The organism is Vibrio sp. YMD68, from assembly GCF_029958905.1.
GTDB lineage: Bacteria > Pseudomonadota > Gammaproteobacteria > Enterobacterales > Vibrionaceae > Vibrio.
This window is the reverse complement of sequence record NZ_CP124614.1, coordinates 2,822,759-2,938,101: the sequence shown is the minus strand read 5'-3', so window position 1 is coordinate 2,938,101 and position 115,343 is coordinate 2,822,759. Positions and strand designations below refer to the sequence as shown.

At 42.8% G+C, this 115,343-nt stretch carries 85 protein-coding genes, 8 tRNA genes, 6 rRNA genes, 1 pseudogene and 1 riboswitch (1 of these 101 cut by a window edge); of the genes and pseudogenes, 73 read left to right on the top strand and 27 right to left on the bottom strand.

Annotated features, from left to right (window positions below):
• The 3 genes in view from QF117_RS19305 to QF117_RS19295 are tightly spaced (at most 5 nt apart) and all read left to right on the top strand, a layout consistent with a single transcriptional unit that may run on beyond the window.
• Positions 1–515, top strand: the 3' end of a protein-coding gene (locus tag QF117_RS19305) for a replicative DNA helicase (RefSeq protein ID WP_282387686.1). 892 nt of this gene lie to the left of the window's left edge; only the last 515 of its 1,407 coding nucleotides appear in the window; the start codon falls outside the window, past its left edge; it ends in the stop codon at positions 513–515.
• 4 nt (positions 516–519) lie between these two features.
• Positions 520–1,605: an alanine racemase gene (alr, locus tag QF117_RS19300; RefSeq protein WP_282387684.1), complete on the top strand. Its 1,086-nt coding sequence runs from the start codon at positions 520–522 to the stop codon at positions 1,603–1,605.
• A gap of 5 nt (positions 1,606–1,610) precedes the next feature.
• Positions 1,611–2,807 carry a BamA/TamA family outer membrane protein gene (locus QF117_RS19295; RefSeq protein WP_282387682.1) on the top strand — a complete coding sequence of 399 codons (1,197 nt, stop codon included), beginning with the start codon at positions 1,611–1,613 and terminating at the stop codon, positions 2,805–2,807.
• Positions 2,808–2,869: 62 nt separating this feature from the next.
• On the opposite strand, the gene QF117_RS19290 is transcribed toward QF117_RS19295, so the two are convergent.
• Complete coding sequence (locus QF117_RS19290) at positions 2,870–3,292, bottom strand: secondary thiamine-phosphate synthase enzyme YjbQ (protein ID WP_282387681.1); 423 nt, start codon at positions 3,290–3,292, stop codon at positions 2,870–2,872.
• Positions 3,293–3,587: 295 nt separating this feature from the next.
• On the opposite strand from QF117_RS19290, the gene pgi reads away from it, so the two are divergent.
• Positions 3,588–5,240 carry a glucose-6-phosphate isomerase gene (gene pgi, locus QF117_RS19285; protein WP_282387679.1) on the top strand — a complete coding sequence of 551 codons (1,653 nt, stop codon included), beginning with the start codon at positions 3,588–3,590 and terminating at the stop codon, positions 5,238–5,240.
• 115 nt (positions 5,241–5,355) lie between these two features.
• Here the strand turns inward: pgi and QF117_RS19280 are convergent, their stop codons facing one another.
• From QF117_RS19280 to QF117_RS19270, 3 genes are all read right to left on the bottom strand, one after another.
• Entirely contained in the window at positions 5,356–5,817 is a 462-nt protein-coding gene (locus QF117_RS19280) for a chemotaxis protein CheX (RefSeq protein WP_017035816.1), read from the bottom strand.
• A 9-nt stretch (positions 5,818–5,826) separates the two neighbouring features.
• Positions 5,827–6,291: a zinc uptake transcriptional repressor Zur gene (gene zur, locus QF117_RS19275; RefSeq protein WP_282387676.1), complete on the bottom strand. Its 465-nt coding sequence runs from the start codon at positions 6,289–6,291 to the stop codon at positions 5,827–5,829.
• Between the two features lie 440 nt (positions 6,292–6,731).
• A complete protein-coding gene (locus QF117_RS19270; RefSeq protein WP_282387675.1) occupies positions 6,732–8,528 on the bottom strand; it encodes a choice-of-anchor I family protein in 1,797 nt (598 codons plus the stop codon).
• Positions 8,529–9,221: 693 nt separating this feature from the next.
• Between QF117_RS19270 and QF117_RS19265 the strand changes: the two genes are divergently transcribed.
• Both QF117_RS19265 and QF117_RS19260 read left to right on the top strand, forming a co-directional pair.
• Positions 9,222–9,767, top strand: a complete 546-nt coding sequence (locus QF117_RS19265) for a hypothetical protein (protein WP_282387673.1) — start codon at positions 9,222–9,224, stop codon at positions 9,765–9,767.
• Between the two features lie 152 nt (positions 9,768–9,919).
• Positions 9,920–10,159: a pyocin activator PrtN family protein gene (locus tag QF117_RS19260; protein ID WP_282387671.1), complete on the top strand. Its 240-nt coding sequence runs from the start codon at positions 9,920–9,922 to the stop codon at positions 10,157–10,159.
• A 130-nt stretch (positions 10,160–10,289) separates the two neighbouring features.
• Here the strand turns inward: QF117_RS19260 and QF117_RS19255 are convergent, their stop codons facing one another.
• Positions 10,290–10,433 carry a hypothetical protein gene (locus QF117_RS19255; protein ID WP_282387669.1) on the bottom strand — a complete coding sequence of 48 codons (144 nt, stop codon included), beginning with the start codon at positions 10,431–10,433 and terminating at the stop codon, positions 10,290–10,292.
• 363 nt (positions 10,434–10,796) lie between these two features.
• Here QF117_RS19255 and QF117_RS19250 point away from each other — a divergent pair, with 363 nt between their 5' ends.
• From QF117_RS19250 to QF117_RS19240, 3 genes are all read left to right on the top strand, one after another.
• A complete protein-coding gene (locus QF117_RS19250) occupies positions 10,797–11,435 on the top strand; it encodes a hypothetical protein (RefSeq protein WP_282387668.1) in 639 nt (212 codons plus the stop codon).
• Complete coding sequence (locus tag QF117_RS19245) at positions 11,425–12,132, top strand: class I SAM-dependent methyltransferase (protein ID WP_282387666.1); 708 nt, start codon at positions 11,425–11,427, stop codon at positions 12,130–12,132. Before QF117_RS19250 ends, QF117_RS19245 begins: the two co-directional genes overlap by 11 nt.
• A 98-nt stretch (positions 12,133–12,230) precedes the next feature.
• On the top strand, positions 12,231–13,184 hold the full coding sequence (locus QF117_RS19240) for a 5'-nucleotidase (RefSeq protein WP_282387665.1): 954 nt from the start codon (positions 12,231–12,233) through the stop codon (positions 13,182–13,184).
• A 306-nt stretch (positions 13,185–13,490) separates the two neighbouring features.
• Here QF117_RS19240 and QF117_RS19235 read toward each other — a convergent pair whose 3' ends face one another.
• From QF117_RS19235 to QF117_RS19210, 6 genes are all read right to left on the bottom strand, one after another.
• Entirely contained in the window at positions 13,491–14,171 is a 681-nt protein-coding gene (locus tag QF117_RS19235; RefSeq protein ID WP_282387664.1) for a hypothetical protein, read from the bottom strand.
• Between the two features lies 1 nt (position 14,172).
• Positions 14,173–15,489, bottom strand: coding sequence for an SIR2 family protein (locus QF117_RS19230; RefSeq protein WP_282387661.1), 1,317 nt, complete (start codon positions 15,487–15,489; stop codon positions 14,173–14,175).
• Between the two features lie 257 nt (positions 15,490–15,746).
• Entirely contained in the window at positions 15,747–16,046 is a 300-nt protein-coding gene (locus tag QF117_RS19225; protein ID WP_282387659.1) for a hypothetical protein, read from the bottom strand.
• A gap of 13 nt (positions 16,047–16,059) precedes the next feature.
• Positions 16,060–17,079: an integrase domain-containing protein gene (locus QF117_RS19220; protein ID WP_282387658.1), complete on the bottom strand. Its 1,020-nt coding sequence runs from the start codon at positions 17,077–17,079 to the stop codon at positions 16,060–16,062.
• A gap of 1,518 nt (positions 17,080–18,597) precedes the next feature.
• The gene (locus tag QF117_RS19215) at positions 18,598–19,674 is read right to left on the bottom strand and encodes a site-specific integrase (protein ID WP_282387656.1); all 1,077 of its coding nucleotides are present in this window, start codon (positions 19,672–19,674) and stop codon (positions 18,598–18,600) included.
• A 630-nt stretch (positions 19,675–20,304) separates the two neighbouring features.
• On the bottom strand, positions 20,305–20,586 hold the full coding sequence (locus QF117_RS19210; protein ID WP_282387655.1) for a pyocin activator PrtN family protein: 282 nt from the start codon (positions 20,584–20,586) through the stop codon (positions 20,305–20,307).
• A gap of 244 nt (positions 20,587–20,830) precedes the next feature.
• Here QF117_RS19210 and QF117_RS19205 point away from each other — a divergent pair, with 244 nt between their 5' ends.
• From QF117_RS19205 to QF117_RS19195, 3 genes are all read left to right on the top strand, one after another.
• The gene (locus QF117_RS19205) at positions 20,831–22,096 is read left to right on the top strand and encodes a DNA cytosine methyltransferase (RefSeq protein WP_282387654.1); all 1,266 of its coding nucleotides are present in this window, start codon (positions 20,831–20,833) and stop codon (positions 22,094–22,096) included.
• Positions 22,093–23,181, top strand: coding sequence for an HpaII family restriction endonuclease (locus tag QF117_RS19200; RefSeq protein ID WP_282387652.1), 1,089 nt, complete (start codon positions 22,093–22,095; stop codon positions 23,179–23,181). Before QF117_RS19205 ends, QF117_RS19200 begins: the two co-directional genes overlap by 4 nt.
• A gap of 570 nt (positions 23,182–23,751) precedes the next feature.
• A complete protein-coding gene (locus tag QF117_RS19195; RefSeq protein ID WP_282387650.1) occupies positions 23,752–24,735 on the top strand; it encodes a hypothetical protein in 984 nt (327 codons plus the stop codon).
• Here QF117_RS19195 and QF117_RS19190 read toward each other — a convergent pair whose 3' ends face one another.
• Positions 24,736–26,820 (bottom strand): hypothetical protein, encoded by a 2,085-nt coding sequence (locus QF117_RS19190; protein WP_282387648.1) that lies wholly within the window; start codon positions 26,818–26,820, stop codon positions 24,736–24,738.
• 1 nt (position 26,821) lies between these two features.
• Positions 26,822–27,205 carry a plasmid mobilization relaxosome protein MobC gene (mobC, locus tag QF117_RS19185; protein WP_282387647.1) on the bottom strand — a complete coding sequence of 128 codons (384 nt, stop codon included), beginning with the start codon at positions 27,203–27,205 and terminating at the stop codon, positions 26,822–26,824.
• A gap of 277 nt (positions 27,206–27,482) precedes the next feature.
• Here mobC and QF117_RS19180 point away from each other — a divergent pair, with 277 nt between their 5' ends.
• From QF117_RS19180 to QF117_RS19170, 3 genes are read left to right on the top strand one after another with little or no spacing between them, the layout of a single operon-like run.
• Positions 27,483–27,776: a hypothetical protein gene (locus QF117_RS19180; protein WP_282387646.1), complete on the top strand. Its 294-nt coding sequence runs from the start codon at positions 27,483–27,485 to the stop codon at positions 27,774–27,776.
• 17 nt (positions 27,777–27,793) lie between these two features.
• A complete protein-coding gene (locus tag QF117_RS19175) occupies positions 27,794–27,970 on the top strand; it encodes a hypothetical protein (RefSeq protein ID WP_282387644.1) in 177 nt (58 codons plus the stop codon).
• A gap of 6 nt (positions 27,971–27,976) precedes the next feature.
• A complete protein-coding gene (locus QF117_RS19170) occupies positions 27,977–28,186 on the top strand; it encodes a hypothetical protein (protein WP_282387643.1) in 210 nt (69 codons plus the stop codon).
• A 112-nt stretch (positions 28,187–28,298) separates the two neighbouring features.
• Here the strand turns inward: QF117_RS19170 and QF117_RS19165 are convergent, their stop codons facing one another.
• On the bottom strand, positions 28,299–29,474 hold the full coding sequence (locus QF117_RS19165; RefSeq protein WP_282387642.1) for a site-specific integrase: 1,176 nt from the start codon (positions 29,472–29,474) through the stop codon (positions 28,299–28,301).
• Between the two features lie 160 nt (positions 29,475–29,634).
• Here QF117_RS19165 and dusA point away from each other — a divergent pair, with 160 nt between their 5' ends.
• The 22 genes from dusA (at position 29,635) to metH (ending at position 52,995) form a co-directional block, all read left to right on the top strand.
• Entirely contained in the window at positions 29,635–30,654 is a 1,020-nt protein-coding gene (gene dusA, locus QF117_RS19160; RefSeq protein ID WP_282387641.1) for a tRNA dihydrouridine(20/20a) synthase DusA, read from the top strand.
• A 178-nt stretch (positions 30,655–30,832) separates the two neighbouring features.
• Positions 30,833–31,042 (top strand): envelope stress response protein PspG, encoded by a 210-nt coding sequence (gene pspG / locus QF117_RS19155; protein WP_017035820.1) that lies wholly within the window; start codon positions 30,833–30,835, stop codon positions 31,040–31,042.
• Positions 31,043–31,142: 100 nt separating this feature from the next.
• On the top strand, positions 31,143–31,823 hold the full coding sequence (locus tag QF117_RS19150) for a TIGR04219 family outer membrane beta-barrel protein (protein WP_282387638.1): 681 nt from the start codon (positions 31,143–31,145) through the stop codon (positions 31,821–31,823).
• Between the two features lie 156 nt (positions 31,824–31,979).
• Positions 31,980–32,210 carry a hypothetical protein gene (locus tag QF117_RS19145; protein ID WP_017039730.1) on the top strand — a complete coding sequence of 77 codons (231 nt, stop codon included), beginning with the start codon at positions 31,980–31,982 and terminating at the stop codon, positions 32,208–32,210.
• Between the two features lie 94 nt (positions 32,211–32,304).
• Positions 32,305–34,194 (top strand): assimilatory sulfite reductase (NADPH) flavoprotein subunit, encoded by a 1,890-nt coding sequence (locus QF117_RS19140; protein WP_282387636.1) that lies wholly within the window; start codon positions 32,305–32,307, stop codon positions 34,192–34,194.
• A complete protein-coding gene (gene cysI / locus QF117_RS19135) occupies positions 34,194–35,912 on the top strand; it encodes an assimilatory sulfite reductase (NADPH) hemoprotein subunit (RefSeq protein WP_065577195.1) in 1,719 nt (572 codons plus the stop codon). The genes QF117_RS19140 and cysI overlap by 1 nt, the downstream gene beginning before the upstream one ends.
• On the top strand, positions 35,905–36,681 hold the full coding sequence (locus QF117_RS19130) for a phosphoadenylyl-sulfate reductase (RefSeq protein WP_017035825.1): 777 nt from the start codon (positions 35,905–35,907) through the stop codon (positions 36,679–36,681). Before cysI ends, QF117_RS19130 begins: the two co-directional genes overlap by 8 nt.
• Before the next feature lie 688 nt (positions 36,682–37,369).
• A 16S ribosomal RNA gene (locus tag QF117_RS19125) occupies positions 37,370–38,916 on the top strand.
• A 123-nt stretch (positions 38,917–39,039) separates the two neighbouring features.
• Positions 39,040–39,115, top strand: a tRNA-Glu gene (locus tag QF117_RS19120).
• Positions 39,116–39,117: 2 nt separating this feature from the next.
• A tRNA-Lys gene (locus QF117_RS19115) sits at positions 39,118–39,193 on the top strand.
• Positions 39,194–39,235: 42 nt separating this feature from the next.
• A tRNA-Ala gene (locus QF117_RS19110) sits at positions 39,236–39,311 on the top strand.
• A 71-nt stretch (positions 39,312–39,382) separates the two neighbouring features.
• Positions 39,383–39,458 (top strand) — tRNA-Val (locus tag QF117_RS19105).
• Between the two features lie 401 nt (positions 39,459–39,859).
• A 23S ribosomal RNA gene (locus QF117_RS19100) occupies positions 39,860–42,748 on the top strand.
• 88 nt (positions 42,749–42,836) lie between these two features.
• Positions 42,837–42,952, top strand: a 5S ribosomal RNA gene (gene rrf, locus QF117_RS19095).
• Positions 42,953–43,404: 452 nt separating this feature from the next.
• Positions 43,405–44,951: ribosomal RNA gene (locus tag QF117_RS19090) — 16S ribosomal RNA — on the top strand.
• A gap of 123 nt (positions 44,952–45,074) precedes the next feature.
• A tRNA-Glu gene (locus QF117_RS19085) sits at positions 45,075–45,150 on the top strand.
• A 2-nt stretch (positions 45,151–45,152) separates the two neighbouring features.
• Positions 45,153–45,228 (top strand) — tRNA-Lys (locus QF117_RS19080).
• 71 nt (positions 45,229–45,299) lie between these two features.
• Positions 45,300–45,375, top strand: a tRNA-Val gene (locus tag QF117_RS19075).
• A gap of 401 nt (positions 45,376–45,776) precedes the next feature.
• Positions 45,777–48,665 (top strand): 23S ribosomal RNA (locus QF117_RS19070).
• 123 nt (positions 48,666–48,788) lie between these two features.
• A 5S ribosomal RNA gene (gene rrf / locus QF117_RS19065) occupies positions 48,789–48,904 on the top strand.
• Together the 16S, 23S and 5S rRNA genes with 8 tRNA genes alongside form the textbook arrangement of a ribosomal RNA operon.
• Positions 48,905–48,968: 64 nt before the next feature.
• Positions 48,969–49,045, top strand: a tRNA-Asp gene (locus QF117_RS19060).
• Between the two features lie 272 nt (positions 49,046–49,317).
• Positions 49,318–52,995: a methionine synthase gene (gene metH / locus QF117_RS19055; protein ID WP_282387630.1), complete on the top strand. Its 3,678-nt coding sequence runs from the start codon at positions 49,318–49,320 to the stop codon at positions 52,993–52,995.
• 101 nt (positions 52,996–53,096) lie between these two features.
• Here the strand turns inward: metH and QF117_RS19050 are convergent, their stop codons facing one another.
• Positions 53,097–54,404 (bottom strand): sodium:proton antiporter, encoded by a 1,308-nt coding sequence (locus tag QF117_RS19050; RefSeq protein ID WP_282387629.1) that lies wholly within the window; start codon positions 54,402–54,404, stop codon positions 53,097–53,099.
• Between the two features lie 264 nt (positions 54,405–54,668).
• On the bottom strand, positions 54,669–56,018 hold the full coding sequence (gene lysC, locus QF117_RS19045) for a lysine-sensitive aspartokinase 3 (RefSeq protein ID WP_282387628.1): 1,350 nt from the start codon (positions 56,016–56,018) through the stop codon (positions 54,669–54,671).
• A 104-nt stretch (positions 56,019–56,122) separates the two neighbouring features.
• Positions 56,123–56,299, bottom strand: a riboswitch (Lysine riboswitch).
• A 169-nt stretch (positions 56,300–56,468) separates the two neighbouring features.
• Between lysC and QF117_RS19040 the strand changes: the two genes are divergently transcribed.
• Entirely contained in the window at positions 56,469–57,590 is a 1,122-nt protein-coding gene (locus QF117_RS19040) for an alanine--glyoxylate aminotransferase family protein (RefSeq protein ID WP_282387627.1), read from the top strand.
• 58 nt (positions 57,591–57,648) lie between these two features.
• Here the strand turns inward: QF117_RS19040 and QF117_RS19035 are convergent, their stop codons facing one another.
• The 4 genes from QF117_RS19035 to QF117_RS19020 all read right to left on the bottom strand — a co-directional run bounded on the left by QF117_RS19035 (position 57,649) and on the right by QF117_RS19020 (position 64,142).
• Complete coding sequence (locus QF117_RS19035; protein WP_282387626.1) at positions 57,649–59,421, bottom strand: PglL family O-oligosaccharyltransferase; 1,773 nt, start codon at positions 59,419–59,421, stop codon at positions 57,649–57,651.
• 65 nt (positions 59,422–59,486) lie between these two features.
• Positions 59,487–62,309 carry an excinuclease ABC subunit UvrA gene (uvrA, locus tag QF117_RS19030; protein WP_282387625.1) on the bottom strand — a complete coding sequence of 941 codons (2,823 nt, stop codon included), beginning with the start codon at positions 62,307–62,309 and terminating at the stop codon, positions 59,487–59,489.
• Between the two features lie 195 nt (positions 62,310–62,504).
• Entirely contained in the window at positions 62,505–63,377 is an 873-nt protein-coding gene (gene galU, locus QF117_RS19025; RefSeq protein ID WP_282387623.1) for a UTP--glucose-1-phosphate uridylyltransferase GalU, read from the bottom strand.
• A 117-nt stretch (positions 63,378–63,494) separates the two neighbouring features.
• On the bottom strand, positions 63,495–64,142 hold the full coding sequence (locus QF117_RS19020; RefSeq protein ID WP_282387621.1) for a LuxR C-terminal-related transcriptional regulator: 648 nt from the start codon (positions 64,140–64,142) through the stop codon (positions 63,495–63,497).
• A 287-nt stretch (positions 64,143–64,429) separates the two neighbouring features.
• Between QF117_RS19020 and QF117_RS19015 the strand changes: the two genes are divergently transcribed.
• From QF117_RS19015 to tldD, 26 genes are all read left to right on the top strand, one after another.
• A complete protein-coding gene (locus QF117_RS19015) occupies positions 64,430–64,987 on the top strand; it encodes a single-stranded DNA-binding protein (RefSeq protein ID WP_017035367.1) in 558 nt (185 codons plus the stop codon).
• A gap of 343 nt (positions 64,988–65,330) precedes the next feature.
• Positions 65,331–67,331, top strand: coding sequence for an RNase E specificity factor CsrD (csrD, locus tag QF117_RS19010; RefSeq protein WP_282387618.1), 2,001 nt, complete (start codon positions 65,331–65,333; stop codon positions 67,329–67,331).
• Between the two features lie 21 nt (positions 67,332–67,352).
• Positions 67,353–68,789, top strand: coding sequence for an MSHA biogenesis protein MshI (locus tag QF117_RS19005; protein ID WP_282387616.1), 1,437 nt, complete (start codon positions 67,353–67,355; stop codon positions 68,787–68,789).
• Positions 68,789–69,433, top strand: a complete 645-nt coding sequence (pilO, locus tag QF117_RS19000) for a type 4a pilus biogenesis protein PilO (RefSeq protein ID WP_282387615.1) — start codon at positions 68,789–68,791, stop codon at positions 69,431–69,433. Before QF117_RS19005 ends, pilO begins: the two co-directional genes overlap by 1 nt.
• 54 nt (positions 69,434–69,487) lie before the next feature.
• Positions 69,488–69,847, top strand: a complete 360-nt coding sequence (locus tag QF117_RS18995) for an MSHA biogenesis protein MshK (RefSeq protein ID WP_282387613.1) — start codon at positions 69,488–69,490, stop codon at positions 69,845–69,847.
• A gap of 15 nt (positions 69,848–69,862) precedes the next feature.
• Complete coding sequence (gene mshL / locus QF117_RS18990; protein ID WP_282387611.1) at positions 69,863–71,488, top strand: pilus (MSHA type) biogenesis protein MshL; 1,626 nt, start codon at positions 69,863–69,865, stop codon at positions 71,486–71,488.
• Between the two features lie 19 nt (positions 71,489–71,507).
• Complete coding sequence (locus tag QF117_RS18985) at positions 71,508–72,350, top strand: AAA family ATPase (protein WP_282387610.1); 843 nt, start codon at positions 71,508–71,510, stop codon at positions 72,348–72,350.
• Positions 72,350–73,582, top strand: coding sequence for a CDC27 family protein (locus QF117_RS18980; RefSeq protein ID WP_282387608.1), 1,233 nt, complete (start codon positions 72,350–72,352; stop codon positions 73,580–73,582). The genes QF117_RS18985 and QF117_RS18980 overlap by 1 nt, the downstream gene beginning before the upstream one ends.
• Positions 73,572–75,302, top strand: coding sequence for a GspE/PulE family protein (locus QF117_RS18975; RefSeq protein ID WP_282387607.1), 1,731 nt, complete (start codon positions 73,572–73,574; stop codon positions 75,300–75,302). The genes QF117_RS18980 and QF117_RS18975 overlap by 11 nt, the downstream gene beginning before the upstream one ends.
• A gap of 23 nt (positions 75,303–75,325) precedes the next feature.
• Positions 75,326–76,546 (top strand): type II secretion system F family protein, encoded by a 1,221-nt coding sequence (locus QF117_RS18970; protein ID WP_282387606.1) that lies wholly within the window; start codon positions 75,326–75,328, stop codon positions 76,544–76,546.
• Between the two features lies 1 nt (position 76,547).
• Positions 76,548–77,012 (top strand): MSHA biogenesis protein MshF, encoded by a 465-nt coding sequence (locus QF117_RS18965; RefSeq protein ID WP_282387604.1) that lies wholly within the window; start codon positions 76,548–76,550, stop codon positions 77,010–77,012.
• A gap of 74 nt (positions 77,013–77,086) precedes the next feature.
• Positions 77,087–77,662 carry a prepilin-type N-terminal cleavage/methylation domain-containing protein gene (locus tag QF117_RS18960; RefSeq protein WP_017035378.1) on the top strand — a complete coding sequence of 192 codons (576 nt, stop codon included), beginning with the start codon at positions 77,087–77,089 and terminating at the stop codon, positions 77,660–77,662.
• 34 nt (positions 77,663–77,696) lie between these two features.
• The gene (locus tag QF117_RS18955) at positions 77,697–78,164 is read left to right on the top strand and encodes a type II secretion system protein (protein ID WP_282387602.1); all 468 of its coding nucleotides are present in this window, start codon (positions 77,697–77,699) and stop codon (positions 78,162–78,164) included.
• Between the two features lie 143 nt (positions 78,165–78,307).
• Entirely contained in the window at positions 78,308–78,829 is a 522-nt protein-coding gene (locus QF117_RS18950) for a type II secretion system protein (protein ID WP_282387600.1), read from the top strand.
• On the top strand, positions 78,820–79,434 hold the full coding sequence (locus QF117_RS18945; RefSeq protein ID WP_282387599.1) for a prepilin-type N-terminal cleavage/methylation domain-containing protein: 615 nt from the start codon (positions 78,820–78,822) through the stop codon (positions 79,432–79,434). Before QF117_RS18950 ends, QF117_RS18945 begins: the two co-directional genes overlap by 10 nt.
• Positions 79,434–80,126, top strand: a complete 693-nt coding sequence (locus QF117_RS18940; RefSeq protein WP_282387598.1) for a prepilin-type N-terminal cleavage/methylation domain-containing protein — start codon at positions 79,434–79,436, stop codon at positions 80,124–80,126. Before QF117_RS18945 ends, QF117_RS18940 begins: the two co-directional genes overlap by 1 nt.
• Before the next feature lie 61 nt (positions 80,127–80,187).
• Positions 80,188–80,622: an MSHA biogenesis protein MshP gene (locus QF117_RS18935; RefSeq protein WP_282389527.1), complete on the top strand. Its 435-nt coding sequence runs from the start codon at positions 80,188–80,190 to the stop codon at positions 80,620–80,622.
• 2 nt (positions 80,623–80,624) lie between these two features.
• Complete coding sequence (locus QF117_RS18930; RefSeq protein ID WP_282387597.1) at positions 80,625–84,854, top strand: DUF6701 domain-containing protein; 4,230 nt, start codon at positions 80,625–80,627, stop codon at positions 84,852–84,854.
• Between the two features lie 150 nt (positions 84,855–85,004).
• Positions 85,005–86,048: a rod shape-determining protein gene (locus tag QF117_RS18925; protein WP_017035384.1), complete on the top strand. Its 1,044-nt coding sequence runs from the start codon at positions 85,005–85,007 to the stop codon at positions 86,046–86,048.
• Positions 86,049–86,115: 67 nt separating this feature from the next.
• A complete protein-coding gene (mreC, locus tag QF117_RS18920) occupies positions 86,116–87,015 on the top strand; it encodes a rod shape-determining protein MreC (protein ID WP_282387596.1) in 900 nt (299 codons plus the stop codon).
• Entirely contained in the window at positions 87,005–87,493 is a 489-nt protein-coding gene (gene mreD / locus QF117_RS18915; RefSeq protein WP_017035135.1) for a rod shape-determining protein MreD, read from the top strand. The genes mreC and mreD overlap by 11 nt, the downstream gene beginning before the upstream one ends.
• Positions 87,493–88,077 carry a Maf family protein gene (locus tag QF117_RS18910; protein WP_282389526.1) on the top strand — a complete coding sequence of 195 codons (585 nt, stop codon included), beginning with the start codon at positions 87,493–87,495 and terminating at the stop codon, positions 88,075–88,077. Before mreD ends, QF117_RS18910 begins: the two co-directional genes overlap by 1 nt.
• A gap of 21 nt (positions 88,078–88,098) precedes the next feature.
• Positions 88,099–89,568, top strand: a complete 1,470-nt coding sequence (gene rng, locus QF117_RS18905; RefSeq protein ID WP_282387593.1) for a ribonuclease G — start codon at positions 88,099–88,101, stop codon at positions 89,566–89,568.
• Positions 89,569–89,578: 10 nt separating this feature from the next.
• Positions 89,579–93,457, top strand: a complete 3,879-nt coding sequence (locus QF117_RS18900) for a YhdP family protein (protein WP_282387592.1) — start codon at positions 89,579–89,581, stop codon at positions 93,455–93,457.
• Positions 93,458–93,463: 6 nt separating this feature from the next.
• Entirely contained in the window at positions 93,464–94,285 is an 822-nt protein-coding gene (locus tag QF117_RS18895) for a carbon-nitrogen hydrolase family protein (RefSeq protein WP_282387591.1), read from the top strand.
• A 13-nt stretch (positions 94,286–94,298) separates the two neighbouring features.
• Positions 94,299–95,744 carry a metalloprotease TldD gene (gene tldD / locus QF117_RS18890; RefSeq protein ID WP_282387590.1) on the top strand — a complete coding sequence of 482 codons (1,446 nt, stop codon included), beginning with the start codon at positions 94,299–94,301 and terminating at the stop codon, positions 95,742–95,744.
• Positions 95,745–95,810: 66 nt separating this feature from the next.
• Here the strand turns inward: tldD and arcA are convergent, their stop codons facing one another.
• On the bottom strand, positions 95,811–97,046 hold the full coding sequence (gene arcA / locus QF117_RS18885) for an arginine deiminase (protein WP_282387589.1): 1,236 nt from the start codon (positions 97,044–97,046) through the stop codon (positions 95,811–95,813).
• Positions 97,047–97,605: 559 nt separating this feature from the next.
• Between arcA and rraB the strand changes: the two genes are divergently transcribed.
• Positions 97,606–98,034, top strand: coding sequence for a ribonuclease E inhibitor RraB (gene rraB, locus QF117_RS18880; RefSeq protein WP_282387587.1), 429 nt, complete (start codon positions 97,606–97,608; stop codon positions 98,032–98,034).
• A gap of 60 nt (positions 98,035–98,094) precedes the next feature.
• Here rraB and QF117_RS18875 read toward each other — a convergent pair whose 3' ends face one another.
• Positions 98,095–98,328 carry a hypothetical protein gene (locus QF117_RS18875; protein WP_017035143.1) on the bottom strand — a complete coding sequence of 78 codons (234 nt, stop codon included), beginning with the start codon at positions 98,326–98,328 and terminating at the stop codon, positions 98,095–98,097.
• Positions 98,329–98,558: 230 nt separating this feature from the next.
• Between QF117_RS18875 and epd the strand changes: the two genes are divergently transcribed.
• From epd to QF117_RS18850, 5 genes are all read left to right on the top strand, one after another.
• Positions 98,559–99,590, top strand: coding sequence for an erythrose-4-phosphate dehydrogenase (gene epd, locus QF117_RS18870; protein ID WP_282387585.1), 1,032 nt, complete (start codon positions 98,559–98,561; stop codon positions 99,588–99,590).
• 152 nt (positions 99,591–99,742) lie between these two features.
• Complete coding sequence (locus QF117_RS18865; protein WP_282387583.1) at positions 99,743–100,906, top strand: phosphoglycerate kinase; 1,164 nt, start codon at positions 99,743–99,745, stop codon at positions 100,904–100,906.
• A gap of 137 nt (positions 100,907–101,043) precedes the next feature.
• The gene (gene fbaA / locus QF117_RS18860; protein WP_282387581.1) at positions 101,044–102,120 is read left to right on the top strand and encodes a class II fructose-bisphosphate aldolase; all 1,077 of its coding nucleotides are present in this window, start codon (positions 101,044–101,046) and stop codon (positions 102,118–102,120) included.
• 288 nt (positions 102,121–102,408) lie between these two features.
• Entirely contained in the window at positions 102,409–103,272 is an 864-nt protein-coding gene (gene mscS, locus QF117_RS18855; RefSeq protein ID WP_282387580.1) for a small-conductance mechanosensitive channel MscS, read from the top strand.
• A gap of 282 nt (positions 103,273–103,554) precedes the next feature.
• Positions 103,555–104,253, top strand: coding sequence for an oxidative stress defense protein (locus QF117_RS18850; RefSeq protein WP_282387579.1), 699 nt, complete (start codon positions 103,555–103,557; stop codon positions 104,251–104,253).
• 115 nt (positions 104,254–104,368) lie between these two features.
• Here QF117_RS18850 and pykF read toward each other — a convergent pair whose 3' ends face one another.
• Positions 104,369–105,781 (bottom strand): pyruvate kinase PykF, encoded by a 1,413-nt coding sequence (pykF, locus tag QF117_RS18845; protein ID WP_017035149.1) that lies wholly within the window; start codon positions 105,779–105,781, stop codon positions 104,369–104,371.
• A gap of 423 nt (positions 105,782–106,204) precedes the next feature.
• Here pykF and QF117_RS18840 point away from each other — a divergent pair, with 423 nt between their 5' ends.
• Together QF117_RS18840 and glmS are read left to right on the top strand one after the other, a co-directional pair.
• Positions 106,205–106,966, top strand: coding sequence for a DeoR family transcriptional regulator (locus QF117_RS18840; RefSeq protein ID WP_282387578.1), 762 nt, complete (start codon positions 106,205–106,207; stop codon positions 106,964–106,966).
• Positions 106,967–107,070: 104 nt separating this feature from the next.
• Positions 107,071–108,903: a glutamine--fructose-6-phosphate transaminase (isomerizing) gene (gene glmS, locus QF117_RS18835; RefSeq protein ID WP_282387577.1), complete on the top strand. Its 1,833-nt coding sequence runs from the start codon at positions 107,071–107,073 to the stop codon at positions 108,901–108,903.
• Positions 108,904–109,074: 171 nt separating this feature from the next.
• On the opposite strand, the gene QF117_RS18830 is transcribed toward glmS, so the two are convergent.
• The 4 genes and pseudogenes from QF117_RS18830 to QF117_RS18815 form a co-directional block, all read right to left on the bottom strand.
• Positions 109,075–109,605, bottom strand: coding sequence for an MltR family transcriptional regulator (locus tag QF117_RS18830; RefSeq protein ID WP_017038227.1), 531 nt, complete (start codon positions 109,603–109,605; stop codon positions 109,075–109,077).
• 48 nt (positions 109,606–109,653) lie between these two features.
• Positions 109,654–110,802, bottom strand: coding sequence for a mannitol-1-phosphate 5-dehydrogenase (locus QF117_RS18825; RefSeq protein ID WP_282387575.1), 1,149 nt, complete (start codon positions 110,800–110,802; stop codon positions 109,654–109,656).
• Positions 110,803–110,905: 103 nt separating this feature from the next.
• A complete protein-coding gene (locus QF117_RS18820) occupies positions 110,906–112,855 on the bottom strand; it encodes a PTS mannitol transporter subunit IICBA (protein WP_282387574.1) in 1,950 nt (649 codons plus the stop codon).
• An 882-nt stretch (positions 112,856–113,737) separates the two neighbouring features.
• A pseudogene (locus tag QF117_RS18815) lies at positions 113,738–113,974 on the bottom strand (transposase); the annotation flags it as partial.
• Between the two features lie 178 nt (positions 113,975–114,152).
• On the opposite strand from QF117_RS18815, the gene QF117_RS18810 reads away from it, so the two are divergent.
• Positions 114,153–115,178 (top strand): Fic family protein, encoded by a 1,026-nt coding sequence (locus tag QF117_RS18810; protein WP_282387573.1) that lies wholly within the window; start codon positions 114,153–114,155, stop codon positions 115,176–115,178.
• Positions 115,179–115,343: the final 165 nt, after the last annotated feature.

Genomic DNA, 115,343 nt, shown 5'->3' with positions numbered 1-115,343 from the left:
TGGGGATTCTGATGCAGAAAAAAAACATGTACATTGATGACAGTTCAGGTCTTACCCCAACAGAACTGCGTTCACGTGCTCGTCGTATCGCACGAGATTCCGGTGGGCTGAGTATGATCATGGTCGATTACCTGCAATTAATGCGAGTACCGGGCATGCAAGATAACCGTACTCTCGAAATCTCGGAGATTTCTCGCTCATTAAAAGCGTTGGCCAAAGAGTTAAATGTCCCTGTTGTTGCTTTGTCGCAATTGAACCGCTCTCTAGAGCAACGTGCCGACAAGCGCCCAATCAACTCAGATTTACGTGAGTCAGGCGCGATTGAGCAAGACGCCGATTTAATAATGTTTATCTATCGTGATGAAGTGTATAACCCAGATAGCTCACTGAAAGGCATTGCTGAAATCATCCTTGGTAAACAGCGTAACGGTCCAATCGGTTCGGTACGTCTGACATTCCAAGGCCAGTATTCGCGCTTTGACAATTATGCAGGCCCCGCTTTTGACGACGAGTAATAGCATGAGTTACATGAAAGCCGCGACCGCGAGTGTGGATTTAGCGGCGCTAGAGCATAACCTTGCACGGATTAAAACCAAAGCGCCATCGAGTAAAGTGATGGCTGTGGTTAAGGCAAATGGTTATGGTCATGGCTTATGTCATATCGCCAAGTCAGCTCATGCGGCTGACGCATTTGGTGTCGCTCGAATTGAAGAGGCGTTGCAGTTAAGAGCGGCCGGTATTGTTACTCCTATCTTGCTTCTAGAAGGTTTTTACTCTTCTGGCGATCTACCTATTTTGGTGGCGAATAACATCCAGACAGCGGTGCACTGCGAAGAGCAATTACAGGCGCTCGAACAGGCAAATTTAGACTCTCCCGTTGTTGTTTGGTTAAAAGTCGATAGTGGAATGCACCGTCTTGGTGTTCGGCCTGAGCAGTACCACTCTTTCGTTTCTCGTTTAAAAGCATGCGCTAACGTGGCGAAACCTCTACGCTACATGAGCCATTTTGGTTGTGCCGATGAACTGGACAACCCGGTTAGCCAACAACAAATCGAGCTGTTTTTATCGTTAACCAGTGGCTGTGAAGGCGAGCGTTCTCTTGCTGCTTCAGCCGGTTTACTTGCCTGGAAAGACAGCTTACTAGAATGGGTGAGACCGGGCATCATCATGTATGGAGTGTCTCCATTCGAAGATAAGTCAGCCGCTGAACTGGGCTTTAAACCCGTAATGAGCTTAACCTCACCATTAATTGCTGTACGTGATGTGAAAGCCGGTGAAAGTGTGGGATATGGCGCGGCGTGGACCAGTTATAGAGATACCAAAGTTGGGGTGATTGCTATCGGTTATGGCGATGGCTACCCAAGAATGGCGCCCAATGGAACGCCTGTGCTAGTAGGTGGCCGTAAAGTTCCTACCGTTGGCCGTGTTTCTATGGATATGCTGACCGTTGATCTTGGGCCTGATGCTTTGGATTCAGTCGGTGATGAAGCGATTCTGTGGGGCGATGGTTTGTCTGCGGAAGAAGTGGCGAGCCACATTGGAACGATAGCGTATGAGCTTGTGACAAAGTTGACCTCTCGTGTTGCGATGGAATACAAAAAGTAGGTTCTATGTCTCGATTGCTGCCCCATGTTTTGGCGATGATTTTACTCTCGGTTGTCGCTAGCGTTTCCGCCAAAGAAAAAGATTCTGCCTTCGTCCCTTTTATATTTAGTACTGAAACGTTAGGTTTTAGTGTCGGTGCCGCAGGTGTAGCCAAAGGTGTTTGGCAGCCTCAGGCGGCCTTATTTGGTATGGGTTTATATTCCGACAAAGGCAGCTATGTGGGTTTCCTCTCTGCTCATAACTACGCTTTAAGCGATAACTTGCTGTTTAGCACCCAGCTTTACCAAGCTAAACTTAACCAGGCTCCTTACTATTTAGGAGAGCAGGGCAACAACGAATCGTCCATCTTAAATAAAACGATTGTTGACGGCTTTGAAGAAAATTATGAACTTGAATTTAAATTCCTTCTTCCCTGGGGGGCGATAAAAGATCAAGGTTACATGGGTATGTTCAAGCCTCAGCGTGAGGTGTCATTTGCCAGCCCTTTAGAATCTGGTGTTACTTCTCTTTCTGTTGTTCCTTTTTATACCTCTCGAAAGCTAACGAATACGATTGAAGAAAATGAAGCTGCAAAAGGCGTCCGTTTTACTTTCGATTGGGATAATCGAGATAACGCGAGAAACCCCACAAAAGGCTCCCATACCGAAGTCTCTTTTACCATGGGCTCAGACAATTGGGTAGATGAAGACAGTTGGAACCAGGTGGAGTTGCAGAACAGCCAATATTTTTCACTAGGACCGCTTGGTGACATTTTTGATCAACAAGTATTGGCGTTTGATTTTTACACTGCCGATACACCAAGTTGGAATGATTGTGATGGTCCACAGAATTGTGCTCGACCTCCAGAGCATGAGAACATCAGTTTAGGTGGGTTGTATCGCTTACGAAGCTATACAGGTGGTCGTTATCATGGTCGCTCTGCCATCCACTATTCAGCAGAGTATCGCATATTGCCTGAGTGGCAACCATTAGGGTCACTACCTGTTATTAACTATTATGATTTACCTTGGTGGCAATGGGTTGTCTTTGTTGATGCCGGTCGAGTCGCTGATGAGTATGATTTAAAAACACTCCATACTGATATGAAATGGAGTGCTGGTGGTGCAATACGATTCCAAGTAGAAGGTATTGTGGTTCGCGCTGAAGTCGCTAAAGGGTCTGAAGAGAGCCTGTTTAGAGTGATGATTAATCAACCGTTTTAGCTGTTCGCTTAAGCTAATGGTTTAAGCGACTCAGTTTAGCTACTGCTTACCGCGGGTATTGCTTACTGCTCACCTTGAATCGTAATAACCACTTGGCGTTTTCCCGCATGGTGACGATGCTCACCTAAATAAATACCTTGCCACATTCCCATTGCGAGTTTCCCATTATGAATCGGGATAGAAAGGCTTTGACCTAAAATCGATGATTTTATATGTGCGGGCATATCATCATCGCCTTCATAGGTATGGCGGTAATAGGGGGCCTTTTCTGGGACATAGCGATTAAAGTGCGCTTCCATGTCACTACGAACGGTTGGATCTGCGTTTTCATTGATGGTTAAGCTGGCGGATGTATGTTGAATAAACACATGCATCAAACCAACGGAAAAAGCGCTCAACTCAGGGATTTGTTGTTCAATTTCATCAGTAATAAGATGAAACCCTTTTTTCTTTGCAGAAAGTTGAATGTTTTTCTGAAACCACATAGGGTGTCCTATAGTAAAAGTTGAATCGTTTATGGATTGTTATCGGCTTGAGGCCTTATGTAAACATGGTTTCTTTGAGAACGGCTTGTTTACGTGACCTACTTCAATGTCGGTGTCATTAAGCTGAGTCATAATCGGCAACTGAAAATTTATTACAATCTTGATAAATGTTATCGACTGAATAACACATTATTTTTGCTTAATCGGGGATTCTACCATTTGGTTGCGCTCTAGACGAAAACGGTGCAACGCGATGGAATAGAATAAAACCAACTGTAACATCGGAATTGACAGCATGTTGAAAAATATCAACCCAATAGAAACTCAAGCTTGGAAAGCGCTTACTGAGCATTTTGAAACCGCACAAGATATGGATATGAAAGAGCTGTTTGCTCAAGATGCAAAGCGTTTCGAGAGCTTTTCTACTCGCTTCGGTTCAGACATCTTAGTGGATTACTCTAAGAACCTAATCGACGCTGAGACTATGCAGCACCTATTTGCTCTTGCAAACGAGACTGAAGTTAAGTCTGCAATTGAAGCGATGTTTAGCGGTGATGCAATCAACAAGACTGAAGGTCGTTCAGTACTTCACACGGCTCTACGTAACCGTAGCGATAAGCCAGTCATGGTTGATGGCAAAGACGTCATGCCAGCCGTTAATGCAGTACTAGCAAAGATGGAACTGTTCACCCACCGTATCGTTTCTGGTGAGTGGAAAGGTTACACAGGTAAAGAGATCACTGATGTCGTCAACATCGGTATCGGCGGTTCGGACCTTGGTCCATACATGGTGACAGAAGCCCTAACGCCATACAAAACGCGCCTGAACATGCACTTCGTTTCTAACGTCGATGGCACTCACATTGTTGAGACACTTAAGCCGTTGAACCCAGAAACTACGCTGTTCCTAGTGGCCTCTAAAACATTCACCACTCAAGAAACAATGACGAACGCACACTCTGCTCGTGATTGGTTCTTAGCTGAAGCAGGCGACTCTGCACACGTTGCTAAGCACTTCGCAGCACTATCAACAAACGCAGCTTCAGTGGCTGAATTTGGTATTGATACTGACAACATGTTCGAATTCTGGGATTGGGTTGGTGGTCGTTATTCACTATGGTCTGCGATCGGTCTTTCTATCTCACTGTCTGTTGGCTTCGATAACTTCGTGGAGCTGTTAGATGGCGCTCATGAGATGGATAACCATTTTGCTTCAACTGAGTTTGAAAACAACATTCCAGTAATCCTTGCGCTTATCGGTATTTGGTACAACAACTTCCACGGCGCTGAGTCAGAAGCTATCCTACCTTACGATCAATACATGCACCGTTTTGCTGCTTATTTCCAGCAAGGTAACATGGAATCGAACGGTAAGTTTGTTGACCGTGACGGCAACCCAGTAGAATACCAAACAGGTCCTATCATCTGGGGTGAGCCGGGTACAAACGGCCAGCACGCTTTCTACCAACTGATTCACCAAGGCACTAAGCTGATCCCATCAGACTTTATTGCTCCTGCTATCAGCCACAACCCGGCCTCTGATCACCACCAGAAGCTGATGTCTAACTTCTTTGCTCAAACTGAAGCACTTGCTTTCGGTAAGACAAAAGAGACAGTAGAAGCTGAATTCCTAGCGGCGGGCAAAACTGCAGAAGAAGTGGCTGAACTCGTACCTTTCAAAGTGTTTGAAGGTAACCGTCCAACGAACTCAATTCTTGTTAAGCAAATCACGCCTCGCTCTTTAGGTAACCTAATCGCGATGTACGAGCACAAGATCTTTGTTCAAGGCGTTATCTGGAACATCTTCAGCTTCGACCAATGGGGTGTAGAACTTGGTAAGCAACTAGCAAACCAAATTCTTCCAGAGCTCGCTGACGATGCTGAAGTAACCTCTCACGACAGCTCAACGAACGGTCTAATCAACGCATTTAAAGCGTTGAAAGCTTAAAGCCGAGTAGAACAAAAAAACCAAGCACTATTAATCATAGGCTTGGTTTTTTATCTTTATGACACACAATAAAAAAGGTTGGCATAAGGCCAACCTTTTTTTTTGATAAGAATTTCTATTCAAAGCAAATCTCAATAAATGCGTTACCCCATTGAGAGGTGAAAGGCATAATGATGATAGAGCCTTCACACTTATGACGAATGGTATGGCCCTTTCCTGAAACAACGACAGGGGTTGCCATGTCAAAATCAAAGCCACTTTCAGCGAGGATTCGTTTTGCACCACCGGTTACCATATTGGTAATTTCACCCACCATATCGGTGACTTCTTCATTTAAGCCGTTTGGTCGTTCGCCTAGCATGTTTTGCATGATCTCAAGAGCTAAGTCTTCATCAAAAGTGATCGACATAGAGCCTCGGCTTTTATCTCCGACCATCCCGATTAAACCAGACACATCACCACGGGCAATTTCGTCTTTCTTAACTCGAGGTTTTTGTGGTTTCAACTCTAGTGAAGCCATCGTTTTTAGTACATTCATTAATGATGCTAAAAACGGGTTTACAAATTCAGCGCGCATAGCCTTCTTCTATATTTTAATATCTACATTTGAGGAGCATGTTTGGCAAATGCCATGAGATTCAATAACATGATTAGAAATCTTAAAGTTATGCTTCTCTGCGTTCTTTGCTAACAAGCTTATAAGGTTATCATCTTGTAGTTCGATAACGTTATTGCAACTGTCACAAATCAATAAATGAGAGTAATGCTTATTGGCATTACATGAGCAACAGGATATAAAACTATTTGTTGATTCCACTCGGTGAATAAAACCTTGCTCCATTAAGAAATCAAGGGCTCGATAAACCGTTGGTGGCTTGGCTCTCGGCTCGGTTTTTTTTAACTCTTCAAGTAATTCATAGGCACTGGAAGCCTTTTTACTTGAACAAATGAGCTTAAAAACGCTTTTCCTTTGAGGAGTCAGCCTGACACCGCGTGTCATACAAATGCTTTCAACTTGCTCTAATAACTTTTGGTCCAAACTCATCACCATAACCATTGGACTAATTTAATAATATACCATTTTTCGACAAATATGGTTTCACATAAAATAATTTATGTCGTTTGTGGAAAATTTCACACATTAACTTATTGTATCGCATATACGTTTTCCCTTCTCATGTTAATCAATCTTATACATCATTGGTCAAAGAGTTACGATTGTTCTATCGCGTTGGATGCCGGGTAGCCTGTTGATGTATCAGGCTCTAGAGCCGCGTCAATGATTAAGGGCATGTGCAAATACACGACAGATTAGTCATAAATGAAGGCGATTATGAGGTATCGAGTTAAGGAATGCATGATAGAAGCGTTATGCTGCAAGAAAGTGAGAGGGTATGAACGTGGTAAAACGATGACAGCGTTACCACGTTTTTATACGCGTTTATATTATATGGATTAGTTCTATACGAATTAGTTTTATACGAATAAGTACTAGAACGTTAATGAATAAACAGAAGTGGTCCCACTGACTTCATTACTGACTGCAATGTAATGGCTGCCGTTACGAGAAAAATACTCGATAGATTCCGGCCCTAGATCCCCAGCTTTCGGATTGTAGTGGCCGCTCTTGCAATCTCCGTCATCAACTTCGCTACAGACTGGCTGTGTAAAATCGCGATTGTTGAGGTAGCTGATGAACTTGGCGTGTGTAGGAATGGTGACATCGTAGACCATAATTCCGCCTTGGCGCTCTAAACCAATGAAGGCATAAGCTCGCTCTCCAATCACAGCGACCTCAATGGCTTCAGGCTCGACCCCTTTATCATCACTTCGATTATCAGCGCTTTGGTTACTGTCGTTGGTGCTATTAACGTTGGCTTTATCTTGTGCTAAGACGATACGAGCAAAGTCATCACCGCTGTCAAACACAGGTTCCCCTAACTCATTCCAGATGGAAAATGAACGTGCGCCGAAGGTTTGTACCTTTGCGTCTGCGGCTAACACCCCTTGAGGCTTAATTATTTTTAGGCGAGCAAGTCGGTTTTTGTCTTTGAGCGCTGTCGAGAGTGGGTGGCTACTGGCTACTTTCAGATCTTTGCCTCGAACTTCATCGACATAAGCAATGCAGAACGCTTGTTTGGTGTCGTAGTCAGAGGCGTCTTGGTCGTCGTCTCCATCCCACTTGTGACCATCGTCATCACATTGCTTTTGAGTGGCATCAAATCCATATTCTCGTCCATCCCCTTCATTCGCGGTAACGATGTAAGTCTTTCCATTGATGGTGTAGCTCGCGATGCTGTCTGGCATATAAAGCCCTTCGAGCATAGGGTAAGCGTGTAGATTTCCGATAATGCCGTCTTTATTGGAAGCATCAAGCTGGGATGTTTCCCAAGATTTACCACCAAGGCCAAATATTTTTTCAATGCTAGCGGACTTAACATCAATCGTGGCTATCGCGTTATTTTCTTGCATCGCTACGTACAGCTTACCGTTGTCGGCAAACGTTAGGTATTCTGGCTCAAGATCTTGTGCAACACTGGCATAGGGCCCTGAAATACGAACGCCTTCACCTAGCTCTGAGTATCGCGATTTACCCTGGTTGAAATCTTTAAAATCGATTTGGGTGACAATAGCGTGTTCAAGACCAGGCTTTAAATCGATCAAGGTAATGCTGCCTTCGGGATCGATAGAGTAGTTTGAATTTGGTTCCCCTTCATTCGCAGCAGCAATATAGTGGCCATCTTTAGAAAAGCTCACCATATCAGGCAGAGCTCCCGCAGGGAACGTATTGATAATATCTAAGGAATCAGAACGATAGAGCGCAATGATGCCATTATTTTGTTTTTTCTTATTTTCAATGGCAACCGCGATCAGCCCGTTGTGTGTGGAAACACTGTTTGCTGCCCCTATTTCAATACCACTGTGTTTTCCAGCAGATTTTAAGTCGATCTGCCCAACTGAGGTCGGTATGGAATCACGACTAAGTGCTAATACATCAATTTTTTTGTCTTGGGCGTTTACGACATACAATCTATCAGAACAGGCATCATAACTGACGATCTCTGCCGCCGAAGAATCAAATGGGGCGTTGGTGATGGATGTACCCACCAAGCGAATCCCCTTTAGCGATGTCGATGGAATGTTAGCAGTGACTAAAGGCTGACACGCTTCGTTCAGGAATGTGCCACTGACGTGATTCTGGTTACTAGAGTCTGGTTGGCTTGAGCATCCGGTTAGGCTAGCGGTAACCAAAGAGAGTATCGTTAAGGTGGTTTTAAAGTGGGTCATATTTCCTCCATGAATATCTAGCAGATGACCATAGAGTGAATATGTGACGGTTTGTTTAAAGAATTAAGAACAAATGAAGTCGTGTTGATTGTGATTGTCGAAACGCTCGGAGAGATGAAGACCAAGTAAGCAGTGTTATCGTTTTTAAGCGTATCTACTGGTGGTTTATAATGTGCTTAATTGAAGCAGTCGTAAGCTCTATGTATAATCGCGTTCCTCGAAACGAACACGGTTCTTTTTACTTCGACTGTTTTTTGTGGTGAGTATAGAGTGAGCAGAAGCGTCATTCGTTAATATTGTTTTGCCGTAATGGAATGTATGGCTAAAACCCTGAACATAATAGAGATTTTAACTATGCATCCATCATCCCGATTCTCAATCGCTCCCATGCTCGATGAGAACAAACTGTATCTATCCAACTGAAAATAAAGCGTAATTTCAAGCTATCATGGTCCACGTCAGGACGAGACTTCAATCGCTCCTATCTAATAGCAAGCGATTCACATTCAAAACTACCTTCATTCGTACCGAATCTGATTCAAATCTTCTCTCTTAGTATAGCGGCCAACAACACGTAGAGCGAGTTGCTTTCTATAGTCATAATTTCGTTGGACTCTGTAGTTGGGCAAGTGACCATCATATCCATAATCACGCTATAATTAATTCAAGAAAAAATAGGGAAGGGGCTATGTCATGAATGAAATTACGAAAGCACTAGAAGGTAGCGCCAGTAAAATGGTCGGCACTATCATCGCTGAAGCTATTAACCTTCGAATTGAAACTAATGTGATTAGCTCAACTGGTGAGTTTTCCAATGATGACACTAAGCTCGCAATAACACATCTTACAAAGTCTATGAGTGACAGGGCGGATGCGCTTATAACGCTCTACATCGTTATTGAAAGCTCTCAGTGCCCAGAAGAATTCTTTGATACAGAGTCTATTGAAGAGCTAACAGACGCTGTCGTAATGATTCAGGCTCTTAAAGATATTCTTAAGATTCAGTATAACGGGCTAGTTCGGCGTGTTGGAATAGATAGCGAAGCTGTACAGTCTTTTACAGTCGTTCGTCGCACTACCGCTAAACTGTACTCAAGCGTCATGAACCTTATCTCTCTTCATAAACAACTTAGTAGTTCTGAGGGCGCAGAGCATGTTTCAAAACTCGCATTTAGTGCTGAGATGGCTGAAATGCTTAAAAAGGCGACTGATGCTGCAGTGACGAACAGGCCTAGTTAAAGACTTATGCTCCTCCTAAGCCTAGTTGGATAGGATTCTTTTAGTGCCCTCCAACAAGAAAAAACAGTTAAGATCGTAAATTAGCCTGCTTATTGCCGATATTGGCTCAATTCTTCTTCCATAGTGTATTGAACAAAGGAAGGAGACGAATCATGAAAGCACGAGTTTCAACCTACGACACCCTACTCAAAGAGCATGGAAAGCTACTTATCCCTTTGTCAGAGCTGAGCAGCCTTTATCTTGGTGTTAGTTATCGAGTCGCAAGGCGTCATTACAACGAAGGAAAGTTGAGATTACCCATCATCGCAATGGGAGAAGGACAGAAAGCACCTTTATTTGTTCATCTTGAAGACTTAGCTAAATTTATTGATGCAAATAGACGTTTGCATTGAGGTCGCCCTTCTATATCTAAAAAGCATTAAAAACACCAAGAATAAGCAGATGACTTACTCTTGGTGTTTTAACGCGTTTTTGCTCTTCAGTGCGTTGAACAGCCTAAACCATATTTAACATCGCCGTCCTTCAAAATATCAAAATATCGTTCATTGCTTGCCATACAAGTTCGGCTGCTTTGACGCCAAAGACTAACGCTACTAGTTTTATAGTGAAATATACGGTTAACAGAGTGGCAATAGCTTGAGCAGTAATGTGAATAATAGTGTTCATTTAAGATCCTATGATGAAGTTGCAGTAGAGGAACCTTTAAGAACGCAGTTATAAAAATTTTATTTACAAATCTTCGCCTAATTTGCGGTGCGAAGCCTTACGGAGTAAGAATGACTGGGCTCTAGGTAAGAGGCTTTGTATTAAATTGTTTAATCCCTCACCTTCTAATCGAGGCAATTATTTAACAAGGTTCTGCCTCAAAGCGAGTTAATGCGATCTATAACTTGTTCTTGAATATCACTATTTGTGATACTTAATCTAATTGAGGCGAAAAGAAAGGCCGACCCTCTCGATTCATTCTTCAATTCGTTGTAGGTGTACACCTCGATATATTTCGAATGTTGGTATCTTCTAAGGATAGAAATGCAAAACCTTGTAAAATACACGCTTTATCTATTTCTATTGATTACTGGTCTAACGGCTGTTATGACTCTTGTAGGAATTGGCTATGCTTGGTTTTTCTCTGAGGCCAAAGAGCTTCCTCATTTAGAGTGGTTAATCGGTTCAGTAATTATTGAAATCGTTGCAGTAACTCTTATGCTTGCTAAAAAGGGCATGAAGTACCTACCTGATACACAAACGGATAAAGAACCAAAAGATACTCTTAAGTTTATGGAGAGATTTATCTCCACGGGAACAAGTGCGACGATTGTGAGTAATCGAGTTTCTTGGCTTGTAGGCGACGAAAAGCTGATATCCATTCTTCAATCAAAAATTGAGAGTGGTACTCGAATTGAAATTATTACCCCAAATGATGTTCCAGAGGTACTAAGAGAAAATTTGAGAGGAGCATCTTTCATTGTTACCAAAGAAAAAATTTCTCCAGAGGCTAGATTTACATTAGTGAATGGTGATCGTAGCGGTGCTGAAAAACTTGCCATTGCTAGAGGTGTTCATCCCGATCATGAGATTACAGTTTTTGATAATAACTCTGGGCCTCAAATAATTGCAATGGCAAAGGACATAATTAGAAAATCCAAGGAGTTATCTAATGCCTCATAGGTGGTGCAATTCAGCGATAATACGTCGAGAGCAAATTGAGTCAGGAATAGACATAACATTCAATGAGGTATTTAAGCCACTATTAGTAAGCCACATTAAGAATCTTAGACCTAATTGTATTCTTGAGGTCGGGGCTGGAACCGGCCACATTTCCTATGAATTATTTAAATTGGGTTTTTCCGTCACGTCCATAGAACCTTCTTTGGGGATGTATCAGGTCGCTCAGGACGTTTTGTCATCAACCGATGTGAGGTTGGTAAACTGTACATCTTTTGAATTAGAACCAGACACGTTTTATGAGGTCGCTTTCTCTCACCTTGTAGCACATGTCGTTGATGATCTTTCTACATTCTTTGAGTCAATCGGGCAACATATCGAAAAGAATGGTCATTTTATTTTTTCAATTCCGCATCCCTGCTTTTACAATGAATATAAAGGTTTTTTCGGTGCTGAATATAGTTACATGGTTCCAATCACAAAGAACGTATCATTTACTATCACTAAAGATCCAAAAAATGTAATAAGTGAAGTTCCGTATCATCACAGACCTTTGTCTGAGTACTTCAATAAGCTAGTAGAATTAGGTTTCGCTATTGACGGCTTTGACGAAATTTATCCAGATAGTGATATTCAAGAAAAATATGGCACCAAATGGGAGACACCACGGTACTGTGTCTTTACATGTAAAAAGATCTAACATGCGTATGTTGTCGGACTGGTTTTTCGCTGCGCTCCAAACAAGGAGTAAATACGGGCGTTAGAGTTCTCAGTAATTCATCATTATGGAGTGTATATATGCCCTATGAATTGGGTCAAAGGTTAGTTATTGGCGTTGCTTCAAGTGCAATGTTTGATTTAACTGAGTCTGATACGGTTTTCCGTACCAAAGGTGAAGAGGAGTATCGTAAATATCAGTCGGAGAACATCGACAATCCTTTAGATAAAGGGGTATCATTTTCGTTTGTGAAGCGGCTACTTTCTCTAAATGATCTGAGTGATACACCAGAATCAGACCCACTGGTAGAAGTCGTATTGCTGTCACGAAATGACCCAGATACAGGACTTCGTGTTATGAAATCAATCAAGCATCATAACTTACCTATTTCGCGTGCGATTTTTATGCAAGGTAAATCTCCATATGACTACATTCCAGCATTAAGTATTTCTTTGTTTTTATCAGGCAATGCGTCTGATGTAAAAGAGGCGATAAGGTTAGGTTATCCGGCTGGTCATGTAATGAAATCGACGATTATCGATGAAGATGATGACGACTTACGAATTGCATTCGACTTTGACGGTGTTCTTGCTGATGATGAATCAGAATCCGTTATGCACAACACCAATGACCTTAACCAGTTTCATGAGCATGAAACAATAAATGTATTACAGCCTCATAATCCAGGTCCATTGAAAGAGTTTTTAGTGAAAGTCTCAGCAATTCAAAAGATTGAAGAGAAGAAAAAGAAATCAGAACCTGAATATCGAAACCGTTTAAGAGTTTCAATTGTTACAGCAAGGAATGCACCTTCACATGAGAGAGCTTTAAATACACTGAAAGAATGGGGGGTAATGACAAATGATGCATTCTTCTTGGGTGGTGTAGATAAAGGTCTGATTTTAGGGGTTCTCAAGCCTCATATATTCTTTGATGACCAGTCTGGTCATTTAAGCTCGACTAGCACGGTTGCTCCGTCGGTTCATATACCCTTCGGTGTCAAAAACACTGAAGATTCTGCGGAAAAACACTAACAAGAGACTCTGGCATCAATTTACTTTTCCTAATCTGACACAAATAGTTTAGCTTGATAGTTCTTACTCACTTTTGTCTAGAAACGTTACAGTTGGCATTTTCTGAATCGAAAATGCCCCATTGCTTGTTAGTAGCTATGAGAGAGCGAGAGTTTTCACAAACTACTTTACGATACATGACCTAATGTATGGACAACAAAAAAACTGAGCCGCTCGGTTAAATTTATGCGACTCATAATAGATTGATTCGTTTAGACGCAAAAGCATTTTGCTCTGACGCCCTATGTTACTTAGAGCGTCGAGATATTAGCGAGGCATTATAGTTTCATTTGATGAAAAAGAGAGCATATCTTCTTTATTAATCGGGAGCGGGGTTTGTCGCCTAATCTTTTTTAGTTGATTATCTCGCAACTCTATGGAAATCGAGTTGTCTGCGTTGAACTTAACAGAAGCTTCATGCATGAAACATACTTGCTTAAATATACGAAAAGCATTGGTACTGTATGAAAACCCATTAACATTTAGCTTCGCTAGTTCAGGGCAAATATTTACTTTGATATCAACTTTTGCAGCTAAAAATAGTGATGTAACAAACTCTTCAAAGCTAATATCTTTAAAGGATATTTTTTTGCCAAAATCTTTTAGTATCAATTGAATGCATGAGTGATAGCTTTCTAATTCTAAATTGATGAACTCATCGTTCTTAGCTGTTGATATTCTTTTAGAACCAAACTCACCTTCATGGATAATATGGCTCTGTCCATCTTTTATGATAGTAACTCTGATTTTATCTCCATTAGAAAAACCCATAAATGCGCTATTTATAATAGGGTTTGTTGATGATATCTTGAAGCTAGGTAGTTCATCTAATGATTGATTACCAGAGGCATTATACTCCCCATCGTAGTTATTAAAGTCATTACTGTTGGCTTCCTTGACGACTTGGTTATCCCTTATTAACTCGAATACTGTAACATCTTTGTCCATACTACTCGCCTACAATTGAAGGATTGATTGGGAATTTAGATCGTTCGCCAATGTGAAATACATCACTTAAACTAGGAGGAGTGTAAAACGATATATTCTCCCAGACTGTAGTTGTCGTAATCGATTTTTTTGCAAATTTATTGGCAATGTCGAATTCAATGTCAGCTCGTAAAATCAATGGTTGGAAGTTATCAATGGCGAGACTGATTTGGGTGTTTTTATACGTGCTTATTGAAATACTATCGATAAAGTCACACTTAAAATCTATTAATCGTATTAACGAAAGTATTTCTTTTTGGAATTCGCTGGTTGTTTCACCAATAGAAGTTATAGAGATAAGTAACTGCTTATTATTAATAAATACAGAGTACATTGACCCTAAAAGAAGTTTGCTTAGCTTCTCTTCCATATAATCAAACAAGTCAGATTTACTCGTGATTATTTCATCTTGAGATTGAGTTGGAACTATTGATTCGTTATTTACGCTGCAGTTTAAAGCTCTTAAAAGCTCAGATACTTCCGGATGGCTAGGTGCTTCTGGTGAGTAAGGTATGATTTTAACACCGAACTTAGTGGAAAAGTTTGATTGCTTGAATTTTGAAGTCTCATTCAATAAGACGTAATGTGAAATCGGAATATTGGAGTTGATTGATTTTAAATACTCAAGAACAAGATTTAGGTGTGGATCCGTAAGAGAAAAACCTAAGAAAATAAACTTTTTAGTTGATAATAAGCTCGTTATAAAATTTCTTGTTGCAGGGTTTAAGTTGATAATATTTTGGTAATCACTTCCAGTCAGAACAATACTAGAATGTTCGTTAATGTCACCATGTAACTTAAAGACTAATTTTTTATTTTGGGCATGTATTCTTGTTGCTTCAGCTGCATTTTTATTTGTAGTAACTCTATACGTTCCATCGCTCGCTTGGTCAGGAATGCGGTCATAGTTGGTTGTTATTATTGTTTTTGGTTGCAAGTCAATGAGCAGCTGATATGCCTCAGGTATTTCACTTTTAGAGAAGGTTTTGTCAAAAACTGTTTCCATAAGATCTCGGTAATGGCTATCCGGAATGCTTGAAACGCAAGTGTCAGCAATTTCGAGATAGTTATCTCCGCTGTCTATATACCCATTCAACTCATCAATATCATGAGCAAATCCTTGCTCATTAGCTGCCGAAAGTAATTCTTTTAGTAGATTAGACCAAGATGGGAATAGTGGTTGAGATAGCCCTGCGCCTACAAAAAAAACAAAACTGTCGGGTTCTGAATGGTAGGACTCCACTAAATCTATAAAATTTCTACCAGTATCTAAAGCCATAAGTTGTAGTGATCCTTTGTGATGGGTGAAGCCAAATTATCTTAGTTAGCTAATCTTTGATATTAATATGCGTACAGTATCATCTGCTACTAATGTGACCAACAAAAAATAATCAGGTTCAGAGTTTGTTTTTTCCTTTAGTCGATTTGCTTACTTTTCTAATCCAAGGATTCTGCTTTAGAGCATGCTCTCTGGCTCATTTCTGTCCAAAAATGATTTAAAGCTCGTAGCACACCTTACGAGCTTTTTTTCCGTCATTACTTAACCTTCTCAAAATGAGGTGGATTACCAGTACGATGTAAGATCTCCTTCCAAATATAGCGGATTGCGTAATAAAGATTGCGCTTATACGACTCAGATTTATCAGCGTGTGCTCGCCAAAAATGTGCAACCTGCTTACGCCCTACTTGGCCTAGTGATTTTGTTTCTGGATGGGCTTGCTTTACCCAGTCTGCGAAGCGTCGCATGTTGCGAACTTGCTCCTTTCTGTTTTTTTTCCCTCCTGTTCGTCTGAACAGTTTTGTTCCCATGAAAATTTCGTAATCAATTTTGTCCACGGTAAGCTCCTTACTACCCTAAGTAGTTGTTAGTTATTCCAATACGATGATGACCAAGCTCCTCTGCTACACACATACGTGCTTGGTAATCAAAAGCTTTTGCTTGCTCGACAGAACATCCAATCTTTTCAGCGAGATAGTTGAAGTGCTCAAAGCCATGTTTTACCCCTACAGCTACAGGGCATTGAAGGCCTGAAACATTCGTTTGTTTTTCTAGGTGTGTTGAATAGCGTTGATGTGCATAGGCGTGGCGTTCACTATGTGGTTGGAAGCCAACCTTTGCGTATTCTCTGTAAGCTGCACTTTGAAATTGAGCGTAGCTGAGAGGTTTGGGAATCATTGAGTAGTGGTTCCCTTGTATGGCTGCAGCTCTTTCCAATGCGTCAATCTGTTTTGGTGATGAGCTTGGTACTTGGCGTGTTTGACCACCTTTTGTGCCATTGGAAACCGTAACAACTTTATTAGATAAAGCTTCCTTGAGCATTTGTTGAGGGTTTGATTTACATGACTCTTGAAAGCGCAAGCCTAGTTCACGCTGAAGTTCAGCCATAGATGAGAGTCGTTCAGGTAGCTGGCTAAGAACTTGTTTATGCTGTTGCTCGTTGATTGATTTATTAACGGTAGTAATCTCAGTGCGAGTAGGAAGTCCAGCCTCTTTACCTGTTACTTTTAGTGAGCCATTTCCAACGGCTTGCTCTAGTACGCTATTAACGGCAGCAAGGTAATCGTGAGTTGTTTTTGCTGAGATCTCGTTATTCTCATAACGCTCATTCAACCTTTCAGCGTAAGCAGCTACATGCTCCTTATCTATCTTTCTCATATCCTTAATACCGTGCTCCTCTTTTAGGAACCGACTAAACTGTTTAAAGCGAGAGTGCTGATCGGCTACGGTTTTATAGCCGATTTGCTTAGCATTATGCTTTTCTATGAGAGAGTGCTTTGCTGCACTGTCCATATCTCTTGAACGTAAACCAAAATTCCTAGCGTTCGGGCTCGTACGCTCCGTACGATTTGTCGGTCGATAAATTTTCATGGGTAATTCCTAAGTATTTGTAAATAAAGAACCATCCTTTCGCTGCAGCTAGCTGTCGATAAATGTAAATGCGCCTAATATATGGGCGCGGCACCGATAGGATATAGAGAGATAAATGCGCCTCTTACGCTTGATAGTCATACGAAATTTGTTCAGTTTGAGATAGCTAGTGACTGAGTTTTGAGATCTCATAGGAGGAGAGGTCATAGCTATAGCGAATGAATTAAATTGGTATGAGGTTGGTTGCTCTTGGAAGAGTTAGGAGTAGTACACGTGGCTGCGTCACAAGTCTTCCGTATAGGTTTATACGACTGACAATACTGGGTCCTGATATGACTGAAATAGCATGTTTTCATGTATTTTCATGTCTGAATATAAGCCTGTGAATCAGTCCTGAGACTATGTCTAGTAAGGGCTGTCTTGGGGGCTGTCTCGTTCGTCTATTTTTTATAAGGCTCAGCTTACCTAGGTGATTTCTAGGAAAATGTAAAATAGACGAACGATAGTTTGGCCTGAGATCTTCAAGCCGAGACACAGAATGAAACTGGGTCTAGAGATCTGTTCACATCACATTGCTACGATGCACAGTTAGCGAGTTGATCGCTATGGTTAGGCGAGGGATTACACCCCCAATATATCAATGAGCAAGACCAATTAGGTCAGCACAATGGGTGTCCTTTTATCCCAGTTTCACCATCTGGTTTGCACACTCGTATCCATCAATGGATGAATATCAAGCACGCTGTTTGAGTTATAAGTAAAACACCATTTTCTAGGTCATATCGGAAATAAGGACGCTATTTTGCGAAATTAAAGTGTATTTTTGCTAAATTTTGGCTCACGGGCGGGATTAGATTGCGGAGGGTTATGTTTTGTTAGCTGGCCTCTTTGTAGGGTAGTAGTAATGTTGAACCTGAGATCTCTATTTCATTCCATAGAAACTCGTTTGTAAATCGTTTAGCACCGCACTTGTCATTAGGATCTCTCTCCCGAAACTCGACTTTATGCATTGAGATTTATATTTGTGGCGATAAAGTAAACCGTACAACGTTTGTTGCGAAGACTGTTATTTTAATCTTATGACTCGTTAGGAGGAAGTATGGGGTGGTTTACAAGTTTCTTGGTAGCGGGTGGGTCTAGCAAAGACAGTGATGACATAACGGTTTTTTCGTTTCCAATGTGGTGCCATATCCCGTTCCTTATTATTCTATTTCTATTTTGGAATATTGGCTACAACTGGCTTATGCTTAGCTTCTTTACTTTTCTCTACTTAATATTTCCAGTGTGGTCTATTCTCGGTGCAGTGTGGTGGTTTTCAATATTAAAATTTTAAATGCCATTCCCAGTGTTGCTTGGACCTTAATGTGAAATTTCATTCCCTCTAGAGTGCTGAATGCTACTTACACTGAGCATTCGTTAAGGAGGGTAATATGAAAGATAACCAAGAATCACTGTAAATGAGTTGGAATTGTTGGCTATAAACTGCGAGAGCTCTGCTCTTTCTATGTAATAAAACAATTAAAGCACCGATTTTACCTTTTTACCTTGTAAGGAATTTGGATACAGCTCGGTATAGACCTGCCATAAGATATTCAGCGAACGATGCCCAGTAACTTGCGCCACTTCTTCAATGGTAAATCCTGCCTCAAATAAGCGGCTCGCTCCTTCTCGTCTTAAGTCGTGATAACGTAAATCCTCTATACCTAGCTCTTTTCGTGTTCTACGAAATCCTGCCGTGACACTACGCGAGTTATAGGGAAAGATGAGGTCGCCATCTTTGGGTTGTCTCTGCAAGATATCCCAGGCATCCCCAAGTAAAGGAGCCCATTGATGGTTACCTTCCTTTTTACGAGGGTCTTTTCTATCCCGCACTCTTACCGCTCTTTGTATTTCGTTCACATCTTCCCAGCGTATAGAGCAAATTTCGCCAATACGCATACAGGTTAAAATAGAGAATTCAAAGAGAGTGGAGTAGGGAATGCAGCACTTCGGTGATTGTTCTAGCTCAGAAAGAGCATTATGAAGCCGTTTGATTTCTTCTTGAGTTGGTCGGCGGCTGCGTCTAGCACTTTTAGTGATGAGCTTCATGTAGACAAGTGTTGGGTGAGCTTGTTTAAAAATATGATCATTGATCGTCATTCCCCATATTGCTTTAGCTGCTTTGAATATTGAGCGCAGGTTCGAGATCTCTACGGCATTGGTTTGAGGCTTAATGCCATCGATTTCAATTCGATGCTTGCAGTGTTGAATGAGATGATTTTCATTAAAGTCATTCAAAGACACAAAACTCAGAGGGTAATTAAGCAGTTGGCGAAGATTTGAGAACTTAGTACGTTTTGAATTCATTGAGGAATCCTCAAGGGCCATTTCGATTAAATCACCTATTGTTTCGTTGTGGGGAAGGTAGCCACCATCTTTAGCTCCTTCTATTTTCCCGACCTCACGCTGTCCCCAGCCTTCCGCTTCACGTTTAGTTTTGAAACTCTTGCTTTTATCGATGATACTTTTACCTAAATAGCGTTCACGAACTCGGCAGCGGTACAAATTCCCTTTTGCTGTCTTTCTAGTGATCTTCTCAACAAAGTAACGTGCCATAGCTTAAATCCTCATGCTTGGGTGAGAAGGGAAGTTGATGTAGAATCCCCGCTCTTCAAATAAAACATGATTTGAATCGGCATTTCGGCATTAAGAAGGCTATTTTAGCTGCTTAATGTTTTTTTCGATTTTAGAGTAAATTTCTCGACCATTTTGTGGGACAGATTTGGACAACTATGGTCCAAACAGGGCAAAAAAGGTCGAATTTCGGGTTAAATAGGGCAAAAAGATGCAAAATGATGCGACTCAAAAAACAACTGATGCTTTTGAAATGAAAGGGAAAAACCCACATTTCTACCATTCCCGATTTTCGATTGCTCCCATGCTAGATAGGTGCGATTGGATGGTGAAAATATATTTATTTCAATTACTTATTTGATTGTATTTGTATTTGGGGGTTAATCTGGGGGTCAAAAGGATTTCTTTTTTAAATTAATTCTATTTTAAGTTATTGTTTTTGAACGTTTTACCTTATTCTTGCATATTGTGACATATTTTACCATCGCATCTACAAATTTTAACCAATATCGGTTTAATAGATTCTTTGGGGTCATCTGGGGTCACCCGTTTTTCTAGTAAAAAAAAAAGCTGAACCTGCCGAAGCAGGAACAACTTTCCTTCCCAGAATTATCATCCAATTTGAAAGCTTTTCCATAAGCTTTTCTCCTCTTCAACTCTTCTGTTGATAAAATCGACTAAATCGCTCAGTGCTACTACATACGGAGACTTTTGCGTATCACCGACCCTGAAGCAAGGAAAAGGCAAAGAATGCGTTTTAGCCCTGTTTAAAGCAGTTCTACGTGCAAGATTCAAGTATGGTTCAGCAAGTTCTTCAACAGGGATTAAAGCCCTATAGTTAAACTGTTGAAGTAGAATCTGGTGAGTTAGCGTTAGTTCATCACTTTTTTTCATTTTAATGCCCCTTTGTAGTTGGGGCGCAAGCTCTTTCGAGCAATGCAAAATTCCGTTCTTGCACAAAAGAGATAATACTAAACAGATCTACTATTGACAACGAATCTATCCTATTTGGGGGTTGGCTAAAAGTTGATTCCCTATCTCCTGTGTTCTTCATGTATAATACAATGTCTAAATAAAAAATCCTGTATATAATTACAGTGTTTTGTTAAGCTGTGTTAAATAATCATAGGATCTATTTATGTTAATTACAGAAGATTTCTTGCAAGAAACATTGAACAATAAAAAATTCAAAAAAGATTTTTATAATCAACAAGATAAAATTGCTTCGTTTACTCATTTTTTACATAATAAGGGTGCTGTATACTCTGAACATTTTAAAGATGAAGCGCTTAAGTTTTTAGAAACTGTATTATCTTGGAAGTTTCCAAATAAAGATATCTCTGAAAATCTTCTCCATAACACATTGAATACAATTACTAATAGCTCATATATGAACTGTCCATTTCCAACACCAGAAAACTCAAATTTTACTTTTATAGATTTATTTGCAGGCATTGGTGGGTTTAGATTAGCACTGCAAAACCTTGGTGGTGCCTGCGTTTTCTCTAGCGAGTGGGATGCTTATTCAAAACAAACTTATAAAGCTAACTTTGGTAAATTACCATTTGGTGATATTACATTGCCAGAAACAAAGGCTGCAATACCTCAGTCATTTGATGTTTTATGCGCTGGTTTCCCGTGTCAGGCATTTTCTATTGCAGGTAAAAGAGGTGGCTTTGAAGATACGAGAGGGACGCTTTTCTTTGATGTGGCTGAAATTATTAAAAAGCACAAACCCAAAGCGTTTTTATTAGAGAATGTTAAAGGTTTAACCAATCATGATAAGGGAAAAACACTAGCAACAATATTAAATGTGTTAAGAGAAGATCTTGATTACTTTGTTCCTGAGCCAAGAATTATAAATGCGAAAGACTTCGGTGTCCCACAAAATAGAGAAAGAATCTTTATTGTTGGTTTTAGAAAAGACTTAAATATTAACTCATTTGAATATCCTGAACCATTGGAATCAAGTCCTTGTGTTAATGATATCCTTGAAAAAAATGAAGTGTCTGTAAAATATTATTTATCTACACAATATCTATCAACGTTAGTAAATCATAAAAAACGTCATGAAGATAAAGGTAATGGTTTTGGCTATCAGATTTTAGATAGCAATGGTATAGCTAATGCGGTGGTATGTGGTGGAATGGGGAGGGAGCGTAATTTAGTTTTGGATCATAAATTAACGAATTTCATTCCCGTAACGAAAATCAAAGGTGAAGTAAATCGAGAGGGTATTCGAAAAATGACACCAAGAGAATGGGCAAGATTACAGGGCTTTCCTGATACTTATGAAATTGTTGTTTCGGATGCTCAGGCATATAAACAATTTGGCAACTCTGTTGCTGTCCCTGCGATTCAAGCCACAGCCCAAGAAATATTAAATTTATTGGATTTAAAATGAGCATTAAAGGAAATATCGGAGAGTGGAGTGAAATATACACTCTTCTAAAAGTTTTAGGCGATGAAAATCTTTATGCAGGAGATGAGTCTATTGAAAAACTTAAAGATGTTGTTTATCCAGTGCTTAAAGTATTAAGAACTGAATCTACGGGAGAGTTTGAGTATTCTTTAAATCAAAACGTTGTTTTTATTACGAGCAATGGTAATAAACTCTTGGATTTACCAGTAGCAGAGTTTGCTAAAAAAGCTCAAAAAACTCTTGAACAAATCCTTAAAAATAAAAAACAAAAAAATACTACGTTCTCAATCCCTGAAATTGAACAGTTTATGGGACTGATTCATTGTAAATCATTAAAAGCTTCATCAAGCCAAAAAACAGACATTACAATAGTTATACATGATGAAAAAACAAACCAGCAACCAGTGCTTGGTTTTAGCATTAAATCTCAACTTGGTAACCCATCAACTTTATTAAATGCAGGAAAGACAACGAACTTTAAATATAAAGTTCAAGGGTTAAGTAATACACAAATGTTGGAAGTAAATGCCATTGAGAACCCTAAAAAACTATTAAAGCGAGTCTCAAAAATTAAAGAATTAGGCGGGGCATTTGAGTTTGAAAGAATAAGTAATACTGTGTTTTCTAATAACTTAATTTTAATTGATAGTTTACTTCCTGATATTATAAGTGAAATTGTTTTAAATTTTTATTCAACAAGTTCCTCAAAATTTTCTGATCTCGTTGACGAATTAGAGAAATTAAATCCTCTTGGTTTTGATAACACAAACAAACATCTCTTTTATACTTATAAAATTAAAAAAATGCTTACAGATATTGCATTAGGCTTAACCCCTGCAAAAGTATGGACAGGTAAATATGATGCGACTGGTGGTTATTTAATAGTAAAAGATGATGGAGAATTACTTTGTTATCATCTTTATAATAAAAATGCATTTGAAGATTACTTATTCTCAAATACTAAGCTAGATACTGCCAGTACATCAAGATATGATTTTGGTGAGCTTTATGAAGAATTTGGAAATATGTATTTCAATTTAAACTTACAAATTAGATTTTTAAAATAATAATGTGTTAAATATAACTCCCTGACACTTATTTAATTTACACTATACGAGACTTTTAGATTAAGCCAACCCAATAGGGTAGGCTTTTCATTTAATTGGCTTAAAATGGATTTTAGAACCTCATCCGCAAGCTCCTTCGGATAATCAGATAATCTTTTATGCTTTGGCCTCAGGCCGATAAAAACAAAAAATAAACTTATCTTCACTATGATCTTATATATATTCTTTTTTAAATATCTGAATTAGTTTTTATTGTGATCTTATTAGGGTGACAATTAGCTAGGTAGAGAGGTGACAAGCAACTAGGTTTTTGGGTGACAGGTAGCTAGATCTTTGGGTGACAGGTGGCTAGGCTTGACTAATTAGGAATAAATGGTCTACTGAAATCAAGACAAAAAAAAAGCCACTTAGCAGGTGGCTGTCTTTAACTAAACTTCTCATTCCAAAGAGATATAAATATTAATAGCATAAAATTACCTTTAGTAAAGTGTGTTTTATGGAAATATTATAATAATCCCTTAATTTTAGAAGTTTAACTAACAACAAAAATTAAAATAAAGGATTATTACAATGGAAAACAACAAAATATTTTTAAGGCTACCCAACACAATCATGAGCACCAAACACAACCTACATAGAGAATTATTTAACTTTAATACAAGCATGGAACAAAAAGTTTTTATGGCTGTGTTAGCTTATGCAAGTTCTATTTTTGTCAGAAACAAAATAAAGGGAATACAACATTTTTCAACCGTTGGGTTGCTTTCTGATGATCGATTCTTACCTGCCAATCTAGTTCATTCTAAACTTGAAGAAATAATAAATAATATAAGGTCTCCTTTCTTTGACACGTTGACGGTCAAAGATAAAAAAGTATCTTTTGAGTTTTCAAATCGCTACAAAAGAGAAGTAATAAAAAAAGGATTTCAACAAATAAATCTAATGAGCTTGAAGTCATGTAAAACTCTAAGAGCTACCCAAGTTGCTATCATGATAATGATGAAACCTAATGCTTATTTAAACTTAAACTACTTACTTGATGTATTAAAAATACACAAAGAAATTAAAAGAACTTCAAGAATTAGAGAGATTAAAAGGGTTTTTAAATCACTTAAAGATCAAGGTTTAGTAAGTGAATGGGAATATAAACACCCTGCAACAAAAAGTGCTGAGGTTTTGCCAGAACATTATAAATTTCATTACAAAAATACACCTGTTAAATCGTCAAAAGAAGTCGATAACGTGCAAGAACAAGCAGATGATACAAACAATAAAACTATGACTGTTGAAGAAAGCATTAAAAAAAGAAATGACTACTATGAACACACTGAAAAACTTAAAAAAATTGGTGTAGAAGATAAGCAGTTCATGATTAAGGCCATAGATAGAGAACCTATCTCAATCATGGGTCATACTGACTACTTAAATTATGTAGAAGAACCAAGAGAAGAAAAAGTGATAAACCCATCAAAATCTAACTTGCCAAAACTCAAAAAAGTAAGTTCTAACGATGAGTTAACTAACGAATTAAAAGATTTAAAGTTAGATGTTTAATTAATCTTCATCACGTTTAACAACTTTACCGTTTTTATCAAGTTTATATTTAGATTTTTTCTTAAAAGAATCATCTTTTTTATTAGAAGATTTTTTTAATTCTTTTTTTGTTTTTTCTTTTGATTTATCAACCTTTGGTTTATATTCAAAGCTTTCTTTTAATGACATTCCTGATTTTAAATGTTTTTCTATATCAATAACATTAACATCTTTAAATTTAGAGTTATATATTTGAGTTTTAACAAAACCAATCAACTCATTTTTATATTCATCAGCTACATAATTACCATCAACCAATTTTATTAAATTGTCTTTTGAAAGAAGATCATTACCAATAATATCTTTTAATTCACTAATTTTTAAAGTCGGTTCTTTTGTTTGAAAGAACAATAAATCATCTTTATTTGAAGCATAAGCAACAGTCATTGAGTCTAGAATCAACTGTTTATTATTACTCTCTGCATTCGTCCAACCGTTAGATTTAGCTAGTTTATAAGCCATTTCAACATCAAACTCATTCATGTTATTACCAAATGAAATTTTGTTTTTTTCAGCATTTATCTTTATGTTGTGATTATGTGGATACTTTTCAGCGTTTTTCTTTGCATAAAAGATAGAAATCGAACCATCAATATTTACTTTTTCTTTGTAGTTATTGTTTAAATTGCTTATTTTAAAGTTATTTTCTACATGATTTTTATTATTACTTGTTAGTGTTAATAAGCTTGTTTCACCCGTTAACAAACTAAATAATTCTGGATCATTCTTCTTGATTTTGCCAAAAGTTAAATATGAGTTAACTTTACCGCCTGCCATAGCAAGATCATCATGTTTTGTTGAATTAAACGTAATTCCGCCACTTTTACCATTGTTATGAAATGTAATATTTGCTTCGATATTATTCTCATTAAGTAATTTTAAAAACTCTTTTGAATTAGTCGATTGTCTATAAGAGTTGTTAATTGTATTTTTGAAATTAAGCTTTTCATTTGCATGATCAACTTTAAGATTCATTTTTTCATTTTGTTTGGATTTTTCATCATGATATTTTTTACGATCTTCTTTTAGCTTACCTAATGATATGTTGTTTTTATGCAATTTTTCATTAATCATCTGATTGTTGCTGATAAACTTTTCATTAATTTTATCCATTTTCTTGTAATTATCTTTGATTTTATTATCTAATTCTTTTCTATCTCTATAAGCTTTGGTTGTTTCTGGTTCAAGTAATTGTTTAGCAATCCAATTTGAAGCAGATTGTAATACACCATATTTTATAGGCTTTTCAAGCTTTTCATTTTCATCTTGCAACGGTTTTATTTTATTTATTTTAAGTTTTTTTATTTTGCCACGAGTCGCAAGGTTCTTAATCTTTGTATTTTCAATTTCATCAGTTTTTTTATTGATGTATTTAATTTTTCCATCTTCATCAATTAAAATTTTCATGTCTCGAATTTTGTTTTTAGTGATTTTGTTTGATGATGATTTATCACCGGGGAAATAAGTTTTTTTCTTCTTCCCGTCAACCGTTTTCCAAATCCAATTATTAGGATCATTTTTTCCTGTAAGTGTTAGATTTTCAGATTTTTCAAGCTTTTGGATAAAGTTATTAACTCTATGAAAGTCATTAGATTTTAATTGATACTTTCCATTCTCATCATGTAGACCTCTGACTAGGTGGAAATGAAGCTTATTTGAGTCGATTTGTGGCCAAAGCATTTGAGGCGCACCATTGGGATTAGCCTCATTAGCTATCTTTAAAGCTAGTTCTGTAAGTTTTTTCATTCCATACTTTTCATCATCTGCTCTATCAAATGAAATAGTTGAATGCTCGTATATGTGCTTTTGTCTTTTGTTCGTTGATAGTAATGAATTAGCATGAATGTCTAATACAAAGTTTTCAGTTAATCGTTTATAACTTTCTTCATCACTAACATCATCACAATAACCAACGTTAGAAATAACACCAATTAGTCTTGGATTGGTTTTATTGTGAAAACCTTTCTTTTCTTTTGAGTTATACCTAACCACACCTTTCAAAGCTTTAATGCTTTCGCCTTTGTGCAATACTCTAAACACTGCCATATTATTTCTCCCTGCTGTAAAAAACAGGGATTACATTTTTACAGAAATAAATCCTCGCTCGTTTAATTTGGTTTGAAAGATTTTGAAATTCTTCAAAAGAATGATCATCAATTTGACCATTAGTATTAGCTACTTTTGCAATTTGGTTTAAGTTTGTTCCTGCTCTTTGTAAAGAATTTATATACTTTAAAGCTTTACCATCTTGATCAACCTGAACCTTTTTTATGCCTTTTGTTTCACTCATCAGGCGAATAATTAAATCTTCCCAATCCTTACATTTATAAATTAATTTAAACTCATGTAAATCATCATACAGATCATCATCTAACCTTATCTTGATTGATTTTCTTCTGGGTTTTTTCTCTTTTTCTATTTCGTTATCCATAACTAAATCCTCAATATTATCCAAATGCCAATGCGGAAATATTGCCTCTAATTATGTAAGTGTATTTTTGTTTTTATTTTACATTTACGAAGTAAATCGAGAGGTTTGGGGGGACCCCAAGCCATATCTCGCAATATAACCTATATATAACTTTTATATCATTTGGTTTTATTTAGTCAACTGCATAAATTGAAGTTATTTATTGTTGTCTAATTTGACAACTTTAAAAAACATGATATCTAAATAGTAATAAATTCAAAAATTAGGAGGTTGAAAAATGACAGAAATAAATTGCAAGGAAAAGATAGATGAAAAATTTCTTACGGGAATGCTAATTAAGTTTTTCGAAGATGGTGTTAAGTTGTCAAAAACTGATTTGAAAGTTTATTTTAATATGTATATATATTCTAATAAATATGATTACTTTAAGTTTGATAAGTATTCTGATGTTGAATTTTATATTGGAGTTGATAAATATCAATTTTCAAAAAGTATTAAAAAATTAGTTGCTGCTGAATGTGTTGTCAAAAATGACAATAGTTTTTATTTAGAAAGTCAAATACCATTTTAAAAAATAGGAGAATATTAATGTATAAAAATAAATATAGTGATAAGAAAATGAGTCTTTATATAGAGTTGATTCATCAATACGAATTAGAATTAGAAGAAGAAGGTCGAGAAGATTTTAGAGATTTCATAATAGAACAAATTGAAAAATTGAATAAATCAAAAAGATATTTAGAAAATTGGACAATAGGAGATTAAATAATAATGATAATAAAAGGTATGGCGTTTGAACATTTTCTAGATTCACTCGAAGAACTAGCATATTTTGATTATGAGTTGAATAAAGAAAAAGATACTCAATTTGTTTATGATTTTCTTCAATATGTATCTTTTTTAATTGATCAAGATGAAGATATTGATGAAGATGAAAAAGAAGAAATCAAAGAGAGATTTGAAAAATATAACTTTTGGTAATTTAAAAATTAGAGTAAGAACACATTATTGTCAAATTAGCATAGGTTTTGTTTTTATTGACCTTCGATTAAATTGTTGTTGTCGATTTAGACAACAACAATGATTAATTATTTTATTTTTTAATGAATGCAGGAGTAAATGATTCAATATCAAAATTCTCCATTTCTAAATGCTGATAGACATTATGAAGTATGTTGATACTTTTATGACCACTGATTTTTGCTAAAACATTCAACGGAACACCTCTTTCAGCGAGATTGCTTAAGCAGTGTCTACGAAGATCATGATACCTAATATCACCAATACCTAGCTCTTTTCTAACTCGTTGCCAACCAGCAGTTACACTTCTTGAATTATAGGGAAATATCAAATCTGCCTTTTCTGGGTCTGTTGATTTTTTCTGTCTTGCTATAATATCTGCCGCATCACCGATCAATGGTATGACTGAATGCTTGTTTGCTTTTTCAGTCGGGTCGGGATCTTTACGTTCACGAATTATTAAAGTCTTTTTCTCAAAATTAAAATCTTCCCAACGAACCCTAGTGATTTCACTGATACGCATTGCAGTAAGTAAAGATATATCGAGAATATCTAAAAACGGAATGATTGAACCTCTATGCTCTTGTCTTTTTCTTAAACCTTCCCTCATTATCTGAAGCTGTTCATCTGTAGGTCTGTGGCTTGTTCTTGGTTGAGATTTACCAATCAATTTATATTTAACAAGTAGAGGGATAGCTTCTTCATGATATTTTAAATTTGCATTAATTTTAAAAAAAGATTTTGCGCTTTGCATAACGGTATGCAAATAAGTTACATCATGAAAAACTGTTTGAGGCTTTGGCTTTGTATGTTCATTTATTCGAAGTTTACAATGCGCTATAATATCGTCAGCACGAAGATTACTAGCAAGAATTGCTGAAATAGGGTAGTGAAGTAAAGCGTTGAGAACATACATTTTTGTTCTACCAAGTGGTTCAATTGCACCGCTTGGATCATTAGGTTTTTTAGGTTCGTCAGGGTCATGAAGTCGTAAATAGAGATCGATCAGTTCACCAACTGTTGCTTCTTTTAAATTATCTTCTTCACGAAATGAACCAGCTTTTTTTCTGGCTTCTATCGCTTCCATTTCATTTCTGATTTTCTCACCCCAAGTTTTTGCAAGCTTGCGAGTTGAAAATGTATCTTGTTTTTCAGCGATTTTTTTACCGTTTTTTGTAACTCTAACTTTTACTCTAAATTTAGAATTACCATTTGCCGATTTTCGCTCTTCTATACTAACTGATGCCATACCTTCACCTCTTATTAATTTGGGGTCATTTTGGGGTCAGTCCCAAATGCTTGGGGTCAAAGTATCAAGCGTTTTGGGGTTATTTTGGGGTCAAAACATTCTTAAAATGTATCAGAATTGGTCAAAATAGGCAATAACACAATATTCAATGAGATTTTTAATGATCAATAAAAGCACTAAAAACAATGACTTAAACAGAAGGTATCCAAGTAACCGTTTCTCCGTTGCACCCATGCTCGATTGGACCGATCGTCATTGCCGATACTTCCACCGATTACTCACAAGTCAAACCCTGCTTTATACCGAGATGATCACAACCGGCGCGATCATTCATGGTAAAGGGGACTTTCTTGCTTATAACGAAGAAGAGCACCCGGTTGCGCTTCAATTTGGTGGTTCAAACCCAACGGATCTTGCAACTTGTGCCAAGCTAGCACAAGAGCGAGGCTATGATGAAATCAACTTGAATGTTGGTTGCCCGTCAGATCGTGTTCAAAATGGCCGTTTTGGTGCTTGTTTAATGGCCGAGCCACAGTTGGTGGCTGATTGTGTGTCAGCGATGAGTGAGGTGGTTGATATTCCGGTGACCGTCAAAACGCGTATTGGTATTGATGATCAAGATTCTTATGAGTTTTTGACCGATTTTATTTCGATAGTGTCAGAAAAGGCGAAGTGTGAGCAGTTTACGATACACGCACGTAAGGCCTGGTTGAGCGGTTTGAGCCCGAAAGAGAACCGAGAAATTCCACCGCTTGATTACGATAGAGCTTACCAAATAAAGAAAGATTTCCCTCACTTATCCATTGCAGTAAATGGTGGTGTAAAAACGTTAGAAGAAACACTCATCCACCTAAAACATCTAGATGGCGTTATGGTTGGGCGCGAAGCGTATCAAAATCCGTATTTACTGGCTCAAGTTGATCAGTTGATTTTTGGCTTGGATAAGCCAATCATGAAGCGCAGTGAAGCGGTAGAGGCGATGCTTCCTTATATAGAGCAGCAATTATCTAATGGCGCTAAGTTGGGTCATATTACTCGTCATATGCTGGGGCTGTATCAAGGTATGCCTGGCGGCCGACAGTGGCGTCGATACATCAGTGAGAATGCGCATAAACCAGGTTCTGGAGTTGAGGTCGTGCAAGCCGCATTAGCCAAAATCCCCGCGGAACTCGATGTGTAAAATTAACCAACATTGTGGGTGAAATTTACCTATGTATATAAAAAGGTGAGAGGGCTTATGTGCTTCTCACCTTTTTTGGTTTCTAATTAGCTGATTTTTAATATAAAAATATTTGGCTCGATAACTGCATTAATGAATATCAGGAATACTGTAGGTAAGCGATATTAGGAGTGTGATTATGTTTGAGTTGATTTTTGTATTGGTATTTATTGCAACGCTATTGGTGACGGGCCTTACTATGATGTCCGTATTTGCGGCAACCGCTATAGCCTTTATTGTGTTGGCTGTTTTAGGCATGGTGGGGGTTGTATTTAAGTTGATCCCTTGGTTGATCGTCATTGCTATTGGTGTTTGGTTTTTCAAAAACCATGTTTATAGCCCGCGTTAATCTCAAATTATTCCAGTTAATACGCTAGGCGAATGTGCTATCATCCTTCGATAATTTTATTAGTGTCGACGCCACTCAGTTAAAGTAGGGATCAGAAAGGATGAATATTCGGGGATTGGGATTAGGCTTATCAGGCTTATTAATGCTTATTAGCGCACCAGTGGTGAATGCACAATCGCCATACAGTATTAGCCTTGGTGCTGATATGTGGTGGGGAAGCACCAAAGTGAATGAAGTTCGCAAAGATGACGATCAGGTTCCTTCTTTTAGCGTTGCTCTTGAGCATGAATTGCCATATTTACCGAATGTAAGCTTCCGTTATACAACACTCGAAGCTGACTATATGGCATTTGATAAATACGATTACACCTTTTACTACACCATTTTTGACCATGAACTGATGGACTTTGATTTTGGCGTGGCATTCAGCCACTACTCAAACTCAAAATATATTGCTCCAATCGGTTCTGGAGCCAATGGTGCGCCTCAGTCATTCGATGAGTTAACCTGGAATTGGTTTGGAAAAGCGTTAATCAATGTGCCAAACACCCACTTCGATGTGATTGGCCAGGTTGACTTTGGAGACAGTAAGGGTCTCAAAACAACCGATTTCATTGCTGGTATGCAATACCGACTCCCTGTCTCTTCTGGTGAGCTCGCACTTAAAGGCGGCTATCGTGTGATTGATATTGAGTCAGATGATTTCACTGTTGATGTTGAAAATCATAAAGAGTTTATCTTTGTGAACGGCTGGTTCTTAGGTGCTGAGTTTCAGTACTAGTTAAGTCTCGCATTGCTTTTTAATAACGCCACTTCATTAAGTGGCGTTTTTTATATCTAATGGTTATATAACGGTCCTATTTTTTAGCAGAACGCTCAAAATCTACCATGCTTAACAAAGGTGATTATGTTGTGTCGGCGATAGGTGCGTGATGGTATGACAATTACAGAACTGAGATGTTTGTACCGAGACCATAAACTGGTCGAGGCGATTATTGAGCCTTCAGTGCAGGAAGGCAGTTGGGTTGTTGAGTTTCGTCACGCTAGAGGCGGTTTTGTTTTGTTGACCGACTCACAGGGTGGTGAATGCCACTATATGGATTTGGATCTCGCTTCTAAGTCAGCAATGGCTGTCGGCTTTTCTCAGGTTAGGATTGAATCCAAATAACCCGCTTTTTACTTTCCATCTTCCAAAAAGTTATAAAACATACTTATCTATTCTTTCTTGTTATTAGCAAGAGTGGTTAATCTATCGGCACGCAATGAATAGGGATGTCGTGACCATGTCTTTAAATAAGAAAGAGTCCTCTCAAAAGGAAGTGTTATCTGGAAACACTTCAGCCAATGATCAGGCTGCATTTACTGCACCTATTAATCAGCAGCAAATTGGACAGCTTCAACAAACAGTTTCTGAATTATCAGCCAATCAACTTGCTTGGGTAAGTGGGTATTTTTGGGGATTAAGCCAAACTCAAAGTAATGCGGCTTCTGCGCCGATTGAGCAAGCAGCAGCGGTTGTTGCCTCAAAACCAGCCGGAAAACTCACTATTATTTTCGCTTCTCAGACCGGTAACGCAAAAGGTGTTGCTGAAGCGTTAGAGCATGAAGCAAAGCAATTAGGGGTGGAATCTCAGCTATTTGATGCCAGCGATTATAAAGGCAAGAATCTCGCGAAAGAAACCCATGTCATTATTGTTGCTTCAACTAATGGTGAAGGTGAAGCACCAGATAACGCCATTGAGCTGCATGAGTTCTTACAATCGAAGAAAGCGCCGAAGCTACCGAATCTAAAATACGCGGTGATTGGTTTGGGTGATTCAAGCTACGAATTCTTTTGCCAAACCGGTAAAGACTTCGATGCTTACTTATCGAAGCAAGGGGCGACGGCATTTATTGATCGCATTGACCTCGATGTGGACTACGAGAGCGAAGCTAAAGAGTGGCGTACTAAAGCGTTAGATATTCTTCAAGAAGATCTTTCTTCTGGTACTGAAGCTGAAGTCGTTCAATTGCCTGTTGGTCAGGCTTCGTCTCATTCACAATACACGAAACAGAACCCATACACAGCGAGCTTGCTAACGAGCCAGAAAATCACCGGTCGTGATTCAGGCAAAGACGTTCGTCATATCGAGATCGATCTTGAAGACTCAGGTATCACTTACCAAGCCGGAGACGCGTTGGGTGTTTGGTATGAGAACAGTTCTGATTTAGCGAATGAGATTCTGTCGAAAGTGGGCCTTTCTGGTGTTGAGAGTGTCGATGTTGATGGCGAAAGCCTCTCTATTCATAGCGCTTTAGTTAGCAAATTCGAAATCACAGCGTCAAACCCTCAGTTTGTAACTAAGTTTGCAGAGTTGTCGGGCAGTAAAAAACTCCAAAAGCTGGTGGAAGATAAAGATAAGCTACGAGAGTACGCAGGAAACACACAAATCGTTGACGTGCTTTCAGAAAAGAAAACCAAGTTGTCTGCTGATGAATTGGTCGGGCTACTGCGAAAATTGACGCCTCGTTTGTATTCCATTGCATCAAGTCAAAGTGAAGTCGATGAAGAAGTTCATTTGACGGTCGGTCTGGTTGAATATCAAAAAGATGAACAATCTCGACTTGGTGGTGCTTCAGGTTTCTTAGCGCAACGTCTGGAAGAAGGCGGTGAAGTTAAAGTGTTTATTGAAAACAACAATAACTTCAAACTTCCTCAAGATGATAATGCTCCGGTGATTATGATTGGCCCAGGAACGGGTATTGCACCTTTCCGAAGCTTTATGCAAGAACGCGACAACCGAGAAGCCGAAGGAAAAAACTGGTTATTCTTTGGTGATCGAACCTTTACCCAAGACTTCTTGTATCAAGTTGAATGGCAAAAGTACCTGAAGTCAGGTCTTCTTTCGCAGCTTGATGTCGCCTTTAGCCGTGATCAACATGAAAAAGTGTACGTCCAGCACCGAGTCCTTGAACAAGCAGAACAAGTTTGGCAATGGATACAGGCGGGGGCTTACATCTATGTTTGTGGTGATGCAACGCGCATGGCGAAAGATGTCCATGAAGCGCTAATTGAGGTCGCTGAGCAGCAAGGCAAGATGTCGCGTGATGACGCAGAGGCATTTATTAACAACTTACGTAAAGACAAACGTTACCAAAGGGATGTGTACTAATGAGCAAGCAAGAACAAGAAGTATTGGGTCAAGTGCTTGGTCCATTAGCAGACAACGAACGTTTGAAGCGTGAGAGTAATTTCTTGCGCGGTACGATAGAGAAGGATCTTCAAGATCGAATTACTGGTGGCTTTACGGCAGATAACTTCCAATTGATTCGTTTCCATGGGATGTATCAGCAGGATGACCGCGATATTAGAGCCGAGCGCGCGAAACAAAAACTAGAGCCTCTGCATAATGTCATGCTGCGTGCACGTATGCCGGGTGGCATTATTACGCCGAAGCAGTGGCTAGCGATTGATAAGTTTGCAACAGAAAATACCAGCTATGGAAGCCTGCGTTTAACGACTCGTCAAACCTTTCAATTTCATGGTGTATTGAAACCAAACATCAAGCTAATGCACCAGACGCTGAATAGCATTGGTATAGATTCCATTGCAACCGCCGGTGATGTAAACCGAAATGTTTTGTGTACAACGAACCCGGTTGAATCTGAACTTCATCAAGAAGCGTATGAGTGGGCGAAGAAGATCAGTGAGCATCTACTACCAAAAACTCGTGCCTATGCCGAGATTTGGCTTGATGGCGAAAAAGTTGAGACGACAGAGGAGCCTATCTTAGGCAGTAATTATCTACCGCGTAAGTTCAAAACAACGGTCGTGATTCCTCCTCAGAATGATGTTGATGTCCACGCAAACGATCTTAACTTTGTTGCGATTGCGAATAACGGAAAGCTTGTTGGATTTAATGTGTTGGTGGGCGGTGGATTAGCAATGACCCACGGTGACACGTCGACTTACGCGCGTAAAGCCGATGACTTTGGTTTTGTTCCCCTAGAAAAAACGTTAGAGGTTGCGGCTGCGGTCGTGACGACTCAGCGTGATTGGGGTAACCGATCTAACCGTAAAAACGCAAAAACCAAATACACACTCGATAGAGTCGGTATTGATGTGTTTAAAGCGGAAGTTGAAAAACGCGCAGGCGTTAATTTTGAAGAGAGCCGCCCATATGAATTTACAGGTCGCGGTGATCGTATTGGTTGGGCTGAAGGGATCGATGGTAAACATCACCTTGCATTGTTCATCGAAAATGGACGCTTATTAGACTTCCCAGGTAAACCTCTAAAAACAGGTGTTGCTGAAATTGCGAAAGTGCACAAAGGTGACTTCCGCATGACAGCGAATCAGAACTTGATTGTTGCTGGCGTACCAGAGAAAGAAAAAGCGAAGATTGAAAAGATTGCACGCGCCCATGGTTTGATGGATGACACCGTCAGTGAGCAACGTAAAAACTCAATGGCATGTGTTGCATTTCCTACCTGCCCACTAGCAATGGCGGAAGCTGAACGTTTCTTGCCTCAGTTCGTGACTGATGTTGAAGCTATTCTAGAAAAGCATCAGCTACCAAAAGATGACAACATTATCTTGCGAGTAACAGGTTGTCCTAATGGTTGTGGCCGAGCTATGTTGGCTGAAATTGGATTAGTGGGCAAAGCTCCTAATCGTTATAACCTACATTTAGGCGGTAACAGAGCGGGTACGCGAATTCCTAAAATGTATAAAGAGAACATCACTGACAAACAAATCTTGGAAGAAATAGATCAGTTAGTCGGTCGATGGGCGACAGAGCGTGAAGAAAACGAAGGCTTCGGTGACTTTACGATTCGTGCTGGCATTATAGAAGAAGTCTTCGTATCAAAGAGGGATCTTTATGCTTAATTCTGTAGCTTCAAAATTGAAGTTAGCAGAACTGCTCTCATTAACTAAGACGGAGCAAATTCTCCGTCTTGCTGAAATTAATGCCGAGTTAGAAAAGCTAACTGCGCAACAGCGTGTTAAATGGGCTTTGAATAACTTAGAGGGAACACACGTTGTTTCATCTAGTTTTGGTATTCAAGCTGCGGTGATGCTGCATCTAGTAACGCAAGCTGATCCAGATATTCCCGTAATATTAACGGACACAGGCTATCTTTTTAATGAAACGTATCAATTCATTGATCAATTGAGCCAACAGTTAACACTCAACCTTAAAGTATATCGAGCTCCAAATAGTCCCAATTGGCAAGAGGCACGTTACGGAAAGCTATGGGAACAAGGTATAGAGGGAATCGAAAAATATAATAAGCTGAATAAAGTCGAACCAATGCGTCGAGCGTTGGACGAGTTAGAAGTGGGAACATGGTTTTCAGGTCTAAGACGAGAGCAGTCTAGTAGCCGAGCAAATCTGCCTATTCTTTCGCTACAAAATGGTGTCTTCAAGTTCTTACCGGTAATAGACTGGACAAATAAAGACGTGCACTATTATTTAGAGAAGCATGGCTTGGCTTATCACCCACTGAGAGAAGAAGGTTACCTATCAGTGGGAGATACCCACACTTCTAAAAAGTGGGAGCCTGGAATGAATGAAGAAGAAACCCGTTTCTTTGGATTAAAAAGAGAATGTGGCCTTCATGAAGATGATGGCGAACAATATGGTTCTGGAATTTAATCATTCGATAAAGAGAAAGCTGCAATGGCAGCTTTTTTTATGTCTGAAAACTGATTCCAAAACACGTATTGTGTATAACTTTGGGGATAAGGTGTATATTTGATCTGTGTAAATGATAGGAAATAACCACTTGGATCAAATTAGCACTTAAAATGCGTATTTTTGCATTTTTTCACAAATAACACTTGCCAATGTGAGTTCGATCTCTATAATGCCTCCTCGTTGACACAGCAAGGGCTTACGGGCTAACAAGCAGGGTTAACAAGGCTAGAAAGCAAAAAGAGAAAATTTAAAAAAAGTGTTTGACACTGGAAATTATCTCGCTAGAATGGCCGCCTCTTCCAAGTGATGCAAATCACAAAAGAAGAACGCTCTTTAACAATTTAAACCTATCAATCTGTGTGGGCACTCGTTGATGATAATCCAATATGTTTTTACCTAGGTAAAAACAGTTTCTTCGGAAACAACTTTGGTTTCAATGAACTGAGTGACCAATTCAATTTGGTACAGCCTTGAGCTGTTTGATTTCACTTTTTAAAGTGAAAACCAAAAAGAGCACAGTCAATTCATTATCTTTCTGTTGGAAAGATAATAGCTTTAGAATTACAGGTTTATCTTCGGATAAATCCTAGTTTTGAAGTCAGTATTCGTTGAGCCGAGCCCTATTTATTTAGGGAATCAAAATCTTAAATTGAAGAGTTTGATCATGGCTCAGATTGAACGCTGGCGGCAGGCCTAACACATGCAAGTCGAGCGGTAACAGAAAGAAAGCTTGCTTTCTTTGCTGACGAGCGGCGGACGGGTGAGTAATGCCTAGGAAGTTGCCCAGTAGAGGGGGATAACCATTGGAAACGATGGCTAATACCGCATAATCTCTTTGGAGCAAAGCAGGGGACCTTCGGGCCTTGTGCTATTGGATACGCCTAGGTGGGATTAGCTAGTTGGTGAGGTAATGGCTCACCAAGGCGACGATCCCTAGCTGGTCTGAGAGGATGATCAGCCACACTGGAACTGAGACACGGTCCAGACTCCTACGGGAGGCAGCAGTGGGGAATATTGCACAATGGGCGAAAGCCTGATGCAGCCATGCCGCGTGTATGAAGAAGGCCTTCGGGTTGTAAAGTACTTTCAGTCGTGAGGAAGGGGGTAAGTTTAATACGCTTATCTCTTGACGTTAGCGACAGAAGAAGCACCGGCTAACTCCGTGCCAGCAGCCGCGGTAATACGGAGGGTGCGAGCGTTAATCGGAATTACTGGGCGTAAAGCGCATGCAGGTGGTTCAATAAGTCAGATGTGAAAGCCCGGGGCTCAACCTCGGAACTGCATTTGAAACTGTTGGACTAGAGTACTGTAGAGGGGGGTAGAATTTCAGGTGTAGCGGTGAAATGCGTAGAGATCTGAAGGAATACCAGTGGCGAAGGCGGCCCCCTGGACAGATACTGACACTCAGATGCGAAAGCGTGGGGAGCAAACAGGATTAGATACCCTGGTAGTCCACGCCGTAAACGATGTCTACTTGGAGGTTGTGGCCTTGAGCCGTGGCTTTCGGAGCTAACGCGTTAAGTAGACCGCCTGGGGAGTACGGTCGCAAGATTAAAACTCAAATGAATTGACGGGGGCCCGCACAAGCGGTGGAGCATGTGGTTTAATTCGATGCAACGCGAAGAACCTTACCTACTCTTGACATCTAGAGAAGCCAGCGGAGACGCAGGTGTGCCTTCGGGAGCTCTAAGACAGGTGCTGCATGGCTGTCGTCAGCTCGTGTTGTGAAATGTTGGGTTAAGTCCCGCAACGAGCGCAACCCTTATCCTTGTTTGCCAGCACGTAATGGTGGGAACTCCAGGGAGACTGCCGGTGATAAACCGGAGGAAGGTGGGGACGACGTCAAGTCATCATGGCCCTTACGAGTAGGGCTACACACGTGCTACAATGGCGCATACAGAGGGCAGCAAGCTAGCGATAGTGAGCGAATCCCAAAAAGTGCGTCGTAGTCCGGATTGGAGTCTGCAACTCGACTCCATGAAGTCGGAATCGCTAGTAATCGTGAATCAGAATGTCACGGTGAATACGTTCCCGGGCCTTGTACACACCGCCCGTCACACCATGGGAGTGGGCTGCAAAAGAAGTGGGTAGTTTAACCTTTCGGGGAGGACGCTCACCACTTTGTGGTTCATGACTGGGGTGAAGTCGTAACAAGGTAGCCCTAGGGGAACCTGGGGCTGGATCACCTCCTTATACGATGATTTTCACGATGAGTACCCACACAGATTGATGGTTTAAAATGTAAAGAGAAAGAAATATCTCCCAAGATATTTCAACAGTTTGTTTTCACTTTTAAGAAGTGAAAGTAAATCTAGTGTCCCGTTCGTCTAGAGGCCTAGGACACCGCCCTTTCACGGCGGTAACAGGGGTTCGACTCCCCTACGGGATACCATTGGGTCGTTAGCTCAGTTGGTAGAGCAGTTGACTTTTAATCAATTGGTCGCAGGTTCGAATCCTGCACGACCCACCATTTCCTCCCAAGGAAATGCTTACGAAAGTAAGAAAATAAATTGGGGCTATAGCTCAGCTGGGAGAGCGCCTGCCTTGCACGCAGGAGGTCTGCGGTTCGATCCCGCATAGCTCCACCATTCTTCTCCACAGGAAGATGGCTTTTTATTGTCACTTTTTAAAAAAGTGACAATAAAAAGAAACTTAATGTGGGCGATTAGCTCAGTTGGGAGAGCACCTGCCTTACAAGCAGGGGGTCACTGGTTCGAGCCCGGTATCGCCCACCACTCTCTAAAGACTTTTGGATGTTGACTTCCAAACCAATTCAGTAAAACGAATATGGTTCGGATTCTTGTCGACGAAAGTCATTAGAAAGTGCTTTAACTTGAAAAAGTAAACACTCGCTCTTTAACAATTTGGAAAGCTGACGAACAACAACTTGATTGGTTGTTGTTCAAATAAAAGTTCTCAAATCCTATTCTCTTTTAGAGACTAGGTACCAACACACATTCAAGTGTTTTTGGAAACAACATGACTCGTCATGATTGTTTATATTTGAGTCCGGCAAAATCGCAGTTTGATGTCACTTTTTAAAGTGAGACAAACTGATGTCTCTCGCTCATTCAAATAATGAGAGACAAATTACACCTTGGTTGTTTACCATACATAAGACCTCTTGGGGTTGTATGGTTAAGTGACTAAGCGTACACGGTGGATGCCTTGGCAGTCAGAGGCGATGAAAGACGTAATAACTTGCGATAAGCCCAGATTAGGTAGTAATAACCGTTTGAGTCTGGGATTTCTGAATGGGGAAACCCACGTGCATAAGCACGTATCGTTGTGTGAATACATAGCACAACGAGGCAAACCCGGGGAACTGAAACATCTAAGTACCCGGAGGAGTAGAAATCAACCGAGATTCCGAAAGTAGCGGCGAGCGAAATTGGAGTAGCCCTTAAGCTTTTAATGATGCAGGTGAAGAGTCTGGAAAGTCTCGCGATACAGGGTGATAGCCCCGTAACCGACACATCATAATCAGTGAAATCGAGTAGGGCGGGACACGTGATATCCTGTCTGAATATGGGGGGACCATCCTCCAAGGCTAAATACTACTGACTGACCGATAGTGAACCAGTACCGTGAGGGAAAGGCGAAAAGAACCCCTGTGAGGGGAGTGAAATAGAACCTGAAACCGTGTACGTACAAGCAGTAGGAGCCCACTTGTTGGGTGACTGCGTACCTTTTGTATAATGGGTCAGCGACTTAATTTTAGTAGCAAGGTTAACCGTTTAGGGGAGCCGTAGGGAAACCGAGTCTTAACTGGGCGTACAGTTGCTAGGATTAGACCCGAAACCAGGTGATCTAGCCATGGGCAGGTTGAAGGTTGAGTAACATCAACTGGAGGACCGAACCGACTAATGTTGAAAAATTAGCGGATGACTTGTGGCTAGGGGTGAAAGGCCAATCAAACCTGGAGATAGCTGGTTCTCCCCGAAAGCTATTTAGGTAGCGCCTCGGACGAATACTACTGGGGGTAGAGCACTGTTAAGGCTAGGGGGTCATCCCGACTTACCAACCCTTTGCAAACTCCGAATACCAGTAAGTACTATCCGGGAGACACACGGCGGGTGCTAACGTCCGTCGTGGAGAGGGAAACAACCCAGACCGCCAGCTAAGGTCCCAAAGTATAGCTAAGTGGGAAACGATGTGGGAAGGCTTAGACAGCTAGGATGTTGGCTTAGAAGCAGCCATCATTTAAAGAAAGCGTAATAGCTCACTAGTCGAGTCGGCCTGCGCGGAAGATGTAACGGGGCTAAGCTATACACCGAAGCTGCGGCTGCATACTTTGTATGCGGGGTAGGGGAGCGTTCTGTAAGCGGTTGAAGGTGGTCTGTAAGGGCTGCTGGACGTATCAGAAGTGCGAATGCTGACATGAGTAACGATAAAGGGGGTGAAAAACCCCCTCGCCGGAAGACCAAGGGTTCCTGTCCAACGTTAATCGGGGCAGGGTAAGTCGACCCCTAAGGCGAGGCCGAAAGGCGTAGTCGATGGGAAACGGGTTAATATTCCCGTACTTCTTATAATTGCGATGGGGGGACGGAGAAGGCTAGGTGGGCCTGGCGACGGTTGTCCAGGTTCAAGTACGTAGGCGGAAAGTTTAGGTAAATCCGGACTTTCTTAACGCTGAGATACGATGTCGAGCCACTACGGTGGTGAAGTCATTGATGCCATGCTTCCAGGAAAAGCCTCTAAGCTTCAGATTATAAGAAATCGTACCCCAAACCGACACAGGTGGTCGGGTAGAGAATACCAAGGCGCTTGAGAGAACTCGGGTGAAGGAACTAGGCAAAATGGTACCGTAACTTCGGGAGAAGGTACGCTCTTGGCGGTGAAGTCCCTTGCGGATGGAGCTACTAGGAGTCGCAGATACCAGGTGGCTGCAACTGTTTATTAAAAACACAGCACTGTGCAAAATCGTAAGATGACGTATACGGTGTGACGCCTGCCCGGTGCCGGAAGGTTAATTGATGGGGTTAGACTTCGGTCGAAGCTCTTGATCGAAGCCCCGGTAAACGGCGGCCGTAACTATAACGGTCCTAAGGTAGCGAAATTCCTTGTCGGGTAAGTTCCGACCTGCACGAATGGCGTAATGATGGCCACGCTGTCTCCACCCGAGACTCAGTGAAATTGAAATCGCTGTGAAGATGCAGTGTACCCGCGGCTAGACGGAAAGACCCCGTGAACCTTTACTACAGCTTGGCACTGAACATTGAACCTACATGTGTAGGATAGGTGGGAGACTTTGAAACTTCGTCGCTAGATGGAGTGGAGTCAACCTTGAAATACCACCCTTGTACGTTTGATGTTCTAACGTTGGTCCCTTATCGGGATTGCGGACAGTGCCTGGTGGGTAGTTTGACTGGGGCGGTCTCCTCCCAAAGAGTAACGGAGGAGCACGAAGGTGGGCTAAACACGGTTGGACATCGTGTGGTTAGTGCAATGGCATAAGCCCGCTTGACTGCGAGAATGACAATTCGAGCAGGTGCGAAAGCAGGTCATAGTGATCCGGTGGTTCTGAATGGAAGGGCCATCGCTCAACGGATAAAAGGTACTCCGGGGATAACAGGCTGATACCGCCCAAGAGTTCATATCGACGGCGGTGTTTGGCACCTCGATGTCGGCTCATCACATCCTGGGGCTGAAGTCGGTCCCAAGGGTATGGCTGTTCGCCATTTAAAGTGGTACGCGAGCTGGGTTTAGAACGTCGTGAGACAGTTCGGTCCCTATCTGCCGTGGGCGTTGGAAGATTGAAGGGGGCTGCTCCTAGTACGAGAGGACCGGAGTGGACGAACCTCTGGTGTTCGGGTTGTCACGCCAGTGGCATTGCCCGGTAGCTAAGTTCGGAATCGATAAGCGCTGAAAGCATCTAAGCGCGAAGCGAGCCCTGAGATGAGTCTTCCCTGGCACTTTAAGTGCCCTTAAGGGTTGTTCAAGACTAGAACGTTGATAGGCAGGGTGTGTAAGTGCTGCGAGGCATTGAGCTAACCTGTACTAATTGCCCGTGAGGCTTAACCATACAACACCCAAGGGGTTTTGTGGACTCAAATAGAACATTGAATGTGTGATTGAACTTTTATAATCAGTTTTCCGAATTTAAGAATTTGCTTGGCGACCATAGCGTTGCGGACCCACCTGATCCCATGCCGAACTCAGAAGTGAAACGCAGTAGCGCCGATGGTAGTGTGGGGTTTCCCCATGTGAGAGTAGGACATCGCCAGGCTTTAATTCCGACTTGTCTCGATGAGACGAGTCAACATAGTTTTTTAAGTAATAACTTAGAATATTATGTTGACTTACAGAGTCAAAAGCGTATTATACGCATCCGCTTGAGAGGTTAAGGCCTTGAAAAGCAACGCTCTTTAACAATTTAAACCTATCAATCTGTGTGGGCACTCGTTGATGAAAATCCAATATGTTTTTACCTAGGTAAAAACAGTTTCTTCGGAAACAACTTTGGTTTCAATGAACTGAGTGACCAATTCAATTTGGTACAGCTTTGAGCTGTTTGATTTCACTTTTTAAAGTGAAAACCAAAAAGAGCACAGTCAATTCATTACTATTCTGTTGGAATGGTAATAGCTTTAGAATTACAGGTTTATCTTCGGATAAATCCTAGTTTTGAAGTCAGTATTCGTTGAGCCGAGCCCTATTTATTTAGGGAATCAAAACTTTAAATTGAAGAGTTTGATCATGGCTCAGATTGAACGCTGGCGGCAGGCCTAACACATGCAAGTCGAGCGGTAACAGAAAGAAAGCTTGCTTTCTTTGCTGACGAGCGGCGGACGGGTGAGTAATGCCTAGGAAGTTGCCCAGTAGAGGGGGATAACCATTGGAAACGATGGCTAATACCGCATAATCTCTTTGGAGCAAAGCAGGGGACCTTCGGGCCTTGTGCTATTGGATACGCCTAGGTGGGATTAGCTAGTTGGTGAGGTAATGGCTCACCAAGGCGACGATCCCTAGCTGGTCTGAGAGGATGATCAGCCACACTGGAACTGAGACACGGTCCAGACTCCTACGGGAGGCAGCAGTGGGGAATATTGCACAATGGGCGAAAGCCTGATGCAGCCATGCCGCGTGTATGAAGAAGGCCTTCGGGTTGTAAAGTACTTTCAGTCGTGAGGAAGGGGGTAAGTTTAATACGCTTATCTCTTGACGTTAGCGACAGAAGAAGCACCGGCTAACTCCGTGCCAGCAGCCGCGGTAATACGGAGGGTGCGAGCGTTAATCGGAATTACTGGGCGTAAAGCGCATGCAGGTGGTTCAATAAGTCAGATGTGAAAGCCCGGGGCTCAACCTCGGAACTGCATTTGAAACTGTTGGACTAGAGTACTGTAGAGGGGGGTAGAATTTCAGGTGTAGCGGTGAAATGCGTAGAGATCTGAAGGAATACCAGTGGCGAAGGCGGCCCCCTGGACAGATACTGACACTCAGATGCGAAAGCGTGGGGAGCAAACAGGATTAGATACCCTGGTAGTCCACGCCGTAAACGATGTCTACTTGGAGGTTGTGGCCTTGAGCCGTGGCTTTCGGAGCTAACGCGTTAAGTAGACCGCCTGGGGAGTACGGTCGCAAGATTAAAACTCAAATGAATTGACGGGGGCCCGCACAAGCGGTGGAGCATGTGGTTTAATTCGATGCAACGCGAAGAACCTTACCTACTCTTGACATCTAGAGAAGCCAGCGGAGACGCAGGTGTGCCTTCGGGAGCTCTAAGACAGGTGCTGCATGGCTGTCGTCAGCTCGTGTTGTGAAATGTTGGGTTAAGTCCCGCAACGAGCGCAACCCTTATCCTTGTTTGCCAGCACGTAATGGTGGGAACTCCAGGGAGACTGCCGGTGATAAACCGGAGGAAGGTGGGGACGACGTCAAGTCATCATGGCCCTTACGAGTAGGGCTACACACGTGCTACAATGGCGCATACAGAGGGCAGCAAGCTAGCGATAGTGAGCGAATCCCAAAAAGTGCGTCGTAGTCCGGATTGGAGTCTGCAACTCGACTCCATGAAGTCGGAATCGCTAGTAATCGTGAATCAGAATGTCACGGTGAATACGTTCCCGGGCCTTGTACACACCGCCCGTCACACCATGGGAGTGGGCTGCAAAAGAAGTGGGTAGTTTAACCTTTCGGGGAGGACGCTCACCACTTTGTGGTTCATGACTGGGGTGAAGTCGTAACAAGGTAGCCCTAGGGGAACCTGGGGCTGGATCACCTCCTTATACGATGATTTTCACGATGAGTACCCACACAGATTGATGGTTTAAAATGTAAAGAGAAAGAAATATCTCCCAAGATATTTCAACAGTTTGTTTTCACTTTTAAGAAGTGAAAGTAAATCTAGTGTCCCGTTCGTCTAGAGGCCTAGGACACCGCCCTTTCACGGCGGTAACAGGGGTTCGACTCCCCTACGGGATACCATTGGGTCGTTAGCTCAGTTGGTAGAGCAGTTGACTTTTAATCAATTGGTCGCAGGTTCGAATCCTGCACGACCCACCATTCTTCTCCACAGGAAGATGGCTTTTTATTGTCACTTTTTTAAAAAGTGAAAATAAAAAGAAACTTAATGTGGGCGATTAGCTCAGTTGGGAGAGCACCTGCCTTACAAGCAGGGGGTCACTGGTTCGAGCCCGGTATCGCCCACCACTCTCTAAAGACTTTTGGATGTTGACTTCCAAACCAATTCAGTAAAACGAATATGGTTCGGATTCTTGTCGACGAAAGTCATTAGAAAGTGCTTTAACTTGAAAAAGTAAACACTCGCTCTTTAACAATTTGGAAAGCTGACGAACAACAACTTGATTGGTTGTTGTTCAAATAAAAGTTCTCAAATCCTATTCTCTTTTAGAGACTAGGTACCAACACACATTCAAGTGTTTTTGGAAACAACATGACTCGTCATGATTGTTTATATTTGAGTCCGGCAAAATCGCAGTTTGATGTCACTTTTTAAAGTGAGACAAACTGATGTCTCTCGCTCATTCAAATAATGAGAGACAAATTACACCTTGGTTGTTTACCATACATAAGACCTCTTGGGGTTGTATGGTTAAGTGACTAAGCGTACACGGTGGATGCCTTGGCAGTCAGAGGCGATGAAAGACGTAATAACTTGCGATAAGCCCAGATTAGGTAGTAATAACCGTTTGAGTCTGGGATTTCTGAATGGGGAAACCCACGTGCATAAGCACGTATCGTTGTGTGAATACATAGCACAACGAGGCAAACCCGGGGAACTGAAACATCTAAGTACCCGGAGGAGTAGAAATCAACCGAGATTCCGAAAGTAGCGGCGAGCGAAATTGGAGTAGCCCTTAAGCTTTTAATGATGCAGGTGAAGAGTCTGGAAAGTCTCGCGATACAGGGTGATAGCCCCGTAACCGACACATCATAATCAGTGAAATCGAGTAGGGCGGGACACGTGATATCCTGTCTGAATATGGGGGGACCATCCTCCAAGGCTAAATACTACTGACTGACCGATAGTGAACCAGTACCGTGAGGGAAAGGCGAAAAGAACCCCTGTGAGGGGAGTGAAATAGAACCTGAAACCGTGTACGTACAAGCAGTAGGAGCCCACTTGTTGGGTGACTGCGTACCTTTTGTATAATGGGTCAGCGACTTAATTTTAGTAGCAAGGTTAACCGTTTAGGGGAGCCGTAGGGAAACCGAGTCTTAACTGGGCGTACAGTTGCTAGGATTAGACCCGAAACCAGGTGATCTAGCCATGGGCAGGTTGAAGGTTGAGTAACATCAACTGGAGGACCGAACCGACTAATGTTGAAAAATTAGCGGATGACTTGTGGCTAGGGGTGAAAGGCCAATCAAACCTGGAGATAGCTGGTTCTCCCCGAAAGCTATTTAGGTAGCGCCTCGGACGAATACTACTGGGGGTAGAGCACTGTTAAGGCTAGGGGGTCATCCCGACTTACCAACCCTTTGCAAACTCCGAATACCAGTAAGTACTATCCGGGAGACACACGGCGGGTGCTAACGTCCGTCGTGGAGAGGGAAACAACCCAGACCGCCAGCTAAGGTCCCAAAGTATAGCTAAGTGGGAAACGATGTGGGAAGGCTTAGACAGCTAGGATGTTGGCTTAGAAGCAGCCATCATTTAAAGAAAGCGTAATAGCTCACTAGTCGAGTCGGCCTGCGCGGAAGATGTAACGGGGCTAAGCTATACACCGAAGCTGCGGCTGCATACTTTGTATGCGGGGTAGGGGAGCGTTCTGTAAGCGGTTGAAGGTGGTCTGTAAGGGCTGCTGGACGTATCAGAAGTGCGAATGCTGACATGAGTAACGATAAAGGGGGTGAAAAACCCCCTCGCCGGAAGACCAAGGGTTCCTGTCCAACGTTAATCGGGGCAGGGTAAGTCGACCCCTAAGGCGAGGCCGAAAGGCGTAGTCGATGGGAAACGGGTTAATATTCCCGTACTTCTTATAATTGCGATGGGGGGACGGAGAAGGCTAGGTGGGCCTGGCGACGGTTGTCCAGGTTCAAGTACGTAGGCGGAAAGTTTAGGTAAATCCGGACTTTCTTAACGCTGAGATACGATGTCGAGCCACTACGGTGGTGAAGTCATTGATGCCATGCTTCCAGGAAAAGCCTCTAAGCTTCAGATTATAAGAAATCGTACCCCAAACCGACACAGGTGGTCGGGTAGAGAATACCAAGGCGCTTGAGAGAACTCGGGTGAAGGAACTAGGCAAAATGGTACCGTAACTTCGGGAGAAGGTACGCTCTTGGCGGTGAAGTCCCTTGCGGATGGAGCTACTAGGAGTCGCAGATACCAGGTGGCTGCAACTGTTTATTAAAAACACAGCACTGTGCAAAATCGTAAGATGACGTATACGGTGTGACGCCTGCCCGGTGCCGGAAGGTTAATTGATGGGGTTAGACTTCGGTCGAAGCTCTTGATCGAAGCCCCGGTAAACGGCGGCCGTAACTATAACGGTCCTAAGGTAGCGAAATTCCTTGTCGGGTAAGTTCCGACCTGCACGAATGGCGTAATGATGGCCACGCTGTCTCCACCCGAGACTCAGTGAAATTGAAATCGCTGTGAAGATGCAGTGTACCCGCGGCTAGACGGAAAGACCCCGTGAACCTTTACTACAGCTTGGCACTGAACATTGAACCTACATGTGTAGGATAGGTGGGAGACTTTGAAACTTCGTCGCTAGATGGAGTGGAGTCAACCTTGAAATACCACCCTTGTACGTTTGATGTTCTAACGTTGGTCCCTTATCGGGATTGCGGACAGTGCCTGGTGGGTAGTTTGACTGGGGCGGTCTCCTCCCAAAGAGTAACGGAGGAGCACGAAGGTGGGCTAAACACGGTTGGACATCGTGTGGTTAGTGCAATGGCATAAGCCCGCTTGACTGCGAGAATGACAATTCGAGCAGGTGCGAAAGCAGGTCATAGTGATCCGGTGGTTCTGAATGGAAGGGCCATCGCTCAACGGATAAAAGGTACTCCGGGGATAACAGGCTGATACCGCCCAAGAGTTCATATCGACGGCGGTGTTTGGCACCTCGATGTCGGCTCATCACATCCTGGGGCTGAAGTCGGTCCCAAGGGTATGGCTGTTCGCCATTTAAAGTGGTACGCGAGCTGGGTTTAGAACGTCGTGAGACAGTTCGGTCCCTATCTGCCGTGGGCGTTGGAAGATTGAAGGGGGCTGCTCCTAGTACGAGAGGACCGGAGTGGACGAACCTCTGGTGTTCGGGTTGTCACGCCAGTGGCATTGCCCGGTAGCTAAGTTCGGAATCGATAAGCGCTGAAAGCATCTAAGCGCGAAGCGAGCCCTGAGATGAGTCTTCCCTGGCACTTTAAGTGCCCTTAAGGGTTGTTCAAGACTAGAACGTTGATAGGCAGGGTGTGTAAGTGCTGTGAGGCATTGAGCTAACCTGTACTAATTGCCCGTGAGGCTTAACCATACAACACCCAAGGGGTTTTGTGGACTCAATAAAGAACATTGAATGCGTGTTTGAACTTTTATAATCAGTTTTCCAGATTTTTTGCTTTCACTTTTTAAAAAGTGAAGACAAAAGAAGAATTTGCTTGGCGACCATAGCGTTGCGGACCCACCTGATCCCATGCCGAACTCAGAAGTGAAACGCAGTAGCGCCGATGGTAGTGTGGGGCTTCCCCATGTGAGAGTAGGACATCGCCAGGCTTTAATTTCGTTTCTAGACAGCGTTTAGAAACAGATGGACACTTGCTTAGCAAGTTGCCACTGCGGAGTGGTAGTTCAGTTGGTTAGAATACCGGCCTGTCACGCCGGGGGTCGCGGGTTCGAGTCCCGTCCACTCCGCCATTATATTGAGAAAGCCCAAGTCGAAAGACTTGGGCTTTTTTACGTTTGAATACGATCTAAATGCTCAAAATCCAGTAGCAATATCTTCTATCTTTCCATTCTGATTTTTATCCCTTATACCCTATAGCCAACATTGCAGCATGACATCAAATCGATAAAATACCCTTTGGAGATAAATCTATTCTAAGACCCGTTCTTTATTGTTTAGACGTCTAGACAGCTGAATAGACTGTGGTAGGATGTAAGGTATAAAAAAGGAATGAGGCTGTATTGTGGGAAGTAATGTAAAGCAACAGATTGAAGCACAATTAAAGGAAAGAATCTTACTTATCGACGGTGGCATGGGCACCATGATTCAAGATTTTAAGCTTGAAGAAAAGGATTATCGCGGTGAACGGTTTTCTGACTGGCATTGTGATCTTAAGGGAAATAATGACCTGTTAGTTCTTTCTCAGCCTCAAATCATTGAAGATATCCATGGCCAGTATCTAGAAGCTGGGGCTGATATCCTTGAGACGAATACATTCAATGCAACCACGATCGCAATGGCAGACTACGAGATGGAAAGCCTGAGTGAAGAGATTAACTTTGAAGCGGCTAAGCTCGCTAGAAAGGTTGCTGATGAGTGGACTCAAAAAACACCACATAAGCCAAGGTATGTTGCAGGTGTTTTAGGCCCTACAAACCGAACTTGTACCATTTCACCTGATGTTAATGATCCCGGGTTTCGTAACGTAACCTTTGATGAGCTTGTCGAGGCTTATTCTGAATCGACACGTGCGTTGATCAGAGGTGGTTCAGATCTGATTTTGATTGAAACGATTTTCGATACGTTGAATGCCAAGGCATGTTCATTTGCTGTTGAATCGGTATTTGAAGAAGTGGGCATCACATTGCCGGTTATGATCTCAGGTACCATTACCGATGCTTCTGGGCGTACCCTTTCAGGGCAGACAACGGAAGCTTTTTATAACGCCTTACGCCACGTAAAACCTATTTCATTTGGCTTGAACTGTGCGTTAGGGCCAGACGAATTACGTGAGTATGTTAGTGAGTTGTCACGTATTTCAGAATGCAGCGTCTCAGCACACCCTAATGCTGGTCTACCTAACGCGTTCGGTGAGTATGACCTATCCCCTGAAGATATGGCTGAACACGTAAAAGAGTGGGCTGAAAGTGGATTCTTGAATCTTATTGGTGGCTGTTGCGGCACAACACCTGAACACATTCGTCAAATGGCCGAAGCGGTCGAAGGTGTTACTCCTCGACAGTTACCCGATATTCCAGTGGCGTGCCGTCTTTCTGGTTTAGAGCCTTTAACCATCTCTAAAGAATCCCTATTTGTTAACGTTGGTGAGCGAACGAATGTCACAGGTTCTGCTAGGTTTAAGCGTTTAATTAAAGAAGAACTCTACGACGAAGCGTTGAGCGTTGCCCGTGAGCAAGTCGAGAATGGCGCTCAGATCATCGATATAAATATGGATGAAGGCATGCTCGATGCGGAAGCATGTATGGTTCGTTTCCTTAATTTATGTGCATCGGAGCCAGAAATCTCGAAAGTACCGGTGATGGTCGATTCATCAAAGTGGGAAGTCATTGAAGCGGGCCTTAAGTGTATTCAAGGCAAAGGTATTGTTAACTCTATTTCTTTAAAAGAAGGCAAAGAGAAGTTCATAGAACAAGCTAAATTAGTTCGACGATACGGTGCTGCGGTTATTGTGATGGCGTTTGACGAGGTCGGTCAAGCCGATACACGTGAACGAAAAGTAGAAATCTGTACTAACGCATACCATATACTGGTTGACGAAGTTGGCTTCCCACCTGAAGACATTATTTTTGATCCAAACATATTCGCCGTTGCTACAGGGATTGATGAGCATAACAATTATGCTGTCGATTTCATTGAAGCGGTCGCCGATATTAAGCAAACCCTGCCTCATGCGATGATTTCTGGCGGCGTTTCAAATGTGTCTTTCTCTTTCCGAGGGAATAACTACGTTCGGGAAGCGATTCACGCCGTGTTCCTCTATCACTGTTTTAAACATGGAATGGATATGGGGATCGTGAACGCGGGTCAATTGGAGATATACGATAACGTCCCAGAAGACTTACGCGAAGCGGTTGAAGATGTCGTTCTTAACCGCCGTGATGATTCGACCGAACGTCTTCTCGATATCGCAACTGAATATCTTGAGCGTGCCGTTGGAAAAGTTGAAGATAAGTCCGCCCTTGAATGGCGAACATGGCCGGTAGAGAAACGGTTAGAGCACTCTCTTGTTAAAGGAATTACCGACTTCATCGTTGAAGATACCGAAGAAGCACGTTTGAATGCGGCGCGTCCAATAGAGGTGATTGAAGGCCCGTTGATGGATGGCATGAATGTTGTCGGTGATTTATTTGGCGAAGGTAAAATGTTCCTTCCTCAGGTGGTTAAGTCTGCAAGGGTAATGAAGCAAGCTGTTGCTCATTTAGAGCCATTTATCAATGCAACTAAAGATGTGGGTGCGACTAACGGCAAAATTTTATTGGCGACCGTTAAAGGGGATGTTCATGATATCGGTAAGAACATTGTAGGCGTTGTGCTTCAGTGTAATAACTACGATATTATTGATCTCGGTGTTATGGTCTCTTGTGAGAAGATTCTAAAAGTTGCGAAAGAAGAAAACGTCGACATTATTGGCCTCTCTGGGTTAATTACGCCATCTCTAGATGAAATGGTACATGTAGCTAAAGAGATGGAGCGTCAAGGTTTTAAGCTTCCACTTCTTATCGGTGGAGCAACGACCTCGAAAGCGCATACTGCGGTCAAAATTGAACAGAATTATTCAGAACCAGTCGTTTACGTCAATAATGCATCTCGAGCCGTAGGTGTCTGTACATCGTTACTGTCTGATGAATTAAAACCAGCATTTACATCAAAGCTCGATTTAGATTATGAACGTGTTCGTGATCAGCATGCTCGTAAAACCCCCCGCACTAAACCAGTGACATTAGAAAAAGCCCGTCAGAACAAAGTTGATATCGATTGGGCTACTTACACACCACCCGCGCCAGAAAAACCGGGTATTCATGTTTTCAAAGATTTTGATGTGTCGGTTCTGCGTCAGTATATCGATTGGACTCCATTTTTCATGACTTGGACATTAATGGGGAAATACCCTGCCATTTTAGATCATGAAGAAGTCGGTGAAGAGGCGAGACGTCTTTTCAAAGATGCGAATGACTTACTCGATCGCGTTGAGAAAGAGAAGCTTCTCGAAGCGAGAGGGATGTGCGGTTTGTTCCCTGCGAACAGCGTTGGTGACGATATTGAAGTGTACACCGATGAGTCACGTACAGAAGTTCTTAAGGTATTGCATAACTTGCGTCAGCAAACGGACAAACCGAAAGGTTTTAATTATTGCTTATCTGATTACATTGCACCCAAAGAGAGCGGCAAAGCGGATTGGATTGGCGGTTTTGCAGTAACCGGTGGTATTGGCGAAAGAGAATTGGCTGATGCTTACAAGGCGGCAGGTGATGATTACAACGCGATCATGATTCAAGCTGTTGCGGATCGCCTTGCGGAAGCTTTTGCTGAATATTTGCATAAAGAAGTTCGTAAGGATATTTGGGGATACGCTCCAGATGAAGATCTAAGTAATGACGATCTGATCCGCGAAAAGTATCAAGGGATTCGCCCCGCCCCCGGTTATCCGGCATGTCCAGAACATACCGAAAAAGGAACGCTATGGGAGATGATGAATGTTGAAGAAGCGATCGATATGTCATTGACCAGCAGTTATGCGATGTGGCCAGGCGCATCAGTATCAGGAATGTACTTTTCTCATCCTGATTGCCGATATTTTGCCATTGCTCAAATTCAACAAGATCAGGTTGAAAGTTATGCTGAGCGTAAAGGCTGGGACATATTGGAAGCAGAAAAATGGTTGGGCCCTAATATCAACTAATGCTTTTGTCGTAACCTAGGACATTAAAAGAAAAGAGCTGCCAATTAGGCAGCTCTTTGTATATAGACGGCTTTATACACAGAGATTACAGAGAAGCTGACTTACTTTATAGTGCCAGTGCTAGAGTCTGATGAGGTGTCTCGTTCTGCTTGTTTGGCTTTCTCAATCATGGGCGTAATCGTAGAGCCCTGGATCAAAATAGAAAAGACAACAACAGAATAAGTCATGACCAAAATGATCTCCTTCACATCAATCAGCTTGTCAGGTATCACCCAGATCCCAGAAGGTATGGAAAGAGCCATTGCTAAAGCCAGCCCACCTCGTAGTCCTCCCCAGGTGAGTATTCTCACTGACCAAGGGTTGTAACTGCGAAAACGTTGGAAGCCGAGATAGGAAACAAAAACACTGAAGTAACGAGCAAACAGCACCAATGGAATTGAGAACGCCATTAAAATCCAATCTTCTTGGTGGAATTTAAAAAGCAGCATCGACATGCCAATCAAGAGGAACAAAATACCATTCAAAAACTCATCAACGAGTTCCCAAAAATGATCTAAGTGCTCTTCACTCTCTTTTGAGAATCCGGTAAAACGAGTCCAGTTGCCAATCATGATACCCGACACCACCATCGCTAAAGGCCCAGAGACATGAATGATATCCGCAAAGACATACCCTGCAGTTGGGATTCCGATGGTCAGTAATAATTCCATAGAATGATCGTCAGTGGCACTGATCAAGTAATGAAAAAGAAGCCCGAGAACAAAGCCATACGCGATTCCTCCAAGAGCCTCTTGGGCAAACAATAAGCTGACACTTCCTATAGTTGGAGTTTCTGTCCCAAACGCGACAGTAAAAATAGTGACAAAAATGACTAAACCAAAACCGTCATTAAATAAAGACTCCCCTTCTATTTGTGTCGAGATTCGTTTCGGCGCATCAAGTTTTTTTACAATCGCCAAGACAGCAATCGGGTCTGTTGGGGAGATGAGTGAACCAAACAACAAGCAATAGACAAAATCAAAGGGAATGCCAATCAGTTGACAGAACCCATACAAGATACTGCCAATGAGAAACGTCGAAATCAATGTCGCCCCCAATGCTAAAGCGGTAATTTCCCATTTTTGGTCTTTCAGGTTTGGCAGCTTAATTCCTAGGCCACCGCCGAATAACAGAAACCCAAGAATGCCTTTTAGGAGAAAATCTTCAAAGTTGATACTGGCAATGGTGGTTGTCGCGATTTCTGTCAATTGAAACCAGTTATTTTGACCCACTATTAAAATAGCCAATGACAGCACCATCGCTCCTGCTGTAATCGCAATGGTGGTTTGCATCTTTATTATTTTATTATTGAGAAACGCAATCAACATTGCCGCTGCAGAGAGAAAGCAAAGTGTGTAGTAGATGGACATGGGTTCATGACTTTGTAACAGAATATGTCGTGAAATTTTCAACGCTGCTAGCTCAAATAGCAATCATTTTTTGTCATGTTTGCGTTAGCAATGACTCAGCGATCTTTATAGACCGTTGATGTTCAGAAACAAAAACGGATAGATTCTGAGATAGGGAAGCTTCAGAAGCTGAAGTAATGTGTTTAGTGGTTTGTATTGCGTGGGTTTTTTAAAACGAATGGCTATAAATGCAGGGCGACTCTAATGAGCAGCCCTGCATTTTCATTATTCAAACAATTCAGCGTGAAGCTTTTGAATGGCCGATTTAGAATCAGCTTCATTGAGTAAGAAACATAGGTTATGAGCGCTTGCTCCATAACAAATCATACGTAAATTGAAGTCTTCTAGCGTGCCAAATACCTGCTTTGCATAGCCTTTACTTCCACTCATGTTATTACCAATTAAGGCCACCAAGCAGAGACCATGTTCGACTTCCACATGACACAGTTCTTCCAGTTCAATGCGTGCCTGCTCAGGAAGTTGTGGCGCGCCGCCTGCTGTGTCTGTTTGATCTAACGTTAATGAAACACTGATTTCTGACGTTGTGATCAAATCGACGGATATCTTATGCTTAGCCAAAATTTCAAACACTTTGGCAAGAAAACCGTACGCATGAAACATATTGGCGCTGCGAAGGGTCACCATTGTTTGGTTTGTTCGTAAGGCCAATGCCCGAAACAGTGGAGAAGACTCTGCGTGGTGACGAATCCACGTGCCGCCACGTTCAGGTTCTTTTGACGACCCAACAAATACTGGGATGTCATGGCGAAGTGCGGGAACTAACGTTGATGGGTGAAGGATTTTCGCACCGAAGTTCGCCATTTCTGAAGCTTCGCTAAAGCTAATTTCAGGAATCGGTGAAGCTTTAGGCGCTATTCGAGGGTCGGTGGTATAGATACCAGGAACATCAGTCCATATCGCGAGGCCCGAAGCTTCAACACTTTCCGCGATCAGGGCTGCGCTGTAGTCACTGCCACCACGGCCTAATGTGGTCGTATTGCCATCGGCATCTGAACCGATAAACCCTTGGGTGATAACAACGTATTCTTGGCAAAGTGGCGCTAATTTATCTTTCGCTAATGCAGAGATGTCTTCCAGTTGCGGTTCAGCACGGCCAAAGGTTCCATCTGTTCTCAGTATTTCTCTAATATCAAAGCGAACAGCATGAATACCGCGCTCTCTCATCACCTGAGTCAGGATGTAGGTCGACATCAACTCACCACACGCTACCAAATGGTCAGTGAGTTTGGTACTCGCCTGGATGGAAGCTGCTTCAGCTAGGTTTGCGACCGTCTCTAAGATGGCATTCACCTCAGAGGCCGCTTCTGCTCCATCACTTAGGCTGGATATAATCGAATCATGGATGGCGGCAATGTTTTGTAATATGTCACTGCGTCGCTCTTGGTCTGCAACACCGTTGGCGAGTTCAACAAGTAAATTAGTGACTCCAGAGCATGCGCTGCTAACGACAAGCTTAGTTTCTGGATTGTTTTCGATAATAGCAGCACAACGGCTCATTGCTTCAAAGTTGGCTACACTGGTCCCACCAAACTTGGCGACATTGAATGCGCTCACAGCATTTCTCCTACAACGGGTAAAAAATAAACAGGTTGATAATAACCTAATGTTCTTTAGTGAAGAGAATCGTTGAGCGAAAAAGAGGTGCGTATAGATAGATTGACCTCAGAAGCTCATCACTAGGCGGTGCTAGTGACAGTTAAGGGGATTCAGCCCACTTAACCGATAAACATAACCCTTACATTACGTTTACCTCGGCACTGCTCCCCATGGATACATTGTATTGGAATTAAGGCTCCACAATATATCTGCCTGGGCAGTGCTCCTCTTCTGCATAAAGCCTGTTCATTGAACGGTTTTGTCGGTTGAATGTCAATGGATATTTGTTACCACGAATTAATTACAAAGTGTGATCATCATATTCACACTAGACTTACGCCGCATTGATAGCGCTAGGGATTTGATCTAGTGTAGTTACTCAAACCATCGTGTAAGTAAGGAGCATACATGCCAATTCAAAGTTTTATCCCCCCTCAACGGATACTTATGGGGCCTGGGCCATCGGATATTTCTCCCCAAGTATTACAGGCTTTAAGTCGCCCAATTGTTGGCCATTTAGACCCGTTATTTATTGGCATGATGGACGAAGTGAAACAGCTACTTAAATACGCTTTCCAGACCGATAATGAGTTTACTATTGCCGTTTCTGCCCCTGGTAGTGCTGGCATGGAAGCGTGTTTTGTTAACCTGATTGAACCAGGAGAGAAAGTCATCGTTTGCCGCAATGGCGTGTTTGGTGATCGAATGCGAGAAAACGTCATACGTGCAGGTGCTGAAGCCATCGTTGTTGATGATGAATGGGGTGCGCCTGTCAGCCCTGATAAAGTAGAGCAAGCGTTTAAAGCGAATCCGGATGCAAAAATATTGGCATTTGTTCATGCGGAAACGTCTACCGGTGCGCTTTCTGATGCTCAGGCACTGAGTCAAATTGCGAAACAGCATCATGCTCTTACTATTGTAGATGCCGTCACCTCGTTGGGTGGTGTGCCATTAAAAGTCGATGAATGGGAACTCGATGCAGTTTATTCGGGAAGCCAAAAGTGCTTATCTTGCGTGCCAGGGTTATCCCCGCTGACTCTGTCGCCTAAAGCTATCGAGAAAATTAATGCTCGTACGACGCCGGTTCAAAGCTGGTTCCTTGATCAGAGTCTTGTTCTGGGGTATTGGAGTGGAGAGGGCAAGCGAAGCTACCATCATACAGCACCCGTTAACAGCCTCTATGCGTTACACGAGTCATTATTGATGCTCAAACGTGAAGGATTAGAAAATGCCTGGCAACGACATAAAGAGATGCATGCGACATTAAAAATAGGATTAGAAAAGCTTGGCTTCACATTTGTCGTCAATGAAGACTCTCGACTTCCTCAGTTGAACGCGATTTATATTCCAGATGGGGTAGACGATACGCAAGTGAGGTCAACGTTGCTTGAGAAGTATAATTTGGAGATTGGAGCTGGACTTGGGAGTTTAGCGGGTAAAGCCTGGCGTATTGGTTTGATGGGGTATGCCGCTAGAAATGAGAATGTTTCTTTATGCTTACGAGCATTGGAAGAAACATTGCATCAGTAGCGATCATTCACAATCGCAGTCTAAATTGATAAAGGGGCGTGAGTGCCCCTTTATGGTTTTATTCGCTCGGGATAGATGCTTCCGTTAACGCTGTTTCCGCTGACGATTTCGGCCTATATTGAATGGCGGTAAAGTCTTTATCAGGAAATAGATACTGCGCTTCAGCTCGAATTTGTTCTGCTCGGCTGCTGTCACCTAACCCTTGGTACGCGAGAATTAAGTTACTGTAAAACGCCGGTCTGGGCTTAGACTGAATCATGTCAAGCGACCACTGTATGTAGGGTTTGATTAACTCAGGCTCTTGGGTGTGTAACCCAATATTGAGATAAGTGCTGTATATATCCCAGTCAAAGCGATCTTTCCAAACGACAGGATTCGTCACTCGATCTAAGATCTCAGGTTGCTTGGGTGACGATCGTTCAAACAAAGTAAGAACATAGTTAGTGTGCAGGGCGCTGAACATATAGAAGCTGGTGATCAGAGGGGCGATAATACACATAACTCGGAGAAAACTTTTTGTCAGTTGACCAAAATGAAGGCGCTTATAACTGGCAACCCGTTGATCGACCCAAAACAATAGGATCATGAAGGTGATCCAATGAACGGCTGAATGGTAGAAAGGATATTCCAGTTGTGAATGCACGACTATCGGAACAAACAGCGCGAACATGGCGAGCCTGATACCCTTTTTCGCATAGTAGATACGAGCAAGCACTAAGCTTGCCGCCAACACAATCGCCAGGAGTGGGATAAGCCCGCCTTCGACGCCCCAAAATAATAGCTCATTGTGAGGATGGTCCATGGCGGGTAAACCGGGTTTGTAGCTTGGATTTAATTGGTGCTGACGAGCGGTATACAGTATGTATTCCGCTTCAAAGTTACCGTATCCGTATCCGGTAAATGGTTTTTCAATCACCATATCAAGTGCTTGAGGAAAAGTGTATTTTCTCGGGCTTTCTAAATCCGCTTTGCTAGAAAGCAGCGCATCTGTGCCCTGAGAATGTGTAGCGAAAAACCCCAATCCAACCCCAATCAGACAGCAGATTACCCAGGAAAAAAATCGTTTACGTGTTGAATATTTATATAAATATGGAAGAACAAAACACAGCGAAATGACGGCACCTAACCAACCGGTTCTAGAAGCAATAATGATCAAAAGAGGGGCGGTTAATAAGGGGATGAGGCATAAAAATGAAGTTTCACTCAATCGACTGTACTTGTTGGTTTGTCGTGCGAGTAAATAGGCGGATATCACTAAACCTGTAGCCAGGAAGCTTGCCATGACATTCGGTTGCTGAAATATACCGTATGGTCTGTTACGTAACGCATCGTAGCCAAACATATTATTAGGTTCTAAAAGCAGGTATTGATAGAACCCAAATACAGATTGAATAAAAACGGCGATAACAATAAACCACAACAGCCTTTGTTTGTGTTTATTACTGAAACGAAATTGTTGCAAGAGGACAAACAGTAAGAAGCCAGTCCAAAGACCGATGAGCCGCCCTAATGCTGCTGATGTTGTTGCATTACCGTAAAAGGTTGGAACGGTCATTAAAAGGCAGCACACCAACAGACCAATCGTCAACTTTGAATACATCAGAGATTGGTTGGTGGCTAATTGATACAGGCCAATAGAAAGGGTGACGGATAATGCAGTCCAAGTCGTGGCATTAAAAGAAAGTGCTAGCCCTGATCCTCCCGGATTTTGCATGAAAAAATGCATCGCTACGATAAAGACAACAGCGAGAGAGATTAAGAATGGCTTATTGAGAGGAATGCTTGGTGCATGAGGTTCAAGGCGGGTGCCACCAGTATGCAATATTGCCATGTGATTACTCATCCTATATAAAGAAACCAGCGTCACTGCTGGTTTCTTTATCTTAGCGTTTATTTCTATTTTAACATAGGTTTAAGAAAACGAGCGGTATGAGAACCTTTCACTTTTGCGACCGATTCGGGCGTACCTTCAGCGACAATTTCTCCACCACCTTGGCCACCTTCCGGACCTAAATCAACGACCCAATCTGCTGTCTTGACGACGTCGAGGTTGTGTTCGATGACCACCACGGTATTTCCATGATCGCGTAATCGGTGCAAAACAGTGAGCAATTGCTGAATATCGTGAAAGTGTAACCCGGTTGTAGGTTCATCTAGGATATATAAGGTTTTGCCTGTATCTCGCTTTGATAGCTCTCGAGCTAATTTGACCCTCTGTGCTTCCCCTCCGGATAAGGTGGTCGCTGCTTGACCAAGCCTAATATAGGAAAGGCCAACATCCATTAACGTCTGTAATTTTCGGGCAATAACCGGTACCGGTTCAAAGAAAGCGCGTGCATCTTCAACGGTCATCTGTAGAACTTCATCAATGCTCTTACCTTTGTAGTGCACTTCTAAGGTTTCACGGTTGTAGCGTTTTCCTTTACATGCATCACAGGAGACGTAAACATCTGGAAGAAAGTGCATCTCAACTTTAATCATGCCATCCCCTTGGCACGCTTCACAGCGCCCACCACGAACGTTGAAACTAAATCGACCAGGTTTATACCCTCGAGAACGAGATTCTTGCGTTCCAGCGAACAGCTCTCGGATTGGCGTGAAGATTCCGGTATAGGTCGCGGGGTTAGAACGCGGTGTTCTGCCTATTGGGCTTTGGTCGATATCGATCACTTTATCGAAGTGCTCTAGCCCCTTTATTTTCTTGTAAGGCGAAGGCGTTGCTGTAGTGGCACCATTTAAAGCGGTATGAGCAATCTTAAAGAAAGTGTCGTTAATCAAGGTCGACTTACCCGATCCAGATACGCCAGTGACACAAGTGAACAGACCAACAGGCAGTGATAGTGTGACGTCTTTTAAGTTATTGCCGGTAGCGCCGATAAGTTCAACGGTTTTCTTGGGATCTTTTTTAGTGCGTTGCTTGGGTATTTCTATTTTTTTGACGCCGCTTAAGTACTGACCAGTGAGAGATTCTGGAGTCGCGATAATCTCATCCATGGTGCCTTCTGCTACGATGTGACCGCCATGAACACCAGCCCCAGGGCCGATATCAATCACATGGTCGGCACATCGAATCGCATCCTCATCATGCTCGACCACTAGAACGGTATTTCCCAAGTCACGCAAGTGTGTCAGGGTTTTAAGCAATCTTTCGTTGTCGCGTTGGTGCAGACCAATTGATGGCTCATCTAGAACATACATCACGCCAACAAGCCCAGCTCCAATTTGACTGGCAAGCCTGATGCGTTGAGCTTCTCCGCCAGACAAGGTTTCTGCACTGCGTGATAGGTTAAGGTAGTTTAGACCGACGTTAACCAGAAATTGAAGGCGATCATTGATCTCTTTCATCACTTTGTCGGCTATTTGCCCACGCTGGCCATCAAGCTTTAGATTCTGGAAGAAGTCGAGTGCTTCAGCAATACTAAACTCAACAATTTGAGGCAAGGCGGTATCATTGATGAATACATTACGTGCTTCGATTCTCAATCGTGTTCCATTGCATCCAGTACAAGACTTCGTTGAGATGTATTTCACCAAATCTTCCCTGACCGCATTGGATTCGGTATCTCGATAACGGCGTTCTAAGGTATTGAGAATACCTTCAAATGGGTGCCGTTTAACACGAATATCACCGCGATCATTGATGTACTTAAACTCGACTTCAGTCCGACCAGAACCTTTTAATATAATTTCTCGAGTCTTTTTAGGTAGTTTTTTAAAAGGGGTGTTAAGGTCAAAACCATAATGATCGGCTAATGACGTGAGCATTTGAAAGTAGTAATAGTTTTTTTGATCCCATCCGCGAATCGCTCCATCGGCTAGGCTCGCATTCTCATCCATAATGACGCGTTCAGGATCAAAATATTGTTGAACCCCCAAACCATCACAAGATCCGCAGGCACCCGCTGGATTATTAAATGAGAACAGCCTTGGCTCAAGCTCTTGCATGCTATAACCACAATGTGAACAAGCAAAATTGGCAGAAAAGACAATTTCCTCCCCCTCTTCATCCATTGGCGTCACCACCACAATTCCGCCAGAGAGCTCGAGAGTGGTTTCTATAGATTCCGCCAAACGTTGCTGCAAATCGTCTCGAACTTTAAATCGGTCGACCACGACTTCGATGGTGTGTTTTTTGTGAAGTTCCAATGTTGGTGGATCGGAAAGATCGCAAGTTTCCCCATCAATACGGGCGCGTATAAAGCCTTGAGCCGCAAGGTTTTCGAGTGTTTTTACATGCTCACCTTTACGTTCCTTAATGATGGGAGCCAGAAGCATTCTCTTAGAACCCTGAGGCAGTTCTAAGATTCGATCAACCATTTGGCTGACGGTTTGAGCCGCGAGTGGCGTATTGTGCTCTGGGCATCGTGGTTCGCCAACACGCGCGTAAAGTAATCTTAGGTAATCATACACCTCTGTAATGGTTCCCACGGTGGAACGTGGGTTATGAGAAGTGGATTTTTGTTCAATAGAAATCGCGGGAGATAGGCCTTCGATATGATCGACATCTGGTTTTTCCATGAGCGAGAGAAATTGGCGAGCATAAGCTGACAAAGACTCAACATAGCGGCGCTGCCCTTCGGCATAAAGCGTATCAAAAGCGAGAGAGGATTTTCCTGATCCAGAAAGCCCGGTGACAACGATTAATTTATCGCGAGGAATGGTGAGGTTGATATCTTTAAGGTTATGGGTTCGTGCACCGCGAACTTCAATTGTGTCCATTGTCTAAGCTCATTGAAATACTAAGTGCTGCAAGTATTACATAGTGTGGCAATTGTGCAAATAAAATACTGGATAAAAAAACAGTAAGGCCACTTGGGTACAAAGTGGCCTTAGAAATAATCGCTAGGAATTTGGATATATCGTGGTCGGCTTTTGTGAGTGCGACTTTTGTAAGTTCGACTTAGCCGTTCGGTATTATGACTCTTTATGCGTTGAGTGCTTACCGAGTTCCGTTGTTTTTTCATCTTTCAGGTAAAGATTTTCAAAGCAGTAGTTGGTGGCTTCAATATAGCCTTCAACACTACCGCAATCAAAACGGTTACCCTTGAACTTATAAGCCAATACACAGCCTGATTTCGCTTGTTTAAGAAGCGCATCGGTGATTTGAATTTCACCACCTTTGCCTGGTTCTGTTTGCTCAATTAATTCGAAAATATCTGGAGTCAGAATATAACGACCAATAATGGCTAAGTTACTCGGCGCGGTTCCTTGTTCTGGCTTCTCTACCATGTCGTCGACACGGAAAAGATCATCTTTAATCATTTCCCCTGAAATTACACCGTATTTATGGGTTTCATCTTCAGGTACTTCCTGAACCGCAACAATTGAGCAGCGGAACTGTTTGTATAGTGACACCATTTGCGCCAACACACCTTGTTGCTCATTGACACAAAGGTCATCGGCCAACACTACAGCGAAAGGTTCATCACCAATAAGATCACGACCAGTCAGTATGGCATGGCCAAGGCCTTTCATTTCTTTTTGACGGATATAAGTGAAACTTGCACTGTCGATAACTTTACGGATATCGACGAGCAACTCTTCCTTATTCGTGCCACTGATCTGATGTTCCAGCTCATAATTTTTATCAAAGTGGTCCATGATTGAATGTTTGCCACGACCAGTAACAATACACATACCATCCATACCTGCTTGAATCGCTTCTTCAACACCGTATTCGATGAGTGGCTTGTTGACCACCGGCATCATTTCTTTTGGCATTGATTTAGTGGCTGGCAGAAAACGAGTTCCGTAACCCGCTGCCGGGAATAGGCACTTTTTGATCATGATAAAACCTTTTGTAATTCCGTATAAATAATGATTTCGCGTCAAGATAACATGCTTTATGTTTCTGGCTAGTTAACGGCGGTTCATCTAGTACAGAATTCATACTTTGTCGCCAAATTAAGACGCTAAATTTTGATTTGCCCATGCTATCGCCTGCACTCGATTTTTAACAGAGAGTTTTTTAAAAATCTGATAAAGATGTGATTTTACCGTAAATTCACTAATGAATAGGCTATCAGCAATTTGAATATTGGATGAATTATCTTGAAGGCAGCGCAATATCTGCAGTTCACGAGAGGTTAAGTCAACGATCACAGGAGCGGTGTTGCTGTTAAGCACATGACGATAATAGTGCAGCAGTTGGCTTGTGACCTTTCGAGGGAGCCAGTTTTGCCCATTAATGATTTCTCCAAGCCCTCGAACAATATCTTCGACATTTGTGTAAGTGTAAAATAACCCTTTTAGGTTGCCAAAGTAGAGCAATTCGTCGGTCGTAAGCCGTTTATTGAGGTTAAAAATAATCACTTCAAAGTTCTTATCTGTAATGGGTAAATTACGAACTTGCTGTTGAAGTTGTTTATGCGTTTGGTAATCGATCAGTAAAATCTTATGTCGATGTTTGGGGTTGGCTTCGAGCAAATCGTTGGGCTCTATTTTTGGAAGATCTAATGATAGATCAGTCTCTAGTCGACTGATGTAAGGATAGTCTGCATGTTTATCTTCACATAAAAAATAAACGGTTCGAGTGTAATCTGCTTTTTTCATTATGTACCTTCCTAGCCTGTTACATTATGTTTACAAAATGAAGCAAGCCGAGCGGAATATCTAGGTCTATTGAAGCTAGGTATGTCATTTTGCGTCTGGTTTCATATTGTTAGGTAATTTACCTATCTGTCATTTAGATGAGGTAGGAGAGGGTTCAAAAAACGAGTAAATAAAATCCCGATTGGCTCATACAATAAGATGGATTTTTTAATACGATTTGAGCCTGTGTTAAAGCGTGCTATCCTACCCCTCAGAATTTTTTAGACATCATTGAGACGGAGCAGAGCATGGCAAGCCGTGGCGTAAATAAAGTCATCATTATGGGTAATCTTGGGCAAGATCCTGAGGTTAAGTACACTGCCAATGGTAGTGCGATTGCAAATATTACAGTCGCCACTTCTGAAACTTGGCGTGACAAGCAAACTGGTGAACAACGCGAAAAGACAGAGTGGCACCGTGTTGTGTTATTTGGAAAAACAGCTGAAATTGCAGGTGAATACTTACGTAAGGGCTCTCAAGTTTATCTTGAAGGTCAACTGCAAACACGTAAGTGGCAAGATCAAAGTGGTCAAGATCGTTACTCAACTGAAGTTGTTGTTCAGTGGCCAGCAGGTCAAATGCAGCTATTAGGTGGGCGTGGCCAAGGTGGTGGCGGTCAACAGGCGAGTCAGCAGCAAAATAATAACTGGGGCCAACCTCAGCAGCCAGCCATGCAGCAACAGCAGCCAGCGATGCAACAGCCTCAATCGGCTCCTCAGCACAAACCGGCTCAACAAGCTCCACAGCAAGCTCAGCCTCAATATAATGAGCCACCAATGGATTTCGATGACGATATCCCGTTCTAGGTCGTTTGATGGAGAAGTCTCAGAGTTTAATATTCTGTGAAGTTCTATAATTAACAATACAAACTAAAGCTCCGTAGTACGGGGCTTTTTTTGTGATTTGCGTTATTGACTCTATCTACTGCATACTCGTGGCGATCCGCATGATCACTTATGATCTCTAATACTCGTGGCGCTTTAAGAGAGAGATCACGTTTGGCTAACAAAGTTTGATAACAGTAGTCAAAATAAAACGAGTTCTTGGAGACTTTTTAATATAGTAACAGCAGAGGCAAATGATTTGCTTCCTTGTTGATAGCAACACACTAAAACCGGTAAATAAAATATAGAAAGGAACTCTTAATTTATGAGGTTTACTCCGACCTTAAAGCTCAGTACAAGGCTGGTGGCTTTTGTTACCATCATTGTGATCAGCGCGACCTTTATTTTATTTGTCGGTGGCACACTGACATTCAAAAAAATTGGCCAAGAATATCTCAATCATTATTTGGATGGCATTGTTGTCGTTGTTGATAGAGAAATGGAAGATCCTGAATCGGCGCAATCAATGCAGCGCTGGATGCCCAAAATGCTGCAAGCATCACGCATTGTTGAAATGCAGTTATCTTCACAGGCAGGGGTCGTATATCAGTTTAACGATACCGATTCTCGGGTCGATCCTTCTCGCTTGTACAACAAAACTTATCGATTGGAAAGAAACAGCGGCTATCAAGTGACCTTCAAGGCCGTTCCACCGTATCTAGGTTCTACCGACTCTTTTGGTGCCTTATGGACGATCACTCTCGCCGTTAGCTTGATCATATTTTGCCTAGTGAGAGGCGTTAAATGGCTCAAAGAACAGCTATTGGGATCGGAGCTGTTAGAGGAGCGTGGGCGAATGATCTTAGCGGGGCGCGTAGAGCAGTTTTCAAAAGGGGATCTCAGGGAATGGCCGTATACAGCAAGTGAGGCATTGGATTGTTTGATTGAAGAGTTACAAGATGCCCGCCAAGAGAGAAGCCGATTTGATACCTTTATCCGAACGCAAACCTTCTTAGATCAACTGACTGGAACAGCAAACCGCGTGTTATTCGACAGTAAACTTGAGTCAGTTTTGCATGAAAGTGGCTCTCATGGTGCTGTCATTTTGCTTAGAGTGGATGACTGGGAAGATGTCAAAGAACTGAATGGTAAAAGTGCCAGTGACGACTTCATTGTTGAATTGGCAGAAGCTATTAGTGGAGTGATACAACGTTACCCTGATGTGCTGTTATCTCGATATTATAGCTCTGATTTTGCGATATTTGTTCCATACCAGGGGACAAAAGAAGTGACACATCTTGTTAACGCGTGCATGAAGCAGCTGGCTAAAATCTCTCCACCATCGCCAGTTGATAAAGATAATTGGTGCCATATGGGGGTCACCAATTTTAACCAGGGAGATCGCCAGGGCAAGATCATGGATGAGGCTGAAATTGCGCTGAAGAGTGCCCAGTTACAGCAGATCAATACCTGGAGCCGATTTAATAAAGCAACCGTGGATCAAGAAGATCGTGGTAGCGTTCGCTGGCGTACGCTTTTTGATCAGACGTTAACGCCAGAAAATATACGAGTATTCGGTCAGCCTTGCTATTTGCATTCGGCAACGAGCGATCTCAAGTTGATTCATCATGAGTTGTTTGCGCGGATAGATGATCCAGAGAAAGGCACACTTAAGGCTTCAAGATTCAATGCGGCCATTGAGCAGGTAGGTTATGAGCTTAAGATGGACCGCGCAATACTCAGAAAAACAATAACATGTATGAAAGAATCTCAGTTAAACCTATGTTATTCTGTAAACCTGCATGTCAGCCCATTTGCAGATAAAGAACACTTTAAATGGCTGCGAAATGAACTGTTGCAACTGACGTCTCAAACTCGCTCAAAATTGAGTTTTGAATTTTCGGAAGGGCGTTTGATTAAGCACCTGGATTATATGAGACCCGTCATACGGATGCTTTCAGGATTAGGTTGTCAGGTTATTGTTGGTCAAGCGGGACGAACGATAGTTAGTACCCATTATTTAAAAGACTTAAAGGTCGATTACCTTAAGTTGCATCGAAGTTTGATTAAACGAATTGACCAAAGAGATGAGAACCAACTCTTTGTAAGAAGCATCATCGGTGCATGCAGTGGCGGAAAAACTCAGGTCATTGCAGTGGGTGTCGAAACGAAAGCAGAGCATAAAACGCTGATAGATTTAGGTGTACATGGCGTTCAAGGGCGACTGTTCGATACAGAATTAGAAGTATGGGCTAGAATAAATAACAAAGCCCATACTAATGTTTCAAATAAAATAAAGCCGGGTCGACGAAACCGATGGCGATAATCTAACGAAAGTGATCAGTGGATGAACATTAAATCCTTCATAGATAAATTAAGCCCAACAAAAAAGCAGCACTCCAACTTATTGGCGATAGTGGAGCCGAACGCTATCTATTTTTCAAGGCACTCAGCGTTCACATTACCGAAAATAGAGCTTGATAATCCACATTGGCCAAAGGCCCTCGCAACACATTTAAAAGCGCACTCTGTTGAGAGTGTCACGGTCAGTGTGGTTCTGAACTCAAATCTGTATCAAACATTTCAAATAGATACCCCTAATGTGCCTCAAGAAGAGCTGTCTATTGCTCTGCCATTTTTGCTAAAAGACCTCGTCACAGAGAAAGTAACGGACATTGTCGCTGATGCCTTTACTTTGCCCAGTGGTAATAAAACTCAAGCTTATGTGATCAAAAAATCGCTTATTACTGAGCTGACTCATCTTTTAGCTGAACTGAAATGCTCGTTAGGTGAAGTACTGACAGAAGACGATGTGTGGGGTATTGCTTCGTCTGAATTAAGCAGTTATTTATTGTTGCAGCGCAGTGTAAAGGGCAGTTATAAAATCTGTGCTTTTCACGAAGGAAAATGTGTTTTTCAACGCACTATCCGTAATGTCGTTTCACCATTAACAGGCACAGCAAGCTCCGATTTTCAGCTCGATGGCATGGCTTTGGAATTGCAGCGTTCGATTGATTACCTATCGTCTCAGCTTAAAGGTGTGCCGTTACATACGCTTTTCACCAGTTGTGATGAAGAAGAACAGCAAGAGTTAGCCGAAGCATTAGATGAACGGTTAAACGTTAAAGTTAGGTCGATATCACCGGATCCCATTGAGTCTGGAGAGCTTCTCGCTATTACAGCAACACATTTGGCGGGCGATTACATTAATCTGTACCCCGATCATTTACGCCCTCAAAAACAGTATTTTACCTTTCAAAACGCCGCGACCTCTTGGGTTTTGACTGCCGCACTGCTATTGGCATGCAGTGGGTATTACCATTACAGTTCAATGCAGCTAAAAGCACAATTAAAGCTCCAGCAGCAGCAATCGACACAACTGGCCCAGCAAGCCCAAAAGCTTAGAGAGCAGTTAGAGCAGCACAAACCGTCGCCAGGCAAAGTGGCCGCCGTTGCCAGGTTAAAAGATCAAATTCAATCGCATAACCGTTCATTGAGTGCGATTGGTGATTACAATCAGTCTCAGCGTCAAGGTTTCGCAGGCGTCATGGGTTCTTTAGCGAATATTGGAAGGAATGATATCTCTTTGGAGAGTATTCGTATCGATAATCAACGATTGAATTTACAAGGCTTAGCTAAAAACGCTGAAACGGTGCCAAACTGGGTTCAGCAGTTTAGAGAAGAGCTGAACTTGGTAGGGCGCTCGTTTGAAAAGTTGAAAATAGGCAGAAATGAACAAGATGTCATTACATTCGAATTGCGAACGCAGGAGGATGTAAAATAATGAAACACGCATTAGAAAAAATAGAAGCCAAATTTTCGGATCTTTCCCAAAGAGAAAAGTGGCTCATTACACTCGGTGGGTTTGCCGTCACTGCCTTGGTCATGTTTACGTTTGTCTTTGAACCTGCAATGAAAACGGATAATGAATTGTCGCGTCAAAACGTAGCAACCAAATCTGAGATTCAGAGGTTACAGGGCGAGATCCTAGTCTTGACTGCGAAGCTGAAAAAAGACCCAGACCAAGAGATCGATATTGAGCTGAATAAACTCCAGAAACAGAGTCAATCTTTATCGCAAGAGTTAGCCGATGTGATTGATACCTTGATTTCACCTTCTCAAATGACGCTGCTCTTGGAAGGTGTTTTGTCTGAAAGTAAGCAGCTTCACCTGGTGTCATTGGAAACGCTAGGCGCAGAGTCCATTACAAAAGGACAGGATCAAGACAGCACTTACTATCTGCATCCGGTTCGAATTGAAATGACAGGTCGATTTTTTGATATCCTCACCTATTTACAAACGCTTGAGGCGATGCCTGCCAACTATTATTGGCGCAGTTTTCAATATCAAGTTGAAGAGTACCCAGAAGCACGACTGATTTTGGAAGTCTACACTTTAGGGGCTCGTAAAGAGTTTATAGGGGGCTAGCCAATAATGCGATTACAGATGCTATTACAGACGCGACTAAAGATGGGATTGAAAATGCCATTGAGGATCGCGTTACTGAGTCTCGCTGTATTGGGCTTTTCCGTCAATGCGTCAGTCAATGCGCTGCCGAGCCAAAAAACAGGTCAAGATCCAACGGCGCCGTTAGGGTGGCAGAAAAAAGATCCCTCTACGTCGACAGTGAAAAAACCCGTTGTTTATCGATTGCCGAGACTCAAAAGTATCGCATGTGATCATGTTAATCGATGTAATGCCGTTCTTAACAACAGTGTTGTCGAGACCGGAGATAAATTAAATGGATACCAAGTCCGTCAGATAACTGATGAAAAAGTGACTTTGGTACGTGGAAGTAAGCTTTGGACATTAGAGCTTTTTTCGTTAGATATTAAGAATTAAGGTAATAATAATTCTATGCGTAAAATCGTACTTGCTATCGCTATCGTATCTTTAGCCGGATGCTCAATGGGCCACCGAGATCCAGTAGAAGCCAAAGCCGCCATCAACGAAGCCATCAATGAATCCAACAGTTTGGGGCTCAATGATCTTCCTGCTTCCGTGCAGCAAGATTTGATGCCGAATATTGATGGAGTAAACCTATCCTCAGCGCAGAACGTCAAGCGTTTTAGAGTTCGAGCGGACGGCGTTGAGGCCAGTACCTTTTTTGCTAGTTTAGTCAAAGGAACCGACTACAGCGCAGCGATACACCCTGCAGTAGAAGGGAATATCACCGTTAATTTAGCCGATGTCACTTTAGATGAGGTGTTGTCTGTGGTTCGTGATATGTATGGCTATGAAGTTGAGCGTAAAGGCAAAGTGATACAAGTGTATCCATCGGGAATGCGCACCGTCACGATTCCAGTCGATTATTTACAGATGCAACGAAAAGGGCGATCACTCACTTCGATTACGACCGGAACGATCACCAATTCTGACACGGGGTCGTCGTCATCGAATAACTCTTCGTCATCAAATAATTCCTCTTCAAATTCTTCGAGTTCGTCATCAACGAGCGCCATTGGAGGAACGGAAATTGAAACCATCAGTGAGAGTGATTTTTGGCCGCAGCTAGTGAGTGCTGTTTCACAGCTTATTGGCAGTGGTGATGGTCAGAGTGTGGTCGCCACACCGCAAGCGAGTGTAATTACGGTGCGAGCATACCCAGATGCCATACGTGAAGTTAGGCACTTCTTAAACGTTTCCCAAGAGAGGCTGCAACGTCAGGTTATTTTGGAAGCGAAAATTTTAGAAGTCACGTTGAACGATGGCTATCAACAAGGGATCAATTGGTCAAACATTTCAATTGGCGACAGCAAGGTTGTTATTGATCGATTAGGGGCCGCAGCGCTTCCGGGGCTAGATTCTATTGGCAGCTTACTGGGCGGTCAAACCAATATCACCGTTTCCGATGGTAGCTTTGAAGCGGTCTTGAGCTTTATGGATACGCAAGGTGACTTGAATGTTCTCTCAAGCCCTCGAGTCACGGCCGCAAACAATCAAAAAGCGGTCATCAAAGTGGGTACTGACGAATACTACGTGACCGACTTTTCCAGTGTGGTGGGCAGTGGCGATAATTCCGAGGCTTCACCAGAAGTTGAACTTACGCCTTTCTTCTCCGGTATTTCTCTAGACGTGACACCTCAAATTGATGACGAAGGAAATGTGTTACTGCATGTTCACCCAGCGGTTATTGATGTGAAAGAACAAGTCAAAGAAATTGGTTATGGTGGCAAAACGATCAGCCTTCCATTGGCTCAAAGTTCTATTCGTGAATCCGATTCCATTATCAGAGCACGAGATGGGGATGTTGTCGTCATTGGTGGATTAATGAAATCCAATACCTTTGAACAAGTCTCTAAGGTGCCATTCTTTGGTGATATTCCTGCGCTTGGACACTTATTTAGAAATACGTCTGAACTGACACAAAAAACAGAATTGGTGATTTTATTGCGCCCAACGGTTGTTGGTGTAAACACGTGGCAGAAAGAACTCGAACGCTCACGTGATATTTTGCAAGAATGGTTTCCAGATTCCGAATAACCGATTCTCAGGGTAAAGCATGTATCTTGACCACTTTGGTTTTAGCCAATACCCGTTTCATCTAACCCCGAATACGGGCTTGTTTTTAGGGTTAGAACCACACTATGAAGCGATTCAAATGGTCACAGCGGCTCTGGACATGGGAGAAGGCGTGATCAAGGTAACTGGCGAGGTGGGGTCGGGTAAAACCATGGTATGCCGAATGCTGATCAATCACTTAAAAGATAACGTCGAGCTGGTTTACTTACCTAACCCTGTATTAACGGGTGAGGAGTTAAGGTTGGCCGTTGCCGCTGAGCTGGGGCTTGAGATTCATTCTTCAATGTCAGTGGTTGATAAGATTCAAACCAAGTTGATCGAACTTTCTAAATCGGGCAATCAAACCGTGGTTATTGTTGATGAAGCTCAGGCTTTATCTGATGAAGCCCTAGAGGTGTTGCGGCTGTTTGGAAACCTAGAAACAGAGCAGGCAAAACTGCTTAATATTGTCCTTATTGGCCAACCTGAATTGGATGAACGGCTCGAGCAGCATCATTTAAGGCAGTTTCGTCAACGCATCACCTTTAATGCGAAGTTACGCCCATTATCGGTGGATGAAAGTGTGGCTTATATTGATACTCGTTTAACCCGAAGCGCGGCCAGTGAAGCGGTATTTAGCCTTTCTATTAAGAAAGCGATTTGGCGGGCAAGCCATGGAAATCCTCGCCTGATCAATCAGATATGCCATAAGACTCTGATATTAGCTTTTGGCGACAAGGCTGAAAAAGTCAATAATCACCATGTTTATAGCGCTATTTACGATACGTTTGATAGCTGTAAACCAAAATTTAAAGCCCCAATTTTATGGGGGTGGAGTCACTAATGAGTACCATCAATCAAGCGCTTTCTGAACTTGCTGATAAAGAACAACAGGGTGCATCGGTTAAGATTGAAAAAGCTCAAATTAATAAGGTAAAAACTCGCCCTGTTTTACCTTGGGTTATCGGTGGCTTTTCAATCAGTCTCGCCATTGGTGGCTGGGCGGTATCGCATCAATCCGAAACCATCGATCGTTCTATAGATCACTCAGTGGTGATCTCTGAACCGACCATGGTTACAGTGGAATCCAATGGCGCTCTTGAACCAAACTCAGTGCCGAGTATCGCTGAAGTGACCACGCAAACCTCAGCTTCACAGGTAACGATATATCAAGCTCCCGTCGTTGAAAAATCGACAACAAAGATCGAACAGCCTTTAACGCTCGTGGCTAAAAATTCAACGTCTGACGCCCCTGTTGCTAAAGCGTCGGTTGCTAAAGCGTCCGTTTCTAACACGTCTGTTTCTAAAGTATCGGTTTCTAAAGCCCCCATCGCCCCAAAGCCAGTCGCCAGCAAGCCGTCACCTCAAAAGCCAATATTACTGGCTAGCAACACATCGAGCCCTTCTCGCGTCAGTTCGAAGGCGGCAACCAAGCCAGAGCCTGTTGAGCAAGGTGGTATTATTGTTGAACAAGTCGAACTGACACCGGTTCAATTAGCCGAGAAAGCAGAGATCAGAGCCCGTAAAGCGATCGATAGTAACAACATCGATGAAGCGTTAAGCAGCTACAAAGACGTACTTCGTTACACTCCTAAAGATGAAAACAGCCGACAACAACTGGCGGCCTTATATTATGGTAAAGGGGATGCGCGTAGAGCGTTTGAAATATTGCAAGATGGCATCAAAATCGATAACGACAGTGAAGCCTTGCGGATTGCCCTCGCCAAGCTGTTGATTAAAGAACAACAACCAGAAGCTGCACTCACTCCTCTTCTTCACCTAAATCATTCTCCGAGTGTGGATTACTTGTCTTTAAGGGCGGCGTTAGCTCAAAAAAATAGCCTTGATGATGTGGCATTGGAAACCTATCAACAACTGGTCGCTGCGGACAGTGCCAACGCACGTTGGTGGCTAGGCTTAGCGATTCAACATGACCGAAATTCAAATATGCCAGAGGCTAAAGCCGCGTATCAGCAAGCACTAACGAAAGTCGGTCTTTCAAAGCAGTCTCAGACCTTTGTACGTGAGCGTTTGAAATTGATTGATGCAATAAAGGAGAGCAGCAGTGCAAATTAAACTTCGTAAACGTCTTGGTGATTTGCTGGTTGAAGAAGGCATTATTACTGAGAGTCAGGTTGAGCAAGCACTCGCAGCCCAGAAAAGCACAGGTCGTAAATTAGGCGCCATGCTTATTGAGCTTGGCTTCGTAACCGAACACCAGATGCTGACTTTTCTCTCGCAACAATTGGCCCTACCGTTAATTGATGTGAGCCGAGCCAATGTCGACGTTGATGCGGTTCAACTGCTTCCTGAAGTTCACGCACGTCGTTTGCGTGCTCTTGTCATTTCTCGTAGTGGAGACACAGTACGGATTGCGATGAGTGATCCCGCGGATTTATTTGCTCAAGAAGCGCTACTTGGTCAGCTTTCTAATTTCAGTTTAGAGTTTGTTATCGCGCCTGAAAGTCAATTGGTTGAAGGGTTTGACCGATACTACCGCCGCACCAAAGAGATCGCATCATTCGCCGAGCAATTGCAGGCGGAACATCAGGTCAACGATGCTTTTGATATTAACAATCTTGATGAAGCCGGTGACAGTGATGAAGTCACCGTCGTTAAGTTGATTAACTCTCTGTTTGAAGATGCCATTCAAATGGGGGCGTCTGATATTCACATTGAGCCAGATTCGAATGTGCTGCGTTTGCGCCAACGTATCGACGGTATTTTGCATGAAACGCTGCTAAACGAAGTTAACATCGCTTCCGCATTGGTGCTGCGATTAAAACTCATGGCCAATTTGGACATTTCAGAAAAACGTTTACCTCAAGACGGTCGTTTTAATATCCGAACCAAAGGACAATCGGTGGATATTCGTATGTCGACCATGCCGGTTCAATATGGCGAGTCGGTGGTGATGCGTCTTTTGAATCAGTCATCGGGTGTCAGAAAACTCGAAGAATCAGGATTACCGGCGGATCTTTTAGAAAAATTGCGTAAGCAACTCAAAAGACCTCACGGCATGATCCTAGTAACAGGGCCAACGGGCTCAGGTAAAACCACCACCTTGTATGGCGCGTTGTCAGAGCTCAATCAACCGGGTAAAAAGATCATTACCGCGGAAGATCCGGTCGAATACCGCTTACCGAGAGTCAATCAGGTTCAAGTGAACCCAAAGATCAATTTAGACTTCTCCACAATATTAAGAACCTTTTTACGTCAAGATCCGGACATCATTCTGGTGGGGGAGATGCGTGACCAAGAAACGGTGGAAATTGGGCTAAGAGCGGCGTTAACGGGCCACTTAGTCCTCAGCACCTTACATACTAATGACGCTGTTGATAGTGCACTTCGTATGATGGACATGGGGGCACCAGGCTACCTTGTGGCAAGTGCCGTCAGAGCCGTGGTCGCTCAGCGATTGGTTCGCAAAATTTGCACCGATTGTAAAGTGGAAGACGAGGTGGACGAATCGAGAAGGCAATGGTTAGCCGTGCGCTTTCCAAACCAAGCACATGCCAGTTTTTCCCGAGGAAGCGGTTGCCAGAACTGTAACCTTACAGGGTATCGAGGCCGAATCGGTGTCTTTGAAATGCTAGAGCTAGAGCAATCGATGATGGATGCGTTACGTTCGGAAGATGCGGTTGGTTTTGCGGAAGCGGCGAGAAACTGTAAGGACTATAAACCGCTACTTGCGTCAGCGATGGAGCTGGCATTGCAAGGGGTGGTCAGTATTGATGAAGTGATGAACTTGAGTGAAGGCGACTCTTCAGGCATCAATAAAGCGATTTTAATGTAGGAAAGTGTTAATACAGGAAAGCTATGCCAACATATCAATATAATGGGCGTAACCTTGATGGCAGCAAAGCGTCGGGGCAGGTTGAAGCCGCAAACGAAGAATTGGCGGCCGAGACACTAATGAATAAAGGGGTTATTCCTACTTCAATCACGGTGGGCGGAGACACTTTTTCGTTCAGTTTTGATGTGAAAACACTGTTTGTTCCTGCTGTTCCTCTTGATGTGCTGGTCATTTTTTGTCGTCAGTTATACAGCTTAACGAAAGCTGGCGTACCGCTGTTGAGATCGATGAAAGGATTGACCCAAAACTGTGCAAATAAACAACTAAAAGAAGCGTTAGAAGAGGTTGCCGCTGAACTCACTAATGGACGCAGCTTGTCTGGTGCCATGCAACTTCACCCAAAAGTATTCAGCTCTTTGTTTGTATCGATGATCAGTGTCGGGGAAAATACCGGTCGCCTTGATGAAGCCTTGTTGCAACTTGCGGGTTATTACGAACAGGAAGTGGAAACACGTAAGCGGATAAAAACTGCCATGCGTTACCCAACGTTTGTGATCAGCTTCATTCTTGTTGCTCTGTTTATTCTCAATCTTAAAGTGATTCCCCAGTTTGCCACTATGTTCAGTCGGTTTGGCGTTGATTTGCCTTTGCCTACTCGTATTTTAATTGGGATGTCTGAATTTTTCGTCAATTACTGGGCCTTAATGATCGGGGTCATGGTGGGGCTGTTGTTTGCTTTTAAAGCCTGGCATAACACAATAGCAGGACGAGAACGTTGGGATTTATTTCGCATTCGAACCCCTATCGTCGGTGATGTGATCAACCGAGCGTTACTTTCTCGGTTCTCGAGAACGTTCGCATTGATGCTCAAAGCAGGGGTACCACTGAATCAATCGCTAGCGCTTTCTGCCGAAGCGTTAGACAACAAATATCTAGAAAGAAAGTTACTGGAAATGAAAGCCTCGATTGAAGCCGGTTCCACCATTTCATCCACGGCGATTAACGCCAATATATTCACCCCTCTGGTCATTCAGATGATCTCTGTTGGCGAAGAAACCGGGCGAATTGATGAACTGCTGCTGGAAGTCTCTGATTTTTACGATCGTGAAGTAGATTACGATTTGAAGACTTTAACCGCGCGAATAGAACCGATTTTATTGGTTATTGTCGCAGGCATGGTACTTATTCTAGCACTGGGCATATTCTTGCCAATGTGGGGAATGTTAGATGCGATGAAGGGATAGCATGCTGGTGGATAATGCTCGTTCACAGTTTGTTATTTGGCTATTGCTGGTGATTATTTTGGTGCTGAGTTTTATGTTGGCATGGAAAAGTGTCGATGAGGAAGCAAGCGAAACCGCGTTATTGCTCGCGAGTAAAAGAGTGGTTGAGCGCGCCAGCTTTTACAAACAAGAGTGGTTGTTACACAAGCAGCCATCTAAACTTGTTATAGACGGCCGTGTATTAGCCATGAGTGACCAAGGGTGGGTACTGCCACTGGATCAAAATCAGCAGGTGAATTGTGCATTTTGGTTACAGGTGTTATACCCGGAAAATCGCCAATGGCCCGCTTATAGTGAATCGATCGAACGCCATGATAAACGTGTGAAATATCAATGTAGATATCTCTATGCGAGTGATCAAGTGATTGTTATTCAGTTAGATAATGGCAATTTTACGGTCAGTGTCGATTTTCTAACACAAGCGTAAAAATTGACAGATTACCAATAGAAAGTAATAAAAATTACCGTATAATACGCCATACGAATTAAGTGAGTAAAAAGATGAACAATAAACAAGCTGGTTTCTCATTAGTAGAACTCGTGGTCGTGATTGTTGTGGTTGGGCTCTTAGCCGTGGCCGCATTACCGCGTTTTTTAGATGTGACCGATGAAGCGAAAAAAGCCAGCATTGAGGGCGTCGCTGGTGGTTATGCTACTGGGGTATTGTCTGCTCGAGCGCAATGGGAAGCGGAAGCTCGCCCTTCAGAAACACTCAGTAACGAAAAATACAACACCGTGAACTACGACGGTGTGGAATTCTGGCTAACGCGTTCTCGTTCTAGCAACGGTACAGATACCGGTTTTCGCGATGGTTACCCATTTGCTCTGAATACCGGCAATGGTGCATTCCCTACAACGCTTTCAGATCAATATTGTATTGATTTAATGGATAATTTGTTACAAAACCCACCAAAAGTTGATACGGTGGCTAACGCAGCAACAGATTCTAACGTGAAGTATTCTGCTCAAGCGAATGACACGGACTACACTTGTACTTATGTGCAGCAAGAAGGTGGTACCAATCATGAGTTTGTTTATGAAATTGAAACAGGTCGAGTGACCGTAACCTTGCAGTAACTCTGCATTAATGAAAAATAGAGAGATTTTGGCTATGAAAAGACAAGGCGGTTTCACCCTGATTGAGTTAGTGGTGGTGATTGTTATTTTGGGTATTCTTGCGGTTACTGCAGCACCTCGTTTTTTGAATTTGCAATCTGATGCAAGAGAGTCTTCATTGCAAGGTTTGAAAGGGGCCATGGCTGGGGCGGCTGGTATTGTTTATGGTCGTTCAGCGATTAATGGAACCGAAACGAAATCACAGACAGCAGCAGAAAATGATGATGGCATCGCAACTACATTTGGTTACCCGGCTGCAGCTAGTGATGGTATTGGTAATGCGGTTGAAGGCTTGAATGATAACATTGATTGGATCATAGTTAGTAACCCGGCCTCGGCAGCAACAACTAGTATTTCTTATAGTTTTAGTGGCTCAGCATCGGATACTGGCTGCTTAGTAAATTATGCAACCAATGCTTCAGCAAGTGCGCCAACGATTTCGGTATCGAATACAGGTTGCTAAATTTTTGCTACTCTAAAGGCCAGCATCGCTGGCCTTTTTTAAGTCCGTCATAAACACACCATTCAATCCAATACCTTTTTTCTCTTTTACTATAATATTAATTACTTAGTTTTATCTTATTGCTGTCAAAGCTCAGGTGATTCATGGATGACCAACGTTCAATACAACAAGGCTTTACTCTGGTTGAGTTGATTGTTGTTATCTTATTGATAGCGATTGTCTCGGTGTACGCCACAAGCCGCTACCTTGGTACTTCAAGCTTTTCTGCCTTTACCGCACAAGAACAGATCATCTCGGTGATTCGCCAAGTTCAAGTGAATCGTATTCAAACCAATATCCCTGATCTCTATACCTATTGCAGTGACGCCAGTAACCCTGATCTTCAAGAACTCTGCCTTCGTAGTCGAATCACGGCAAACTCCAGTTGTATTGGCAGTTCTAGTGGTTGTAACGCCAGTGACCCAAGTGCTCGAAGTGATCTTGTGGTTGCCGATCAAGTTGTTTTCAGTACCACACCTTCTGTTTCCCAAATCACTTTTGATCTGCTAGGTAATCCACTTGACGCTGCCAGTGGTGGCGTCAGTATTTCCATTACCGCAGGTCAAAGTGCGGCCAATGTGTGCATTAACTCTCAAGGTTATGTCTATGGCGGGGCGTGTTTATGAAGCATCTCAAGGGGTTCACTCTTATAGAAAGCGTGATTGCTATTGTGATTATGGGCTTTGCGATGCTCGCTCTCACTAGCTTTTTATTTCCACAAATTGAGCGTTCCGCTTCCGTTCAGTATCAAACTCGCGCCGTTACTTTGGGCCAAAGTATGCTCAGCCAAATTTTGGCGCGTGGCTTTGATCATTGGAGTGATTTTGATGGTGGCACTGTACGCTGTGGAGAGCCTGCCGCAATATCTAACCCGCTTAACCCGACAAATAGTTGTACAGGAAGTGGGGGGCTTGGTGTTGATACTACAGGTGGAATAACCGAGGCTAATCCTAGTAGCTTCAACGATGTCGATGATTACATCGGTTGCTGGGCTGGTGCGAATAGCTCCAATTGTCAGGCTGTGACGCCTGAGTACGACCTAACCGATATTCTAGGGGCGGATATTTCAGCGCAATACAACAATTTCACTGTGATTGTTGCAGCCACGTATGTTGACCCAACCTCTTTTACAGACACAACCAGCATTACGACGATGAAAAAGATCACCGTACAGATCCAAGCAGGAAAGTGGGGCGATTACCGCTTTTTCGGATATAAGGGAAATTACTGATGAAGCGCAACGGCTTTACACTCATTGAAATGGTGATGACGATCATCGTCGGGGCTATTCTGGTGCTCGGTATTGCTGGCTTTATCGAGCTTGGCATGAAAGGCTATTCCGATACCGTTGACCGACAGAGAATGCAAACTCAAGCTCGATTTGTGTTGGAAAAAATATCGCGTGAAGTCAGGCACTCAATTCCCAATAGCATTTCTGTCTCTGGAGCGACAGACAAGTGCCTTTCGTTTTACCCTATTTTGTATTCAGGCTTCTATTCTGTTTCTGCTGCCAATAACCTCAGCCTGTCATTTTTGGTTGGGAATGATTCTCCTCCCGCGAGTTATGATGGCCTCTCTATGATCATTAACCCAAGCCAGCAGAGTGACCTTACCAACACCGATATCGCCATCTCTTTATCTGGCACGAATGCCACGGTGACACTCACTCAGCCTCTCGCGAGTGAATCTATTGCGAATCGGCACTATATTTATAAAGATCTCGTGACTTATTGTTTTAACTCTGCCGGCTCTGCGATCACTCGAAACAGTGTCCAAGTCGCAGACAGCGTAACCGGTGGCGACATCAGTTACGATGCACCAACCTTACAGCGCGGCGGTGTCGTTCATCTTGACCTGGTCTTTTCTGATGAGGGAGAAACCACGAGTTTCCAACAAGACATACAGGTGCTCAATGTTCCATAACAACCGATTGTTCCATAAAAACCGATCGTTCCATAAAAGCCGATTGTCCACCAAAAGCCAAATGCTGAATGGACGACGCAAGCAGTCAGGCAGTTTGTACATTATTGCCGTATTCGTACTGGTGGTGATGGGTTTTTTAGGCGCGGCATTAACGCGAATGGAATGGTCAAACAATGATGCTCTAACACGCGATGCACTGGGTACTCAGGCGTGGTTGCTTTCTCACTCGGCCAATGAATTAGTGCTTACTTACATGTACCCACTGAATGCTTCCTCCGCGATTGCGACCAATTGTACATCGCCACTGCCATCGGCCGTTACAAACTCGCTGCAGGGGCTGGCTTCACAGCATGCGAATTGTTCTCAGATAACGTCTGTTTGCACGCCTATTGGCACATTAGCCGGTGAAAGTTTTTTCAAAGTAGAGAGCTCAACCCTATGTGGAAGCGGTATTAACCAAGTACAGCGTGTACAAGAAATTTGGGTGAAGGAATAATTATGCGTCATTTCAGAACAGTTTTAATCGCTACGTTACTCCAGTTATTGGTACTGCCTTCTGTATGGGCGAATGAAGAGTGCAAAGTTAAGGGGAACAAAGATTTTGTGGCGATTCTGTCGGTGACCGGATCTGACGACTATCAAGAGTTTTATTTTACACAAGGAAACGGTCAGAGATATCAAACGCTGTGGTATACCCAAAGTTACAATGCCAATTCGAGTTATATTTTTAATGAACCCAACCTGCAAACTGGGTCTAACTATGACCTTCGGTTTGATTATTATGCCGGTAGCGAGGACAGTTATTACTATCGTCGTGAGCAAGGCGAGAATGAATGGGAACTCATAAGCCGTTCAAAAGTTCCTATTAAAAATGGAACTATCGAAGGGTTGGGCAGTGACGTCAGTATCGTCTCGTGTAATGAACAAGACGTGGAACCTCCAGTTTTTTCTACTGATGCTCAATATGAATTTGGTACAGCGCAATGTAACTTAACGGGGTCGACTTCCTGCACGATACCCTTTACCAATAATTACAATATAGCGCCTCTGGTCTTTGTTATGCCAACGATTGATACCGTAGACCCTGATGAAGATAAACCGGCAACGCTTTACATTTCTTCTGAACTAACGGCTGATGCCACATCCGTTCAAATAACCAAAGACACCATTAACCTCCGACAAATGGATAATGATGTGCCTATTACTGAGGTCAGTTACTTAATTATCGAACCTGGTGTGGCAAACTTTAATGGCCATGAGGTTATTGCTGGTTATTTGGATACTAACGCCAATGACTCCAAATCGCATACGGGGAACTCGGCCAACGTGCCATTTTCTGATTTTGGAAAACAAGGCTCGTTTAACTCACCCGTTGTTTTGCATCAAATCCAAACCAGAAATAATGGTGATAAATGGATGACGTCAGGAAAGCTATTGACAGGCAATGACAATAATTCCGCACAATTATTTCTTGAACTCTCGGCATCAAGAGATCGAAACCACAACTATGTAGAAGAGCGGATCGCTTTTATCGCCACTAACTCTTTAAGCGCTCTCGAAGTGGACGGCTATAACATACACTTTGGTCGAGGGTTTCGAACGCCAGATCAAACAGGCAACGACCCTATGGAAGATGGGTGTACCCGAGGCTATGCGAATATTCCACTCGATGGCATTGATGGCATTATTGGTAAGAAGCAAGAGCGTCGCGGTGGACATGGCGGTTGGGCCCGTCGCTGTGAAATTAAAAACGACAATCAGGTGAGCTTCGCCATTGATGAGGATTTTCGCGATAGAACCCACTTAAGAGAAGAAATTGGGTACTTTGCTTTTGAGCGTCTTGAAATCGATATCGATATTTGTACTTATTTTCCTGAGCCTGTACAAAGTTGGGGGCCTAATGGTGAACTAAACTTAAGATCTCCAAATATCCTAATCAGTGGTTGGTCAGAAGAATATCAATCTCAGTATTTCATCAATGGTTCTTTACAAGTTCCTTTTGATGCTACAGAAAATGCCAATTCACTTTCACAATTAGCACAAAGTTGTGTTTTAGACTCGTCCACAGAAGATTGCGCATTGCGTAACGGTTTACTCCAACCTCCCTTAATTCCTATACCTCCAGCCCTCGATCCTGAATGGGGGCAAGAAGGTTTAGTTTTAGACTTCTGGAATATGGAAAACTGCACCAACAGTACATCTTGCAGTTTTACCGATGATGGCACAACAATTGCGATTACTATTTCAGATTCATTGCGTAGTTTAAAAGTTTCAAATTATACAAGTAGAATTTTCACAGTAACATTCTTAGCGAAATCAGGAGATGGAATTTCTATCGAAGACTATTTTTCTGATGGGAAGGTAGAAAGTATATTCGAAGCGAATTCTAATTATACCTTCGGTTCATTTACATTTAACGGCACTGGCGGGAAATTAACATATTCATCAAATGTCATTCTGAATATTGAATCAACATTTTTGCAAGACACTCCCGTTGAAATGACGGATACTGGTGGCTTGAAGGATCTCATCGTCTATGGTCCAACCGCAGATGTTACGATTAAGAACGTTAATTCTGAAGTTTATCTCAACATCGTGGGCCTTAATGTACATTTTACCAATCAAATAATTTTAAGAGGATCCGTTTCATCAAATAATCTTATTATGGATGTTAGCGGGTCTAGAATTGTGGGAGAGGATAACTTTTGTTCTTCTGTTCCGCCGAGTGGCGACTATCAATTAGTCTTAACCCCAGCTACCGACATTGCCCTCACTTGTGAAGATATTCCATTGACCGCAACCGTATATAAAGATGATACAGTTGATAACAGCTTTAATGGGAATATCACCTTATCTGTAGGTGGTTTAGATAAGGAAACGAAAGCGGCGAATTCTGGTATCGCTACTTTTGACTTATCGGCGACCCAAGCAAGTACAGCCGCTGCGAAGGTAACAACCACGATTGATGGTGGATCTTATAGCGACACTGGCAATTATAAATTTGTACCGTATCGCTTTGACGTGCCGGACCAAGACTTAATCGCTGTGAAACCAGAAGACGTGACTGCCAAGGTCCTTGCTTGTGATTCAGGTAATGCAGTAGATGTCGGTTATTCGGGTACTCCTACTGTTACGGGTTCTCTTATTCAACCAAGTACTGGCTTTGGTACTTTAACTTATGAACCTAGGTTTACTAACGGCACTTCCTCAGATCAAATAGCGTTTAGCGAATCAGGGCAACTGACGGTAAGGCTAACGGACAGCGACTTTAATTGCGACGGCTTTGATGGCTGCCCAATCGAAGGAAGAGATGAACTCACGGGCGTATTTATCGTGAATTCACGCCCGTGGACATTCGCTATTTGTACCGACGATAACGTGAGTGGTAACGCCTTTGGCGGAGTCGGCTATCAAGAATCTGGAACAACGTTTGAGACCACAGTTAAGCCTATTGTTTGGCAAACAGGCGGCAGCACTTCTGGGGTGATTGAAACGTCGGGGTATTGTGGCGCGGCCGTCACTCAAAACTTCTTTATCTCCGATGCCCCTAGCGCAACCGTTGAAATGACTCATGAAGTGGATACGCCTTCAGGTGGTGTTGATGGTCAGTTATCGGGCTCACTATTAAAAAGTCATGATAGTAGCGTTGGTTTTTACAATTACTCGGATCTGAGCTGGGATGAAGTTGGTAGCGTGCGTTTATTGGTGGATACGCAAAATTCTTATCTCGGCATGGATATTAATCAAGGCTCTCGAAACATAGGCCGTTTTTATCCCGCCTCCTTTAAAGTTATTGAAACCCGTTGGGATTACCCAGGTTCACAACCTCCTGTGTATATGGGGCAACCGTTTGATGGCCTTGAGTTTGATGTAGAGGCACTAAATAGCGCTGGTGGAGCCGTGCAGAACTACAGTAACAGCAATTATTCCGCTAGCTTACAAGCCAAATTCAACTTATTTGAAAATAGCAGTTTTGACACTCGCTTCGTTTCTCCTGCTTTCGGTGATGGAAGTTGGGCTCTAAACTTAAATCGCTCCATTGGCACATTTTCGAATGGTTTTGCGACTGATTGCTCAGACAGTATTTGTTGGCTTAAACAGGCTTCATTCGTGCCTGATGGTCCATTCAACGCTTTGGAAAATATCGAGGTTTCTAATATCACTTTAGATGGTGCTATATCCGTGACCAATATTGATCCGATCAATTACACCACGAATGGTGACATCTTAACGGTTCAGCCTGATATCCGTTTTGGACGAATTAGCTTAAAAGATGTGGGTGGCAACCAAGAAACTAACATTACCGTTCCACTGACTATCGAATATTGGAATGGCAGTCGGTTTATCACCAATAGTGACGATAACAACACTGATTTTGACGGCAGCGGCTATTGTCACCAATTGATTTGGTCTGATATTGGCACTGAGAATGCGAGCTTATCAGGAACGGGGCAGGTTTCACTCGGTGAGTCTCGAAAATTGGTCGCCTCGCAATCGGATCCTGCAAGAGAACAAGTGAGATTTTGGCTCGTTCTCGATAGCCCAGAAGAAGAAAACGGAGAGAGTAGTCGTTGTACTGGAAGCGATAACGGATTGCCATGGCTTCGTTATAATTGGGATAGCGCAGACGCAGATGAAGAAGATCCGTCAGTGGTCGTCACATTTGGTATTCATCGTGGTAACGATCGAGTCATCTATCGTGGGGAAAGTGGGTTAATAGGTCAGTAATTTTCATCATTTCATGCGTTAAGTAAGGAAACTGTTAGAAAATGCGGATTTTGCTCCATGTTTATGCCTCAATGCCTTGCTGATATGGCAAGGCATTGGTACATTTAGTGCAATTTTTATCTTCTAATTCTCGCAGGACGAACGAAGAATATGTTTAAAAAACTTCGTGGCATGTTTTCTAACGACCTATCTATCGATTTAGGTACAGCCAACACACTCATATATGTCAAAGGACAAGGGATCGTTCTCGACGAACCTTCTGTTGTTGCAATCCGTCAAGATCGAGCGCGCTCTGGAAAGAGTGTTGCTGCTGTCGGTCATGCCGCAAAGCAAATGCTAGGTCGTACACCTGGTAATATTTCAGCCATTCGCCCAATGAAAGATGGCGTTATTGCTGACTTCTATGTCACTGAAAAAATGTTACAACACTTCATTAAACAGGTTCACGACAACAGTGTGCTTAAACCAAGTCCTCGCGTTTTGGTTTGTGTACCTTGTGGTTCAACTCAGGTTGAGCGTCGTGCCATTCGTGAATCGGCACTCGGTGCTGGTGCTCGTGAGGTTTACTTGATCGATGAGCCAATGGCTGCCGCAATTGGTGCGGGTTTGCGCGTCTCTGAGCCTACCGGTTCAATGGTTGTTGATATCGGCGGTGGTACTACCGAAGTCGCGGTTATCTCACTCAATGGCGTGGTGTACTCATCGTCAGTGCGTATTGGTGGTGACCGTTTTGATGAAGCGATCATTAACTACGTTCGTCGTAACTACGGCAGCTTAATTGGTGAAGCCACCGCTGAGAAAATCAAACATGAGATCGGTTCTGCTTATCCTGGTGATGAAGTTGAAGAGATTGAAGTGCGTGGCCGTAACCTTGCAGAAGGTGTACCACGTAGCTTTAGCCTAAACTCAAACGAGATCTTAGAAGCACTTCAAGAGCCGCTATCGGGTATCGTTTCTGCTGTTATGGTTGCATTGGAACAGTGTCCACCAGAGCTAGCGTCAGACATTTCAGAAAACGGCATGGTATTAACCGGTGGTGGTGCACTGCTTAAAGACATCGACCGTCTACTAACGGAAGAAACAGGGATCCCTGTTGTTGTCGCTGAAAATCCATTGACGTGTGTTGCTTTAGGTGGCGGTAAAGCCCTTGAGATGATCGACATGCACGGTGGCGATCTGTTTAGCGAAGAGTAATGAATTTATTGGCTTTGGTATGAATCCTATCAAGGCCAATAAAGCGAAAAATTAGGATCTCTATATCATGAAGCCGATATTTGGCAGAGGGCCTTCACTTCAATTTCGCCTGTTTTTAGCGGTTACCCTATCAGCCAGCCTTATGCTGGCTGATAGTCGTTTAGGTGCATTTTCAAGCGTCCGATATTTTTTAAACAGTTTGGTGGCTCCGATCCAGTACGCGGCGGATATGCCACGTCTGATGTTTGATGGTTTTTACGATAATTTTAATACCCGTAAAGCCTTACTTGACTCAAGTCGAACGTTAAAGCGAGAAGTCCTCAAACTTAAAAGTGACCTGTTATTACTTGATCAGTATAAAGAAGAAAACAATCGGCTGCGTAAGCTGTTAGATTCTTCCTTCATTCGAGATGAGCGCAAGGTCGTCACAGAAGTGATGGCGGTTGATACCACGCCATACCGCCGTCAGGTTGTGATTGATAAAGGGCGAGTGGATGGTGTGTACGTTGGTCAACCTGTGACTAACGAGCATGGTATCGTGGGTCAAGTCACCTTTGTTGCGGCGCATAATAGCCGAGTACTGTTATTAACTGACAGCAACAGCGCGATTCCGGTTCAGGTGATCCGTAACGATATCCGAGTGATTGCTTCCGGTTCTGGGGACATCGATAAACTTCAGTTGGAGCACATTCCAACCAGCACGGATATTTTAGAAGGTGATCTGCTTGTGACATCAGGCCTTGGCGGTGTTTATCCTGAAGGGTATCCCGTTGCCTATGTGACAAGCGTTGATAGAGATACACAGCGAGAGTTCGCTGCGATCAGTGCTGAACTTGTGGTTGAGTTTGATCGTTTACGGTATTTACTGCTTATTTGGCCTAATGAATCGAGAGTAGAAAAAATATTACAAGCGGATCCAGAGGCGATGGAAGAAGAGGCAATGGAAGAGGCAAACAATGACCAATAGAGTACTATCGAGTCGAATCGTCATTATGACTTCATTTCTTATTGCTCTTATTTTGCAAACTATCCCTTGGCCGGGCGTGCTTGATCTTTTAAGACCTGCATGGTTATTACTAGTGATCTGTTATTGGGTTCTTGCCTTGCCACATCGTGTCAACGTAGGAACCGCGTTAGTTTTAGGTCTCCTGTGGGATCTTTTACTTGGGTCGACACTGGGTATTCGAGGAATGATGTTATCGATCGTTATCTATGTTGTCGCAATCAATTTCCTCGTTCTAAGAAATATGGCCTTATGGCAACAAGCGATCATTATTGCTTTGTTATCCATCGCGCTTGAAGGAATGATCTTTTTTGGTGAGTTCTTAATTCAAGACATTGCCTTTAATCCATTGTCACTGTGGAGCGGGCTGATAAATGCCATACTGTGGCCTTGGATGTTTTTATTAATGCGTCGAGTAAGACGACATTGGCAAATAAAATGATGAACATGAAAAAACTGGTCTTAGCTTCAGGGTCGCCAAGACGCAAAGAACTTCTTACTCAATTAGGGTATGAGTTTGAGGTATTGGTGACCGACGTTGAAGAAACATGCTTAGCCTCAGAAACCCCCGAGCAGTATGTTAAGCGTCTATCATTAGATAAGGCGAGGGCCGGCCTGTTACGCTATGAAGAGCGTTCACACCATGAAAGTAATACCGTGGTTTTAGGCTCCGATACCATCGTCGTGAGTGGCGACAACATATTAGAAAAACCCAATGATTTAGCGCACGCAAAACAGATGTTAATGCAGTTATCCAACAGCTGCCACCAAGTGCTCACCGCAGTGACGGTGATATCAAATCAAAAACAGCACTCAGTGGTTGTGTCGACCGATGTGTGGTTTAAGCCTTTGTCTGAAAATGAAATAGAACAATATTGGCATACGGGCGAACCACAAGATAAAGCGGGAAGTTATGGCATTCAAGGATTGGGCGGACGTTTTGTTACCCGAATCGAAGGCAGCTACTTTGCCGTGGTCGGATTGCCCCTTTATGAAACAGACCAACTGCTGCGCGAATTTTTATAATTATAATTTTGAGGTGTACTCATGAGTGCAGAGTTATTGCTAAACATCACGCCAAGTGAAACACGGGTGGCGATGATAGAAAGTGGAGTTCTACAAGAAATCCATATAGAACGTGAAGCAAAACGTGGCATCGTCGGCAATATCTACAAAGGTAAAGTCAGTCGAGTTTTACCTGGTATGCAAGCGGCATTTATCGATATTGGTTTAGATAAAGCGGCCTTTTTGCACGCCTCAGACATCGTTCCGCACACCGAGTGCGTGGCTGAAAATGAGAAAAAACAGTTCCAAGTTCGCGACATTTCTGAGCTAGTCAGACAAGGGCAAGACATTGTCGTACAAGTCGTGAAAGATCCTCTTGGGACCAAAGGGGCACGCCTCACCACAGACATTACCCTACCTTCGCGTTATCTCGTCTTTATGCCAGGTGCGAGCCATGTTGGTGTCTCTCAGCGAATTGAAAGCGAGAAAGAACGTAACCGTTTAAAGAAAGTCGTCTCTCACTATTGTGATGAGCATGGCGGATTCATTATTCGCACCGCTGCAGAAGGGGCGGATGAGAAAGAACTGTCTCAAGATGCTGCATTTCTGAAGCGCTTATGGTCAAAGATTGTTGAGCGTCGAGTAAAGTACAAGACGCGAAGTAATCTGTATGGTGAACTTGGCCTTGCACACCGTATTATCCGAGATTTTGTTGGCACAGAGCTGGATAACATCATGGTGGATTCACGTCTTGAATATGAGCGATTGGTTGAATTTACCAGTGAGTATGTCCCTGAACTTACAGATAAACTGGAGCTATACGAAGGCGACAAGCCTATCTTTGATATGTATGACACTGAAAATGAGATTCAGCGTTCTCTTGATCGAAAAGTCGAATTAAAATCAGGTGGTTATCTCATCATTGATCAAACCGAAGCCATGACGACGGTAGACATCAATACCGGTGCGTTTGTCGGGCGTAGAAACCTAGAAGAGACGATCTTTAACACCAATATTGAAGCGACTCAGGCGATAGCTCGTCAATTACGTTTAAGAAATCTTGGCGGGATCATCATCATTGATTTCATTGATATGCTCTCAGAAGATCATCGTAAGCGAGTGCTCACCTCACTCGATGCCGCACTCAATAAAGATCGGGTCAAAACCAATATAAACGGCTTTACCCAATTAGGCCTGGTTGAGATGACGCGTAAGCGCACCCGAGAAAGCATCGAGCATATCCTGTGTGCTAGCTGCCCGGCTTGTGAAGGTCGAGGGAGTGTGAAAACGGTGGCGACCGTGTGCTTTGAGATACTACGCGAAATTACAAGGGTTAACCGTGCATACGATGCAGACAAGTTTGTTGTTTACGCGTCACCAGCGGTTGCAGAGTCGTTAGAAGATGATGAATCTCACGCTCTTGCTGAACTAGAAGTCTTTATCGGCAAAGAAGTTCGTATTCAAGCTGAGCCGCTTTATGTTCAAGAGCAATTTGACGTCGTTATGATGTAATAGGCATTTTGTGAATTCCGCTTTCGTCCACCTGCTGCGGGTGTTGTTATTCTTGCTCCTCACCATTTTTGTTTCATTAGCAATTTTGGTGACGAGCTTGCGCATCGCTCTGCCTAAGCTCAATCATTTTCAAGATGAGATTCAATCTTGGGTCAGTCAGAGTGCAGGGATTGAGTTTAACATTGATAGCGTCAAAGGTTTTTGGCGCAATACTCATCCCTCTATCGCTTTGGAAGGGCTAGCGGCTGATCTTCCTGATAATTCCAATATTCACCTTTCGGCGACAACTCTGGAAGTGGAGTTTGACCTCATCCAATCTATTCTTCAGCTTCAACCTATTGTGACCGATTTATCGATCAATGAGATGAAGCTGGATATACGGTCGGTCTCGTTATTTCAACAATCTGAAGAAACGAGTGAAAACGTCCCAGATCATGACAGCTCTGTGGTGGCAAAGTTAGATAGATTGTTGCTGTCCCAGCTGGATGACTTTTCTTTACTCAACTCATCAATCATGTATCAGGCAGTCGATGGTGGCACGCGTCAATTAGATATTGAAAACTTACGTTGGCTCAATCAAGGTCATTTACATAAAGCTGAAGGTACGGTCAGTATTGCTGATACCGCGCTAAATTCGTTGCAAGTAAGCGCTAACTTTTATGATTACGGCTCATTAAAGGATGTATCGGGTGAATTTTATTTGGCTGCCAATAATCTTCGCATTACCCCCTGGATTCCAAGTGAATGGCGGGAAAAAACCGGCATAGAAAAAGGCTTTGTTAGTTTTAGCAGTTGGATAACGTTAGAGCATGGACGTCCTGTTGATGCTTATGTCGATCTGAATCCATCAGAACTGGTTTGGAATGATGAACAGCAACATTTACTGGTGCTTGAATCGGGTATTATCAAGCTGTTACCGAGTGAAGAAGGCTTGCGAGTTGATGCGCACTCGTTACAAGTGAGAAGCGACAGTATCGAATGGCCAGAACTAGACCTTGCGTTTGATTGGCAACCAGATTTATGGCGTTTAAATATCTCTCATCTGGATTTGAAAGCACTGCGCCCTTTGGTTCGATTGGTTCCCGATTCAGACGATACGGTTAACTTCATTGAAGAGCTGGATTTTACCGGTCAGTTAGAAGATGTCAGAATTTCGAAAGGCGAAACTATAGAGTCACTTCGTTACTCTGGTGAGTTAAATTACGCTGGTATGGCCCAATGGGGTTTGCTTCCTGAAGTCCATCATGCGTCAATTTCTGTCGCGGGGAACATCGAGCAAGCGAAAGCTTCCGTCTCCTTGATTGACGACGTTTTACCGTATGGGGATGTCTTCCAAGCCCCACTTAATATCCGGCAGGGACAAGTCGATATTGTGTGGCAAAATAACTCTGATGGTTGGTCGTTATGGGCCGATAAGGTAACGGCGGCCACTCCTGACCTGCAAGTGTTAGGGGCATTCCGTTTAGATTTTCCAGAAAACCGCAGTCCATTCCTCTCTTTTTATGCTGAAGCTGATCTATACAACGCAGGTCAGACTTGGCGATATTTACCGACATTGGCGTTAGGTCAGGGGTTAACGGATTACTTATCAACAGGGATCCAAGCCGGTAAGGTGAGCACGTCTAAACTGCTTTGGTACGGTGAGCTTGGGGATTTCCCTTACCATAACAACGATGGAATATTCCAAGCCTGGGTTGGGCTAGAACAAGCCAAGTTCAGTTTTGATACCGCATGGCCTCCGATCACTGATCTGCAACTCGATCTCTTGTTTGAAAATGCCGCTATGTACTTAGATTCGCAAGACGCCACGTTGGTGGATGTTCATGCAAAGCGCATTACAGGTCGAATTCCTGAATTATCAGGTGCAGGGCATATTGAAATCGAAGCCAGTGCCGTAGCGCAAGGCAACGCTGTTCGAGATTACATGACGGCCTCACCATTGGTTGACTCGGTGGGCGCGGCGCTCACCGCCATTCAAGTCGATGGCGAAGTGACGTCAGAGTTTCAATTGTACATCCCTTTCAATAGCGAAACGGAATCACGGGCTTGGGGTTTTGCCGATCTCACCAGTAATCACGTTGAGATAGAAGCACCGCCTATGACCCTCGAGAAAGTGACGGGGCGAATTGAATTCGATAACGACGTTGTTCAAGCAGCGGGCCTATCGGCGGATCTATTAGAACAGCCAATTTCTATCGACTTTTCGGGTGAAAATTCATCGGGTTCGGGTTATTCCGTGGGAATAGATCTACTCGCAGATTGGGATATTGCTCCATTATCTCCTTATGTGGGGGATCGTTGGACGCAAGAACTCTCCGGCCATGCGCCTTGGCAGTCCGAGATTAATATCCAACTTAATGATGTTGGGTTTACTTATCAAATCGACCTGACTGCCGATATGACCATGGTAAAAAGTGATTACCCTTATCCGTTAAACAAACCGTTAAAACAAAAAGGACAAGCGCGATTGCAAGCGTCAGGCAATCAAGAATCGATCAGTGCTCGTTTATCACTGCCAAGAGCAAAATACCAAGCGGAAATCGATATTCGACCCGAAACGCCTGTGCTCACGGCAACCAATCTGGTTGTGGGAAATGGCAGCTTTAAAATTAGCCCTGTCGCTGGGCATCACGCACAGATTCGAACCAATAAGTTTAACCTAGATAAATGGATCCAAATTGGCAGTCGACCAGTGCCGAAACAAAAGGCCGTGCTGGATGAACTCAATACGCCCGAGATCCCCATGCCGGAAAGGATCAATATCGATGTGGCGGATCTCACGTTGGCGGATATCGAATGGCATGATGTTAACTTTTCTGCGCGAAGAAAAAATTTAGGCTGGCATTTTGATCTAGAAAGCCAAGAAGCAAGTGGTCAAGCGAGCTATATAGAGCCTTATGATCTTTCGGTCGCACTGGATCGTTTGCATGTCTATATCCCCGCTTTAGATGAGGTAAAGGAAGATCGATCCATTTTAACCAGTAAAAGTGATTCGACAGGGGTAATCACACATTTTGATCGCACTTTTCATCAGGCAATGCCAAACTTAACCTTAGCGATTGATGATTTTTGGTTACAAGGCTACAAAGTCGGTAAAGTGAATGTCGACTTAGTACGCCAAGGCAACACGTTAGAATGGAATGATATTTCGATCACAAGCGGGACCAATAGCATTTCAATCAATGGGGGCTGGACGCTAACGGATGATCAAAGTGTCACTGAATACAATATGGCAATGAGTGGTGATAACAACAGTGATCTTATGGAGCGCTTTGGAATCAGTACCGGTATTCAGCGTGCCCCTTTTGATCTCTCTGCACAACTGAAGTGGGATGGTGCACCTTGGTCAATGCAAGTGGATACCTTAGAAGGCAAGGTGACAAGTAAGCTTGGAAAAGGGGTTGTTTCTGATGTGAGCGGTGCGGCTCGATTGCTTGGTCTGTTTAGTTTGGATTCTATTATTCGTAAGATGCAGCTCGACTTTACGGATGTGTTCGATAAAGGAATGGCGTTTAATTCGATTAAAGGAACCGGTGAAATACGAGATGGGATCTTTGTTACTAACGATATTCAGATGGACGCAGTGGCTGGCGAAATGAACATCAAAGGGTTAGCGAATCTCAATGATCGAACCGTTGATGCTGAAGTGAACTTTGTCCCAGATATCACCTCAGGGATCCCAGTCTTAACCGCCTTTGCTGTGGCGCCACAAACTGCTATTTATGTTTTAGCTATTACTACGGTGATCGCGCCTGTGGTTGAGGTTTTCACCCAGGTGAATTACCAGGTCCAAGGGCCGCTCGATTCTCCTACCGTGAGCGAACTGTCGCGTCGAACCGCTGAATTTAAATTGCCCAAAAAGCTTCTTAAAGAGGCGAAATCGGAGTAATACACAATGGAATGTGTTGGCATTATCCAAATGACATCAACGCCAGACCCTATTGAAAACTTGGCGTACATTGAGCTGGAAGTCGCAAAGCTTGCTAACGAAGGTGCAAGGTGGGTTGTTACCCCAGAAAACGCACTGGTATTTGGTCATCGCAACGATTATCACCACCACGCAGAGCCTTTGGGAAAAGGGCCAATTCAGCAGCGTCTTTGCGATTTGGCGCAGCACTGGTCTGTCTGGATCATCATTGGCAGTATGCCAATTCGCAACCCACAGGGTAATGTCAGCACAACGTGTCTTGTTATTAATCATCATGGTGAGCTGGTTGCTCATTACGATAAATTGCATATGTTTGATGTGGATGTAAAAGATACCCATCAACGTTATCGAGAGTCAGAAACGTTTACCCCAGGCTCAGAAATCGTGGTGACAGAGACGCCTTTTGGGAAATTAGGGCTGTCAATCTGTTATGATGTGCGCTTCCCCCATTTATATTCTGAGCTAGTCAAACAAGGGGCTCAAATATTGCTGGTTCCTGCGGCGTTTACCGCCGTAACGGGAAAAGCACATTGGGAAACACTATTAACCTCCCGAGCGATTGAAACACAGTCTTGGGTCGTCGCGGTGAATCAAGTCGGTCGGCACCCGTGTGGCCGAGAAACCTGGGGGCACTCCATGATCATCAGCCCTTGGGGGGATGTTGTTCTTCGCCTTAAAGACAAACCTCAAAGTGCGATTGTCGAGCTCGATTTACAACCGCTTATCGACATTCGTAACACCATGCCAGTGGCGTCGCACACTCGGTTTGAAAACCATTTTAAAAAATAATTAAGAGTAGATTATGAGCCTGAACCGAATCGAAGATGCACTGTTATCGCCAACGGGTCTAACGCAGCAAGAAATATCAGAGACACTCGCAAGTATTGCCACACGTCAAATTGATTACGCTGACATCTATTTTCAATCCAGCTGGCATGAATCACTAGTGCTTGAAGACAGTATCATTAAAGATGGTTCATTCAATATTGACTGTGGTGTCGGTGTACGTGCTGTCGCGGGGGAAAAGACCGGTTTTGCCTACTCTGACCAAATTAACCTTGAAGGATTAACGCAAAGTGCAAACGCGGCTCGTGGTATTGCTAAGCAAGGGCAAAGCTTAAAAGTCAAAGCGTTTAGTCGTCATGAAAATCAAGCTTATTACTCAGCGATCAATCCTCTCGCAAGCTGGGAAAAACAGCAAAAAACGGAACTGCTGAAAGAGCTTGATGCGTACATTCGTACCAAGGAGCCGCTAATCCAAGAGGTCTCCGTCAGCTTGAGTGGTGTGCATGAAAATATGCTCGTTGCTGCGACCGACGGCACTTATGCTGGCGATATTCGCCCCTTAGTTCGTTTGTCTATTAGCGTGTTAGCGGAAAGAGGGGATCGTCGAGAGCGCGGAAGTGCTGGCGGTGGTGGCCGCTTCGGCTATGATTTCTTCTTGTCAGACAGCGATGGTGTAAAAGTCGCCTATCAATTTGCTGATGAAGCGATTCGCCAGGCACTCGTTAACCTCGAAGCGGTGGCGGCCCCTGCGGGCGCGATGCCTGTCGTGCTAGGTTCGGGTTGGCCGGGTGTATTACTTCATGAAGCGGTAGGCCATGGTCTAGAAGGTGATTTTAACCGTAAAGAGTCATCGGTTTTCTCTGGAAAAATCGGTGAAATGGTCACTTCTAAGCACTGTACGATCGTCGATGATGGCACGTTAAAAGATTTGCGAGGTTCACTGAATGTGGACGATGAAGGGGTGAGCGGCCAGTACAATACCCTAATAGAAAATGGTCAGCTCAAAGGCTACATGCAAGATAAACTCAATGCTCGCTTAATGGGCGTTGCGCCTACGGGGAATGGTCGCCGTGAGTCGTATGCACATTTGCCAATGCCTCGCATGACCAATACTTACATGCTACCTGGCGAGCATTCACCTGAAGAAATCATCTCGACGGTTAAAAGAGGCTTATACGCTCCGAACTTTGGCGGAGGTCAGGTTGATATCACATCAGGGAAATTTGTTTTCTCTGCGTCTGAAGCGTATATGATTGAAGACGGAAAAATCACGCATCCGGTCAAAGGAGCAACCTTGATTGGGTCGGGTATTGAAGCGATGCAGCAAGTGTCTATGGTCGGCAACGATCTTAGTTTAGACCGTGGTGTGGGTGTTTGTGGTAAAGCCGGACAAAGTGTTCCTGTTGGTGTGGGACAGCCGACATTGAAGCTCGATATGTTAACCGTTGGTGGTACTGAGTAATAAAAATAGGGAGAGCTTAAACTCTCCCTATTTTCTGCCTGCTGTTTCGCTTCTTCTCGGCTTTTTCTAAATCCCGTCACGCTCGATTGGGCAACTCATACAACGTGCCCCACCGCGACCACGCCCCAGCTCATTTCCTGGAATGGTTAATACCTCAATGCCTGCTTTGTCGTATTTTTCATTGGTATACACGTTTCGCTCATAACCAATAACCACGCCGGGTTTCACGGTTAGAACGTTATTCGCATCGTTCCATTGTTCCCGCTCCGCTTCGTAGCTATCGCCACCGGTGGTAATGATCTTTAAATAATCCAACCCTAATGCATGTTCAATGGCGTGAGTGTAGCTGGGTACTTTTTCCACGTTCATCTCGGTTGATCCGATGGCCTCACTACTTTTTGGTGTGAGACGCCAAGTATCGAGATCTTTACGCATGATCTCCGGATAAACAGAGAAAGTGTCGATATCCATATGTGTCATGACCGTATCGAGGTGCATGCACGAACGATGTTTAGGAAGATCAACGGCGATCACTTCTTTAGCTTGACCATGTTTAAACAGGTTAGCTGCAAAGTTTTCGACACCTTGAGGGGTGGTTCGCTCAGAGATGCCAATCAGTACCGCACCATTGCCGATAACAAGGACATCCCCCCCTTCAATATTGGCATTATCATAATGAAGATCTTCGTTGCCAAAGTATTGAATAAAATCTTGCCCTGCAAAGACAGGATGCCAACGATAGATCGCGCGCAAATGATTCGTTTCACGTTGACGTGCCGCTTTCATCATTGGGTTGAGAGACACACCGCCATAAACCCAACAAGACGTATCTCGGGTGAACAAATGATTGGGAAGAGGTTCAATAACAAAGTCCAACGGTCTGTGCATTTTAGGCAGCATCGATGAAGATTGAATCTTAAGCTCGGAGTACGCTAGACCACCTAAAAGAACCGTTGCTAGGTGATCATTGGTCATTTCGTTTAGATAATGACGCAAATCTTTCGCAAAGACAGGCCCATAGCGATAATCAGAAATTTGAGTGTTGAGCAGCCAGATTTTGGCTTCTTCTATCGCCAGGGTATCGACCAGAAGATCGTGCAGCAGTAAAACTTCAACACCTTGATTCGTCAGTGTCTTAGCAAAAGCATCGTGTTCTTCCCCTGCGGCTTCGACAGCGAGCACATCGTCAAAAAGCAGTTCGTGGCAGTTTGATGGGGTGAGGTGAGTGAGCGCACGCTCAGGTCGGTTTAATAATACTCGTCTTAACTGACCGACTTCAGATCCAACGTACAACTTGCTCATTTCGTATCCTTACTAAAATTCCAGTCGTTATTTATGACAAGCTTACGGTAAAGATGCAAGTGGCAGTGCTGATGGGAACTACTAAATTAATTTTTTTTTAAGAATTATTTCCTGTCATTTGGCTTTTCTATAGATATAGACTTCACGGTAAGTGTCAGTGATAGATTAATGCCTATTGCGTGCCTATGCGTTTTCTTTATTTAGCATAGAAGACAAATATCAAACGAATCTCGAATAGATATTCACCTTAGAGGCAAACTGAGCAGATGCGTAAATCTTTATTCAAATTTGGAAAAGTAGTGATATTCAGTGTTTGACCATATTCACGCACTTTTGACGCAAAATAGAGAATGACACTCGTAAGATAAAACTCTGAATTTTACAATAGGGTGATGAATGTTGAAAAAATGTAAACCAAACAATGACGGCGCAGCTTATTCTACCGTTCTAAGATAAAGATCTGACAAGGATCGCTTTGTTGGTGGCAATTTTTCTCGAACCATGCGATATTTCGCTGCAATTATTTTCAATTTTATGAACACGATCCGGAGCACACACTATGTCTCACGCAGATGACTATCTATCAGTAGAAGACTTAATTGAGATTCAAAAGGAAGAGACTCGCGATATCATTCAAGCCTTGTTGGAAGATGGTAGTGAACCCGATTCGCTGTACGAGATTGAACATCATTTATTTGCAGAAGATTTTGCTACGTTAGAAAAAGCAGCAGTAGAAGCCTTTAAGATGGGCTTTGAAGTTCTAGAAGCAGAAGAGACTGAAGATGAAGATGGCAAAAAGCTTCTTTGCTGTGATGCAACCATGGAGTCAGTTTTAGACGCTGAAGCTATCGATGCACAAGTAGAAAAACTAGTTAACCTTGCTGAGAAGTACGACATTATTTATGACGGTTGGGGCACTTACTATGAAGGTGAAGATGCGCTAGTTGAAGAAGATGAAGGCGAAGAAGACGAAGAAGACGAAAAATAACACGCTTTAGTCCGATGAAAAATAAAAACCGAGCTACTGCTCGGTTTTTTAATGCGTTCATTATTCGAATTCATTACCTTTATTGTCGAGCTCTCGATGACCACACGTTTTACATGTCACATAACGATCCATGTTGTAGTAATGCCCGCCGTTAATAAACTCTCTCAAGAACAGTAAGATTCTACCGCGCATGGTTGTCTGTGTATCGTAGCTGCTAGGCTTGCGTACTAGGACTTCACCGTGCTTGGTGTCTTGATTGCATTGTTTACAAAAGTGAGTAGCTGGGTATGACATAGTGCGGTCCTTTTGGTTGAAAAAATAGGCAAGAAACAGCCAAAAATACACACCACCAATACGTCAGCATCACAATCATCAATATGCTATATGTTGGCGTGGTTGCTCAAACAGAGTGTTAGCATTAGTCGAGGCAAGTCACGATATTGATGCGCTTTTCACCACTATCAGTTAGTATCTGTAGCACAAACTTTATGAAGACGATTCGAGTGAAGTAAGGCAATGGGATTATGTTAAAAGTAGCGATCAATGGATTTGGCCGTATCGGTCGTAACATTCTACGTGCACTGTATGAAAGTGGTAAAGACCATCAAATTAAGATCGTTGCTGTCAATGAGCTAGCTCAGCCAGATGCGATGGCTCATTTGCTTCAATACGATACCAGCCATGGTCGATTCGGCAAAAAAGTCAGTAATGATCAAGAGCACCTTTACATCCATCATGATAAAGACAGAACGGATTCAATTCGTATTCTACACTTAGCAGAAATCGACCTGCTGCCTTGGCGAGATCTCGACGTTGATCTTGTTCTCGATTGTACCGGGGTTTATGGTTGTCGCGCTGATGGGGAAGCGCATATTGCCGCTGGAGCAAAGAAAGTTCTATTCTCCCATCCCGGTGATAATGATCTTGATAACACCATCATCTATGGCGTTAACCATGACACCTTAACGAAGAATGATAGAATCGTGTCTAACGGCTCTTGTACAACAAATTGTATTGTTCCAATCATTAAGGTGCTTGATGAGCACTTTGGTATTGAATCTGGAACGATTACCACGATTCACTCTTCGATGAATGATCAGCAAGTGATCGATGCTTATCACAGTGATCTGCGCCGAACCCGCTCAGCCAGCCAATCTATTATTCCGGTCGACACTAAGCTTCATAAGGGGATTGAACGGATTTTTCCGAAATTTTCCAACAAATTTGAAGCCATTTCTGTCAGAGTTCCCACAGTAAACGTCACTGCCATGGATTTAAGTGTCACAATTAATACAAATGTGAAAGTTAATGACGTAAATCAAACCATTTTGGCCGCATCTCAGTGTACATTAGATGGCATTGTTGACTATACTGAAGCGCCGCTTGTTTCTATCGACTTTAATCACGATCCTCATAGCGCGATAGTCGATGGTTCACAAACACGAGTAAGCAATGGGCACCTTGTTAAGATGCTCGTATGGTGTGATAACGAATGGGGCTTTGCGAATCGTATGCTGGATACCGCGCTCGCAATGCAAGCATCCCAGTTCAAATAGAATGGAAAGGATGCCGTGGAGAAATATTTATTTCTAAGGTTGAAATAAATCGATGTATCTCCATATAAGTACCAGTTTGAAGAATTATTAGGCTCGGCAGGGTTGCCGGGTTTCCAAAAACTTTATTTATTAAATTATTTGAGAGGACAAACATGTCTGTAATCAAGATGACTGACCTGGAACTTGCAGGTAAACGCATTTTCATCCGTGCTGACCTTAACGTGCCAGTAAAAGACGGTAAAGTAACTTCAGATGCACGTATCCTTGCGTCGCTACCAACTATCAAACTTTGCCTAGAAGCTGGCGCAAAAGTTATGGTTACTTCTCACCTTGGTCGTCCTACTGAAGGCGAATACAACGAAGAGTTCTCTCTAGCTCCTGTTGTTAACTACCTAAACGACGCACTAGATTGCGACGTTAAACTCGCTAAAGATTACCTAGATGGCCTAGAGCTAAACGCGGGTGAACTTGTTGTTCTTGAAAACGTTCGTTTTAACAAAGGCGAAAAGAAGAACGAAGAAGCACTTTCTAAGCAGTACGCGGCACTGTGTGACATCTTTGTAATGGATGCATTCGGTACGGCTCACCGTGCACAAGCTTCTACTCACGGTGTTGGTACTTACGCGCCTGTTGCGTGTGCGGGCCCTCTTCTTGCGGCTGAACTTGAAGCACTTGGTAGAGCAATGGACAACCCAGCTCGTCCATTAGTGGCTATTGTTGGTGGTTCTAAAGTATCGACTAAGCTAACGGTTCTTGAATCTCTTTCTAAAATCGCTGACCAACTGGTTGTAGGCGGTGGTATTGCGAATACCTTCATCGCAGCTGAAGGCCACAACGTAGGTAAGTCTCTTTACGAAGCAGACCTAGTTGAAACGGCGCAAAAGCTCATGAAAGAGTGTGCGATTCCAGTAGCGACTGACGTTGCATGTGCAAAAGCATTTGATGAAAATGCTGAAGCTGAAATCAAGCACGTTTCTGAAGTTCAAGACGACGACATGATCTTCGATCTTGGCCCAGATTCAACAGCGGCTCTAGCTGAAATCATCGGCAATGCTAAAACGATTCTTTGGAATGGCCCTGTAGGCGTATTCGAATTCAAAAACTTTGAAGCGGGTACTGCGGGTATTTCTAAAGCAATCGCTGACTCTGCAGGTTTCTCTGTAGCGGGCGGTGGCGACACCCTAGCTGCTATCGACAAGTTCGGTATTAAAGCTGACGTTTCTTACATTTCTACTGGCGGTGGCGCTTTCCTTGAGTTTGTTGAAGGTAAAGTACTTCCAGCTGTAGCAATGCTTGAAGAGCGTGCTAAGAAGTAATTGATGAAAGCGGGAATAAAAATTTCCGCTTTTTTTATGTTTGTTTGATACAATGCGCGCGTTGTGAGCAAACGTTTGCAAGTTTTTAAACTTTAGTTTTTTAATCTTAAAACGATAGAATAAATAGGACTTTTTCCATGTCTAAGATCTTCGATTTTGTAAAACCTGGTGTAATTTCTGGCGATGACGTACAGAAAGTATTTGAAATAGCAAAAGAAAACAAATTTGCTCTTCCTGCAGTAAACGTAGTCAATACTGATTCAATCAACGGTGTTCTAGAAGCAGCTGCTAAAGTTAAAGCTCCTGTTGTTGTTCAGTTCTCTAACGGCGGTGCTGGTTTCTTCGCTGGTAAAGGCGTAAAACTTGAAGGTCAAGGTGCACAAATCCTTGGTGCTGTAGCGGGTGCAAAATACGTACACGCTGTTGCTGCTTCTTACGGCGTTCCTGTGATTCTTCACACTGACCACGCGGCTAAGAAACTTCTTCCATGGATCGACGGTCTACTAGACGCTGGTGAAGAGTTCTTCGCACAAACGGGTAAGCCTCTATTCTCTTCTCACATGATTGACCTTTCTGAAGAGTCTCTAGAAGAGAACATCGAAACTTGTGCTAAATACCTAGCGCGTATGGCTAAAATGGACATGACGCTTGAGATTGAACTAGGTTGTACTGGTGGCGAAGAAGACGGTGTTGATAACACTGATATGGACGCATCTGAGCTATACACTTCTCCTGAAGATGTTGCATACGCTTACGAAATCTTAAACGCGGTTAGCCCACGTTTCACTATCGCTGCTTCTTTCGGCAACGTACACGGTGTTTACCAAGCGGGTAACGTAGTACTTACTCCTACTATCCTACGTGATTCTCAAGCTTACTGTGCAGAGAAGTTCGGCATTGCACCTAACGCTCTAAACTTCGTATTCCACGGTGGTTCTGGTTCTTCTGAAGAAGAAATCCAAGAGTCTATCGGCTACGGTGTTATCAAAATGAACATCGATACTGATACTCAGTGGGCAACTTGGGACGGTATCCGTACTTACTCTGCTGAAAACTTCGATTTCCTACAAGGCCAAATCGGTAACCCAACTGGCGAAGCTGCGCCAAACAAGAAGTACTACGATCCACGCGTATGGCTACGTGCAGGTCAAGCTTCAATGGTTACTCGCCTAGAAAAAGCGTTTGCTGACCTTAACGCTATCGACGTACTATAATTTAGTCTTCGATAACCGTTTCAAAAACCCGCCTATGGCGGGTTTTTTTATGCCTAAAATTCATTTCTAAGACGTTATTAAACCTAGCGAAACATTACATTTATGCGTAACCTGTAACAGGTTGTTATCAAAAGTGGTCTAGTAACGTAAGTTAACCAAACTCTTACTTTGCAATGCGCCATAAATAAGATATCGTGCCAAAAATTCGACGGCATTTGTAACGATTTGTTTCTAAGGCTGCGGGTGTTAAATGTGTTTGGTTTAGATGTATTTTAAGAGGACTAAGATATGGCAGATGGCTCACTGGAGATTGAAACTCCTTTGGTTGATGGGTTAACACACGCTGAAACGTGGTTAACGAATAATTCCGATTTATTTGTTCAATATGGTGTGAACATTATTTCCGCAGTACTTATTCTGTTCATCGGTAATATGATCGTTAAAGCAGTGGCGAATAGTGTTGCTAAGGTTTTAAAGAAAAAGGATATGGACAAGGCTGTTATTGAATTTGTTCATGGTCTAGTTCGTTACCTGTTGTTTGTGATTGTTCTTATTGCTGCATTGGGCAGGTTGGGTGTTCAAACCGCTTCTGTTGTTGCTGTTATTGGTGCCGCTGGTTTAGCCGTTGGTCTTGCATTACAAGGTTCGCTTTCAAACTTTGCCGCAGGTGTATTGATCGTAGCATTCCGTCCGTTTAAGTCTGGCGACTACGTGGAGATTGGCGGTGTAGCTGGTTCAGTTGAATCAATTCAGATTTTCCAAACGGTTCTAACAACACCAGACAATAAAATGGTTGTTGTGCCGAATGGTAGCGTAATTGGCAGCCCAATCACTAACTATTCGCGTCATGATACTCGCCGTGTCGATCACGTTATTGGTGTGTCATACAGTGCCGATCTAAAGAAAACAGAACAAGTTATTCGCGAAACACTTGAAGCTGACCCTCGTTTAATTAAAGAGAAAGGTATTCAAATTGGTGTCAGCGCTCTTGCTGATTCATCGGTGAATTTCGTCGTGCGACCTTGGTGTAAAACCGCCGATTATTGGGATGTTTACTTCGATACGCTTCAAGCGATAAAAATTGCTTTGGATGAAAATGATATCGAAATTCCATTCCCACAAATGGACGTACACCTTAATAAAGTCGATTAGTAAAAAGACATTTTTAGGTTAGGCAGAATAGCAACGGTCTGCCACAGAAAAAGCGAGTTCATCCAGCCCAGTATGTGAGATATATGGGTTGTATGAGACTCGCTTTTTTATTGTTGCTCGCTATAAGCTTCCAGACGTTAATATGATGAAATACAGGGCTGAGTGAATCTCAATGGCAATAAGATAAGTCTAGGTAAAAGTTATGTCAGGTTATTGGTGAAATGGTAGCCAATGGTAAGGGATGGCCTATTATATAAGTGATAAAACTATAAGGTATTAAAAATGAAGATGTTACCTATTTTGACCTTAGTAACCAGTGGTTTGATGAGCTTCAATACATTCGCCACTGCGCCGAACTTTCCTCACCTTGTGACGACGGGTTACGGTGAAGTTCAGGCAACCCCAGATATAGCGGAGTTTACGGTGAGAGTGGTTGAGACGACCATGACCGCAGAACAAGCCAAACAATCTGTGGATACAGTGGTCGATGACTTTATTGTTCAGCTTAGCCAACATAGCGTGACAAGCGAAAGCATTAATAGCTCCAATTTGTATCTGACCCCTCAATATCATTACCCTAAAAAAGGCAAACCAGAGCTGGTGGGGTATCGTGCATCTCGTACTGTGACGGTAAAAGTGGATGATTTGACCAAGCTTAATCAATATCTGGATATTGCTTTAAGTGAAGGGATCAATCAGGTTGATGCGATTCGTCTAAAAGTTCGTGATGAAAGTCAATACCAACAACAAGCGCGACTTGCTGCAATCAAAGACGCCAATGCCAAAGCAAAGTCCTTAGCGCAAGGTTTTGAACAAAAGATCGGTGGCGTATGGCGCATAGACTACAACATGCCAAGTACTCAGCCTGTTCTGATGCGCTCCATGTCAATGGACGCAGAGGCTGAAAGTAGCAGTTATCAAGACTCAACTCTCGTGATTCGAGATAGAGTCGATGTGATTTACAAGCTTGAGAATGAGTGAGTTGATCTGTAAGCACCTACCTTAAATAGGTGAATTAAGACTTTAAATCTAAGAACGATAGAAACAAAAAAGAGAGCCGAAGCTCTCTTTTTTAACATCAGAATCTAGTCAGTTCTTAAAGAACGTGAACAGAAGCTGTGTTAGTTGTACCTGAAGCAACAAGTGCACCAGAAACCATTAGTACGATGTCGCCTTTCTTACCAAGACCAGACTCAAGAGCAATTGTCTTACCGTTGATGTAGAAAGCATCTGTGCTTTCGATTGAATCAACAAGCACTGGCTTAACACCTTTAGTTAGTACTAGCTGTGCTGCAGTTTTCTTGTTTGTAGTAAGAGCAAGAATGTTTGCCGTTGGGAAGTACTTACGTACTGAACGTGCAGACTTGCCGCCTTCAGTAGCAACAACGATTAGAGGAGCCGCTAGTTTCTCAGCTGTGTCTACTGCGCCTTTACATACCGCTTCAGTGATGCGTAGACGTGGGCTGTCTAAACGAGAACCTAGTTCAGCTTTAAGAGCGCTGTCAGTACGGTTAGCGATTTGAGCCATGATAGTGACCGCTTCAACAGGGTACTTACCTTTAGCTGTTTCGCCAGAAAGCATGACTGCATCAGTACCATCCATGATAGCGTTCGCAACGTCACCCGCTTCAGCACGAGTTGGACGTGGGTTGCTGATCATTGAATCAAGCATTTGAGTTGCAGTGATAACCATCTTACGTGCACGGTTACACTTCTCGATCATCATTTTTTGAGCGAAAATTACTTCTTCAGCTGGGATTTCAACACCTAGATCGCCACGAGCAACCATGATGCCGTCAGACGCTTCAAGAATTGAATCGAAGTTATCAACACCTTCTTGGTTCTCAATTTTTGAGATGATGTGGATGCTTTCGCCGCCATTAGCGTTTAGAAGAGCACGGATTTCTTTAACATCTTCTTCTTTACGGATGAAAGAAGCAGCAACGAAATCAACGCCTTGCTCACAACCAAATTTAAGGTCAGCTTTGTCTTTTTCAGAAAGAGCTGGAAGTTGAACAGAAACGCCAGGAAGGTTAACACCTTTGTTTTCGCCTAGAGCGCCGTTGTTAAGAACTTTACACTTAACTTCTGTTTCAGACGTTGAGATAACTTCCATTTCGATTAGGCCGTCATCGACTAGAATAGTGTTACCAGCCGTTAGGTCTTTAGCAAAACCTAGGTAAGTAACAGCAACGATATCTTTATTACCTACAACTGAAGCATCAGTTGTGAAAGTGAACTCTTGACCAGCCACTAGGTCAACATCATTGCCGCCGTCTAGTTTGATCGTGCGGATTTCAGGACCTTTAGTGTCAAGAAGGATAGCAAGTTGCTCGCCTTTTGCTTCCATTACAGTGCGGAAGTTCGCAATACGAGTGCCGTGCTCTGCAAAGTCACCGTGTGAGAAGTTCAGGCGCATTACGTTCATGCCTGCATTTACTAGCTCAGTTAGTTTCTCAACAGATTCAGTTTTTGGGCCGATCGTACATACGATTTTGGTCTTTTTCATGGAAGATACTCTCCGGTAAGTAATGTTTAAATTTGAAATTGGTTTGTCATTGTTAATGTAGAACCTGCGTTTAGCATTTCTTATTAGCCAAAACTCATTGGTTTTTAAATAACTACATCATTCTTGTAAGTCTTTCACTTGATTTAGTCATTTTATGACCAAGCAAAAGCGCAAATATTGGGTTTTTATGGGACTCACCCTACTTGATTGGGTAAGTTTGCAAACAAATAACGACTAATTCTGTAATTTATTTTCTTTTCGGGCGCAATTCTACCACCGAATCATTTCAATATCACGGTATAGAGTTGTCTTAGGACAAGGTTTTGGTATGAAATATTTATTTTTTAGTTCGAAATAAATGGACGATTATCTTTCGCTTTGACTATAATTACTTTCAGTTTGAAACTTAAAGTGGATTTTTTGATGTCGAAACGAAACACACAGCTCAGAAGGCACGCTATTTCAAACCTAATTATCGAGTTAGGAGAAGTCAGCGTAGAGGAATTATCCTGTAAGTTTACAACATCTGAAGTCACGATTAGAAAGGATCTGGCTGAGCTTGAGAAAAATGGCCAGCTATTAAGACGCTATGGTGGTGCAATTGCACTACCTAAAGAAGTCGTCAATGAAGAGCTTGGCCCTAAAGTTTCGCCTCGAAAGATCAAACTGGCAACCGCCGCTGCGAATCTCATTCGAGATCATAATCGCATTGTGATTGACAGTGGCAGCACCACTGCTGCGCTTATACAGCAGCTGAATCATAAAAACGGATTAGTGGTGATGACCAACTCTTTAAATGTCGCGAATGCGCTGAATGATCTTGAAAGCGAGCCAACCTTATTAATGACTGGTGGCACTTGGGATACTCACTCTGAGTCCTTTCAAGGGCAAGTTGCAGAATCTGTTTTGCGCTCTTACGATTTTGACCAGCTATTTATTGGCGCCGATGGGATCGATCTTAGCCGAGGAACGACTACATTTAATGAGTTAGTTGGTTTAAGCAAGGTCATGGCTGAGGTGTCGCGGGAAGTCGTGGTGATGGTTGAATCTGAAAAACTGGGCCGAAAAATCCCTAATTTAGAATTGGGCTGGGAAAGCATCGATGTATTGGTGACCGATAGCGATCTTTCACCTGAACATTGTGCTGAGATTGAATCCAATAATGTGCGAGTCATTCTCGCGTAAAAATCTCGCTTAAAAAGAATGTTAGAAAAGACAAAGTCCCTATTTTATGGCTTTCGCTTGCCGCCTTGGGGATGAACACAATAAAAATATAATGGAGTAATACTATGTGTGGAATTGTAGGTGCCGTTGCGCAGCGTGATGTGGCCGAGATTTTAGTAGAGGGCCTTCGTCGCCTTGAGTATCGTGGGTATGACTCGGCGGGTGTTGCTGTGGTTGATAGCGAATCTAACCTGACTCGTGTACGCCGCCTAGGTAAAGTACAAGAGCTAGCAGACGCAGTAGACGAGCAACATGTGATTGGCGGTACTGGTATTGCGCATACTCGCTGGGCGACACACGGTGAACCTTCGGAAGCGAACGCTCACCCTCATATGTCAGGTGATATTGCAGTTGTACACAACGGTATTATCGAAAATCATGAAGCACTGCGCACTCTGCTAAAAGAGCGTGGCTATGAGTTTACCTCTCAAACCGATACAGAGGTTATTGCTCATCTTGTTGAATGGGAACGTCGCACTTCACACTCTCTGGTTGAAGCGTTGCAAAAGACAGCCAAACAATTAGATGGTGCTTACGGCACCGTTGTCGTTGATCGCAAGGATCCTAGCCGTATTGTTGTGGCGCGTTCAGGCAGTCCTATCGTTATTGGTTTCGGTGTCGGTGAAAACTTTTTGGCTTCTGATCAATTGGCACTGCTTAACGTAACTCGCCGCTTCATGTATCTCGAAGAAGGGGACGTTGCCGAGGTTACACGTCGTGAAGTTAATGTCTTTGATGTCGCTGGTGAGCGTGTTAATCGCGAAGTGGTGGAATCAAATGCTGAGCATGATGCTGGTGACAAAGGCAAATACCGTCACTTCATGCAGAAAGAAATATTCGAGCAACCAACGGCATTAATCAACACGATGGAAGGGCGTATTTCCGCTGATTCCGTGGTGACGAATGCCATTGGCGTTAATGCCGAAGAGATACTGAATCAGGTCGAACACGTTCAAATTATCGCGTGTGGTACCTCATACAATTCAGGAATGGCGGCTCGCTACTGGTTTGAATCCTTAGCTGGGGTCAGCTGTGATGTAGAAATTGCGTCTGAATTCCGTTACAGAAAATTTGTGACACGCCCAAACAGTCTGCTGGTTACGCTTTCTCAATCAGGTGAAACAGCAGACACGCTTGCAGCTCTTCGTCTGGCGAAAGAAAAAGGCTACATGGCAGCGATGACCGTATGTAATGTCGCGGGGTCGTCTTTAGTGCGTGAATCTGATTTTGCGTTTATGACGCGTGCAGGTACCGAGATAGGTGTCGCATCAACAAAAGCCTTCACTACACAACTGGCTGCTTTATTGATGATGGTGACTGCTCTTGGGAAGCAAAAAGGCGTGATCAATCGTGAAAAGGAAACGGAAATCGTCGAGGCTTTACACGCGTTACCGGCTCAAATTGAACACGCTTTATCATTCGATAAAGAAATTGAAGCGTTGGCTCCGGATTTTGCTGATAAACAACACACATTATTCTTGGGGCGCGGTGAGTTCTATCCTATTGCTATGGAAGCCTCATTGAAGCTGAAAGAAATATCATACATCCATGCTGAAGCCTATGCCGCTGGTGAACTTAAACATGGGCCTCTTGCGTTGATTGATGCCGATATGCCCGTAGTTGTTGTCGCACCAAATAATGATTTACTGGAAAAGTTAAAATCGAATGTCGAAGAGGTAAGGGCTCGTGGCGGTTTGTTGTATGTTTTTGCTGATGAAATGGCGGGCTTTGAAAGTGATGAGAACATGAAAATCATCAAAATGCCTCATGTGAGTGATATTACAGCCCCTATTTTTTATACGGTTCCAATGCAGTTACTGTCATACCATGTCGCGCTGATCAAAGGTACGGATGTCGATCAACCTAGAAATCTAGCTAAAGCTGTTACAGTGGAATAAATGGCCAGAGAGCTAAACGACAATTAGTTACATTTGAAGCCAAGGTCATCGCCTTGGCTTTTTATTTTCTTTATTGAGGTCGTAGTAGGAGAACCATTAATGGCAAAGTGCGCCGTGTTTTTACCAAGTCTGTTTGGCTAGCAATGACTGGTGAATCAAAAGGAGAAAAGGCTAGAATGGACTGTCCTTGCCGAGTTCATTGCAGATATCGACAATAGCCAGTGATAGGCTTGATTTAATAATTTGCTGTTGGCGCTGTAATTGAAGGTGATAGAACTCAATATTAACATCGTCATCAGGCTCAGTGACTTCAAGTTGAACCATGCCCATTTTTTTGACTAGGTTGAGTTCTTTTATTGGTAGAAGAATATTAGGATCAGTGAATTGATAATCAGCCGCATCGTTATTCAGTTTATTTTTGAGCTTAATAATATCCTCGATGTCGTGATATACCTCATCGGGAAGGACCCCCAAGCCAAACAGCAATTTTAAACGAACAGAAAGATCGCCCAACGGGCCAGTGTCTTGCAACAGTGGCCCGACGACCGACTGCACGGCAAAATTATCTTTACGAAATATTCGCTGAACTAAAGCATCGATGGAATCGCTGAAAACGTCGACGGTCGCAATAAAAAAACCCCGCACAGAAGGTGCGTTATTTAGCTGTTCGATGATCTCAGTTTCGTTGATATTAATGGGCATACACTTCTTTTAAAATTACGATAAAAGGGGCGTTAAGCCCCTATTTGTCTATAGTTGATTGAAAATTAGCTCAATGTTTTTCACTTCTTCGCTTGATTCAGCTAAGCCCGTATATTGCGCTAAGGTTTTTTTAATACCTTGTGTCTGTATCGACTGCTGTAACTCGACGGCCTGTGGATCGGTAGCGTTTGTGTATTTTAAAGCGGCAGCAATGCCTTTTAAAAGCGTTTTATTTTCAAGGTGATACTCGATTGTACCTAATAGCGGTTTGATTAATCGATCATTAGCACCCAATTTTCGAATCGGTTGACGTCCTACACGATCCACTTCATCAATAAGGTATGGGTTGGCAAAGCGATCTAGAATCTTGTTAATGTACGCATTGTGGATATCACGATCAAAGCCATAACGTTGAATCAGTACTTCACCGCTTTCGAGCATCGCTTGTTTCACTTCGTCTCGAATCTCTTTATCTTCAATGGCATCACGAATCGTAGGGTGTCCTTTGAGGCACCCTAGGTAGGCAGTAACACAGTGACCTGTGTTAAGAGTAAACAGTTTACGTTCAACGAACGCCATTAGGTTTGAGGTCTTTTCCATACCATCAATATCAGGTATTTCACCTTTAAATTGTTGCTCGTCAACAATCCATTCACTGAAGCTTTCAACCGTCACCTCGAGAGGATCGTCATTGGCTGCCGAGGTAGGAGGAACGATACGATCAACGGCTGAATCAACAAACCCAATAAGAATCTCTGCTTGATGGTGCAATGATTCATCTAAGTATTTGTAAACTTCGCCTTTTAAATGCGTCGTCCCACGAACCATATTTTCACAAGCAATGATATTAAGGGGCTTTTGATTCCCTGAGATGAAACGTTTCTCGATTCCCTTTGCAATAGTCTTAGCGATGATGTCGAGAACGTTTGGACCGACGGCTGTTGTCACTAAATCGGTTTTTACGATTTGGTCAATGACATCTTCGCTCGCCGAATTAACAGCAGTGACATGGGTGACCGTGTCCGTTTGACACTTCGAACCAACAACCTTGACTTTATATTCCTGTTTGTGACTGAGCTGATCCACTAGTGGTTCATCTACGTCGGCAAAGGTGACGGCAACGTCAGCGTCTGCGAGTAACTTACCAATGAAGCCACGGCCAATATTACCAGCACCAAAATGAACTGCATTTTTCATAATCTTACCTACTCAAAATATATAAATGGATAACGATTCTGCTTCTGGGTGAGGTCAACCGAATAGGGGGCGCAGTTGACCTCTTTTGCTCAGGAGCAAAACTTTATGCGGCTTGATGACCAGATAGGATGTTTAGAATCTCATTCACATCCTGTGTCTTAGTCAGCTTTTCGATGGCATCTGGCTCATCGAGCGCATTCGTTATTGAGGTAATAACTTGAATATGTTCGTCATTTTTAGCAGCAATACCGATAACCAGTTTCGCCACATCGTCTTTATCGTCGGTGAATTGAATACCCGATGGATATTGGCAAATCACTATGCCCGTTTTCTTTACACGATCTTTTGCTTCTACGGTTCCATGAGGAACAGCAATAGATTCACCAAGGTAAGTTGGGACCAATTTTTCACGCTCAAACATGGCATCGACATACTCTGGCTCTACATAACCAAGCTCAACGAGTTTGTTACCGGCAAAGCGAATCGCATCGTTTTTATTATCCGCTTTTAACCCGAGGTGAATATTCTTGCTTTGAATTTGGAAGACAGAAGGTTGAGTTTGCTCAAAGCTGTCGTCGTTCGCCGCTAATACTGACATCTTGCCAATGTTGTCTTCGTTGGCCGCGGTATTCTTTTGCGCAGACAATAGTTTTGCTACGAGCTGGTTGTACATTCCACTGTCTAGGAAATTCGTTAATGAAATGTGGTGTGCATTTTCAGCATGCATGCGAGCACGATCAGTCAGGTCTTTATGAGTAATCACAATATCGGCACCTTCTGTAAGGCTGTTAATCGCAAGATTAGTGACATTAATGGCTAAACCCGCTTCTTGAATTTTTTTTCGCAATAGACCAGCACCCATAGCACTAGACCCCATTCCTGCATCACAAGCGACAACAATGCTTTGCACATTGGCTAAATCGATGTTGCCTTTATTTTGGTGAGCAACCGTTGCGCCTTTAGAAGCTGACTTCATATTTTTCATTTGAGATGTCGCTTTATTTAGCGCTGATTCGTCTCCATCTTCATCGGTTGTGGTTTGTGTTTTCATTAATACCGAGGCAACGGCAAATGAAACCGCAGCGGATGAAATGATAGAGGCTAGGACGCCGACGATTGAAGCTTTCTGAGTCATCAGTAACACAGCAAAGATTGATCCTGGTGAAGCAGGAGAAACAATTCCCGCATCAAAGACCGTCAGAACAAATACGCCTGTCATACCACCAGCAATGGCTGCAAGAATTAATCTAGGGTTCATCAAGATGTATGGGAAATAAATCTCGTGGATACCACCGAAGAAATGAATAATCGATGCGCCACCAGCGGTTTGTTTTGCTGTGCCTTTACCAAACACCATGTACGCAAGCAAGATACCTAAACCAGGGCCTGGATTTGCTTCGATAAGGAAGAAAATCGATTGGCCTGCTTCAGAGGCTTGCTGAATACCCAGAGGAGAAAATATACCGTGGTTAATGGCGTTATTTAGGAAAAGGATTTTAGCTGGTTCAACAAAAATAGAGGTGAGAGGCAGAAGGTGTGCTTCCACTAAAAAGTGTACTCCGCCAGCAAGACCAGCAGATAATATTTTTACAAATGGCCCGATAAAAAAGAAAGCGATGATGGCACATACCATTCCGATAATGCCGGCAGAGAAATTGTTGACCAACATCTCAAAACCGCTTTTCACTTTCCCTTCAACTTTTTGGTCAAAGACTTTTATTGCCCAGCCGCCCATTGGGCCAACCATCATTGCCCCCATAAACATTGGGATGTCAGTCCCGACAATCACGCCCATTGTTGTAATTGCACCGACTACCGCGCCGCGTTCTCCGCCGACTAATTTACCGCCGGTATAACCGATCAATAAAGGTAATAGGTAGGTGATCATTGGGCCAACCATGGCCGCAAGAGTTTCGTTTGGAAGCCAGCCAGTTGGAATAAAGAGTGCGGTAATAAATCCCCAAGCGATGAAGGCGCCAATATTTGGCATTACCATGTTAGATAGGAAGCGACCAAAATTTTGTATCTTGATCTTAGCATCTGGTGATATCATTAGAATTCCCCGTTTGATGTTCTATTTAATTTTGTGTGGTAACGGTCCGCTAAAACCGTTGGTTGCTTAGTACTCAATCAATCTACCACATAAATTAATTTTAGAACTGACAACGGGTTTTTTGTGACTATTCTCTCATCATCGTAATGATTTTGTTAATTTTAGGTGACTGGCATCAAGTTGTTAGCATGTAATTAACTTACAAAATAAGAAAAAACAATAAGTCAATAAAATCATGCGTGATAAATGTCTCTATTTTTGATTTTTTAATTAAAAATAAATTGTGATAAAAGTCACCATTATTGCTATTTATGATCTTTCTGTGACCTTTAATGTGATTTCGGTCGGTATTTTTTACTTTGGGATTCATTTTATCTTGAAATTTCACAACTCATAGATTCTTAATGAAAGTTAATGACAGGTGAAGATGCATTGATTTTGTGAATGCTTAGTAGTGAGTAGTGAATAGTGAATGATGATAAATAGGCAGTCGCTTTAGGGCGATTATTGTTGATGACATAGGGGAGGTTACAAGAGTTTCTCTCTAGCTTTATCGAGAACGAACCAGTCGCACACCTTCTCGATGCGATCTTGCCCCTTTTTTTGTAACTAAATCAATCACTGCTCACAAAACGTCCAACTGTAATATTAATTAAGGAAGATTGTTGTTACTTTGGATCTGCGTTAAAACGCTATAAAAATAATGACATTACCTTTGTTTGCTGAGCTGGAATTGACGGGAGCTAATCGCTCCCGTCGTTGTATCTGGTGTACAGTATCTGTAGCAAAGCAAAATGAGGGTACAACAGATAAAAGGCCTGAGAAGCACAAACGCTCTCAGGCCTTTTATATGTTGTTTACGACACAGCGAACCAATGACTTTACCGCTTTTTTTTCGATAACGTCTTTAATAATGGAGTGATCAAAACTCAAATGTTCGTACATTTGTTTTAATCATCGGTTCTCTTCTTTAAGCTCTTTCAATCGCTTCATATCCGAGCTATTCATACCGCCGTATTTGGAGTAACAGTTATAATATGTAGCATCTTAAATACCGTATTCCCGACAGACATCAGATGCTTTTCGGCCAGCTTCAATTTCCTTCAAGATCTTAACGATCTACGATTCTGTATAGCGTGATTTTTTCATCAGCGTTCTTCATTTGGTTTATTGCTTAGTTAACCATTTTTAACCTGAAATCACGACTAAGTAAGCGATTAACTACCGATCAAGCTAGCGATCAAGTAAGCGATCAAGTTAAGCTATAGTGGCAAACATAATAAAAAAGAGAATAGAAATGGCCTATACACCCCCTTTTAGCATTAGTAATGACATCCTAAACATGGTTGCTGAAATTAGCGGTTTACTTGGTCGTTTAGAAGTCACCAATCCAGATTTTCTTTCGCCTCAACTGAGAAGAGACAACAGGATTAAAACCATTCAGGCTACACTGGCGATAGAAAATAATACGTTATCACTAGAGCAAGTGACGGCTGTTATTGAAGGCAAGCGAGTTCTAGGCCTACCCAGAGAAATACAGGAAGTAAACAATGCGTTTTCTGCTTATGAAAAACTGGCTGCTTGGTCTGCTACCTCAGTGAATGATTTATTAAGTGGGCATGGTCAGCTTATGTTTGGTTTAGATGAACAAGCAGGTTGTTTTCGTCGTGGTGGTGTTGGTATCTATCGAGGTGATGCACTAATACATATGCCACCACCTGCTGATAGAGTTCCTGTTCTTATTGCGGAACTCTTGGATTGGTTAAATCGTACCGATGTTCATCCTTTGATTGCTAGTTGTATCTTTCATTATGAATTTGAATTCATTCACCCCTTTGCTGATGGCAATGGAAGGATGGGAAGGTTATGGCAAACGCTAGTGCTTAGTAAGTGGCAACCACTATTTGCTTATGTACCCGTTGAAACCGTGATTAGAGATAAGCAAGACGACTACTATCAAGCATTGTCTGAATCTGATCGCATTAGTGAGGCGTCACCATTTATAAGCTTTATGCTAAAAGCGTTGTTGACGGCATTGTTAGAGATTGATAGCCCTGAAAATATCAATGCTTATGCTCCTCAAGAGGCGTTCGTCGATGTGTCTATTGAACTCTTGAGTGTTTTAAATGAGCTTGGGCATGCGACGTTTGTTGAGATGATGCAAGCTGTTGGTTTAAAGCATAGACCAACATTTAGAAAGAAATACCTTAAACCAGCGTTAGATAATGGGTATGTTGAGATGTTATACCCTGATTCACCCAACAGCCCAAAACAAAAATATTTACTCTCTAAAATGGGTGCCATCTACTTAAAGAGTAATTGACGTTTGCTCGGTTACTATCTGGCGTGTGCTACGACGATTAAAAGAGACTCAAGACCTTGATGATATCGCTCAATCAATCGGTGAAGCGGCGGATGTTGGTAACTGGAAAATGTTTACTTAACAGGTGGGGGTGTTCTGCGTGCGTAAGGAACAGGTTTTTCAGCC

What these genes read in the sequence shown, in the direction of transcription:
- pykF (WP_017035149.1), bottom strand. Translation starts at nt 105,781, where the DNA reads ATGAAAAAGACCAAAATCGTATGTACGATCGGCCCAAAAACTGAATCT.
- QF117_RS18820 (WP_282387574.1), bottom strand. Translation starts at nt 112,855, where the DNA reads ATGATATCACCAGATGCTAAGATCAAGATACAAAATTTTGGTCGCTTC.
- QF117_RS18965 (WP_282387604.1), top strand. Translation starts at nt 76,548, where the DNA reads ATGCTGGTGGATAATGCTCGTTCACAGTTTGTTATTTGGCTATTGCTG.
- rng (WP_282387593.1), top strand. Translation starts at nt 88,099, where the DNA reads ATGAGTGCAGAGTTATTGCTAAACATCACGCCAAGTGAAACACGGGTG.
- QF117_RS18985 (WP_282387610.1), top strand. Translation starts at nt 71,508, where the DNA reads ATGTATCTTGACCACTTTGGTTTTAGCCAATACCCGTTTCATCTAACC.
- rraB (WP_282387587.1), top strand. Translation starts at nt 97,606, where the DNA reads ATGTCTCACGCAGATGACTATCTATCAGTAGAAGACTTAATTGAGATT.
- QF117_RS18960 (WP_017035378.1), top strand. Translation starts at nt 77,087, where the DNA reads ATGAACAATAAACAAGCTGGTTTCTCATTAGTAGAACTCGTGGTCGTG.
- pspG (WP_017035820.1), top strand. Translation starts at nt 30,833, where the DNA reads ATGTTTGAGTTGATTTTTGTATTGGTATTTATTGCAACGCTATTGGTG.
- mobC (WP_282387647.1), bottom strand. Translation starts at nt 27,205, where the DNA reads ATGGATAACGAAATAGAAAAAGAGAAAAAACCCAGAAGAAAATCAATC.
- QF117_RS19170 (WP_282387643.1), top strand. Translation starts at nt 27,977, where the DNA reads ATGATAATAAAAGGTATGGCGTTTGAACATTTTCTAGATTCACTCGAA.
- mreC (WP_282387596.1), top strand. Translation starts at nt 86,116, where the DNA reads ATGAAGCCGATATTTGGCAGAGGGCCTTCACTTCAATTTCGCCTGTTT.
- QF117_RS18935 (WP_282389527.1), top strand. Translation starts at nt 80,188, where the DNA reads ATGCTGAATGGACGACGCAAGCAGTCAGGCAGTTTGTACATTATTGCC.
- pilO (WP_282387615.1), top strand. Translation starts at nt 68,789, where the DNA reads ATGAAACACGCATTAGAAAAAATAGAAGCCAAATTTTCGGATCTTTCC.
- QF117_RS18940 (WP_282387598.1), top strand. Translation starts at nt 79,434, where the DNA reads ATGAAGCGCAACGGCTTTACACTCATTGAAATGGTGATGACGATCATC.
- QF117_RS19190 (WP_282387648.1), bottom strand. Translation starts at nt 26,820, where the DNA reads ATGGCAGTGTTTAGAGTATTGCACAAAGGCGAAAGCATTAAAGCTTTG.
- QF117_RS19035 (WP_282387626.1), bottom strand. Translation starts at nt 59,421, where the DNA reads ATGGCAATATTGCATACTGGTGGCACCCGCCTTGAACCTCATGCACCA.
- QF117_RS19260 (WP_282387671.1), top strand. Translation starts at nt 9,920, where the DNA reads ATGAAAGCACGAGTTTCAACCTACGACACCCTACTCAAAGAGCATGGA.
- QF117_RS19205 (WP_282387654.1), top strand. Translation starts at nt 20,831, where the DNA reads ATGTTAATTACAGAAGATTTCTTGCAAGAAACATTGAACAATAAAAAA.
- QF117_RS18925 (WP_017035384.1), top strand. Translation starts at nt 85,005, where the DNA reads ATGTTTAAAAAACTTCGTGGCATGTTTTCTAACGACCTATCTATCGAT.
- QF117_RS19215 (WP_282387656.1), bottom strand. Translation starts at nt 19,674, where the DNA reads ATGGCACGTTACTTTGTTGAGAAGATCACTAGAAAGACAGCAAAAGGG.
- QF117_RS19165 (WP_282387642.1), bottom strand. Translation starts at nt 29,474, where the DNA reads ATGGCATCAGTTAGTATAGAAGAGCGAAAATCGGCAAATGGTAATTCT.
- QF117_RS18875 (WP_017035143.1), bottom strand. Translation starts at nt 98,328, where the DNA reads ATGTCATACCCAGCTACTCACTTTTGTAAACAATGCAATCAAGACACC.
- QF117_RS18980 (WP_282387608.1), top strand. Translation starts at nt 72,350, where the DNA reads ATGAGTACCATCAATCAAGCGCTTTCTGAACTTGCTGATAAAGAACAA.
- epd (WP_282387585.1), top strand. Translation starts at nt 98,559, where the DNA reads ATGTTAAAAGTAGCGATCAATGGATTTGGCCGTATCGGTCGTAACATT.
- QF117_RS19250 (WP_282387668.1), top strand. Translation starts at nt 10,797, where the DNA reads ATGCAAAACCTTGTAAAATACACGCTTTATCTATTTCTATTGATTACT.
- QF117_RS18970 (WP_282387606.1), top strand. Translation starts at nt 75,326, where the DNA reads ATGCCAACATATCAATATAATGGGCGTAACCTTGATGGCAGCAAAGCG.
- QF117_RS19140 (WP_282387636.1), top strand. Translation starts at nt 32,305, where the DNA reads ATGAATAGGGATGTCGTGACCATGTCTTTAAATAAGAAAGAGTCCTCT.
- pgi (WP_282387679.1), top strand. Translation starts at nt 3,588, where the DNA reads ATGTTGAAAAATATCAACCCAATAGAAACTCAAGCTTGGAAAGCGCTT.
- QF117_RS18895 (WP_282387591.1), top strand. Translation starts at nt 93,464, where the DNA reads ATGGAATGTGTTGGCATTATCCAAATGACATCAACGCCAGACCCTATT.
- QF117_RS18950 (WP_282387600.1), top strand. Translation starts at nt 78,308, where the DNA reads ATGGATGACCAACGTTCAATACAACAAGGCTTTACTCTGGTTGAGTTG.
- mreD (WP_017035135.1), top strand. Translation starts at nt 87,005, where the DNA reads ATGACCAATAGAGTACTATCGAGTCGAATCGTCATTATGACTTCATTT.
- cysI (WP_065577195.1), top strand. Translation starts at nt 34,194, where the DNA reads ATGAGCAAGCAAGAACAAGAAGTATTGGGTCAAGTGCTTGGTCCATTA.
- QF117_RS19175 (WP_282387644.1), top strand. Translation starts at nt 27,794, where the DNA reads ATGTATAAAAATAAATATAGTGATAAGAAAATGAGTCTTTATATAGAG.
- QF117_RS18830 (WP_017038227.1), bottom strand. Translation starts at nt 109,605, where the DNA reads ATGCCCATTAATATCAACGAAACTGAGATCATCGAACAGCTAAATAAC.
- QF117_RS19040 (WP_282387627.1), top strand. Translation starts at nt 56,469, where the DNA reads ATGCCAATTCAAAGTTTTATCCCCCCTCAACGGATACTTATGGGGCCT.
- QF117_RS19270 (WP_282387675.1), bottom strand. Translation starts at nt 8,528, where the DNA reads ATGACCCACTTTAAAACCACCTTAACGATACTCTCTTTGGTTACCGCT.
- QF117_RS19255 (WP_282387669.1), bottom strand. Translation starts at nt 10,433, where the DNA reads ATGAACACTATTATTCACATTACTGCTCAAGCTATTGCCACTCTGTTA.
- galU (WP_282387623.1), bottom strand. Translation starts at nt 63,377, where the DNA reads ATGATCAAAAAGTGCCTATTCCCGGCAGCGGGTTACGGAACTCGTTTT.
- QF117_RS19020 (WP_282387621.1), bottom strand. Translation starts at nt 64,142, where the DNA reads ATGAAAAAAGCAGATTACACTCGAACCGTTTATTTTTTATGTGAAGAT.
- QF117_RS19050 (WP_282387629.1), bottom strand. Translation starts at nt 54,404, where the DNA reads ATGTCCATCTACTACACACTTTGCTTTCTCTCTGCAGCGGCAATGTTG.
- arcA (WP_282387589.1), bottom strand. Translation starts at nt 97,046, where the DNA reads ATGAGCAAGTTGTACGTTGGATCTGAAGTCGGTCAGTTAAGACGAGTA.
- QF117_RS19015 (WP_017035367.1), top strand. Translation starts at nt 64,430, where the DNA reads ATGGCAAGCCGTGGCGTAAATAAAGTCATCATTATGGGTAATCTTGGG.
- QF117_RS19240 (WP_282387665.1), top strand. Translation starts at nt 12,231, where the DNA reads ATGCCCTATGAATTGGGTCAAAGGTTAGTTATTGGCGTTGCTTCAAGT.
- QF117_RS18810 (WP_282387573.1), top strand. Translation starts at nt 114,153, where the DNA reads ATGGCCTATACACCCCCTTTTAGCATTAGTAATGACATCCTAAACATG.
- QF117_RS19290 (WP_282387681.1), bottom strand. Translation starts at nt 3,292, where the DNA reads ATGTGGTTTCAGAAAAACATTCAACTTTCTGCAAAGAAAAAAGGGTTT.
- QF117_RS18865 (WP_282387583.1), top strand. Translation starts at nt 99,743, where the DNA reads ATGTCTGTAATCAAGATGACTGACCTGGAACTTGCAGGTAAACGCATT.
- QF117_RS18850 (WP_282387579.1), top strand. Translation starts at nt 103,555, where the DNA reads ATGAAGATGTTACCTATTTTGACCTTAGTAACCAGTGGTTTGATGAGC.
- QF117_RS19230 (WP_282387661.1), bottom strand. Translation starts at nt 15,489, where the DNA reads ATGGCTTTAGATACTGGTAGAAATTTTATAGATTTAGTGGAGTCCTAC.
- tldD (WP_282387590.1), top strand. Translation starts at nt 94,299, where the DNA reads ATGAGCCTGAACCGAATCGAAGATGCACTGTTATCGCCAACGGGTCTA.
- dusA (WP_282387641.1), top strand. Translation starts at nt 29,635, where the DNA reads ATGATCAATAAAAGCACTAAAAACAATGACTTAAACAGAAGGTATCCA.
- csrD (WP_282387618.1), top strand. Translation starts at nt 65,331, where the DNA reads ATGAGGTTTACTCCGACCTTAAAGCTCAGTACAAGGCTGGTGGCTTTT.
- zur (WP_282387676.1), bottom strand. Translation starts at nt 6,291, where the DNA reads ATGGTGATGAGTTTGGACCAAAAGTTATTAGAGCAAGTTGAAAGCATT.
- QF117_RS19200 (WP_282387652.1), top strand. Translation starts at nt 22,093, where the DNA reads ATGAGCATTAAAGGAAATATCGGAGAGTGGAGTGAAATATACACTCTT.
- QF117_RS18840 (WP_282387578.1), top strand. Translation starts at nt 106,205, where the DNA reads ATGTCGAAACGAAACACACAGCTCAGAAGGCACGCTATTTCAAACCTA.
- QF117_RS19180 (WP_282387646.1), top strand. Translation starts at nt 27,483, where the DNA reads ATGACAGAAATAAATTGCAAGGAAAAGATAGATGAAAAATTTCTTACG.
- QF117_RS19145 (WP_017039730.1), top strand. Translation starts at nt 31,980, where the DNA reads ATGACAATTACAGAACTGAGATGTTTGTACCGAGACCATAAACTGGTC.
- QF117_RS19210 (WP_282387655.1), bottom strand. Translation starts at nt 20,586, where the DNA reads ATGAAAAAAAGTGATGAACTAACGCTAACTCACCAGATTCTACTTCAA.
- fbaA (WP_282387581.1), top strand. Translation starts at nt 101,044, where the DNA reads ATGTCTAAGATCTTCGATTTTGTAAAACCTGGTGTAATTTCTGGCGAT.
- mscS (WP_282387580.1), top strand. Translation starts at nt 102,409, where the DNA reads ATGGCAGATGGCTCACTGGAGATTGAAACTCCTTTGGTTGATGGGTTA.
- QF117_RS19195 (WP_282387650.1), top strand. Translation starts at nt 23,752, where the DNA reads ATGGAAAACAACAAAATATTTTTAAGGCTACCCAACACAATCATGAGC.
- alr (WP_282387684.1), top strand. Translation starts at nt 520, where the DNA reads ATGAGTTACATGAAAGCCGCGACCGCGAGTGTGGATTTAGCGGCGCTA.
- QF117_RS19280 (WP_017035816.1), bottom strand. Translation starts at nt 5,817, where the DNA reads ATGCGCGCTGAATTTGTAAACCCGTTTTTAGCATCATTAATGAATGTA.
- QF117_RS19220 (WP_282387658.1), bottom strand. Translation starts at nt 17,079, where the DNA reads ATGAAAATTTATCGACCGACAAATCGTACGGAGCGTACGAGCCCGAAC.
- QF117_RS19150 (WP_282387638.1), top strand. Translation starts at nt 31,143, where the DNA reads ATGAATATTCGGGGATTGGGATTAGGCTTATCAGGCTTATTAATGCTT.
- QF117_RS19295 (WP_282387682.1), top strand. Translation starts at nt 1,611, where the DNA reads ATGTCTCGATTGCTGCCCCATGTTTTGGCGATGATTTTACTCTCGGTT.
- uvrA (WP_282387625.1), bottom strand. Translation starts at nt 62,309, where the DNA reads ATGGACACAATTGAAGTTCGCGGTGCACGAACCCATAACCTTAAAGAT.
- QF117_RS19005 (WP_282387616.1), top strand. Translation starts at nt 67,353, where the DNA reads ATGAACATTAAATCCTTCATAGATAAATTAAGCCCAACAAAAAAGCAG.
- QF117_RS19265 (WP_282387673.1), top strand. Translation starts at nt 9,222, where the DNA reads ATGAATGAAATTACGAAAGCACTAGAAGGTAGCGCCAGTAAAATGGTC.
- glmS (WP_282387577.1), top strand. Translation starts at nt 107,071, where the DNA reads ATGTGTGGAATTGTAGGTGCCGTTGCGCAGCGTGATGTGGCCGAGATT.
- QF117_RS18825 (WP_282387575.1), bottom strand. Translation starts at nt 110,802, where the DNA reads ATGAAAAATGCAGTTCATTTTGGTGCTGGTAATATTGGCCGTGGCTTC.
- QF117_RS19245 (WP_282387666.1), top strand. Translation starts at nt 11,425, where the DNA reads ATGCCTCATAGGTGGTGCAATTCAGCGATAATACGTCGAGAGCAAATT.
- QF117_RS19235 (WP_282387664.1), bottom strand. Translation starts at nt 14,171, where the DNA reads ATGGACAAAGATGTTACAGTATTCGAGTTAATAAGGGATAACCAAGTC.
- QF117_RS19130 (WP_017035825.1), top strand. Translation starts at nt 35,905, where the DNA reads ATGCTTAATTCTGTAGCTTCAAAATTGAAGTTAGCAGAACTGCTCTCA.
- QF117_RS18955 (WP_282387602.1), top strand. Translation starts at nt 77,697, where the DNA reads ATGAAAAGACAAGGCGGTTTCACCCTGATTGAGTTAGTGGTGGTGATT.
- mshL (WP_282387611.1), top strand. Translation starts at nt 69,863, where the DNA reads ATGCGTAAAATCGTACTTGCTATCGCTATCGTATCTTTAGCCGGATGC.
- QF117_RS18910 (WP_282389526.1), top strand. Translation starts at nt 87,493, where the DNA reads ATGAACATGAAAAAACTGGTCTTAGCTTCAGGGTCGCCAAGACGCAAA.
- QF117_RS18930 (WP_282387597.1), top strand. Translation starts at nt 80,625, where the DNA reads ATGCGTCATTTCAGAACAGTTTTAATCGCTACGTTACTCCAGTTATTG.
- QF117_RS18995 (WP_282387613.1), top strand. Translation starts at nt 69,488, where the DNA reads ATGCCATTGAGGATCGCGTTACTGAGTCTCGCTGTATTGGGCTTTTCC.